The organism is Burkholderia sp. BE12 (assembly GCF_002959955.1).
Lineage (GTDB): Bacteria > Pseudomonadota > Gammaproteobacteria > Burkholderiales > Burkholderiaceae > Burkholderia.
Genome location: NZ_PREY01000005.1, coordinates 1 through 115,343, shown reverse-complemented (window position 1 = coordinate 115,343; position 115,343 = coordinate 1). Strand labels below are relative to the sequence as shown.

At 66.7% G+C, this 115,343-nt stretch carries 98 protein-coding genes (1 of these 98 running past the window's edge); 31 read left to right on the top strand and 67 right to left on the bottom strand.

The window, feature by feature from the left end:
- The 6 genes from selB to fdnG form a co-directional block, all read right to left on the bottom strand.
- A protein-coding gene (gene selB / locus C4B30_RS07205; protein WP_105132214.1) for a selenocysteine-specific translation elongation factor crosses the window boundary here: on the bottom strand, window positions 1-1,132 show its 5' portion. 794 nt of this gene lie to the left of the window's left edge; 1,132 of the gene's 1,926 nt are visible here — the first part of the coding sequence; the start codon lies at window positions 1,130-1,132; the stop codon falls past the left edge of the window.
- The gene (selA, locus tag C4B30_RS07200) at window positions 1,129-2,568 is read right to left on the bottom strand and encodes an L-seryl-tRNA(Sec) selenium transferase (protein WP_105132213.1); all 1,440 of its coding nucleotides are present in this window, start codon (window positions 2,566-2,568) and stop codon (window positions 1,129-1,131) included. Before selA ends, selB begins: the two co-directional genes overlap by 4 nt.
- Window positions 2,569-2,642: 74 nt before the next feature.
- Window positions 2,643-3,578 carry a formate dehydrogenase accessory protein FdhE gene (fdhE, locus tag C4B30_RS07195; RefSeq protein WP_199779058.1) on the bottom strand — a complete coding sequence of 312 codons (936 nt, stop codon included), beginning with the start codon at window positions 3,576-3,578 and terminating at the stop codon, window positions 2,643-2,645.
- Window positions 3,579-3,686: 108 nt separating this feature from the next.
- Complete coding sequence (locus tag C4B30_RS07190) at window positions 3,687-4,313, bottom strand: formate dehydrogenase subunit gamma (protein WP_027782652.1); 627 nt, start codon at window positions 4,311-4,313, stop codon at window positions 3,687-3,689.
- Window positions 4,310-5,224 carry a formate dehydrogenase subunit beta gene (fdxH, locus tag C4B30_RS07185; RefSeq protein ID WP_027782651.1) on the bottom strand — a complete coding sequence of 305 codons (915 nt, stop codon included), beginning with the start codon at window positions 5,222-5,224 and terminating at the stop codon, window positions 4,310-4,312. Before fdxH ends, C4B30_RS07190 begins: the two co-directional genes overlap by 4 nt.
- Before the next feature lie 10 nt (window positions 5,225-5,234).
- On the bottom strand, window positions 5,235-8,306 hold the full coding sequence (gene fdnG / locus C4B30_RS07180) for a formate dehydrogenase-N subunit alpha (RefSeq protein WP_158683397.1): 3,072 nt from the start codon (window positions 8,304-8,306) through the stop codon (window positions 5,235-5,237).
- A gap of 154 nt (window positions 8,307-8,460) precedes the next feature.
- On the opposite strand from fdnG, the gene C4B30_RS07170 reads away from it, so the two are divergent.
- From C4B30_RS07170 to C4B30_RS07160, 3 genes are all read left to right on the top strand, one after another.
- A complete protein-coding gene (locus C4B30_RS07170; RefSeq protein WP_105132210.1) occupies window positions 8,461-9,399 on the top strand; it encodes a YihY/virulence factor BrkB family protein in 939 nt (312 codons plus the stop codon).
- 420 nt (window positions 9,400-9,819) lie between these two features.
- Window positions 9,820-10,977, top strand: a complete 1,158-nt coding sequence (locus C4B30_RS07165) for a porin (protein ID WP_027782647.1) — start codon at window positions 9,820-9,822, stop codon at window positions 10,975-10,977.
- A gap of 397 nt (window positions 10,978-11,374) precedes the next feature.
- Window positions 11,375-11,848 carry a VOC family protein gene (locus C4B30_RS07160; RefSeq protein WP_027782646.1) on the top strand — a complete coding sequence of 158 codons (474 nt, stop codon included), beginning with the start codon at window positions 11,375-11,377 and terminating at the stop codon, window positions 11,846-11,848.
- 102 nt (window positions 11,849-11,950) lie between these two features.
- On the opposite strand, the gene C4B30_RS07155 is transcribed toward C4B30_RS07160, so the two are convergent.
- Window positions 11,951-12,793, bottom strand: a complete 843-nt coding sequence (locus C4B30_RS07155; RefSeq protein ID WP_234015404.1) for an AadA family aminoglycoside 3''-O-nucleotidyltransferase — start codon at window positions 12,791-12,793, stop codon at window positions 11,951-11,953.
- A 274-nt stretch (window positions 12,794-13,067) separates the two neighbouring features.
- Window positions 13,068-13,517: an HU family DNA-binding protein gene (locus C4B30_RS07150; RefSeq protein ID WP_027782645.1), complete on the bottom strand. Its 450-nt coding sequence runs from the start codon at window positions 13,515-13,517 to the stop codon at window positions 13,068-13,070.
- A gap of 257 nt (window positions 13,518-13,774) precedes the next feature.
- Here C4B30_RS07150 and C4B30_RS07140 point away from each other — a divergent pair, with 257 nt between their 5' ends.
- Window positions 13,775-14,893 (top strand): acyltransferase family protein, encoded by a 1,119-nt coding sequence (locus tag C4B30_RS07140; protein WP_089501491.1) that lies wholly within the window; start codon window positions 13,775-13,777, stop codon window positions 14,891-14,893.
- A 374-nt stretch (window positions 14,894-15,267) separates the two neighbouring features.
- On the opposite strand, the gene galU is transcribed toward C4B30_RS07140, so the two are convergent.
- Both galU and C4B30_RS35605 read right to left on the bottom strand, forming a co-directional pair.
- The gene (gene galU, locus C4B30_RS07135) at window positions 15,268-16,155 is read right to left on the bottom strand and encodes a UTP--glucose-1-phosphate uridylyltransferase GalU (protein WP_027782643.1); all 888 of its coding nucleotides are present in this window, start codon (window positions 16,153-16,155) and stop codon (window positions 15,268-15,270) included.
- A gap of 230 nt (window positions 16,156-16,385) precedes the next feature.
- Window positions 16,386-16,529 carry a hypothetical protein gene (locus C4B30_RS35605; RefSeq protein ID WP_162836110.1) on the bottom strand — a complete coding sequence of 48 codons (144 nt, stop codon included), beginning with the start codon at window positions 16,527-16,529 and terminating at the stop codon, window positions 16,386-16,388.
- 217 nt (window positions 16,530-16,746) lie between these two features.
- Between C4B30_RS35605 and C4B30_RS07130 the strand changes: the two genes are divergently transcribed.
- The gene (locus C4B30_RS07130; RefSeq protein WP_105132209.1) at window positions 16,747-17,922 is read left to right on the top strand and encodes an acyltransferase family protein; all 1,176 of its coding nucleotides are present in this window, start codon (window positions 16,747-16,749) and stop codon (window positions 17,920-17,922) included.
- 377 nt (window positions 17,923-18,299) lie between these two features.
- Here the strand turns inward: C4B30_RS07130 and C4B30_RS07125 are convergent, their stop codons facing one another.
- From C4B30_RS07125 to C4B30_RS07115, 3 genes are read right to left on the bottom strand one after another with little or no spacing between them, the layout of a single operon-like run.
- Window positions 18,300-20,768, bottom strand: a complete 2,469-nt coding sequence (locus C4B30_RS07125) for a glycosyltransferase family 4 protein (RefSeq protein ID WP_199779057.1) — start codon at window positions 20,766-20,768, stop codon at window positions 18,300-18,302.
- Window positions 20,765-22,231 carry a flippase gene (locus tag C4B30_RS07120; RefSeq protein WP_105132207.1) on the bottom strand — a complete coding sequence of 489 codons (1,467 nt, stop codon included), beginning with the start codon at window positions 22,229-22,231 and terminating at the stop codon, window positions 20,765-20,767. The genes C4B30_RS07125 and C4B30_RS07120 overlap by 4 nt, the downstream gene beginning before the upstream one ends.
- 49 nt (window positions 22,232-22,280) lie before the next feature.
- The gene (locus C4B30_RS07115; protein ID WP_199779062.1) at window positions 22,281-24,473 is read right to left on the bottom strand and encodes a hypothetical protein; all 2,193 of its coding nucleotides are present in this window, start codon (window positions 24,471-24,473) and stop codon (window positions 22,281-22,283) included.
- Between the two features lie 469 nt (window positions 24,474-24,942).
- Here C4B30_RS07115 and C4B30_RS07110 point away from each other — a divergent pair, with 469 nt between their 5' ends.
- The 3 genes from C4B30_RS07110 to C4B30_RS07100 are packed head-to-tail and all read left to right on the top strand — an operon-like array spanning window position 24,943 to window position 28,041.
- Window positions 24,943-26,007: an acyltransferase family protein gene (locus C4B30_RS07110; protein WP_105132205.1), complete on the top strand. Its 1,065-nt coding sequence runs from the start codon at window positions 24,943-24,945 to the stop codon at window positions 26,005-26,007.
- Between the two features lie 35 nt (window positions 26,008-26,042).
- Entirely contained in the window at window positions 26,043-27,089 is a 1,047-nt protein-coding gene (gene gmd, locus C4B30_RS07105) for a GDP-mannose 4,6-dehydratase (protein ID WP_027782637.1), read from the top strand.
- Complete coding sequence (locus tag C4B30_RS07100) at window positions 27,076-28,041, top strand: NAD-dependent epimerase/dehydratase family protein (protein WP_105132204.1); 966 nt, start codon at window positions 27,076-27,078, stop codon at window positions 28,039-28,041. Before gmd ends, C4B30_RS07100 begins: the two co-directional genes overlap by 14 nt.
- A gap of 100 nt (window positions 28,042-28,141) precedes the next feature.
- Here C4B30_RS07100 and C4B30_RS07095 read toward each other — a convergent pair whose 3' ends face one another.
- The 12 genes from C4B30_RS07095 to C4B30_RS07040 form a co-directional block, all read right to left on the bottom strand.
- Complete coding sequence (locus C4B30_RS07095; RefSeq protein WP_105132305.1) at window positions 28,142-29,332, bottom strand: O-succinylhomoserine sulfhydrylase; 1,191 nt, start codon at window positions 29,330-29,332, stop codon at window positions 28,142-28,144.
- A gap of 259 nt (window positions 29,333-29,591) precedes the next feature.
- Window positions 29,592-31,124: an amidophosphoribosyltransferase gene (gene purF, locus C4B30_RS07090; RefSeq protein ID WP_089501484.1), complete on the bottom strand. Its 1,533-nt coding sequence runs from the start codon at window positions 31,122-31,124 to the stop codon at window positions 29,592-29,594.
- Window positions 31,125-31,175: 51 nt separating this feature from the next.
- Window positions 31,176-31,670, bottom strand: a complete 495-nt coding sequence (locus C4B30_RS07085; RefSeq protein WP_027782633.1) for a CvpA family protein — start codon at window positions 31,668-31,670, stop codon at window positions 31,176-31,178.
- Between the two features lie 7 nt (window positions 31,671-31,677).
- The gene (locus C4B30_RS07080; protein ID WP_105132203.1) at window positions 31,678-32,514 is read right to left on the bottom strand and encodes an SPOR domain-containing protein; all 837 of its coding nucleotides are present in this window, start codon (window positions 32,512-32,514) and stop codon (window positions 31,678-31,680) included.
- A 29-nt stretch (window positions 32,515-32,543) separates the two neighbouring features.
- On the bottom strand, window positions 32,544-33,854 hold the full coding sequence (folC, locus tag C4B30_RS07075) for a bifunctional tetrahydrofolate synthase/dihydrofolate synthase (protein WP_105132202.1): 1,311 nt from the start codon (window positions 33,852-33,854) through the stop codon (window positions 32,544-32,546).
- Window positions 33,855-34,242: 388 nt separating this feature from the next.
- Window positions 34,243-35,115, bottom strand: coding sequence for an acetyl-CoA carboxylase, carboxyltransferase subunit beta (accD, locus tag C4B30_RS07070; protein WP_027782630.1), 873 nt, complete (start codon window positions 35,113-35,115; stop codon window positions 34,243-34,245).
- Between the two features lie 64 nt (window positions 35,116-35,179).
- Window positions 35,180-35,995, bottom strand: a complete 816-nt coding sequence (gene trpA / locus C4B30_RS07065) for a tryptophan synthase subunit alpha (protein WP_027782629.1) — start codon at window positions 35,993-35,995, stop codon at window positions 35,180-35,182.
- Between the two features lie 41 nt (window positions 35,996-36,036).
- Window positions 36,037-36,888: a DNA-methyltransferase gene (locus C4B30_RS07060; RefSeq protein WP_105132201.1), complete on the bottom strand. Its 852-nt coding sequence runs from the start codon at window positions 36,886-36,888 to the stop codon at window positions 36,037-36,039.
- A gap of 9 nt (window positions 36,889-36,897) precedes the next feature.
- Window positions 36,898-38,091 (bottom strand): tryptophan synthase subunit beta, encoded by a 1,194-nt coding sequence (gene trpB / locus C4B30_RS07055; protein ID WP_027782627.1) that lies wholly within the window; start codon window positions 38,089-38,091, stop codon window positions 36,898-36,900.
- A 54-nt stretch (window positions 38,092-38,145) separates the two neighbouring features.
- The gene (locus C4B30_RS07050; RefSeq protein WP_105132200.1) at window positions 38,146-38,847 is read right to left on the bottom strand and encodes a phosphoribosylanthranilate isomerase; all 702 of its coding nucleotides are present in this window, start codon (window positions 38,845-38,847) and stop codon (window positions 38,146-38,148) included.
- Window positions 38,844-39,656, bottom strand: a complete 813-nt coding sequence (truA, locus tag C4B30_RS07045) for a tRNA pseudouridine(38-40) synthase TruA (protein ID WP_059837484.1) — start codon at window positions 39,654-39,656, stop codon at window positions 38,844-38,846. Before truA ends, C4B30_RS07050 begins: the two co-directional genes overlap by 4 nt.
- Entirely contained in the window at window positions 39,656-41,785 is a 2,130-nt protein-coding gene (locus tag C4B30_RS07040; protein WP_105132199.1) for a FimV/HubP family polar landmark protein, read from the bottom strand. The genes truA and C4B30_RS07040 overlap by 1 nt, the downstream gene beginning before the upstream one ends.
- An 818-nt stretch (window positions 41,786-42,603) precedes the next feature.
- On the opposite strand from C4B30_RS07040, the gene flgE reads away from it, so the two are divergent.
- On the top strand, window positions 42,604-43,848 hold the full coding sequence (gene flgE / locus C4B30_RS07035; protein ID WP_105132198.1) for a flagellar hook protein FlgE: 1,245 nt from the start codon (window positions 42,604-42,606) through the stop codon (window positions 43,846-43,848).
- A 96-nt stretch (window positions 43,849-43,944) separates the two neighbouring features.
- On the opposite strand, the gene asd is transcribed toward flgE, so the two are convergent.
- The 8 genes from asd to C4B30_RS06995 form a co-directional block, all read right to left on the bottom strand.
- On the bottom strand, window positions 43,945-45,066 hold the full coding sequence (gene asd, locus C4B30_RS07030; RefSeq protein ID WP_027782622.1) for an aspartate-semialdehyde dehydrogenase: 1,122 nt from the start codon (window positions 45,064-45,066) through the stop codon (window positions 43,945-43,947).
- Window positions 45,067-45,151: 85 nt separating this feature from the next.
- Complete coding sequence (locus tag C4B30_RS07025; RefSeq protein ID WP_006756675.1) at window positions 45,152-45,271, bottom strand: hypothetical protein; 120 nt, start codon at window positions 45,269-45,271, stop codon at window positions 45,152-45,154.
- A gap of 120 nt (window positions 45,272-45,391) precedes the next feature.
- The gene (gene leuB, locus C4B30_RS07020) at window positions 45,392-46,459 is read right to left on the bottom strand and encodes a 3-isopropylmalate dehydrogenase (protein WP_089501476.1); all 1,068 of its coding nucleotides are present in this window, start codon (window positions 46,457-46,459) and stop codon (window positions 45,392-45,394) included.
- A 79-nt stretch (window positions 46,460-46,538) separates the two neighbouring features.
- Window positions 46,539-47,189: a 3-isopropylmalate dehydratase small subunit gene (gene leuD / locus C4B30_RS07015; RefSeq protein WP_027782620.1), complete on the bottom strand. Its 651-nt coding sequence runs from the start codon at window positions 47,187-47,189 to the stop codon at window positions 46,539-46,541.
- Between the two features lie 67 nt (window positions 47,190-47,256).
- A complete protein-coding gene (locus C4B30_RS07010) occupies window positions 47,257-47,403 on the bottom strand; it encodes an entericidin A/B family lipoprotein (protein ID WP_027782619.1) in 147 nt (48 codons plus the stop codon).
- A 3-nt stretch (window positions 47,404-47,406) separates the two neighbouring features.
- Window positions 47,407-48,816, bottom strand: a complete 1,410-nt coding sequence (leuC, locus tag C4B30_RS07005; protein WP_089501475.1) for a 3-isopropylmalate dehydratase large subunit — start codon at window positions 48,814-48,816, stop codon at window positions 47,407-47,409.
- A gap of 216 nt (window positions 48,817-49,032) precedes the next feature.
- Window positions 49,033-49,791, bottom strand: a complete 759-nt coding sequence (locus C4B30_RS07000; protein ID WP_105132197.1) for a Tat pathway signal protein — start codon at window positions 49,789-49,791, stop codon at window positions 49,033-49,035.
- Window positions 49,792-49,826: 35 nt separating this feature from the next.
- On the bottom strand, window positions 49,827-50,648 hold the full coding sequence (locus C4B30_RS06995) for a hypothetical protein (protein ID WP_105132196.1): 822 nt from the start codon (window positions 50,646-50,648) through the stop codon (window positions 49,827-49,829).
- A 350-nt stretch (window positions 50,649-50,998) separates the two neighbouring features.
- Between C4B30_RS06995 and C4B30_RS06990 the strand changes: the two genes are divergently transcribed.
- Both C4B30_RS06990 and C4B30_RS06985 read left to right on the top strand, forming a co-directional pair.
- Window positions 50,999-51,322 (top strand): cupin domain-containing protein, encoded by a 324-nt coding sequence (locus C4B30_RS06990; protein ID WP_105132195.1) that lies wholly within the window; start codon window positions 50,999-51,001, stop codon window positions 51,320-51,322.
- Window positions 51,323-51,443: 121 nt separating this feature from the next.
- Entirely contained in the window at window positions 51,444-52,169 is a 726-nt protein-coding gene (locus C4B30_RS06985) for a glutathione S-transferase (RefSeq protein ID WP_105132194.1), read from the top strand.
- 30 nt (window positions 52,170-52,199) lie between these two features.
- Here the strand turns inward: C4B30_RS06985 and C4B30_RS06980 are convergent, their stop codons facing one another.
- The 5 genes from C4B30_RS06980 to C4B30_RS06960 all read right to left on the bottom strand — a co-directional run bounded on the left by C4B30_RS06980 (window position 52,200) and on the right by C4B30_RS06960 (window position 57,180).
- Window positions 52,200-53,795, bottom strand: coding sequence for an amino acid permease (locus C4B30_RS06980; RefSeq protein ID WP_105132193.1), 1,596 nt, complete (start codon window positions 53,793-53,795; stop codon window positions 52,200-52,202).
- 102 nt (window positions 53,796-53,897) lie between these two features.
- Window positions 53,898-54,362 (bottom strand): Lrp/AsnC family transcriptional regulator, encoded by a 465-nt coding sequence (locus C4B30_RS06975; RefSeq protein WP_027782612.1) that lies wholly within the window; start codon window positions 54,360-54,362, stop codon window positions 53,898-53,900.
- 99 nt (window positions 54,363-54,461) lie between these two features.
- Window positions 54,462-55,220, bottom strand: a complete 759-nt coding sequence (locus tag C4B30_RS06970) for a dimethylarginine dimethylaminohydrolase family protein (protein ID WP_089502320.1) — start codon at window positions 55,218-55,220, stop codon at window positions 54,462-54,464.
- 209 nt (window positions 55,221-55,429) lie between these two features.
- A complete protein-coding gene (locus tag C4B30_RS06965) occupies window positions 55,430-56,680 on the bottom strand; it encodes a DUF1479 domain-containing protein (protein ID WP_105132192.1) in 1,251 nt (416 codons plus the stop codon).
- Between the two features lie 110 nt (window positions 56,681-56,790).
- On the bottom strand, window positions 56,791-57,180 hold the full coding sequence (locus C4B30_RS06960; RefSeq protein ID WP_105132191.1) for a VOC family protein: 390 nt from the start codon (window positions 57,178-57,180) through the stop codon (window positions 56,791-56,793).
- Between the two features lie 71 nt (window positions 57,181-57,251).
- Between C4B30_RS06960 and C4B30_RS06955 the strand changes: the two genes are divergently transcribed.
- The gene (locus C4B30_RS06955) at window positions 57,252-58,229 is read left to right on the top strand and encodes a helix-turn-helix domain-containing protein (RefSeq protein ID WP_105132304.1); all 978 of its coding nucleotides are present in this window, start codon (window positions 57,252-57,254) and stop codon (window positions 58,227-58,229) included.
- 90 nt (window positions 58,230-58,319) lie between these two features.
- On the opposite strand, the gene gltA is transcribed toward C4B30_RS06955, so the two are convergent.
- The 7 genes from gltA to C4B30_RS06920 all read right to left on the bottom strand — a co-directional run bounded on the left by gltA (window position 58,320) and on the right by C4B30_RS06920 (window position 64,242).
- Window positions 58,320-59,621, bottom strand: a complete 1,302-nt coding sequence (gene gltA / locus C4B30_RS06950) for a citrate synthase (RefSeq protein WP_027782607.1) — start codon at window positions 59,619-59,621, stop codon at window positions 58,320-58,322.
- Between the two features lie 53 nt (window positions 59,622-59,674).
- Window positions 59,675-59,947: an FAD assembly factor SdhE gene (locus C4B30_RS06945; RefSeq protein ID WP_027782606.1), complete on the bottom strand. Its 273-nt coding sequence runs from the start codon at window positions 59,945-59,947 to the stop codon at window positions 59,675-59,677.
- A gap of 10 nt (window positions 59,948-59,957) precedes the next feature.
- Window positions 59,958-60,659 carry a succinate dehydrogenase iron-sulfur subunit gene (locus tag C4B30_RS06940; protein WP_006479352.1) on the bottom strand — a complete coding sequence of 234 codons (702 nt, stop codon included), beginning with the start codon at window positions 60,657-60,659 and terminating at the stop codon, window positions 59,958-59,960.
- Between the two features lie 21 nt (window positions 60,660-60,680).
- Window positions 60,681-62,456, bottom strand: a complete 1,776-nt coding sequence (gene sdhA / locus C4B30_RS06935) for a succinate dehydrogenase flavoprotein subunit (RefSeq protein WP_027782605.1) — start codon at window positions 62,454-62,456, stop codon at window positions 60,681-60,683.
- A gap of 3 nt (window positions 62,457-62,459) precedes the next feature.
- Window positions 62,460-62,828, bottom strand: coding sequence for a succinate dehydrogenase, hydrophobic membrane anchor protein (sdhD, locus tag C4B30_RS06930; protein ID WP_006487767.1), 369 nt, complete (start codon window positions 62,826-62,828; stop codon window positions 62,460-62,462).
- A 4-nt stretch (window positions 62,829-62,832) separates the two neighbouring features.
- Window positions 62,833-63,249: a succinate dehydrogenase, cytochrome b556 subunit gene (gene sdhC, locus C4B30_RS06925; protein WP_027782604.1), complete on the bottom strand. Its 417-nt coding sequence runs from the start codon at window positions 63,247-63,249 to the stop codon at window positions 62,833-62,835.
- A gap of 168 nt (window positions 63,250-63,417) precedes the next feature.
- Window positions 63,418-64,242 carry a GntR family transcriptional regulator gene (locus C4B30_RS06920; protein ID WP_080681242.1) on the bottom strand — a complete coding sequence of 275 codons (825 nt, stop codon included), beginning with the start codon at window positions 64,240-64,242 and terminating at the stop codon, window positions 63,418-63,420.
- Between the two features lie 288 nt (window positions 64,243-64,530).
- Here C4B30_RS06920 and C4B30_RS06915 point away from each other — a divergent pair, with 288 nt between their 5' ends.
- The 5 genes from C4B30_RS06915 (at window position 64,531) to acnA (ending at window position 71,702) form a co-directional block, all read left to right on the top strand.
- Entirely contained in the window at window positions 64,531-65,517 is a 987-nt protein-coding gene (locus C4B30_RS06915; protein ID WP_006479357.1) for a malate dehydrogenase, read from the top strand.
- A gap of 181 nt (window positions 65,518-65,698) precedes the next feature.
- Window positions 65,699-66,706, top strand: a complete 1,008-nt coding sequence (locus C4B30_RS06910) for an HpcH/HpaI aldolase/citrate lyase family protein (RefSeq protein ID WP_105132190.1) — start codon at window positions 65,699-65,701, stop codon at window positions 66,704-66,706.
- 230 nt (window positions 66,707-66,936) lie between these two features.
- Window positions 66,937-67,452 (top strand): hypothetical protein, encoded by a 516-nt coding sequence (locus C4B30_RS06905; protein ID WP_027782600.1) that lies wholly within the window; start codon window positions 66,937-66,939, stop codon window positions 67,450-67,452.
- 33 nt (window positions 67,453-67,485) lie between these two features.
- Window positions 67,486-68,937, top strand: a complete 1,452-nt coding sequence (locus tag C4B30_RS06900; protein ID WP_105132189.1) for a bifunctional 2-methylcitrate dehydratase/aconitate hydratase — start codon at window positions 67,486-67,488, stop codon at window positions 68,935-68,937.
- A gap of 47 nt (window positions 68,938-68,984) precedes the next feature.
- Window positions 68,985-71,702, top strand: a complete 2,718-nt coding sequence (gene acnA, locus C4B30_RS06895) for an aconitate hydratase AcnA (RefSeq protein ID WP_089501465.1) — start codon at window positions 68,985-68,987, stop codon at window positions 71,700-71,702.
- A 114-nt stretch (window positions 71,703-71,816) separates the two neighbouring features.
- Here acnA and C4B30_RS06890 read toward each other — a convergent pair whose 3' ends face one another.
- Genes C4B30_RS06890 through C4B30_RS06880 form a run of 3 tightly spaced genes read right to left on the bottom strand, consistent with a single transcriptional unit; the run spans window position 71,817 to window position 72,999 of the window.
- The gene (locus tag C4B30_RS06890) at window positions 71,817-72,248 is read right to left on the bottom strand and encodes a DUF1801 domain-containing protein (protein WP_027782597.1); all 432 of its coding nucleotides are present in this window, start codon (window positions 72,246-72,248) and stop codon (window positions 71,817-71,819) included.
- Window positions 72,245-72,676: an SRPBCC family protein gene (locus C4B30_RS06885; protein WP_105132188.1), complete on the bottom strand. Its 432-nt coding sequence runs from the start codon at window positions 72,674-72,676 to the stop codon at window positions 72,245-72,247. The genes C4B30_RS06890 and C4B30_RS06885 overlap by 4 nt, the downstream gene beginning before the upstream one ends.
- Complete coding sequence (locus C4B30_RS06880; protein WP_027782595.1) at window positions 72,676-72,999, bottom strand: ArsR/SmtB family transcription factor; 324 nt, start codon at window positions 72,997-72,999, stop codon at window positions 72,676-72,678. Before C4B30_RS06880 ends, C4B30_RS06885 begins: the two co-directional genes overlap by 1 nt.
- Before the next feature lie 648 nt (window positions 73,000-73,647).
- On the opposite strand from C4B30_RS06880, the gene C4B30_RS06865 reads away from it, so the two are divergent.
- Entirely contained in the window at window positions 73,648-75,381 is a 1,734-nt protein-coding gene (locus C4B30_RS06865; RefSeq protein WP_105132186.1) for a S53 family peptidase, read from the top strand.
- A 110-nt stretch (window positions 75,382-75,491) separates the two neighbouring features.
- Here the strand turns inward: C4B30_RS06865 and C4B30_RS06860 are convergent, their stop codons facing one another.
- From C4B30_RS06860 to C4B30_RS06840, 5 genes are all read right to left on the bottom strand, one after another.
- On the bottom strand, window positions 75,492-76,910 hold the full coding sequence (locus tag C4B30_RS06860; protein ID WP_105132185.1) for an MFS transporter: 1,419 nt from the start codon (window positions 76,908-76,910) through the stop codon (window positions 75,492-75,494).
- A gap of 253 nt (window positions 76,911-77,163) precedes the next feature.
- Window positions 77,164-78,000: an ABC transporter permease gene (locus C4B30_RS06855; RefSeq protein WP_027782591.1), complete on the bottom strand. Its 837-nt coding sequence runs from the start codon at window positions 77,998-78,000 to the stop codon at window positions 77,164-77,166.
- A 37-nt stretch (window positions 78,001-78,037) separates the two neighbouring features.
- Window positions 78,038-79,294 carry an ABC transporter permease gene (locus C4B30_RS06850; protein WP_199779061.1) on the bottom strand — a complete coding sequence of 419 codons (1,257 nt, stop codon included), beginning with the start codon at window positions 79,292-79,294 and terminating at the stop codon, window positions 78,038-78,040.
- 111 nt (window positions 79,295-79,405) lie between these two features.
- On the bottom strand, window positions 79,406-80,452 hold the full coding sequence (locus C4B30_RS06845; protein ID WP_105132183.1) for an ABC transporter substrate-binding protein: 1,047 nt from the start codon (window positions 80,450-80,452) through the stop codon (window positions 79,406-79,408).
- A 76-nt stretch (window positions 80,453-80,528) separates the two neighbouring features.
- Entirely contained in the window at window positions 80,529-81,641 is a 1,113-nt protein-coding gene (locus C4B30_RS06840) for an ABC transporter ATP-binding protein (RefSeq protein WP_105132182.1), read from the bottom strand.
- A gap of 108 nt (window positions 81,642-81,749) precedes the next feature.
- Between C4B30_RS06840 and pdxR (C4B30_RS06835) the strand changes: the two genes are divergently transcribed.
- Window positions 81,750-83,273: a MocR-like pyridoxine biosynthesis transcription factor PdxR gene (gene pdxR, locus C4B30_RS06835; protein ID WP_105132181.1), complete on the top strand. Its 1,524-nt coding sequence runs from the start codon at window positions 81,750-81,752 to the stop codon at window positions 83,271-83,273.
- Between the two features lie 27 nt (window positions 83,274-83,300).
- On the opposite strand, the gene C4B30_RS06830 is transcribed toward pdxR (C4B30_RS06835), so the two are convergent.
- The 5 genes from C4B30_RS06830 to C4B30_RS06810 form a co-directional block, all read right to left on the bottom strand.
- Entirely contained in the window at window positions 83,301-84,335 is a 1,035-nt protein-coding gene (locus tag C4B30_RS06830) for a lipase secretion chaperone (RefSeq protein WP_105132180.1), read from the bottom strand.
- A gap of 3 nt (window positions 84,336-84,338) precedes the next feature.
- A complete protein-coding gene (locus C4B30_RS06825; protein ID WP_105132179.1) occupies window positions 84,339-85,433 on the bottom strand; it encodes a triacylglycerol lipase in 1,095 nt (364 codons plus the stop codon).
- Between the two features lie 220 nt (window positions 85,434-85,653).
- The gene (locus tag C4B30_RS06820; protein ID WP_105132178.1) at window positions 85,654-87,786 is read right to left on the bottom strand and encodes a TonB-dependent copper receptor; all 2,133 of its coding nucleotides are present in this window, start codon (window positions 87,784-87,786) and stop codon (window positions 85,654-85,656) included.
- Window positions 87,787-87,869: 83 nt separating this feature from the next.
- The gene (locus tag C4B30_RS06815; RefSeq protein ID WP_105132177.1) at window positions 87,870-88,238 is read right to left on the bottom strand and encodes a DUF2946 domain-containing protein; all 369 of its coding nucleotides are present in this window, start codon (window positions 88,236-88,238) and stop codon (window positions 87,870-87,872) included.
- Window positions 88,239-88,393: 155 nt separating this feature from the next.
- On the bottom strand, window positions 88,394-88,930 hold the full coding sequence (locus tag C4B30_RS06810; RefSeq protein ID WP_027782582.1) for a cytochrome b: 537 nt from the start codon (window positions 88,928-88,930) through the stop codon (window positions 88,394-88,396).
- A gap of 234 nt (window positions 88,931-89,164) precedes the next feature.
- Between C4B30_RS06810 and C4B30_RS06805 the strand changes: the two genes are divergently transcribed.
- Window positions 89,165-89,803, top strand: a complete 639-nt coding sequence (locus tag C4B30_RS06805; protein ID WP_027782581.1) for a Pr6Pr family membrane protein — start codon at window positions 89,165-89,167, stop codon at window positions 89,801-89,803.
- Window positions 89,804-89,869: 66 nt separating this feature from the next.
- On the opposite strand, the gene C4B30_RS06800 is transcribed toward C4B30_RS06805, so the two are convergent.
- Window positions 89,870-90,604: a peptidoglycan DD-metalloendopeptidase family protein gene (locus C4B30_RS06800; protein WP_089501451.1), complete on the bottom strand. Its 735-nt coding sequence runs from the start codon at window positions 90,602-90,604 to the stop codon at window positions 89,870-89,872.
- 421 nt (window positions 90,605-91,025) lie between these two features.
- On the opposite strand from C4B30_RS06800, the gene C4B30_RS06795 reads away from it, so the two are divergent.
- On the top strand, window positions 91,026-91,346 hold the full coding sequence (locus C4B30_RS06795) for a hypothetical protein (RefSeq protein ID WP_027782579.1): 321 nt from the start codon (window positions 91,026-91,028) through the stop codon (window positions 91,344-91,346).
- A gap of 111 nt (window positions 91,347-91,457) precedes the next feature.
- Here C4B30_RS06795 and C4B30_RS06790 read toward each other — a convergent pair whose 3' ends face one another.
- The 4 genes from C4B30_RS06790 to C4B30_RS06775 form a co-directional block, all read right to left on the bottom strand.
- Window positions 91,458-91,802 (bottom strand): DUF4148 domain-containing protein, encoded by a 345-nt coding sequence (locus tag C4B30_RS06790; protein ID WP_089501450.1) that lies wholly within the window; start codon window positions 91,800-91,802, stop codon window positions 91,458-91,460.
- Between the two features lie 200 nt (window positions 91,803-92,002).
- On the bottom strand, window positions 92,003-93,415 hold the full coding sequence (gene gndA / locus C4B30_RS06785) for an NADP-dependent phosphogluconate dehydrogenase (protein ID WP_105132176.1): 1,413 nt from the start codon (window positions 93,413-93,415) through the stop codon (window positions 92,003-92,005).
- 97 nt (window positions 93,416-93,512) lie between these two features.
- The gene (locus C4B30_RS06780) at window positions 93,513-94,154 is read right to left on the bottom strand and encodes a DUF938 domain-containing protein (RefSeq protein WP_105132175.1); all 642 of its coding nucleotides are present in this window, start codon (window positions 94,152-94,154) and stop codon (window positions 93,513-93,515) included.
- On the bottom strand, window positions 94,151-95,053 hold the full coding sequence (locus C4B30_RS06775) for an NAD-dependent protein deacetylase (protein ID WP_442778452.1): 903 nt from the start codon (window positions 95,051-95,053) through the stop codon (window positions 94,151-94,153). Before C4B30_RS06775 ends, C4B30_RS06780 begins: the two co-directional genes overlap by 4 nt.
- A gap of 1,206 nt (window positions 95,054-96,259) precedes the next feature.
- Between C4B30_RS06775 and C4B30_RS06770 the strand changes: the two genes are divergently transcribed.
- Together C4B30_RS06770 and C4B30_RS06765 are read left to right on the top strand one after the other, a co-directional pair.
- On the top strand, window positions 96,260-97,219 hold the full coding sequence (locus C4B30_RS06770) for an LLM class oxidoreductase (protein ID WP_105132173.1): 960 nt from the start codon (window positions 96,260-96,262) through the stop codon (window positions 97,217-97,219).
- 332 nt (window positions 97,220-97,551) lie between these two features.
- Window positions 97,552-100,026 (top strand): mechanosensitive ion channel family protein, encoded by a 2,475-nt coding sequence (locus C4B30_RS06765; RefSeq protein ID WP_105132172.1) that lies wholly within the window; start codon window positions 97,552-97,554, stop codon window positions 100,024-100,026.
- Window positions 100,027-100,053: 27 nt separating this feature from the next.
- Here the strand turns inward: C4B30_RS06765 and C4B30_RS06760 are convergent, their stop codons facing one another.
- A complete protein-coding gene (locus tag C4B30_RS06760) occupies window positions 100,054-100,887 on the bottom strand; it encodes a CerR family C-terminal domain-containing protein (protein ID WP_105132171.1) in 834 nt (277 codons plus the stop codon).
- Between the two features lie 91 nt (window positions 100,888-100,978).
- Between C4B30_RS06760 and C4B30_RS06755 the strand changes: the two genes are divergently transcribed.
- The 6 genes from C4B30_RS06755 (at window position 100,979) to C4B30_RS06730 (ending at window position 108,188) form a co-directional block, all read left to right on the top strand.
- Window positions 100,979-102,103 carry an HlyD family secretion protein gene (locus tag C4B30_RS06755; protein WP_027782571.1) on the top strand — a complete coding sequence of 375 codons (1,125 nt, stop codon included), beginning with the start codon at window positions 100,979-100,981 and terminating at the stop codon, window positions 102,101-102,103.
- Window positions 102,096-103,682, top strand: a complete 1,587-nt coding sequence (locus C4B30_RS06750) for an MDR family MFS transporter (RefSeq protein ID WP_105132170.1) — start codon at window positions 102,096-102,098, stop codon at window positions 103,680-103,682. Before C4B30_RS06755 ends, C4B30_RS06750 begins: the two co-directional genes overlap by 8 nt.
- Before the next feature lie 13 nt (window positions 103,683-103,695).
- Window positions 103,696-105,183: an efflux transporter outer membrane subunit gene (locus tag C4B30_RS06745; RefSeq protein WP_105132169.1), complete on the top strand. Its 1,488-nt coding sequence runs from the start codon at window positions 103,696-103,698 to the stop codon at window positions 105,181-105,183.
- 225 nt (window positions 105,184-105,408) lie between these two features.
- Window positions 105,409-106,944: a catalase gene (locus tag C4B30_RS06740; RefSeq protein ID WP_105132168.1), complete on the top strand. Its 1,536-nt coding sequence runs from the start codon at window positions 105,409-105,411 to the stop codon at window positions 106,942-106,944.
- An 80-nt stretch (window positions 106,945-107,024) separates the two neighbouring features.
- A complete protein-coding gene (locus tag C4B30_RS06735) occupies window positions 107,025-107,636 on the top strand; it encodes an ankyrin repeat domain-containing protein (protein WP_105132167.1) in 612 nt (203 codons plus the stop codon).
- Between the two features lie 81 nt (window positions 107,637-107,717).
- Window positions 107,718-108,188, top strand: coding sequence for a VirK family protein (locus C4B30_RS06730; RefSeq protein ID WP_105132166.1), 471 nt, complete (start codon window positions 107,718-107,720; stop codon window positions 108,186-108,188).
- A gap of 119 nt (window positions 108,189-108,307) precedes the next feature.
- On the opposite strand, the gene C4B30_RS35190 is transcribed toward C4B30_RS06730, so the two are convergent.
- Window positions 108,308-108,721 carry a hypothetical protein gene (locus tag C4B30_RS35190; RefSeq protein ID WP_158683395.1) on the bottom strand — a complete coding sequence of 138 codons (414 nt, stop codon included), beginning with the start codon at window positions 108,719-108,721 and terminating at the stop codon, window positions 108,308-108,310.
- A gap of 549 nt (window positions 108,722-109,270) precedes the next feature.
- On the opposite strand from C4B30_RS35190, the gene C4B30_RS06715 reads away from it, so the two are divergent.
- Window positions 109,271-111,103: a S53 family peptidase gene (locus tag C4B30_RS06715; RefSeq protein ID WP_105132165.1), complete on the top strand. Its 1,833-nt coding sequence runs from the start codon at window positions 109,271-109,273 to the stop codon at window positions 111,101-111,103.
- A gap of 143 nt (window positions 111,104-111,246) precedes the next feature.
- On the opposite strand, the gene C4B30_RS06710 is transcribed toward C4B30_RS06715, so the two are convergent.
- Window positions 111,247-111,897, bottom strand: a complete 651-nt coding sequence (locus C4B30_RS06710; protein ID WP_105132164.1) for a pyridoxamine 5'-phosphate oxidase family protein — start codon at window positions 111,895-111,897, stop codon at window positions 111,247-111,249.
- Window positions 111,898-112,132: 235 nt separating this feature from the next.
- Between C4B30_RS06710 and pdxR (C4B30_RS06700) the strand changes: the two genes are divergently transcribed.
- Complete coding sequence (gene pdxR / locus C4B30_RS06700) at window positions 112,133-113,599, top strand: MocR-like pyridoxine biosynthesis transcription factor PdxR (RefSeq protein ID WP_105132163.1); 1,467 nt, start codon at window positions 112,133-112,135, stop codon at window positions 113,597-113,599.
- 7 nt (window positions 113,600-113,606) lie between these two features.
- Here pdxR (C4B30_RS06700) and C4B30_RS06695 read toward each other — a convergent pair whose 3' ends face one another.
- Window positions 113,607-115,157, bottom strand: coding sequence for a phospholipase D family protein (locus C4B30_RS06695; RefSeq protein ID WP_105132162.1), 1,551 nt, complete (start codon window positions 115,155-115,157; stop codon window positions 113,607-113,609).
- Window positions 115,158-115,343: the final 186 nt, after the last annotated feature.

Sequence of the window (115,343 nt, the reverse complement as noted above, 5' to 3'; positions counted from 1 at the left end):
GCCACGTCGCGAGCGCATCGAGCCATGCGCGGCGCGCAGGCGTGCGGCGCTTGCGCGCCGGCCCGAACGGATCGAGCACCCGGCCGCCGCCGACGGTGCGCGTCGCCTGCGGATTGCGGACGATGAAGCGGTCGCCCGGCAGTGCGAACACCGGCTCGTCGAACACCAGTTGCACACGCATCCGCTGGCCGGCCGCGAGCGTGTCGCCGTCGAGCAGCGCGACATGGGCCATGCGATGCAGCGTGCCGAGATGCACGTGCAGCGGCGCCCAGTGGGTCAGCGTCAGCCCCGCGTCCGCGAGCAGCGTCAGCTCGACGTCCAGACGCGGCGACGTCGCGACGAGCCGCGCATCGGCGACGGTGTCGCCGCGCTCGACGTCGGCCTTGTCGACGCCGGCCAGGTTCAGCGCGCAACGCTCGCCCGCATGGCCGGCCTCGACCGGCCGGTTCTGCGCATGGATGCTGCGCACGCGGGCCGCGCCGCCCGTGCGCACGATCGCGAGCGTGTCGCCCGTCGCGACGCGGCCCGCGAACGCGGTACCCGTCACGACGGTGCCTTGCCCGGCGAGCGTAAACACGCGATCGACCGCGAGCCGGAACAGCCCGTCGTCGCGACGCGCGCGCCATGCGATCGCCGCGTCGGCCAGATGCTGCTTCAACGTGGTGACGCCCGGATCGCCGGCCACCGTCGCACGCGTTTCGAAGATCGGCACGCCGGCCAGTGTCGAGTCGTGCAGCCACGCGGCGATCTCGTCGCGCACCTCGGCAACGCGTGCGGCATCGACGCGATCGCATTTCGTCAGCGCGACGGCGCCATGCGTGACGCCGAGCAGTTGCAGGATCGCGAGATGCTCGCGCGTCTGCGGCATCACGCCGTCATCCGCGGCAATCACGATGAGCGCGAAGTCGATGCCGCACGCACCGGCCGCCATCGTATGAATCAGCTTCTCGTGGCCCGGCACGTCGATCAGGCCGAGCACGTCGCCGTTGTCGAGCGGCGTATAGGCATAGCCAAGCTCGATCGAGATGCCGCGCGCCTTCTCTTCCTTCAGGCGATCGGTGTCGACGCCCGTGAGCGCGCGCACGAGCGTGGTCTTGCCGTGGTCGATGTGTCCCGCGGTCCCGACGATCATGCAGCGGGCCCCGCGAGCGGCACGCATTGCGCGACGAACGTCGCTTCGTCGGCCGCTTCGAGGCAGCGCAGGTCGAACCGCAGCGCGTTGTCGGCCACGCGGCCGAGCACCGGGCGCGGCCATTCGCGCAGGCGTTTTTCCAGCTGCATGAGCGCGCGGCCGCCGCGCTTGCCGTCCGCTGAGCGCACGACGAGCCCGGCGCTCGGCAACTGGTCGACCGGCAGCGCACCGCTGCCGATCTGGCTGAACATCGGCTCGACCGTCACGTCGAAACCGCTGCCGAGCGCGGCCTGCAGCGCCGGGCGCATGCGTTCGGCGGTTTCGGCGATCTCGCGCTGCGGGCGCGTCAGCAGGCGCAGCGTCGTGAGCCGGTCGCGCAGGAATTCGGGCGACTGATAGAGGCGCAACACGGGTTCGAGCGCCGCGAGCGTCAGCTTGCCGACGCGCAGCGCACGCTTGAGCGGATGCTTCTTGATCTTCGCGATGAGCGCACGATCGCCGACGATCAGGCCGGCCTGCGGGCCGCCGAGCAGCTTGTCGCCGCTGAACGTGACGACGTTTGCGCCGGCCGCGACGGTTTCCTGCACGGTCGTCTCGTGCGGCAAGCCCCATTGCGACAGGTCGGCCAGCGTGCCGCTGCCGAGATCGACGGCGATCGGCACCCCGTGCTCGCGCGCGAGCGGCGCGAGTTCGGCGAGCGTCGTCTCCTTCGTGAAGCCGCTGATCGCGTAGTTGCTGCAGTGCACCTTCATCAGCAGCGCCGTGCGCGGGCCGATCGCGTCCGCGTAGTCGCGCAGATGTGTGCGATTGGTCGTGCCGATCTCGTGCAGCTTCGCGCCGGCACGGCTCATGATGTCGGGAATGCGGAACGCCCCGCCGATCTCGACCAGCTCGCCGCGCGACACGACCACTTCCCGCTTCGTCGCAAGCGCCGACAGCGTCAGCAGCACGGCCGCCGCATTGTTGTTGACGACGGTCGCGGCTTCCGCGCCCGTCAGTTCGCACAGCAGATCGTCGATCAGGTGGTCGCGGTCGCCGCGGCGGCCGGTGGCGAGATCGAACTCGAGGTTGACGGGCCGCGTGAGTGCGTCGACCACGGCGCGCACCGCGTCGTCGGGCAGCAGCGCGCGCCCGAGGTTCGTGTGCAGCACGGTGCCGGTCAGGTTGAACACGGTGCGCATGGCGCTCGCGCTCTGTGCGGCCAACGTGTGCGCGACGGCCGCGGCGATGCGCGGCTCGTCGAGCGGCTCGGCCGCCGCGGGATCGTGCTGCGCCGCCGTGCGCCAGCGTTCCAGTTCGGCGCGTACGGCATTGAGCACGCGCGTGCGGCCATAGTCCGCGACGAGCGGCTGCAGCGGCGCCGACGACAGCACGCGTTCGACCGACGGCACGCGCGCCAGCACGGCATTCAGTTCATTCACTCCTGGTTCGGTCACGTCGTGGTGGCTCCAGTCTCATGCTTCGCAGTCGGCCGGGGCCGGCGCTCGCGCCCCGCCCCGGCCCCGTGCCGTCAGTCCGCTTCGCGCGACACGTCGGGCCACAACAGCGGGTTCGGCGAACTGCGCTGGTAGCCGGCCTCGTTCATCAGCAGGTCGAGCGTGAGGCTCGCGAGATCGTCCGCGAGCGGCTCGAACTCGTAGTCCTTCTCCTGATAGCCGATCTTGCGATAGGTCTTGCACTCGTCGCACGATTCGGCCTTGACGGCTTCGCTGCCGCCTTCGATCCCGTGATACGCGATGCCCTTCGTCGAATCGCAGTGCGAGCACTTGGTGCGCACCATGTGCCACTCGGTCGTGCACAGCCCGCACTGCAGGAAACGGTAGCCCTGATACTGGCCGCCGACGCGCACCACGCTCGCGACCGGATGCGTGCCGCACACCGGGCACAGCCCCGGCTGGTCGAGATACGGGACATCGGCCGGCGTCACGCGGCTGGCGAGATCCGTCCACGCGACCTGCAGCGCGGCCATCAGGAATGGCGCGGTGGCCGGGTCGACCTCGGCGAAGCGCAGCGCGAGGACCGCATCGGCCTGCGCGTCGAGTTCGGCGGGCGCCATCAGGCGCAGCCGGTCGAGCAGCTTCGCGAGCGGTGGATTGACGAGCCCGGCGCTTTCGACGCGATCGAGCAGTTCATACAGCACGGCGCGCCAGCGCGAATCGCGCTCGCCGTCGAGCGCCGGCACGAGCGGCATCGAATGTTCCTGCGCGCGTGCGATCGATTCCTTCGACGGCAGCGGCAGCTCCAGCGTCTGCAGCGTCGCATGCTGCGCGTCGGCGACGGTGGCCATCAGCCGCAGGTAGCCGCTGATCGGGTTCAGGTCGGCAAGCTTGCGCAGCCGCGCGGCGCGCGCGGCGAACGCGGTCGCACGCTCCGGCAGGCGAAAGCGTGGAATGGCCGAATGATCGAGTGCCGAGATCTCGGTCGGCTCCAGAATGCGTTGTGTCACGAAAATGTCTTCCAAAAAACTAAGCGCCGACGAATCGGCGCTTTCGGGCGATTCCGGCGGTGGGCGGAACGATACGCCGCAATCGGCTTACCGCCCCGCTCCGCTGCGTTACTTCACGCTTTCACGGAACCACTTCGGGTGATGCTTGCGGGCCCAGCCCAGCGTGACGGTGCCGCGCACCATCGCGCCGATCGAACCCTTCACCCACAACGCCGCGTAAATGTGCACGATGATGCTCGCGATCAGCACGAAGGCCGCCACGGCATGCACGACAGCGGCCGCGCGGATCACCCCGATCGGGAAATAGAACGAGAAGTAGCGCCGCCAGATCACGATTCCCGACAGCAGGAGCAGCAGCAGGCACGCCACCAGCGTGAAGAATAGCAGCTTCTGCCCGGCGTTATAGCGCCCGACCGGCGGCAGCTTGTCTTCCTGGTTGGTCAGCACGTCGTCGATCTGCCTCAGCCACTGCCGGTCGTCCGCGTCGAGCACATTGTGGTGCCAGAAGCGCACGACGAGGATCGCGAACGACACGAACATCACGAGACCGACGAACGGGTGCAGGATCCGCGTCCACTGGCCGCCGCCGAACAGCGCGGTGAGCCAGAACATCGACGGATGAAACAGCGCGAGCCCGGACAATGCGAGCAGCACGAACGTGATCGCGGTGATCCAGTGGTTCGTGCGCTCGTTCGGCGTGTAGCGGACGATCAGGTTGGGGTCGTCGTGGTTCATTTCGCGTCCTCCTTGATGCGTCGCGCTTCGTCGCGCGCGGCCGATTCCTCTTCGTCGCTCACCTCGTTCGGACCGACGCGGACGTAGTGGAAGAATCCGGCCAGCGCGGTCAGCGCGAGGCCCGCGACCGCGAGCGGTTTCGCGATGCCCTTCCACAGCTTCACCATCGGGCTGATCGACGGATTGTCGGGCAGCCCGTGGTACAGCGACGGTTTGTCCGCGTGATGCAGCACGTACATCACGTGCGTGCCGCCGACGCCCTGCGGGTCGTACAGCCCCGCATGCTCGAAGCCGCGCTCCTTCAGGTCCTCGATGCGCTCGGCCGCGTGCTGCTTCATGTCCTCCTTGGTGCCGAACACGATCGCGCCCGTCGGGCAGGTCTTCACGCAGGCCGGTTCCTGGCCAACCGCGACGCGGTCGGAACAGAGCGTGCACTTGTACGCGCGATGATCCTTCTTCGAGATCCGCGGCACGTTGAACGGGCAACCGGTCACGCAGTAGCCGCAACCGATGCAGTTCTCCTCGTGAAAATCGACGATCCCGTTGTTGTACTGCACGATCGCGCCCGGCGACGGACACGCCTTCAGACAGCCCGGATCCTCGCAGTGCATGCAGCCGTCCTTGCGGATCAGCCACTCGAGGTCGCCCGCCGGGTTCTCGTATTCGGAGAACCGCATGACCGTCCACGAATGCTCGGTCAGGTCGGCCGGGTTGTCGTACACGCCGACGTTGGTGCCGACCTCGTCGCGCAGGTCGTTCCACTCCATGCATGCCGTCTGGCATGCCTTGCAGCCGATGCACTTCGATACGTCGATCAGCTTCGCGACGCTCCCGGTCACCGGCTCGCGCACCGTGGGCGGTGGCGTCGTGGTGGCCGAGACCCGCTTGATATCCAGCGATTGCAATGCCATCTCTTCCCCCTTACGCCTTTTCGACCTTCACCAGGAACGACTTGAATTCCGGTGTATAGGAGTTGCCGTCGCCCACGGACGGAGTCAGGGTATTGGCGAGATAGCCGGGCTTCGTCAGGCCCTTGAAGCCCCAGTGCAACGGGACGCCGACCGTCTGGACCTTCTTGCCGTCGACCGTCAGCGGCTTGATCCGCTTCGTGACGAGGGCGACCGCGATGATGTAGCCGCGCTTGGACGACACCTTCACGTGTTCGCCATGCGCGATGCCGACTTCCTTCGCGAGGTCTTCGCCGATCTCGACGAATTGCTCGGGCTGGATGATCGAGTTCAGCCGTGCATGCTTGGTCCAGTAGTGGAAATGCTCGGTCAGCCGGTACGTCGTCGCGACATGCGGGAACTCGGACACCTTGCCGAACGACGCACGATCGTCCGGGAACACGCGGGCGGCCGGGTTGTTCAGCGCCAGCGGGTTGTTCGGGTGCAGCGGATTCGCGGCGAGCGGCGTCTCGAACGGCTCGTAGTGCTCGGGGAACGGACCTTCGTTCATCGCCGCGCGGGCGAAGAAGCGCGCGACGCCTTCCGGGTTCATGATGAACGGCCCCATCCCGTTTTCGGGCGGTTCGTCCACCTTGAAGTCCGGCACGTCGACGCCCTTCCACGCGCTGCCGTTCCAGCCGACCAGCTTGCGGGTCGGGTCGAACGGCTTGCCGGCGACGTCGCACGAGGCGCGGTTGTACAGGATCCGCCGGTTCGCCGGCCACGCCCACGCCCAGTTCAGCGTCTGGCCGATGCCGGTCGGGTCGGAGTTGTCGCGCCGCCCCATCTGGTTGCCGGCCTGCGTCCACGCGCCGCAGAAGATCCAGCAGCCGCTCGCGGTCGTGCCGTCGTCCTTCAGTTGCGCGAACGCGGCAAGCTGCTCGCCCTTCTTCACGAGCGGCTTCGCCGGATCCTTCGGATCGGGCAGATCGGCGAGCGCTTTCCCGTTGAACTCCATCGCCAGTTCTTCGGGCGTCGGGCTTTCCGGGTTCGCGTACGGCCAGGTCAGGTTCACGATCGGGTCCGGGTACTTGCCGCCGTCCTTCTGGTACAGCTTGCGCATGCGCAGGAACAGCCCCGACATGATCTCGAGGTCGCTCTTCGCTTCGCCCGGCGGCTCGGCGCCCTTCCAGTGCCACTGCAGCACGCGGCTCGAACTCACGAGCGAGCCGTTTTCCTCCGCGAAGCAGGTGGTCGGCAGGCGGAACACCTCGGTCTGGATCTTCGACGCATCCACGTCGTTGTAGTCGCCGTGATGCTTCCAGAACTCGGACGTCTCGGTCGCGAGCGGATCCATGATCACGAGCCACTTCAACTTCGCGAGACCTGCCGCCGTCTTCACCTTCGACGGCGCCGCCGCGAGCGGATTGAAGCCCTGACAGATGTAGCCGTTCATCTTGCCGGCATTCATCAGCTCGATCGCCTGCAGCAGGTCGTACTGCTTGTCCAGCTTCGGCAGGTAGTCGTAGGCCCAGTTGTTCTCGGCGGTGGCCGCGTCGCCCCACCACGACTTCATGAAGCTGACGTGGAACGCCTTGTAGTTCTTCCAGTAACTCAACTGGTTCGGCCGCAGCGGCAGCTGCACGCGCTTCTTGATGTACGCGTCGAAGTCCTGCTCGGCCTGCATCGGCAGCGTCATGTAGCCCGGCAGCAGGTTCGACATCAGCCCGAGGTCGGTCAGCCCCTGGATGTTCGAGTGACCGCGCAGCGCGTTCATCCCGCCGCCGGCGATGCCGATGTTGCCGAGCAGCAACTGCACCATCGCGCCGGTGCGGATGATCTGCGCGCCGATCGAGTGGTGGGTCCAGCCGAGCGCGTACAGCACCGTGCCGGCACGGCCCGGAACGGCCGTGGTCGCGAGCATCTCGCACACCTTCAGGAACTTGTCCTTCGGCGTGCCGCAGACCTGCTGGACCATGTCCGCCGTATAGCGCGCGTAGTGCTGCTTCAGCAGGTTGTAGACGCAGCGCGGATGCTGCAGCGTCGGGTCGACCTTCACGAAACCGTCGTCGCCGCGCTCGTAGTCCCAGCTCGACTTGTCCGGGTACGCGTGCTTGTCGGCGTCGTAGCCGGAATAGATGCCGTCGTTGAACGCGTAATCCTCGCGCACGATGAACGAGAAGTCCGTGTAGTTCTTCACGTACTCATGCTGGATCTTGTCGTTCGTCAGCAGATAATTGATGACGCCGCCCAGGAAGACGATGTCGGTGCCGGTGCGGATCGGCGCGTAGTAATCGGCCACCGAGGCCGTACGCGTGAAGCGCGGGTCGACGACGATCAGCCGCGCCTTGCGGTGCGCCTTCGCCTCCGTCACCCACTTGAAACCGCACGGATGGGCCTCGGCTGCATTGCCGCCCATCACGAGAATCACGTCCGCGTTCTTGATGTCGACCCAATGGTTCGTCATCGCTCCACGGCCAAACGTCGGGGCAAGACCTGCCACCGTCGGGCCATGTCAGACACGCGCCTGATTGTCGAATGCGAGCATCCCGAGACTGCGGATGGTCTTGTGCGTCAGGTAGCCGACCTCGTTGCTGCCCGCGGATGCGGCCAGCATGCCGGTCGTGAGCCAGCGGTTGACCTTTGCGCCGTCCTCGGCCGTCTCGACGAAGTTCTCGTCACGGTCGGCCTTCATCAGCTTCGCGATGCGGTCGAGCGCGTCGTTCCACGAGATGGGTTCCCACTTGTCCGAGCCGGGCGCACGATACTCGGGATGCGTCAGGCGGTTCGGGCTGTGGATGAAGTCGATCAGGCTCGCGCCCTTCGGGCACAGCGTGCCGCGATTGACGGGGTGGTCGGGATCGCCTTCGATGTGGATGATGCTCGGTTGCGCATTCTTCGCGCCGTCGCCGAGGCTGTACATCAGGATGCCGCAACCCACTGAACAGTAAGGACAGGTGTTGCGCGTTTCGACTGTGCGCGCCAGTTTGTACTGTCGGACCTCGGCCAGCGCTTCGGACGGAGAAAAGCCCATCAGGGCAAGACTCGATCCGGCAAGCGACGTGGCCGTCACCTTCAGGAACTGGCGCCGGGACATTTGTAGCATGGCGGTCTCGGCGTTATTGTGGGGTGGGGGGAAACTGAAAGGAATTATAGACAGTTCAGGCAACTATGATCGAATCCTCGGATCAATACCGATTTGTCCGATTAACCTGCGATCAAACTCCGATGATCCGCGTTCCGCGCGCAACCGAACCGTCATGAAACGACAGATCACTTCCGAAGCCACCCGTCTCGCCCAGCAGCAGGCCAACTGGGCCCTCACCGCGTTCAAGCGCTTCTCGTCCGATCGCTGCTCCGCGATGGCCGCGGGCATCGCGTTTTTCTCCGCGTTCTCGCTCGCGCCGACCCTCGTGATGGTCATCGCGGTGGCCGGCTGGTTCTACGGCGACGACGCCGCGCGCGGCCAGGTGTTCGAACAGGCGCACCAGTTGATCGGCGACGACGCGGCGGCCAGTATCCAGACGATCGTGCAGAACGCGCACCGCGCGGGCGAGCGCGGCGGCCTCGCCACGCTGATCTCGTTCGCCGCGCTCGCGGTCGGCGCATCGGCCACGTTCGCGTCGCTCAGCGCGGCGCTCAGCGTGATCTGGCCGGCCACCGAAAGCCGCTGGTCGAGCATGCTCGGGCTGGTGCGGGTGAGGCTGATCTCGTTCGGGCTCGTGCTCGGCGTCGCGTTCCTGCTGATCGTGTCGCTCGTGCTCGACACCGCGATCACCTTCATCGGCACCTGGCTGCTGGGCAATTCGCCGTACGTGGTCGTCACGAACCTCGTGCAGTTCTTCGTCGGCATCGCGGTGCTCGCGGCCGCGTTCGCGTCGTTGATGAAGTTCCTGCCCGATGCGCGCGTCGCGTGGCGCGACGCCGCGATCGGCGGCATCGTGTCGGCGATTCTGTTCTCCGGCGGCAAGAAGCTGTTCGCGCTGTACCTCGCGCGTGCGGGCACGGCGAGCGCGTTCGGCGCGGCCGGATCGTTCGCGGTCCTGCTGATGTGGCTGTACTTCTCCGCGGTCGTGCTGCTGCTCGGCGCGGAGTTCGCGGCGGCCCGCGGCAACGCGCATCGGGCGGCAGAGAATTCGGCGCCGGGAGCGTCCGCTCAAGCTGCCGATCAAGCGGAGAATCGCCCGCGCGACGACTGATTCACCCGTCCGCTGAAAACGGCCGCACATCGATCTCTCTCGCGCCCCCGGCACACTCGCTCGCGCCTTCACAACCCCGACGTCCGCCGCGCATTCACGCGGCGTCGGCGCTTCTTGCCACGTCGACGCGCACGTACCTGCAACCGCAAACGTTTGCATACCCTCATTTTCCTGCTGCAACGGGCCCAAATAGGGGGTCTGCCGACATGCGCGTCAACTATTGAAACAATCGCGGCGCAGCAATTGTCAACTATTTCATAAATAGGAACAGTTGCTGATGTGCTTGATATATATAGACTTTTTCCCGCTGTTACCTTTTCGAGACACTTTATTTTTTAAGCTTTCTTGCGTGTATGGCACTGAGCTATTCTCCAATCCGCAACAAATAACGATGAATCACTTGCGTGGAGAAACTCAACGATGAAGAAACTTGCTCTCTCGACCCTCTCGCTCGCCCTGCTGGGCGCTGCCGGCGCTGCTCAAGCTCAGTCGAGCGTGACGCTCTACGGCGTGATCGACACGTCGATCACCTACGTTCACGGTAACGATGGTCAAGGTAACAATTCGTGGTCGATGGGTAGCGGCAACCTGCAAGGCAGCCGCTTCGGCCTGAAGGGTTCGGAAGACCTCGGTGGCGGCCTGAAGGCGATCTTCCAGTTGGAAAACGGCTTCAACTCGGCATCGGGCGCACTGGGCCAAGGCCAGCGCATGTTCGGCCGCCAGGCTTTCGTCGGCCTGCAAAGCGACCAGTACGGTACGCTGACGCTGGGTCGCCAGTACGATCCGCTCGTCGACCTGGTTCAGGCAGTCACGGCTGACAACTACTTCGGCAGCGTGTTCGCCACGCCGGGTGACGTCGACAACAACGACAACAGCCTGCGCGTCAGCAACGCGATCAAGTACACGTCGCCGGTCTGGGCAGGCCTGCAAGTCGAAGCGATGTACGCACTCGGCGGCGTCGCCGGCGCAACCGGCAAGGGTCAGACGTGGGCGGCAGCGGCAGCGTACAACAACGGCCCGCTCGGCCTGGCTGCCGGCTACTTCCACGCGAACAACTCGGCTCCGCTGAGCGCAACGGGCCAGCGCACTGGCTGGGCCGGCACGTCGGACGCGATCTTCGACGGCTCGGGCACCTTCATCAACAACGCGTACTCGTCGGCATCGTCGATCGGCATCGCACAAGTCGCTGGCCAGTATGCATTCGGCCCGGTGACGTTCGGCCTCGGCTACAGCAACGCGCAGTACAAGGCTGATGCGAACTCCGGCTTCGGTACGAACCAGAAGTACAACACGGGCCGCGCATTCGTCACGTACCAGGCATCGGCACCGCTGCTGCTGGGCGTCGGCTACATCTACACGAAGGGTAGCGGCCAGACGGACGCCAAGTACCACCAGGTTTCGCTCGGTGCGGACTACTCGCTGTCGAAGCGTACGGACATCTACCTGGTTGGCGCGTACCAGCACGCAAGCGGCCACAACGCCGATGGCAGCGATGCGCAAGCGTCGGTCGGCTCGTACGGCATCGCCGGCAAGAGCTCGCAGGAAATCGTCGCACTCGGCCTGCGCCACAAGTTCTAAAAACGAAGTATCCGGCGTGCACGGTGTCTCCGACGCCTTGCGCACCGACCTGGAAAGCCAGCCCCGGTTTCGGCCGCGGCTGGCTTTTTTTCGTCTGGCTCCGGCCGGCGGAGGGCCGATATCGCCTACAGGGCCTTCGCGCGAAAGCCGACGCCCCGACATGGGTCGGCGAACCGGCAGCGGCACATGGCGGCTGCAATGCACCCGCAACACCGTTTTCCATGTCCAAAGAGGTCGCCGTTTCTCCGTAGGACGACTACCATCCGCACAGCCGGCGTCGCCCGGCTCGATCGATGCGGGATTTGTTTGCGCCGCGTGTCGATTCCGGCAGGCGTCGTCCGTCGTATCGATGGCGGCATACGGTTTGCCCCGAACCCATACAGACAGGAGATTCGTCATGACGATTCAGAAGATCACGCCTTTTCTCTGGTATTCGACTGAAGCCGAAGAAGCAGCGGCCTTCTATGCCGGCATCTTTCCGGATTCGCGCATCGTGCGCGTCACGGCGGTGCCTGGCACCGACGGCACGCGGATGGTCGAATTCGAGCTGTTCGGACAGCCATTCCTTGCGATGAGCCACCCGCGCACGGAGGCGTTCAACCATTCGATCTCGCTGCTCGTCAGTTGCGCGGACCAGGCGGAACTCGACCGCTACTGGAGCGCCCTGCTCGACAACGGCGGCACGGCCGACGGCTGCGGCTGGCTGAGGGATCGTTATGGCGTGTCGTGGCAGATCGTTCCGGAAGCGCTCATCCCGATGATGGCTGACCGCGACGCGGTCAAGGCGGGGCGCGTGGCCGCCGCGATGATGCAGATGACCAAGTTCGACGACGCCGCGCTGAAGGCCGCCTTTGCGGGCACGGCGGGCTGACGACCGGCGGTGGGCAACGCTTATGTGACGCCGCGCCGGGCCGGGCCGCCCGCGTGCACGCGGCTCGATGGTTTGCGCATGGAGCCGGCTCGCAGGCGTTCGCTATCCGTCGCCGGCCGCTGAACCGGTAGCGTGCATCGTGGGCGCCCATTGCTCCGCCGACAGCATCGACTCGACCGTCCGCCGCGCGTAGCCGATGAATTCGGCCAGCGGCTCGCCCGACAGGATCGTCGCGCCCGCTTCGCCATCGAGATAGGCAGCACGTGCAGCCGCTACAACCGGCCGGTGCGCGTCCGGCAAGCGCTCCAGCACCCACGTCGCGGCGACGTCCTTCGGCGCGATCCTGCCGGTCGCGGCGCTGTACCAGATGCGTGCGAGCGCGAGCACGACGTTGCATTCGTCGCCGCGCCAGGCCGGCTCGGCCTTCCACTGTGCAACGGTCGCAAGCAGCGCGGCGACGAAGTCGCGCGCGGGCACCGGCTCGAACAGCACGTTCGCGGGCGGCCCGACCAGCGCGACACCGTGCTCTCGCACCTTCGTCAACAGAATGGCCAGATCGTGATCGACCAGCGGCGGCTCGACGATGCCGGCTTCCAGATCGCTGCGCAGCCATTCGCCGAACTGCAGCTCGCGTCGCGCCGGATGGCGCCACGGCACCACGTCGCCGTGTGCGATGACGGTGACCTCCAGCGCACGCATGTCGCCGCCACAACCGGGCGGTGCCGACGCGCCGAGCAGGTCCGACATCAGCGCGCGCCGCACCGCTTCGTCCGGGCGCACCGCTACCGTCACCAGCAAATCGATGTCGCTGCGCGGTTTCAGGCAGCCGTCGAGCGCCGATCCGAACAGATGGATCGCTTGCAGCGTCGCACCGAGCTGCCGTTCGATCGCGGCGCGGGCGGCGGCGACCTGTCCGGCGATGTCGTGCGGGATGAGGTCAGTCACGATGGCGAACATGGCGATGCGCTCGCAACGGAACGCGACGAAACAACGCGGCGCGCGAACGAAAGTTGCCGCTCGGCGATGCGGATGCGAATGCGAATGCGCGGCATGCGATCCGCCGCCCATCCTGCGTCGGGCAAACCCGTCATCGCCGGGCCGGCTATTCGCCGCCGCGCGATTTGCGCAGCGCAATAAAAATCCCCGCACGCTGTCGCGTACGGGGATCTCGGGACATCGCAACGGCTGCCGACTTGCATTCGGCAGTCGTTGCGCGGCATTACGCTGCCGCGTCCTTCAGCTTCTTCAGCGCACGTGCCTTCACGCGCACGCTGGCCGGCTTCGCCGGGAACCAACGCTCTTCGCCCGTGAACGGATCCTTGCCGAAGCGCTTCTTCTTCGCCGGCACGACTTGTGCCGTGATCTTCAGCAGACCCGGCAGCGTGAACTCGCCTGCGCCCTTCTTGTGAACCGAGCCCAGCACGACGTTCTCGAGTGCGACGAGCACTGCCTTGACCGCCTTCACTTCGACAGCTGCGCGCTCAGCGATGTGCGTTGCGAGCGATGCCTTCGTGAACTTGTCCTTCAGCGGCGTCGGAGCAGCCGGTGCTGCCTTCGCGGCAGCCTTCTTGGCCACTACTTTCTTCGCGGGCGCAGCCTTTTTGGCAGCCACTTTCTTGGTGGCCGGTGCGGCAGCCTTCTTGGCCACCTTTTTTGCGGAAGTCGCCATGTTTCTCCTACCAGGTGTGGTCGTTGGATACACGAAGCGTGCAACGCGCGCGCTTCAACGCCGGATTCTACAAGCGCCTTGACGCTTCGTGCAGTACTTTTATGCGTTTTCACGGGGTTTCCCGCAGGTTTTGTTGCGCGCGACCGACTTCATCGACGCTCGAGCGTAAAAAAACACCTTCACGTATACGTCCGAACGCGAATTACGTTCGATATTTGCGCACCTATACTGGGCTCGCTCAATGCCCGGATGCCTCCATGCGCGAAGTCAGATACGTCAAAGGACTCGACGGCCTGCGAGCCCTCGCCGTCATCCTCGTTTTCCTGTCCCACAAGGGCCATGTCCTTGCCGTCGACGTCGGCAAGCTTGGCGTGTGGACGTTTTTCCTCATCAGCGGATTCCTGATCGTCGGCGAGCTGCATCGCAACCGCCAGGCGATCGAGCGCGGCACCATGACGCGCCGCCACGCGCTGGCGCTGTTCCTCGCGAAGCGCGCGCTGCGGATCTTTCCCGTGTATTACCTGCTGCTCGCGGCGCTCGCGATCGCGCACGCGCTGTTCTACCAGCGCGGCGTCAACCTCGGGCTCGCATGGCACGCGGCGTTCCTGTCGAATTACTGGATCGGCGTCGTCAAGGACGGCTGGCCGGGTTCCACGTCGCACTTCTGGAGCCTCGCCGTTGAACAGCAGTTCTATCTGATCGCCCCGCTCGCGCTGCTCGCGGTGCCCGCCGCGCGACACGTCGCGCTCGGCGTCGCGGCCGTCGCGCTGTGTGCGCTCGCGCATCTCGCGCTCTACCTGTCGGACGCGTCGCCGGTGCTCATCTACGCGTTTTCCCCGTGGAATTTCGCGTTGATCGCGCTCGGCGGCGTCGGCGCGATGGCGCTCGCCGATCGCGGCGCGGCCGCCGCGCGCCGCGTGCCGCCCGGCTGGCTCGGCGCGGCCGGCGTCGCCTTCTTCCTGGTGCTGCCCGCCTGCACGGCGTTGCCCGATGCGGTCGCGGGGCTCGCGGATCTCGGCCTGTCCGTGTCGCTCGGCGCACTGATGCTGTGGATCGTCAGCGAACCGGAGCATCCCGTCGTCGCGCTGCTCGATTGGGCGCCGCTCGCCTATCTCGGCACGATCAGCTACGGCTTCTATCTGTTCCACAACCTGATTCCGGCGCGCTTCGGCGTGCTGCCTGCGTCGTTCGCGCACGTGCCGATGCCGGACATCGTCCGCGACGCGCTGCCGGAAATGCTGCAATTCGCGCTCGCCGTGCTGCTCGCGCACCTGTCCTGGCGCTATCTCGAGAAGCGTCTGCTCGACTTCAAGAAGCCGATCGCCGCGATGCTGGCCCGGTACTTCGCCGCGCAGCCGAGCGCGTCGCCGCGCTGAGCGGCACACGGGCGCGGCGCGCGGCGGAGGCCGGATCGCAACGTGTCGATACTAGTGACGACGCCCGGCGGCCGACGGCATGGCAGCCGATGCCGCGTCATCGGGCAACACCGGCGCGAGCGTCGTGCAGACCGCGCACCCCATCCACCAATCCACTCGCCCGGCGAATGCTTCGGCACCGGTTTCACGCGCGACGTCCCGCGTCATCGGCACGCTTCGCGTGCCGCGTGCCGCCGCCTTCCGGACATTCCCCGCACCACATGCAGACGTCGCGCACCATGCTCGTGCGCCCGCAAAAACAAAAAAGCCCCGGCGCGCGAGCGGCCGGGGCCAACGGAACAACCACCACCTGAAACGACGGAGCGCGCGGCCGCTTAAGCGACGGCAGCCAGCGCGGGCAAACAGGTACGCAGGTACGCCTCGAATTCGCGACTCACTTCCGGATGCTGGAGCGCGAGCTCGACGGTTGCCTTCAGATAGCCGATCTTGCTGCCGCAGTCGAAACGCGTGCCGTAGTAGCGATACGCGAGCACCTGCTCGTTCGCGAGCAGCGACTGGACGGCGTCGGTGAGCTGCAGTTCGCCGCCCGCGCCCGGCTTGAGCTTGCGCAGGTGATCGAAGATCGTCGGCATGAACACGTAGCGGCCGACCACGCCGAGGTTCGACGGTGCATCCTCGGGCGCCGGCTTCTCGATGATGCCCGACAGCTTGATGATGTCCTCTTCCCACTCCCGGCCTTCGACGACGCCGTACGAGCGGCTGTCCTCGCGCGGGATCGTCTCGACCCCGATCACCGAGCTGTGATAGTGGTCGAACACGTCGACGAGCTGCTTGAGCACCGGCTGTTCGCCGTGCAGCAGGTCGTCGGCGAGGATCACCGCGAACGGCTCGCCGTGCACGAGCTTCTCCGCGCACAGCACCGCGTGGCCGAGGCCGAGCGCTTCCGGCTGGCGCACGTAGAAGCAGTTGACGTGGCTCGGCTTGATGCCGCGCACGAGCTCGAGCAGCTTTTCCTTGCCGCGCGCCTCGAGCTCGGCCTCGATTTCGTACGACTTGTCGAAATGATCCTCGATCGCGCGCTTGCTGCGCCCGGTCACGAAGATCATCTCGGTGATACCGGCGTTGATCGCTTCCTCGACCGCGTACTGGATCAGCGGCTTGTCGACGACGGGCAACATTTCCTTCGGGCTCGCCTTCGTTGCCGGGAGGAACCGCGTGCCGAGACCGGCAACGGGAAACACGGCCCTGGTGACTTTCAACATGTTCGCATCCTGATAGCGTTGACTGCACCGCGTCGACCCACGACCCGGCGCGATTGTGTTCCGAACGGCATATCGAGAATCGACGGCACCGCCAATTCCACTCCGCTCATTTTCGATATGAACTGGTTGCCCAATTATTTCTGAAAAAATATAATCGTTTCAAGCCGGTCGATATTGCCGAACCGATTGCCGAAGCAGAAACAAATTACCGATTTTCCAGATACAAATTCTTACGATTCGAATTCCTCGATATAGGGCACGCCGCCCCGCTCGAAGCCCGGGCGAATCGGTTCGTTCTTCAGCGCCTCGCGGTACGCCGACAGCACGACCATGACCAGCAGTACTGCAGCGCTCGCGATCCAATGCATGTCCATCTTGCCGCTCCTTGCATCAATCAACTGGAGCTTCAAATTATCAGAAAAAAATCGGCAAATAATTTGAGCTCGTCGAGAGCTGCTTTCAGACCGTGATAAATCCATGATGTGGAATACCGGGATTTCCGGGGCGAGATTTTTTTATTCATTGACCGAATTCTTGCGCATTACGATTGGATGAAACTTCCCGTCCATCCGTCGCAAGGAATCGAATCGCATGCAAGCTTTCAGCGGATCGTCTCTGGCCGCGCCGCCCGTCGCCGATCACAAGGAACACGTGATCGACGCGATGCGCGGCTTCGCGGCGCTGCTCGTCGCCTATTTCCACTGCCGCCAGGTCGTCTGGGTCGGCATGCAGAGCTTCCATCATGCTTACGGTCATGCGCTGAGCCCGGGCGTGATCGCCGGCTACCTGACCTTCCCGTTCGCGTGGGGCTCCGCCGGCGTCCCGATCTTCTTCGTGATCAGCGGCTACTGCATCCACCGCAACGCGGCGCTCAAGCTCGCGGCCAATCCCGCGTACCGGCTCGACGCGCCGAACTTCTGGGTGCGCCGCTTCGCGCGCATCTATCCGGTGCTGCTCGCCGCGCTGCTGTTCACGCTCGCGCTCGATGCGGTCAGCCTGCAGATCGAGCCCGTCAGCCACAAGATCCGCGACGTCGGCCTCGTCGCGTTCCTCGTGAACCTGTTCTCGCTGCAGGGCGTCGCCGGCTACACGTACGGGTCGAACGGCGCCCTGTGGACGCTGTCGCTCGAAGTGCAGTTCTACGCGATCTACCCGCTGCTGTTCGCGCTGCGCCGGCGCATCGGCATGCCGGCCGTCGTGGCCGCGGTCGCGCTCGTCAACGTCGCGTCGGCGTGGCTGCTCGAACGGCACGACCTGCAGTTCTTCACGTCGTACTGGCTGTCCTGGACGATCGGCGCATGGATCGCGGACGTGCGCGCGCAGCAGTCTCGCGGCACGTCCGTCGTGCCGTCGCGCGCGTGGTACGTCGCGGCCGCCGTGCTGCTGGCCGCCGGCTGCGGCGCATTCCATTTCGGCCAGTACGGCGCGTTCCAGCTGTGGTCGGCCGGCTTCGCGTGCTTCCTGTACCGCGCGCTCGCCCGCCCGCCGCGACCGACGCCGCCGCTGCGCGTGCTGAGCTGGTTCGGCGACTTCAGCTACTCGCTGTACCTGGTCCACCTGCCGCTGTTCGTCTGCCTCGGCTCGGTGCTGTTCCACTCCGAACTGCAACTGTCGATCTGGCCGTCGTTCGCGTTCATGGCCGTCGCGATTCCGGTGGCGTACCTGTTCTACCGGATGTTCGAACGGCCGGCGATGATGTGGTCGGCCAGCTTCAAGCCGACCCGCACCGCCCGCGTCGTCGCGTCGGCGCCCGAACAGGCCGTCTGACGCGGGACCGGCCGGGTCGGTCGGCCCGTCCGGGTCGAAGCCCCCGCGCGGTGTCTCGCCGCGCGGGGGCTTTTTCATGGCCGGCACGCGGTTGCCGGCCGGGTCGGGAGGGACCGGCAGACTGCTGCTGTCCGACCGCGCCACGGCCCGTGTGGCGACCCCTGGCGATATCCACGGCGCCGGATCGCCTCACGTTCCCGACGGCCCGATCCCGTTCCAGATGACGACCGGCCACGCTCGCGCCCGACTCGGACCCGGGCGCGCAAACCCGCCCGTCCGTCACGACCGGACGCTCCACCCGCTGAAAAGCAAAGCCCCCACGCAGCGCAACGCCGCATGGGGGCCCGTTTCCCGCCGGCTCGCGCCGACCGCTGCCGCTACTTCTTCGCCTTCGCAGCCTTGGCGGCCTTGGCGGTATCCGAGAGGATCTTCTCGACCCGCTCCACGTAGGTTTCGGTCCCGAACCGGCGCACCGCGGTCGCACGCCCGCTCGCGACGAGCCGCTCGCGCAGCGCGCCGTCGCGCTTGAGCGCGGCCAGCGCATCGGCCAGCGCGGCCGCGTTGCCCGGCTCGCAGAGCAGCCCGTTGTCGCCGTCCTCGATGATCTCGACGACGCCGCCCGCGCGGGCCGCGACGACCGGCCGGCGCGCGAGCATCCCCTCGACGATCACGCGCCCGAACGGCTCCGGCGTGATCGACGTATGCGCGACGACGTCGACCGCCGTCATGCATGCGGCCACGTCGCGCTGGAACCCGAGGAAATGCACGCGTTCGTCCATCCCGTGCTGCGCGACGTATTCGTGCAGTTGCGCCGCATACTCGTCCTCGCCGAACAGCGGCGCGCCGACCAGCACCACGTGCATGTCGGGATGCCGCTCGGCGGCCTCCAGCAGCACGTGCTGACCCTTCCAGCGCGCGAGACGGCTGAACGAGCCGACCAGCCAGGCGTCCGTGGGCAGGCCGAGGCGCGCGCGCAGCGCGGCCTGGCTCACGCCTTCCAGTGCATCGAACGGTTCGGCCGAAATGCCGTTGAACACGACGTCGACGTGCTGCGGCGTGAAACCCGTCAGCGCGCGGAACGCCTGCGCGGAGGCGTCGGAGTTCGCGATCACGCGCGTGATGCCGAACCGCGCGCAGTACTTGATCGCCCGTAGCTGCTTGCTGCCGAAATGGTCGGTGCTGACGATGTCGCGCAGGTGCCAGACCACCGGCTTGCGCGCGAGCCGCCCGGCGAGCGCGGCGACCACCATCGCGCGTTGCGTGTTCGCGTAGATCACCTCGGCCCGGCGCGCGCGCCGGGCGACGTCGCGCACCAGCCGCACGAGCTGCTTCACCGCGCCGAACGACACGCCGCCCTGCTTGCGCACGCCCGCGAGCGCGCCCTGCTCGACCACGTCGACGCGCGCGCCGATCTCGTCGAGCGCCGCGCGGAACGGGCCGTCGTCGAACAGCAGCACGTCGGCGTTCGCGCGCATGTGCTTCATGATCTCGAGCAGCGACAGCTCGGCGCCGCCGAGCACGCCGCTCTGGTCGAGCACGAGCGTTGCCGGGCCGCGCGCGGCCGGCATCGGGGCGGCGGTGCCGCGCTGCGCGGTCGAGCCGGGCAGCGCCTGCTCCACGTAGTCGAGGAAGCGCTGCCGGAACGTATCGGCGGAAAACCGCTCCGCGTTCGCGCGGCAGGCGTTCGGCGTGAAGCGCTGCGGTGCGCGCTCGAAGTCGTCGACGGCCGCGACGACGGCGTGCGGCGTCTGTTCGTCGAAGAAGAGACCGGTCGGATTCGGGCTCGATTGCGGGTCGAGCACCGTTTCGAGCGCACCGCCCTTGCCGTACGCGATGACCGGCGTGCCGCACGCCTGCGCCTCGACGACCGAGATCCCGAAATCCTCCTCGGCCGCGAACACGAACGCCTTCGCGCGCCGCATCCGGTCGTGCAGCACAGCGAACGGCTGGTAGCCCATGATCTCGACGTTCGGGCCGGCCTTCGCGCGGATCTTCTGCATCTCGGGGCCGTCGCCGATCACGACGAGCTTGCGCTCGGGCGTGCGCGAAAACGCTTCGACGATCAGGTCGATCTTCTTGTACGGCACCATCCGCGACGCGGTCAGGTAGAAGTCCTCCTTCACCGCGTTCAGCGAGAACGCGTCGACGTCGACCGGCGGGAAGATCACCGCCGCGTCGCGGTGATAGACCTTCTTGATGCGCCGCGCGATGAACGCGGAGTTCGCGACGAAGCCGTCCACCGCGTTCGCGGTACGCGTATCCCAGTTGCGGATGTAGTGCAGGATCATCCGCGCGAGCAGCGATTTCGGCCCGTGCGTGAGGTTCGACTGTTCCAGATACTGGTGCTGCAAATCCCACGCATAGCGGATCGGCGAATGCACGTAGCTGATGTGCACCTGGTCCGGCCCGGTCAGGACGCCCTTCGCGACCGCGTGGCTGCTCGAGATCACGAGATCGTACTCGGACACGTCGAGCTGCTCGATCGCGAGCGGCATCAGCGGCAGGTAGCTGCGGTACTTGGTACGTGCGAACGGCAGCTTCTGGATGAACGACGTCGTCACCCGCTTGCCGCGCACGAACGCGCGGTCGTCGAGGAAATCGACGAGGCTGAACAGGTCCGCGTCGGGAAAGCACGCGACGATCTGTTCGAGCACGCGCTCGGCGCCCGCATAGGTGACGAGCCAGTCGTGGACGATCGCCACGCGCAGCGAGCGCGCCGGCTGCCGCGCGCCGGCGCGCTCGGCCGGCACCGCGCGGTGCAGCGCGGCGGCATCGCCCGCGTGGGCCACGGCGGCATCGGCCGTGGCGAGATTCAATACGGCGTGTTCCGCCAGATCGCGATTCATACGGTTTTCCTCGCATTGAGACGGACAAACAGGTCGCGCACGAGCGCGCGCAGCCCCGGCGTCATCGTGAGCGACCACGCGACGTTCAGCACCAGCACGACCGCGCACATGCCGATCGACTCGCCGAGCCCCGACCACGCCTGCGCCAGAAACAGGCTAGCGAGCAGGAAGGCGAGATGGGCGAGCATGTCGAGCACGATCGCGCGCATCCGGATCGCCGACAGGTACAGCAGCACGCCGTAGTCGACGAGCGCGCGCGCCGCGACGACCACCGCCGCGCCGATCAGCCCGAAGTGATGAATGCCGAACCACAGGCCGCCGACGAAGAACGGCATCTCGACGAGCCCGGCGAATGCCGCGCGGGCCGGGTTGACCTGCGACTGGATCAGGATGCGCGTGACGCTCGCCTGGCCGACGAGCCACACGCTGATCACCAGCATGCGGCCCACCGGCGCCGAATGCGCGGCGAGATCGGCGCCCACCCACAGCGTGAGGAACGGCGCGAGCGCGAAGATCGCGACGATGCCGACCGGCGTGAACACGCCGTTCAGGAATTCGAGCGACTGGCGCGCGAGCGTGTCGGCATGGTCGCGGCCGACTGCCGACAGGCGCGGGAACAGCGTGCGCACCAGCGCGTTCGGCAGCATGTTCAGGCGCGTGACGAGGTTCTGCGGCACCGTGTAGTAGGTGACGAACTTCGCGCCCATGCCGGCGCCGAGCATCACGCGATCGAGCGTGTCGGCGATCATGCTCGTCATGCTCGCGATCAGCATCCAGCCGCCGAAGTTGAACAGCCCTTTCGCGGTGCCCCACTGCGGCGGGTCGATGCGCCGGATCCCGAGCACCTTGATGCTTGCGTGGCCGAGCATCACCGCGGCGATCAGCCGAGCGACGACGGCCGCGGCGAGCACCGTCTGCAGGTTCGGCGCGATCCACCACGCGGCGCCGAGCGGCAGCAACTGGAACAGGAACGTACCGATCGTCTGGTTCGTATTGAACACGCCGAACCGTTCGGCGCCGTTGATCGCGCCGGCGAACACCCACGACACGTTCGCGAGCGGAATCGCGAGCGCGAGCCACGGCAGCGCCAGATACACCTCGTGCTGCATCGCGGCCGACACCTTCGTGAAATACGCGGTGTAGACGAACGCGCCGAAGTAGATCAGCAGCCCGCCCGCGATCCCGGTGCCGAGATTCAGCCAGAACGCGCTCCAGAACACGCGCGCGCTTTCGTCGGCGTTGCCGCTCGCGAGCGCCTTCGAGATGTGGTTCTGCGCGGCCATGCTCATCCCGAGATCGAGGATCCCGAAATAGCCGATCAGCGTCCACACGAGGCTGACGACGCCGTAGCGTTCGACGCCGAGCGCATGGATATAGGCGGGCACCGTCACCAGCGACACGAAGGTCGGCAGGATCAGCCCGATGAAGTTGATCGAAACGTTCTTGAGTATGCCTTTGTCCATGCTTGTGCCTTGTGTGACGGCGACGATGTCGTGAGCCGCGCGCCGCCCGTCACGGTTTCCAGCGATACATCAGCACCTTGCCGCGCGCGTCTTCCTCGACGAACACGAGGTATTCGCCGTTCTCGCGCCGGAATGCGCTGATGCCGAAGGGCACGTCGACCCAGCCGGAGGCCTTGCCGACCTCGGCGCCCGGGCTCATCACGCCCACTTCCTTGCCGGTGTCCTTGTCGTACACGTGGATCTTGCCGACCGGCTCCACGGTGAAGATGTAGCGGCCCTCGACCGTGATCCCGATCAGGTCGAAGATCGGCTTCGCATCGAGCTTCCACGGCAGCGCCACCTGGTAGCGCACGACCGGCGAGCCCGTCGACCACTTGTCGAAGCGGATCAGCACCCGCCCCACTTCCTTGTTGATGCCCGGCTGCGGCGGCGCGTCGGCCGTATAGCCGGTCACGTACAGCGTGTCGGTCTGCGGCTCGTAGATCGCCCGGCGCAGCTGCGTGAACGGCTGCGGCATCGGGTAGGTCGTGACCTTGTCGTACGAGTAGATCGGGTTGCCGGCCTTGTCGACGCCGCCGTACTGGAAGCGGTGGATGCCGCGCACGTCGCTCGTGCGCCAGATGTCGCCCTTCGTGTCGACCCACCAGCCCCAGCCGCCCGCCTTCGCCTTGCCGGTCGTGTTGATCTCGGACTCGTCGGCATCGATCCGGCCGTTGCCGTTCGCGTCGCGCCACAGCCAGTCGCCGCCCGGCGGCTTGTTCGGCACCTTGTCGACCGGCCGCGCACGGCCCGCGATCAGGCCGGACGGAATCGCGACCTCACCGTCGCGCTTCGCGTCGAAGCGGTAGATCTTCAGGTGATCGGCGTACATGTCGGTCAGGTACAGGAACGTACGACCGTCGACGTGCCGCGCGATCGGCATGCCCGGATACTGGTCCGTGTGGAACACCGGATCGTCCGGATACTTGAAGCGGTTCGACAGGAAGCCGACGTATTTCCAGTCCTGGCCCGGCGGCTTCGACAGGTCAAGCTCGAAGCGCTTGTTGCCCGTGTACACGCTGTTCGGCCGCACCGGGTCGAGCCACGCGCCATCGACGAACAGCAGCCCCTGCACCTGCCAGCGCAGCTTGCCGTCCGGCGTGTAGCTTTCCAGCACCGCGCCGAGCCCCGCACCGATCGTGTCGTGGCGCGGCCCGATCCCGTTCATCGACACATAGATGTTGCCGGCACGATCGACGCCGACGCCCGTCAGCCCGTTGAAGCGCTGCGGCCCGGGCCGGCCCGGCACCGGGCCCGCGAAGATGCCGCCGCGCTCGCCGAGCGTGCCCGACTGCGCATAGCCCTTGCCGCCTTTCGAGAAGATCAGGATCTGCTGGCGCGGCCCGTTGTCCGCGACCAGCACGCGCCCTTTCGCATCGACCGCCACGTCCACCGCGTCGGTGCCTTCCGGCAGCGCCGGCGCGTCCTCGAGCTTGCGGCCGTCGGCCCGCACGTGCACGAGATGCGCGGGACCGCCCAGCGTATCGGTCAGCAGCCACAGCGTGCCGTCGCCCGCGAGCGCGATGCGACCCGGCTCGTGCGCGCTCCACGTGCCCTTCTGCTGCATCGTCTCCGCGTCGTACACATCCACCACGTCGCGCGACGGATTGGTCGCGAACAGCGTCTTGTCGTCGGCCGCGAGGCCGCCCACTTCCGCCTTCGCGTCGCCCACTTCCGAACGTGCGGGCGCCGGCACCTCGTTCATCATCATGAAGCTCGCGGCCATCCGCGCGCGGCCGGCATCGGCGCGGCCGCCCGGCGCGACCTGCGGCGACGCGCGAAACGGCGCGGGCTGCTTCATGTCGCCGATCGTGCGCCGCGAGATGCCGAACCATTGCTTGCCCTTGTCCGGCCAGATGCCGGGCGACTGCAGGTGGCCGCGCTCGTTGCCCACGCCGATCGCGACATACGCGTACTTGCCGTTCACCGCGATCGCGTTGCCGCCGAGATTGCCCCAGCCGTGCGTGCCACCCGCGAAGCCGAGCATCTTCCCGTCCTGGTAGACGCTCGCCTCGGCGCCGCTCTCGTCCCACGGCGCATTCGTATACACCTTGCCCTCGGGCGTCACCGCGATCGCGCGGATGTCGATCTGCGTCCATGTACCGTCGCCATAGCCGAACGTGTTGCCGATCCACGACGTCGTCGCGGGCAACACCGTTTCGGCCGGCACGGCGCTCGTCAGCAGCGCCGCGCATACCGTCATGCCAACCAGAATCAGACGTCGCAATGCGCTTCTCCAGACTCGATGCAACAGCGGCCGGCGCCGCCACGGATCGCCCGCGGCCGCGCCCTGTCGCTAAATGGGTTTCAAACGTCGCGATGCAGGTTACAAGCAAAAATAATCACAAGAAATTTGGAAATATTTGGGGATGTTTCCGCCTGAAATATCGAACCGGAACAGCGTGTAAATGACGCCCGGAAACGGCAATAACGACCGCCTTTCAGCCACTGTCATGTAGAAAATTCCGCCCCGCGCCGCCTGTCGTGGCCGCCCGGGCGCCAACCTTTCATCACGCGACCGTAATAAACGGCATTTGGATATTCGTCGGCGGATAAATGTCGCGCGTTTTTTTACCGATTTATTTTCCCTAGAATCGATTTCGATTCCATATTCCATTTAAAGGCATGCAATACGTACACGCATCGGATGCGGGTCGTGAAGGAGCCGCGCGATGACGGCCCTGTCGCGCCCCGCCGACCTCGCCCCGCCGCAACACGGCCGCATCGTCCAGCTCGACGGGCTGCGCGCGATCGCAGTGGGCGCCGTGTTCCTGCAGCACGCACTGAAGGCGCCGCTATGGATGGGCGTCGATCTGTTCTTCGTGCTGAGCGGCCTGCTGATCACCGGCATCCTGCTCGATCGCAAGGCGCGCGGGCAGTCGTACTTCAGCCACTTCTATGCGCGGCGCGTGCGCCGCATCCTGCCGCCGTACGTACTGCTGCTGGTGGTGTCGACGCTGCTGTTCGGCGCGAGCTGGCTGCCGCACTGGCCGTGGTTCGCGTTCTTCTCGACCAATATCGGGCTGTCGCTCGGCAGCATCGGCCATGACAGCCTGAACGTGCTGTGGTCGCTCGCGGTCGAGGAGCAGTTCTACATCTTCTGGCCGTTCGTCGTGCTGTGGTGCTCGGAGCGCGCGCTGCTGTGGGTCGCGGCCGCGCTGATCGTCGCGGCACCGGTGCTGCGCGCGATCGCGACGCCGTGGTTCGATTCGTTCTGGCCGATCTACTACCTGACGCCGTTCCGGATGGACCTGCTCGCGGCCGGCGCCTTGCTCGCGATCGTGCTGCGCCGCGACCGGCGCGCGCTGGAGCCGTTCTATCCGCTCGCGATCGTCGGCGCGCTCGTGTCGCTGGCGATTCTCGGCTGGCTGCACCTGTCGTTCCCGCGCTTTCGCGCCGCGAACACGCCGATGTCGAATGCGGCGCTCTACAGCATCTCGCTGCTGCTGTGCACGTCGATCGTCGTGATCGCGCTGCGCGGCCGCGGCCTCGTGCAGCGCGTGCTGACGAACCCGCTGCTCGTCTACGTCGGCACCGTCAGCTACACCGTCTACCTGATCCACCTGAGCGTGCTGTACGCGCTGTGGCCGCTGCACCTGAACCGCTTCGTCACGGCCGCGCTCGCGCTGGCGATCACGCTCGCTTACGCGACCTTGAGCTGGTACGGCTTCGAACGGCGCCTGACGCGCGGGCCTGCGCGCCGCGCGGTGCCGGCTGCCGCCGGCACGACCGCCTGAATTTCATCATCCATCGCTTCTACCAGGACAACGCCATGAGCCAAACTCGTAAAAAGGCCATCATCACCGGAATTTCGGGGCAAGACGGTGCGTACCTGACCAAACTGCTGCTCGACAAGGGCTACGAGGTCACCGGCACCTATCGCCGCACCAGCTCGGTGAATTTCTGGCGTATCGCCGAACTGGGCGTCGACACGCACCCGAACCTGACGCTCGTCGAACACGATCTCACCGACGCCGGTTCGAGCCTGCGCTTGCTCGAACGCACGCAGCCGGACGAGCTCTACAACCTCGCCGCGCAAAGCTTCGTCGGCGTGTCGTTCGACCAGCCGGCGACGACCGCCGAAGTGACCGGCATCGGCCCGCTGAACCTGCTCGAGGCGATTCGCGTCGTGAGCCCGAAGACGCGCTTCTACCAGGCGTCGACGTCCGAGATGTTCGGCAAGGTCCAGGCCATTCCGCAAACGGAAACCACGGCGTTCTATCCGCGCAGCCCGTACGGCGTCGCGAAACTGTACGCGCACTGGATGACCGTGAACTACCGCGAGTCGTACGGCCTGTTCGGCAGCAGCGGGATCCTGTTCAACCACGAATCGCCGCTGCGCGGCCGCGAATTCGTCACGCGCAAGATCACCGACACGATCGCGAAGATCAAGCTGGGCAAGGCGACGCGCCTCGAACTCGGCAATCTCGACGCGAAACGCGACTGGGGCTTCGCGCTCGAATACGTCGAAGGAATGTGGCGGATGCTGCAGGCCGACGAGCCCGACACCTACGTGCTCGCAACCAACCGGACCGAAACCGTGCGCGACTTCGTGCGGATGGCGTTCGCGGCGGCCGGCTACCAGATCGAATGGACCGGCAAGGGCGAGCAGGAGCGTGGCCTCGACGCATCGACCGGCAACGTGCTCGTCGAAGTGAACCCGAAGTTCTACCGCCCGGCCGAAGTCGACCTGCTGATCGGCTGCGCGGACAAGGCGAAAAGCAAACTTGGCTGGGCACCCAAGACGACGCTCGAACAACTTTGCCAGATGATGGTCGAAGCGGATTTGACGCGGAACCAACACCATGACACGTTCTGAAACCGGGGGGCCGTCGCGCCGTGCATTCGTCACGGGCCTGACGGGCTTCACCGGTCGCTACATGGCCGAACGCCTGCAGGCGGCCGGCTATGACGTCTGGGGCACGGTCGCGCCCGGCATGCCCCGCCCGGCCGATCCGGCATTCGCACACTGCACGCTGCAGCCCGTCGACCTGCTCGACGCGGAGGCAATGCGCGCAGCCGCGGCCGACGCACGACCCGACGCGGTCGTGCATCTCGCCGCGCGCGCGCATGTCGCTCAGGACGAGCCGTCGCAGACCTACGCGGTCAACATCGTCGGCACGCGCAACCTGCTGGCGGCGCTCGCCGGCCTCGACCGCCGCCCGTCGGCCGTGCTGCTGGCGAGCAGCGCGAACGTCTACGGCAACTCGGCGGCCGGCGTGCTCGACGAAGCCGTCGTGCCTGCCCCGGCGAACGACTACGCGGTCAGCAAGCTCGCGATGGAATATGCGGCGAAGCTATGGGCCGACCGGCTCCCGATCGTGATCGCGCGGCCGTTCAACTACACGGGCGTCGGCCAGAGCGATGCTTATCTGCTACCGAAGCTCGTCGCGCACTACGCGTCCAACGCACCGCGGATCTCGCTCGGCAACCTCGACGTGAGCCGCGATTTCTCCGACGTGCGCGACGTGACGGCCGCCTATCTGAAGCTGGTCGAAGCCGCGCCGGCCGGCGAGACGTTCAACGTCTGCTCGGAGCGCGCGTATTCGCTGAAGGAAGTGCTGGCGATGCTGTCGCGCATCGCCGGCTACGTGATCGACGTGACGATCGATCCGCGCTTCGTGCGACACAATGAAGTGAAAAGCCTGAGTGGGTCGCGCGACAAGCTGCGGCGCGCGGTGGGCGAATTGCCTGTCACGCCGCTCGACGAAACGCTGCGATGGATGGTGGACGCGATGCGTGCCGAACCGCACGGGCACGCCGCTGGCTGAACGGGAAACACGCGCGACGGCATGCGCCAAAACGACGACGGGCCGCTCTCTCGAGCGGCCCGTTTCATTGATGCCGAGCGACGAGCATCGGCTGTATCGATCAGCCGCCCAGACCGCGCGCAAGATCGTTGCGAATGTCGGCTGCGTGCTCGAGGCCGACCGCGAGGCGGATCAGCCCCTCGGTGATCCCCGCCGCCGCGCGCGCTTCCGGCGTGATGCGGCCGTGCGTCGTGGTGGCCGGATGCGTGATCGTCGTGCGCGTGTCGCCCAGGTTGCCGGTGATCGACACCAGCTGGGTGCCGTCGATCACGCGCCATGCGTTCGCGCGCTGCTGCTCGGGCGTGTCGCCCTTCAGCTCGAACGACACGATCGCGCCGCCCGCCTTCTGCTGGCGCGTCGCGAGTTCATGCTGCGGATGCGAGTCGAGCCCGGGATAGAACACGCGCGCCACCGCCGGATGCGAGTCGAGCCAGCGCGCGATCTCCAGCGCGTTCGCCGATTGCTTCTCGACGCGCAGCGACAGCGTCTCCATTCCCTTCAGCAGCACCCACGCGTTGAAGGCCGACAACGTCGGGCCCGCGCTGCGCACGAACGGGAACACCTTGCCCATGATGAATTCCTTCGAGCCGACCAGCGCGCCGCCGAGCACGCGGCCCTGCCCGTCGAGGAATTTCGTCGCCGAGTGCATCACGACGTCCGCACCGAGCTTCAGCGGCTGCTGCAGCACCGGGCTGCAGAAACAGTTGTCGACGACGAACAATGCGTTCGCGGCCTTCGCGATCTTGCCGATCGCTTCGATGTCGGCGAGCTCGGTCAGCGGGTTCGACGGCGTCTCGAGGAAGAACATCTTCGTTTCCGGCCGCACGGCTTCCTGCCACGCGTTCAGGTCGGTCGGATCGACGAAGGTCGTCGTGATCCCGAACTTGCCGAAGATTTGCGAGAACATCCCGAGCGTCGAGCCGAACAGGCTGCGCGAGCTGACGAGGTGGTCGCCCGCCTGCAGCGCGGACATCACGACCGACATGATCGCGGCCATGCCCGACGCCGTCGCGATGCACGCCTCGCCGCCCTCGAGCGCGGCGAGACGCTCCTGGAACATGGTGACGGTCGGATTCGTGAAGCGCGAGTAGGTGAAATAGTCTTCCGAATTCGCGAAGCGCTCGGCAGCTTCAGCCGCGCTCGAGAAACAGAAGCTCGACGTGAGGAACAGCGCTTCCGAATGTTCGTTGAAGTCGCTGCGCAGCGTGCCCGCGCGCACGGCAAGCGTGTCGAAGTTGAGGGAGTCGTCCATGTTCCGTTTTCCGTATTCGATGGCCGCGCCGACGGTCATGCATGAGGCGCGGACCCGGTCAAAACCCAGGCCAAAAACAAAAAGCCCGCTATGCGTCGGCATCAGCGGGCTTCGGTGCGGTACGACAGCGATCGACTCGGGCCGGCTGCCGCCGGCCTTCGCTTTAGCTGTTTTGGGAAGTTGCCCCGCGTCCGCAAGCTGATATCAAATCGACGCAAGACCACATCCTATCACGCCTCGATAAAAGCGTGCGCCGGCGTTACTCCACCGACAGTTGCAGGTTCATCTGCGAACGCTCGGTTTCGCCGGCCGTGTCGCGATCGGCCTGCGACGCCGGCGTGAGGCGCGCGCGCTCGATCGCATCGAGATACTCGGGCGTCACGGCGCCTGTGATGTAGTTGCCGTCGAAGCACGACGCCTCGAAGTGCTCGAGCTTCGGGTTGATGTCGCGCACCGCGCGGCGCAGATCGTCGACGTCCTGGTAGATCAGGTGGTCGGCGCCGATGATCTTCGCGACTTCCTCGTCGGTGCGTCCGTGCGCGACGAGCTCGCCGCGCGTCGGCATGTCGATGCCGTACACGTTCGGGAATTTCACGGGCGGCGCCGCCGACGCGAAGATCACCGACTTCGCGCCCGCATCGCGCGCCATCTGCACGATTTCGTGCGAGGTCGTGCCACGCACGATCGAATCGTCGACGATCAGCACGTGCTTGTCCTTGAACTCGATGCTCATCGCGTTGAGCTTCTGGCGCACCGACTTCTTGCGCACGGCCTGCCCCGGCATGATGAACGTCCGGCCGACGTAGCGGTTCTTGAAGAAGCCTTCGCGATACTCGACGCCAAGCTTCGCGGCGACCTGCATCGCGGCCGGGCGCGACGAATCGGGAATCGGCATCACGACGTCGATCGGCACGTTCGGCAGTTCGCGCTTGATCTTCTCGGCGAGATAGTCGCCCATGCGCAGGCGCACGTTGTAGACCGGCACGCCGTCGAGGCACGAATCCGGACGAGCGAGATACACGTATTCGAACATGCACGGATTCAGCGTCGGGTTCTCCGCGCACTGCTGGCTGTGGAAGTTGCCGGCCTTGTCGATGAAGATCGCTTCGCCCGGCTCCAGGTCACGCACGAATTCGAAACCGATGCCTTCGACCGCCACCGACTCCGACGCGACCATCCATTCGGTGCCGTTTTCGGTCTCGAGCTTGCCGATGCACAGCGGACGGATGCCGAACGGATCGCGGAACGCGAGCAGGCCGTAGCCGGCGATCAGCGACACGATCGCGTACGAACCCTGCAGGCGGCGATGCACGCCCGAAACCGCCTTGAACACGGACGCCGGATCGAGCTCGAGGCCCGTGGTCGACAGTTGCAGCTCGTGCGCGAACACGTTGAGCAGCACTTCGCTGTCGGAATTGGTGTTGATGTGCCGGCGGTCGATCCGGAACATCTCGTCCTTCAATTGCTGCCAGTTCGTCAGGTTGCCGTTGTGCGCGAGGATGATCCCGAACGGTGCGTTCACGTAGAACGGCTGCGCCTCGGCCTCGCTCGACGCCGAGCCGGCCGTCGGGTAGCGCACCTGGCCGATGCCGTAGGTGCCGGGCAGACTGCGCATGTTGCGCGTGCGGAACACGTCGCGCACCATGCCGTTCGCCTTGTACATGTGGAAATTGCTGCCGTCCGCCGTCGCAATGCCCGCCGCGTCCTGACCGCGATGCTGCAGCAGCAGCAGGCTGTCATAGATCAGCTGATTGACCGGGGATTGGGAGATAACGCCTACGATGCCGCACATGGCATGTCCTTCAAGATGACAAAATCGGTTCCGTCCTGCCCGGCCGCGTCGTCACACGCGTACGTACTGGGCCATGCCGTCGGGCAGGAGCTGCTTCAGCTCGTGCACGCCCTGTTCGGCAAAAGGACGCAATAGCGCATTGCGCCAGAAATCCTGTTTGGGCAGTTCGGTCAGCCCGGCCGCCGCGACCAGCAGCACCACCAGCACGCAGCCGCGCACCAGCCCGAACATCATGCCCAGCGAGCGGTCGACGCCGCCCAGGCCACTCGCCTGCGCGATCCGCGACAGCAGCGCATTCGCCACGCCGGCGACCAGCACGACGCCGATCACGAGCAACGCGAAGGCGATCACCCACTGCGTCAGCGCGCCGCCCGGCCAGTTCGCCGGAATGTACGGCACGACCAGCCCGACGTAGCGGCCCGCGATCACGATCGCCGCGATCCAGCCGATCAGCCCGAAAATCTCGGACACGAAGCCGCGCCACGCGCCGCGCAGCGCCGACAACACGATCACCGCCAATACAGCGTAGTCGAAAGCCGTCAGCATCGTGGCTTTACTGCGTCAGACCGGCTTCGCGCACCTTCGCGATCGCGGCGGAGGCCGCCGAGCGATCCGCGAACGGGCCGGCACGCAACAGTGTAGCCGTGCTGCCGTCTGCCTGCTTGCGATGCTCGACATATGCGGGCACACCCGCCGATTTCAACTTGGTCGCCCACGAACGGGCCGTCGCGTCGTCCTTGAACGAACCGAGCTGCACCGCGAAGCGCGCACCGGCCGGCGATGCCGGCGACGATGCGTCGCCGCTGTCCGGGCTGGCGGCGTCGGCATTCGCGACGGTTGCGGGCGCAGGCTTCGGCGCGGCCGGTTTCGCCGCGGGAGCAGCCGGCTTCGGCGCGGGCTTCGGCGGCGTCACGTTCGCCGTGGCGGTCGTATCGGGTTTCGCGGCCGGCTTGGCGGCATCCTTCGGCGCGGGCGCCGGTGCGGCCGCAACGGTCGTGTCGGAGGCCGGCGGTTCGTCGTGCGCGACGCCCGCCTGCACGTCGGACACATCGTCGTCGCGCGGCGCGACCGCCTGGTGGGCGGGCCGGTTCGGGATGTCGATCGCGATGTCGTCGGTGACCGGCTTCGGGTGCGAATCGAGCACCATCGGCAGCACGATCACCGCGGCCACGACGAGCGCGATCGCGCCGACGAGGCGACGGCGCGCGCGTTGCTTTTCTGGAAGGGTCGGATCGAGGAGCAGTGCGTCCGATTCCGGACGCTCGGTGCGGCGCGAGCGTCGCTCGACGCGTTCAGTGCGCTCCGTGCGCACGTTCCGGGAGGCCCCGGTGCGACCGCCGCGCCGCGGAGGCGCGTCGTCGTCTTTTTTGCCGAACGAGAAAATTCCCATGAATGGCTGAATCCGAAACTGCCCGTCAGTCAGTGTTGCTGCGATTTACGGTAGGCCAGCACGCCGGCAACCGTATGGAAACTGCCGAAAACCACGATTCTATCATTCTCGGATGCTCTTTTTAGTGCATCGCGAAACGCTTCCGCGGGCGACGCGTAACGCGTCACGCTCGAATCGGGCCCCTCCTCCACGCCGGCCTTGCGCAGCGCGGCTTCGAGCTGCTCCGCGGAAGCCGCGCGCGGCAGCGGCAGGTCGGTCACGCACCAGCGGTCGATCTCGCCCTTCAGGTGCTGCAGCACGCCGTCGATGTCCTTGTCGTGCATCGCGCCGAACACCGCGTACGTGTAAGGGAAGAAGCCCATGTTGCCGAGGTTCTGCTCGAGCACGGCCGACGCATGCGGATTGTGCGCGACGTCGAGCACGATCGCCGGCTTGCCGGGCAGCACCTGGAAGCGCCCGGGCAGCTCGACGTTCGCCAGCCCGAGCCGGATGTCCTGCGCGGACACCGGCAGCACTGGGCGCAGCGCCTCGAGCGCGGCGAGCGCGGCCGACGCGTTGATCAGCTGATTCGCGCCGCGCAGCGCCGGATACGCGAGCGCCGGATAGCGCTTCTCGCGGCCGAGGTAGCTCCATTGCTGGCGCTCGGCGCCCGCCTGCGCCTCGTAGCGGAAATCGCGGCCGACGAGCCACAGATCGGCGCCGATCGCTTCGGCGTGGTCGATCAGCGTCTGCGGCGCGGCCGGATCGCCGCAGATCGCCGGCTTGCCCGCGCGGAAGATCCCGGCCTTCTCGAACGCGATCTTCTCGCGCGTGTCGCCGAGGTATTCGGTGTGGTCGATGTCGATGCTCGTGACGATCGCGCAATCGGTATCGATGATGTTGACTGCATCGAGCCGGCCGCCGAGGCCGACTTCGAGAATCACCGCGTCAAGCCCGCGCGCCGCGAACAGGTGGAGGATCGCGAGCGTCGTGAATTCGAAATACGTGAGCGACACGGGCTCGGGCAGCGACGTGCGCGCGGCTTCGACGGCCTCGAAGTGCGGCAGCAGTTCGTCGTCGGTCACGTTCTGCCCGTTCACGCGTGCGCGCTCGTTGAATTCGAGCAGGTGCGGCGACGTGTGGCAGCCGACCTTGTAGCCCGCGCGCACGAGAATCGTCTCGAGGAAGGCGCAGGTCGAGCCCTTGCCGTTCGTGCCGCCGACGGTGATCACGGGGCACGCGAATTCAAGCTGCAGCGCCGCCTTGACCTGCCCGATGCGGGTCAGGCCCATGTCGATGCCGACCGGGTGCGCGCGTTCGAGATGCGAAAGCCACGCTTCGAGAGTGGTAAAAGTGCTCATCGGATCAAATCTGGATCGGTACGGCCACTACGCCCAAAAAACGAAGCGCGCCGCCTAGGGCCTGTTCACGCTAATAACGGGCTTGCGAACGTGCCTTTGCGCCCGCAGGGCAAGGAGTGAGGAGGCGCAATAGCCGTTGCTATTGCAACGACGAACGACGCCGCCATGCGGGCGCAAAGGCACGTTCCCCTGTTTAGAAAAATGCATTCGTGGGGCTGGCCCCCAGAAGGGCCGATCGCCGCGTCATGCTCCTCGCGAATACGTCGAGTATTCGCTTCGTCGCAATCCTCGCGCTCGGCCCTTCTGGGGGCCAGCGCAAGCCCGTTATTAGCGTGAACAGGCCCTAGTTGAAGCCAGGCGACGCGCGGAGTTCACAACCTTGCGCCGGTCAAGCCAGCGCGTCGGCCGGCTGTCGCTGCAGCAGCGCGAGCAATTGCGCGATCTCGTCGCGCATCTTGCGGCGGTCGATGATCATGTCGATCGCGCCCGTCTTCAGCAGGAATTCGGCGCGCTGGAAGCCTTCCGGCAGCTTCTCGCGGACCGTCTGCTCGATCACGCGCGGCCCGGCGAAGCCGATCAGCGCCTTCGGCTCGGCGATCACGACGTCGCCGAGGAACGCGAAGCTCGCCGACACGCCGCCCATCGTCGGGTCGGTCAGCACCGAGATGAACGGCAGCTTCGCTTCGGCCAGCTTGGTCAGCATCGCGGTGGTCTTGGCCATCTGCATCAGCGACAGCAGGCTTTCCTGCATCCGTGCGCCGCCCGATGCGGTGAAGCAGATGAACGGCACGTGCTGTTCCAGCGCGTTCTGCGCACCGCGCGCGAAGCGCTCGCCGACGACCGAACCCATCGAGCCGCCCATGAACGAAAACTCGAAGCAGGCAGCCACGACCGGCAGCGTGTGGATCGCTCCGCCCATCACGACCATCGCGTCGGTCTCGCCGGTTTCGTCCATCGCTTCCTTCAGACGATCGGGGTACTTGCGGCTGTCCTTGAACTTCAGCGAGTCGACCGGCACGATTTCCTGGCCGATCTCGTAGCGGCCTTCCGGATCGAGCAGCCCGTCGAGACGCTCGCGCGCGCCGATGCGCATGTGGTGATCGCACTTCGGGCACACGTGCAGGTTCGCGTCCACGTCGTTGCGATAGAGAACGGCCTCGCAGGACGGGCACTTGACCCACAGGCCTTCCGGAATGCCCTTGCGGCTTTTCGGGTCGGTCTGCTTGATCTTCGGCGGCAACAGTTTGTCGAGCCAGCTCATCGTATGGTTTCCTGTTCCGTGGCGGGCCGGGCGACATGCACCCGGGCCCGCTTTCATCTGTTGTTTAGGCGGCCGTCTTGCCCGCGCCGTCCAGCGCGGCGCGCAGCTCGGCAATGAAGGCCTGCAGCGCGGCCGCGGCACCTTCCGGCGCAGCGCTTTCGAGCAGCTGCACGAGGCGGCTGCCGATCACGACGGCGTCCGACACCTCGGCCACCGCGCGCGCCGTTTCGGCGTCGCGGATACCGAAGCCGACACCCACCGGAACCGGCACGCGCGACTTGATGGCCGGGATTTTACCTGCAATGCTCGAAACATCCAGATTTCCCGCGCCGGTTACGCCCTTGAGCGACACGTAATAGACGTAGCCGCTCGCGATCTTGCCGACGTCGGCGATGCGTTCGTCGGTCGACGTGGGCGCGAGCAGGAAGATCGGATCGATCTGCGCGGCGCGCATCTTTTCCGCGAACACCCCCGCCTCTTCAGGCGGATAGTCGACCACCAGCACGCCGTCGACGCCGGCCGCGTGCGCTTCGGCCGCGAACGCGTCGACGCCCATCCGTTCGATCGGATTCGCATAGCCCATCAGCACGACGGGCGTTTTGGGGTCGGTTTCGCGAAAACGCTTCACGTCGGCGAGCACGCTCTTCAACGTGACGCCGCGCGCGAGCGCGCGTTCCGACGAGCGCTGGATCACGGGGCCGTCGGCCATCGGGTCCGAGAACGGCACGCCGAGTTCGATCACGTCCGCGCCGCCTGCTGCGAGCGCGTGCATGAATTCGACGGTTTTCGCGGGATCGGGATCGCCGGCCGTGATGAACGGGATCAGGCCCTTACGGCCTTGTTCGGCGAGCGCGGCGAAGGTCTGCTGAATACGGGACATGGCAATTTTCCTTGAGGCGATCGGCAACGCGGCGGCGCGACTCACGCGCACGCCGGTGCGGCGAGCGCGTTCACGCGCTCGTGCGCGATCGCGCAATAACTTTCGTTGATCTCGTAGCCGACGAAGTCGCGCCCCTGCCGTGCGCAGGCCACCGCGGTCGTGCCGCTGCCCATGAACGGATCGAGCACGCGGCCGCCCGGCGGGCAGCTTGCGAGCACCATCCGCTCGATGATTTCCAGCGGCTTCTGGGTCGGATGATCGACGCGCTCCGCGTGCTGCCGGTGCAGGCGCGAGACCGACCAGACGTCCTTCGGGTTGTAGCCCATCTCCAGCCACTTGCTGCCTTCGAACAGCTTGCGCGAGCGGGCCTTCTTCGTGTCGGCGTCGTACGGGATGCGGACCGGATCGAGATCGAAGTAATACGCCCTGGAAACCGCGAAAAAGCCGATGTTGTCGTGCACCGACGTGAAACGGCGCGTCGTTCCGCCCATGCTCGGCACGCGCCGGTCCCAGATGATCTCGTTGACCATCGTGAGCTGCGTCTTCAGGAAACTGAAGATTTCCGGCGCGTACTGCCACGTGCAGAAGATGTACATCGACCCGCTCGGCTTCAGCTTCGGAATCGCGAGCTCGAGCCACTCGCGCGTCCACGCGAGGAAATCGTCGCCCGAACGCTTGTCCGAGTCGTTGCCGTAGTCCTTGCCGAGCCCGTACGGCGGATCGGCGACGATCAGGTCGATCGACGCATCCGGCAGGTGCACGGCATCGGTCAGGAAATCGCGGTTGTGCAGTTCGATACCGGGCGGCAGCACGCGCGGCACGGCAGCGGCGGGCTGAGCCGCCTCCGCCTCGCTCGCGGCGCCGCCGCCCGGCTCTTCGATCAGGTCACGCATCGGTGGGGGTCAGAGCTCGATGCCCGATCGCTCGGCGACCGTGTGCATGTCCTTGTCGCCGCGGCCCGACAGGTTGACGAGCAGGAGCTTGTCCTTCGGCAACGTCGGCGCGAGCTTCACGCCATACGCGATCGCGTGGCTCGACTCGAGCGCGGGAATGATCCCCTCGATCCGGCAGCAGTCGTGGAATGCCTTCAGCGCTTCCTCGTCGGTGATCGGCACGTACTGCGCGCGGCCGCTGTCCTTCAGCCATGCGTGTTCGGGGCCGACGCCCGGATAGTCGAGGCCCGCCGACACCGAATGCGTCTCGATGATCTGGCCGTTGTCGTCCTGCAGCAGATACGTACGGTTGCCGTGCAGCACGCCCGGGCTGCCGGCGATCAGCGATGCCGCGTGATGGCCCGTATCGAGGCCGTCGCCGGCCGCTTCGACGCCAATCAGCTGCACCGAACGATCGTCGATGTACGGATAGAAGATGCCCATCGCGTTCGACCCGCCGCCGACGCAGGCGATCACCGCGTCCGGCTGCCGGCCTGCGAGCTCGGGCATCTGCACCTTGCACTCGTCGCCGATCACGCGCTGGAAGTCGCGCACCATCATCGGGTACGGGTGCGGGCCCGCGACCGTGCCGATGATGTAGAACGTGCTTTCGATGTTCGTGACCCAGTCGCGCATCGCTTCGTTCAGCGCGTCCTTCAGCGTGCGCGAACCCGATTCGACCGGCACGACCGTCGCGCCGAGCAACTTCATCCGGTAGACGTTCGCGGCCTGCCGGCGCACGTCCTCCGAGCCCATGTAGACCACGCACTCCATCCCGAAGCGCGCGCAGATCGTTGCGGTCGCGACGCCGTGCTGGCCGGCGCCGGTTTCCGCGATCACGCGCTTCTTGCCCATGCGCTTCGCGAGCAGCGCCTGGCCGATCACGTTGTTGATCTTGTGCGCGCCAGTGTGGTTCAGGTCTTCGCGCTTCAGGTAGATCTGCGCGCCGCCGAGCATTTCGCTCCAGCGCTGCGCGTGATAGATCGGCGACGGGCGGCCGACGAAATACTTCAGCTCGCGCTCGAATTCGGCGACGAAGTCGGGATCGTTCTGGAACTTTTCATACGCCGCGCGCAGTTCGTCCAGCGCGTGAATCAGCGTCTCGGCGACGAACACGCCGCCATACGGGCCGAAATGGCCGCGATCATCAGGAAGGTTGTACATGGTGTCTCTCTCGATCGGTCGGTGCGCCCGCTTTCGGGGCCGCACCGGCTTGCATCACCCGGCGTCCGCTTCGCGCACCGCGCGTACGAACGCCGCCATCCGGGCGTGATCCTTCACGCCCTTCGCGCCCTCCACTTCGATGCCACTCGAGACATCGACAGCAAGCGGACGCAGCTGGCGGATCGCATCACCGACGTTTTGCGCGTTCAAGCCACCACTCAAAACGGCCCGACGCGCGAGCTCTGCGGGAATAAGAGACCAATCGAAGACCTTGCCGCTACCGCCGTAATCCGGCACCAGGGTGTCGAACAGGAGGCCGCGCGCTTTCGAATAATGAAGAGCCGATTCTACCAAATCGGACGGCTGCGTCGAGGGGCCGACGCGCACCGCGCGCAACCACGGCAGGCGCGCCGCGCGGCCAAGGGCATCGCACTGCTCGGGCGTCTCGTCGCCGTGGAACTGCAGCACCGTGAGCGGCACGTCGCGCACGACGGCCTCGATCTCGGCTTCGGTCGCATTCACGAACAGCCCGACCACCGATACGAACGGCGGCGCCAGGCCCGCCAGCTCGGCCGCCTGCGCGATCGTCACCGCGCGCGGGCTCTTCGGGTAGAACACGAGGCCGATCGCATCGGCGCCGAGCGCCGCCGCGTGCAGCACGTCCTCGGGGCGCGACAGCCCGCACAGCTTGATGCGCGTGCGCGGCGGCAGGCCCGCCGCGGCGGAATTCGAAGAAGGCACGTCGTGATCCGTCATGATAGTGGGTCCAGATCCGCCCAGACGCTGCTCCACGGCACGCTGCCGAGCTGCGCGGGCGGGACGGCGAATTCCGCCGGGTAGCCGACGTGGGCGAGGTACAGCCCGTCGGCCATGAACGTGGGCGCCGCGAGGTTGCGGTCGCGCCCGGCCAGCACGTCGGCGAGCCAGTCGGCCGGGTAGCGGCCGCGCCCGACCGCGACGAGGCAACCCATCAGGTTGCGCACCATGTGATGCAGGAACGCGTTCGCGCGGAAGCGGAAATGGATGAAATGCCCCGCGCGCCGCACGTCGATCTGATACAGGTGTTTGACCGGCGTCTTCGACTGGCATTCCGACGACCGGAACGACGAAAAATCGTGCTCGCCGATCAGGTGCGCGGCGGCGGCGCGCATCGCGTCGTCGTCGAGCGGCGTGTGGATCCAGCCCGCGCGGCCGGCCAGCATCGGCGAGCGCACGGGGTGCACGTACAGCGCGTAGTAGTAGGTGCGCTCGAACGCCGAGAAACGCGCGTGGAACGTGTCCGGCATCGGCTTCGCCCATTGCACCGAGACGGTCGGCGGCAGGAACGCGTTGGTGCCGCGCACCCACGAGAACACTTCGCGCTCGAGGTCGGTGTCGAAATGCACGACTTGCCCGAGCCCGTGCACGCCGGTGTCGGTCCGCCCCGCGACCGTCGTGTGCAGCGGCACCCGCGCGAACTCGGCCAGCGCATGTTCGAGCCGGTCCTGCACGGTCTTGCCGTGCGGCTGCGCCTGCCAGCCGCAGAACGCCGCGCCGTCGTACTGGATGCCCAGCGCGATCCGCATCACGCCTCGTCCGCCAGTTTCGCGAGCAGCGCGCGTGCGTCGTCGCGCGTCGCGGCGTCGTTCGCGTCGACCACTTCCTGCAGCAGCGTCCGCGCGCCGGACAGGTCGCCCAGTTCGACGTATTCGGCAGCGAGGTCCAGCTTGTTGCGGGCGATGCGCGCGAGCTCATCCGGGGTGAGCGCGGGCAGCGCGGCGCCCGGCGTGGACGGCAGGTCGAGATCGAAGTCGAGCTTCAGCGCGCCGAACTGCGCGCCGCCGAGCGGCGGCAGCGACGACGTCGTGGGCAGGTTGCCCGCGTGGCCGGCAGGCGTCGCCGCATCCGGATCCCAGTCGAACTCGTCGTCCTGGTCGGCCGGATGTTCCGGTGTCGTCTCACCCGAACCCATCGACGGGTGCTCGGCGGGTTGACCGTTAGTTGCGATTTTATCGGCGTCGGACTGCGCTGCCCGTACAGACGGTTCTTCCGCCGTCGACGACGGTTCGTCTGCCGCCCGCGGCGGCAACGGCATGTCGAGACTGTTGAGTGCGCTGATCGCGTTCTGCATCAGCGTCGCGTGCTGCGCTTCGGTCGTCGAAGGGGCTGGGGATGCGGTGGCGGGCTCGGCCGGCTCGTCGGCGGCAGCGGCTTTTTCAGCCGGTTCCGCGTCGTGCGAAGCCTCGCTCGGAGCCGGGCTCGCCGCGTTCGCGGACGGCTCCGCAGCGTGAGCAGGCGGCGATTCAGGCGACTCGTCGCGCGGCGCCGGCATTTCGGACGCGGACGATGTGTCCGCTGCGGGCGGCTCGACCGTCTCCGCCGCAGCGGCAGTCGCCGCGGCGAGATTCATGTCGGACGCCGCATCGCGTGCGACCGGCATCTCGGGTGTGATCGGCAGTTCGCGTTCGACGGACGGCGCGGCTTCCGCTTCCGCAACCGCGGCACCGCCTGCCGTGGTCGCAGCCGTACCCGCATCGTCCGCGCGGCGACTCTTCCGGCGCTTGCGCCACGCGAAGCCGGCCGCGAGCACGATCACGGCGGCGCCGGCCACGGCGGCCGGGCGCCAGTCCATCTGTTCGGTACGACGTGCAGGCGTCGCGACGGGTGCGACCGGCTGTACCGAAGCCGATGCCGGTCGCGGCGCACTGGCGGCCACACCCGACGCGGCTTCGTCTGCCGTCGAGGCAGCGGCCGACGCACCGGCATCATTCTCGGCCGGACGCGGCGCGGCGGGCGCCGGAGCGGGCGCAGGCGCAATGCCGGTCGTCGTTGCCGGTTTGCCGATGCCGTGCTTCTGCAACTCCATCAGCACGCGATTCTTCAATGCCAGCAATTGCTGCAGGCTCGACGGCCGCGGCTGCGACGCACCCACGGCGGGCGCCGCACCGGCCGGTTCGTGCACCCCGGAAACCGGGCTGCCCGGCATCGACTGCCCCGCGGCCTCGCTCGCCGACGACGGCGCCGACTGGATCGCACCGCTCCATACATGCGGACCGCTTGCCCCGGCCATGGATGCCGCCGGTTGCATGCTGTCGACAGCCGACGCGCCATATGCGGCCGACGCGCCGATCGACGCCGGTGCACCGCTCGAAGCCGACGCCCCCGTCTCCGTCGCCGCACTCGCCCCGTTCACCGGAGAGGCATGTACGGCCGGCGCCATCGACGCGGGCTGCACTGCCGAGCCGGGATGCGGCGCGGATGCGCCATGCTGCGCGCTCGCCGCCCCGCCCGATGCGGCGGCGGGCATGGAAGCGACCGCCGTGCCGGATGCAGCGGACACAGCCGACGCCCCGGCCGGCACGAGCGCCGCGCCGGTGGCATCGAGCGCGGGCACGGTCAGCGTCGCGCCGACTTTCAGGCGGCTCGCGTCGCGCTTCATGAACGCCTGCGGATTGGCGTCGAACAGCGCACGGCCCGCGCGCGCGAGCACGCCCGGATCGTGCGATTGCGTGGCCGCTTTCGCGATGTCGTTCAGCGACTGGCCCGGCTGGACCGTCACGGTAAGCGGGGCGGCGGCGCCGGCGGCGGACGCCGGCAGTTCGCCGGTGCCGGCTGCCCACGCCGATACGGCCGCGCCGAGCGCCAGGATCGCCAGCGCGCCATGCACGGCGCGCGACAGACGGGACTGACGCGGAAACAAGGAAATTCGGGACATCGTTGGCTCTATCGCCGCGCGCGGGCGCGGCTCGGATTCGCGGTTGGAAGCGTCAATAAAGTGGCTGCAGAAATGCAAAAGCGTCGCGCGGAACGCGACGCTTTTGGCGGCTCTGTGCGTCGTAACCGCGTAGTTTACTTCACGCGATCGGGTTCCGGCCGAATTCGTCGATCGCCAGTGCTACCGGCCGCGGGCGGGCGCTCGTGTCGCGCGAGTCCGCCGGGCCTGCCGCAGCCCATGCATCCGATCGATCGAAGCGAACCTGCGCGTGCTGTCGAAAACTCCCTCGCGGCGACATCGCCCCGCCGTTCGAATGATGCGGCTTTCTGGTGTTCACCGTGTGTACGCCGCAGGATCACGGCGACGGAATCGCAAGCGCGCCCTCGACCATCCACCCTGCCCGCCGTTAATGAATCAACAGCCGAAAATCAAAACAAATCCCGACCGGCAATCAATCCCCTTCCAACCAATTCCAATTCATCGATAAGAAGACAATTCCCCTCTCTTATCGAAGAAATGAAAATTTACACCGCCAAAGCGCCACCCCATAAGGCTTTCAGCCCACTCTGCACGCCCCATTATTCATATAAAAACGGTCATTTCTGCATCAATTCAATTTCATTACACAAAATTACACAGATCTGATAATCACCGCCGATACGATCGTCTTCAAACAGCAATCGGCACATTTTGACCATGCGCGTGCCCATGCCGGAAAGGCGGGAGCGCGCTTGGCCAGGCTGATGCCGTGAAGTACCGGAGGGCCATCGCGCAGTCGCACGACTGCATTCACTCACCAGCTCGTTACGGGGACGAACATGGGCTATCAGCAGGGTTTGAGCGGGTTGGCCGGTGCGTCGAGCAATCTCGACGTGATCGGCAACAACATCGCGAACGCAAACACGGTTGGCTTCAAACAGGGACGCGCGAATTTCGCCGACATGTACGCGAATTCGGTCGCGACGTCGGTCAACACGCAGATCGGCATCGGCACGCGGCTCGCGTCGGTGCAGCAGAATTTCGGCCAAGGGACGATCGATTCGACGAAATCGTCGCTCGACGTCGCGATCAACGGCAACGGCTTCTTCCAGATGTCGAGCAACGGCGTGACCACGTACTCGCGCGACGGCACGTTCCATCGCGACAAGAACGGCGCGATCGTCGACGCGCAAGGCCGCAACCTGATGGGCCATGCGGCAGGCGCGGGCGGCGTGATCAACACCGCGCAGACCGTGCCGCTGCAGGCGCCGACCAGCAACATCGCGCCGCGGGCGACGAGCAAGATCACCGGCCAGTTCAACCTGAACGCGCAGGACAAGGTGCCGACCAAGACGCCGTTCAACGCGAACGACAACACGACGTACAACTACAACTCGTCGATCCAGGTCTACGACACGCTCGGCGGCTCGCAACAGGTCACGATGTACTTCGCGAAGAGTGCGGCCGGCACGTGGCAGGCCTACGCGGGTGCGCAGGGCCAGACGCCGACGAATCTCGGCACCGTCACGTTCGACGCATCGGGCCGGATCAGCTCGACGACGTCGGCCGCGACCGGCCAGCCGACGCCGAGCCTCGGCCAGTTCGCATTCGCGATCCCGAACACGACGGGCGGCGCCAATCCGCAGAACCTGACGCTCGACCTGGGCGGCACGACGCAGTACGGCGGCAAGGACGGCGTGAACAACCTCGCGCAGGACGGCTTCGCGAGCGGCACGCTGACGACATTTTCGATCGGCACCGACGGCAAGCTGACCGGCAACTACTCGAACGGCCAGAGCGCGGTGCTCGGCCAGATCGCGCTCGCGAACTTCAACAACCCGAACGGGCTCGTGAACATCGGCGGCAACCAGTATGCGGAAACGGCCGCGTCGGGCGTGCCGCAGATCTCCGCGCCGGGCAGCACGAACCACGGCACGCTGCAGGGCAGCGCACTGGAAAACTCGAACGTCAACCTGACCACCGAGCTCGTGAACCTGATCACCGCGCAACGCAATTACCAGGCGAATGCGCAGACGATCAAGACCCAGCAGGCCGTCGACCAGACGCTGCTGAACCTGCGCTGAGCCGCGCATGAAAAAACGCGCCGCGCCGGCCCTGAATCTCGAGGCCGACGCGGCGCGTCGTGTCGTGCAGCCCGGCCCGCAGGCCGGACAGCGGGCTTACTTGTCGAGCAGGATGCGCAGCATGCGGCGCAGCGGCTCGGCCGCGCCCCACAGCAGCTGATCGCCGACCGTGAACGCCGACAGGTATTCGCCGCCCATCGCGAGCTTGCGCAGGCGGCCGACCGGCACCGACAGCGTGCCGGTGATCTTCGCCGGCGACAGGTCGCGCATCGACGCTTCACGCTCGTTCGGCACGACCTTCACCCAGTCGTTCGCCGACGCGAGGATGCCGTTGATCTCGTCGAGCGGCACGTCCTTCTTCAGCTTGATCGTCAGCGCCTGCGAGTGGCAGCGCATCGCGCCGATCCGCACGCACAGGCCGTCGACCGGGATCGAACCCGGCTCGCCCATCGCCGGCTTGCCGAGGATCTTGTTGGTTTCCGCGCCGCCCTTCCACTCTTCCTTCGACATCCCGTTGCCGAGATCCTTGTCGATCCACGGAATCAGCGAACCGGCGAGCGGCACGCCGAAGTGGCTCGTCGGCATCGCATCGCTGTTCATCGCGGCCAGCACGCGGCGGTCGATGTCGAGGATCGCGGAAGCCGGATCGGCGAGCTGTTCCTGCACCGCGCCGTTCAGCGTGCCCATCTGCGACAGCAGCTCGCGCATGTTCTGCGCGCCCGCGCCCGATGCGGCCTGGTACGTCATCGCCGTCATCCAGTCGACGAGGTTCTCGCGGAACAGGCCGCCGAGCGCCATCAGCATCAGGCTGACCGTGCAGTTGCCGCCGACGAAATTCTTCGTGCCCTTGACGAGCGCATCCTTGATCACGTCGAGGTTGACCGGATCGAGGATGATGACCGCGTCGTCCTTCATCCGCAGCGACGATGCCGCGTCGATCCAGTAGCCGTTCCAGCCGGCCGCGCGCAGCTTCGGGAACACGTCGTTCGTGTAGTCGCCGCCCTGGCACGTGATGATCACGTCGCACTTCTTCAGCTCGTCGACGTTGGTCGCGTCCTTGAGCGTGGTCTCGTTTTTCGCGAACGACGGCGCCTTGCCGCCTGTGTTGCTGGTGCTGAAAAACACCGGTTCGATCAGGTCGAAATCGCCCTCTTCCTGCATACGCTGCATCAGGACGCTGCCGACCATGCCGCGCCAACCTACGAGACCTACGTTCATGACTAACCCTTTGCTTTGAATGGAGCTTCCCCGCCATTTCCGTCCCCGCGTGACCGCGCGGGGAAACAGGCGGGCACGACGGCGATCAGCGTTTAATGATCGTTTTCGTGGTAATGGTTTTCGTGATGACGATGGCGCGCGCACCCGCACGGGCAGTGTTGCCGTGGAGTTTCAGGACCGGGGAGATCAGGGAAATCAGCGCCATCGTTCGAGTCTACACAAAGCCGGTGGCCCGCACAACGGCCAACCGCGCGCGAACCGGCCGATTTTTACGGCCCGTTCGCGCCCTTTTCCACATTAATTACCGCACTTCATTTCCAAGCGCTTACAGCGCGGCGACCACCGCGTCGCCCATCGCGGCCGTGCCGACCTGCTTGCAGCCCGGCGTCGCGATGTCGCCCGTGCGGTAGCCCTGTTCGAGCACCGTTTTCACCGCGCGCTCGATGCGATCGGCCTGCTCCGCGCGATTCAGCGAGTAGCGCAGCAGCATCGCGGCCGACAGGATCGTCGCGAGCGGGTTCGCGATGCCCTTGCCCGCGATGTCCGGCGCCGAACCGTGCGACGGCTCGTACAGGCCCTTGTTGTGCTTGTCGAGCGACGCCGACGGCAGCATGCCGATCGAGCCCGTCAGCATCGACGCTTCATCCGACAGGATGTCGCCGAACATGTTGCCGGTGACGATCACGTCGAACTGCTTCGGCGCCTTCGCGAGCTGCATCGCCGCGTTGTCGACGTACATGTGCGACAGCTCGACGTCCGCGTACTCCTTCGACACGTCGATCATGACGTCGCGCCAGAACTGCGACGTCTCCAGCACGTTCGACTTGTCGACCGACAGCAGCTTCTTCGCGCGCTTCTGCGCGGCCTGGAACGCGACGTGCGCGATGCGGCGCACTTCCGGCTCCGAATAGCGCATCGTGTCGAAGCCTTCGCGCTCGCCGGCGAACGGGCCGTCCGGCGCCGCACGCACGCCGCGCGGCTGGCCGAAGTAGATGTCGCCGTTCAGTTCGCGCACGATCAGGATGTCGAGGCCCGCGACGAGCTCGGGCTTCAGCGGCGACGCATCGACGAGCTGCGGATAGCAGATCGCCGGGCGGAAGTTCGCGAACAGCTCGAGGTGCTTGCGCAGCCCGAGGATCGCCTGCTCGGGGCGCAGCGCGCGCTCCAGCGAGTCGTACTTCCAGTCGCCGACCGCGCCGAACAGGATCGCGTCGGCCTGCTTCGCGAGCGCCAGCGTCGCGTCGGGCAGCGGATGGCCGCTCGCCTCGTAGCCCGCGCCGCCGACCGGCGCCTGTTCGAGTTCGAACTTCTCGTCGAGTGCGTTCAGCACCTTCACCGCTTCATTGACGATTTCCGGACCGATGCCGTCGCCGGGCAGCACTGCAATCTTCATGCGAAATTCCTGACTGGGTAGGGTGTTGGGGAGACCGGCGGCCGGGCGCACGCGCGGCGCGCCCGCCCGCAGCGCGCGATTAGCCGACCAGCTTGGTGTTGAGCCACGGCTGCTTCACGAGCCGTTCCGCTTCGAACTGGCGGATCTTGTCCGCATGGCGCAGCGTGAGGCCGATGTCGTCGAAACCGTTCAGCAGGCAGTACTTGCGGAACGCGGCGATCTCGAACGGATACTCGCGGCCGTCGCCCGCACGCACGACCTGCGCGTCGAGATCGATCGTCAGTTGAAAGCCGTTGAACGCGGCCGTCTCGTTGAACAGGTGATCGACCTGCTGCTCGGTCAGCACGATCGGCAGCAGACCGTTCTTGTAGCAGTTGTTGAAGAAGATGTCCGCGAAGCTCGGCGCGATGATCGCGCGGAAGCCGTACTGCTGCAGCGCCCACGGTGCGTGCTCGCGCGAGCTGCCGCAGCCGAAGTTCTTGCGTGCGAGCAGCACCGATGCGCCCTGGTAGCGCGGCTGGTTCAGCACGAAGTCCGGGTTCAGCGGACGCTTCGAGTTGTCCTGGCCCGGCTCGCCGTGATCGAGATAGCGCCATTCGTCGAACGCGTTCGGACCGAAGCCCGTGCGCTTGATCGACTTCAGGAACTGCTTCGGGATGATCGCGTCGGTGTCGACGTTCTCGCGATCGAGCGGCGCCACGACGCCGGTATGTACAGTGAATTTTTCCATGATCCGTCTATCCGGTTGAAGGGCCGGCGTTCAGCCGGCGCACATCGACAAATTCTCGGTGGCAGCGTCAGTCCGCGGCGCGCTGCAGCGCGTTGCCGGCGGAATGGACGTCCTCGCCGAAGCCTCGGACGGTATTGCAGCCGGCCAGGCCGAAGCCCAGCCCCGCCAGCGCCAGCACGGCAACCAGCCGCGCAATGATTTTCGATGCCGTCACGTGTTACCCCAACTGGCGAATGTCGACGAAGTGACCTTCGATCGCCGCGGCCGCGGCCATCGCGGGGCTCACGAGATGCGTGCGACCGCCCGCGCCCTGCCGGCCCTCGAAGTTGCGGTTCGACGTCGACGCGCAGCGCTCGCCCGGCTCGAGCCGGTCGGCGTTCATCGCGAGGCACATCGAGCAGCCCGGCTCGCGCCATTCGAAGCCCGCATCGGTGAATACCTTGTCGAGCCCTTCGCGCTCGGCCTGCGCCTTCACCAGGCCCGAGCCCGGCACGACCATCGCGAGCCGCACGTTCGGCGCGACGCGGCGGTTCAGCTTCTTCACGACATACGCGGCCGCGCGAATATCTTCGATCCGGGCGTTCGTGCACGAGCCGATGAAGATCTTGTCGACCTTGATCGCTTCGATCGGCGTGTTCGGCTCGAGCGCCATGTAGGCCAGCGCGCGCTCCATCGCGTCGCGCTTGACCGGATCCTTTTCGCGCTCGGGATCGGGCACGCGCCCGTCGATCGACGTGACCATTTCCGGCGACGTGCCCCACGTGACCTGCGGGACGATCTCGGCCGCGTTCAGCTCGACCACGCGATCGAACTGCGCGCCGTCGTCCGACTTGAACTGGCGCCAGTATTCGACGGCCTGATCCCATTCCGCGCCGGTCGGCACGAACGGACGGCCCTTCAGGTAATCGATCGTCGTATCGTCGACGGCGACCATGCCCGCGCGCGCGCCGGCCTCGATCGCCATGTTGCAGACGGTCATGCGGCCTTCCATCGTCAGCGCGCGAATGGTCGAGCCGCCGAATTCGATCGCGTAGCCCGTGCCGCCCGCGGTGCCGATCTTGCCGATGATCGCGAGCACGATGTCCTTCGCGGTACAGCCGCGCGGGAGTGCGCCCTCGACCTTCACGAGCATGTTCTTGCTCTTCTTCTGCAGGAGCGTTTGCGTCGCGAGCACGTGCTCGACTTCCGACGTGCCGATGCCGTGCGCGAGCGCGCCGAACGCGCCGTGCGTCGACGTATGCGAATCGCCGCACACGATCGTCATGCCCGGCAGCGTCGCACCCTGCTCCGGCCCGATGATGTGGACGATGCCCTGGCGCATGTCGTTCATCTTGAACTGCGTGATGCCGAATGCGTCGCAGTTCGCGTCGAGCGTGTCGACCTGCAGCTTCGAGACGGGATCGGCGATGCCGTGGCTGCGGTCCGTCGTCGGCACGTTGTGGTCCGACACGGCCAGGTTCGCGCTGATGCGCCACACCGGACGCTGCGCGATCTTCAGCCCTTCGAACGCCTGCGGGCTCGTGACTTCATGCAGCAGCTGACGGTCGATGTAGAGCAGGGTCGTGCCGTCTTCCTCGGTGTGGACCACGTGGGTGTTCCACAGTTTGTCGTAGAGAGTCTGTGCCATGGGTATGCGGGGTCGTTGTGACTACAAGCCTTGCGGATGCGGTCGATTATGCCACGCGGAACCCGCCACGGCGCAGGCGGCACGCGAAAAAACCCATTAAAAACAGTGGTTTGGCTGGTAGTGCCAATACCTGTATCGGCATTACCAGCCAAAACGGGGCACGCACGAGCCGGCGCGCGGCGAGCGCGCGTGCGGGGCCTGTATCCGTGACCTCGCTCAGCCGTTCGGATATTCGCGATTGATCAATTCGAGCCGCAGCATCGCGAGCTGCATGCCGGCGTTGCTCATCAGGTAAAGATCGCGCCGTCGCATCGCCGCATGCTGCGCCGATGCATCGTAGACGTTCGGCAGCGACAGCCCTCCCGGCACCGCTGCCTGCATCCCCGCCGCGTTCGATACGCGCACGGCGATCGACGCCTGATCGCGATGGGTGACCACGCCGATCTTGCCGAGCGCCGCGGCCGACCCGGCCTGCCTGACGATCGAGGCGGCCACGCCATCGGGCGTCGATATCGGGCTGCCTGCGACCGCGGCAGGCGTCGGGATCGACGTCACGCCGGCCGCCAGTCCGTACTTCGACGCGAGCACGCTCGCGACTTCCTGCTGCGCGAAGATCGGCACCGCGACTTTCTGCCGGAGCTGGAACACGGTATCGGCGATCGCCTCGTTCACGGGGCCCGGCACCGGCGTGGCGGCCGATGCCCCGGCGCGACTGCCGAAGCCGAACGCGACGATCGTGTCGATGGCGGCGGCGTCGACGGTCGGCGGCGTCCACGAGAAAAACGTGTCGAGCAGGTAACCGGTTTCGTCGGCGGCGGTCGCGCGATCGTTCAGTTCGTTGGTCAGCTTGCCGAGCATCTGGCGCTGCAGTTCGGCATCGGAAACGGGGACGTCGCCCGCGAAAGCGGGTGCGGCGGCGGCGCACGATGCGGCGAGCAATGAAGTGGAAGCCAGGAAATGGCGGCGGTTCGTCATGGTCACGGGAGTCGAATGAAAAACAATGGAAAGCATCAGCCCTTGGGGAACGCCTGCATCGTCGCGGTCATCGCGTGCGTCAGCATCTGCGCATACATGTCGTGTACGAGATAGAGGCTGCGGTTGCGCGTCCACGGCTGGCCCGACTGCGGGTCGTACGTCGTCGGCAGCGGCACCTCGGCGACTGCAGCGGCCGTCATGCCCGCCTGCTGCGAGGTCTGGATGCAGCGCTTCGCATGATCGCGATGGCCGACCACCGCGACGGTGCCCATCGCCGCCGCCCCGCCCGCGCGCGATACGGCCACGGCCGCGACACCCGCGGTGCTCAGGTACATGATCGAGCCGTCGCTCGCGATCACCGGCTCGATCGACGACAGCGCGTCGGCGCCCAGCCCGTACTTCGACACGAGAAAACGCGCGATTTCCCACTGCGCGTAGACCTTGACGGGTTTCAACTGGCGGATGCGGTACACGGCGTCCGCGAGCGCTTCGTTCACCGGCCCTGGGTCGGGCAGCGCCGACTGGTTGCCGCCGGTGCTCGACGTATTGCCGCTCGCCGCGTTCGGGCGATTGCCGAAGCTGTACGCGACGATCGCGCCGATCCGCGCGGCCGGCGCCGTCGGCAGCGCCCATGTGAAGCCGACATCGGTCATCGCCGGCACGATCGCATCGACCGTCGCCGCATCACCGAGCTGGGCGTTCAGTTTCGCGGACATTTGCGCGGCGAGCGCGGCGTCGCCGATCGGCGCCGACGTGACGTCGTCGCCGCCACACGCGCTGAGCAATGAAGCCGCCGCGACGGCCGGCGCGGCGGACAGGAACGTTCTGCGGGACGAAACCGGGGAATGCTGACTCATGAGTGCGAGACGAAAGAATGCGAATAACGAGCGCGCATGGCTGCAGGCACGATCGCCGGATTTCGCGGGATCAAAGGGAAAGGCCATCGGGCAATCACGCACGAATCGGCATCGCGACGTGTGGTCGACTGGCGAAGCGCGATCGTAGGCGGCGTCGGTTAAATTGCGGTGAAAATGCCGGTCGAATCCGCTCGGCTGCTGCTCCGTTCCGCCGATGGTCGAATCCGTTTCACATGTGGCGAGCTGATCGCGCCTTTGTTTCGCCGATGGCCATCGCGGAGTTTCGAGATATCGACATGCGCGCTACGATGGCGCAACGCACGTTCCCGTGATCCGGACCCGGAGCCCCCATGAAGCTCGGCCTGAACGAATCGCTTGCGCGCCTCGACGAGGCGGGCACACTGTTCACGACGCTGTTTCGCCACGGCACGCTCGACGTCGAGCTGTACCGGCCGCGCATCGAGGACCGGCAGACTCCGCATGTGCGCGACGAGATCTACGTGATCGCCGCCGGCACGTCGCGCTTCGTCGTCGACGGGCGCGAATGCGACGTCGCGGCCGGCGACGCGCTGTTCGTCCCCGCGCACGCCGAGCACCGCTTCGTCGGCTTCTCGGACGATTTCTCGACGTGGGTGTTCTTCTACGGTCCCGAAGGCGGCGAACGCGGCGCGTGACGCACGACGCGCGCGGCACTTTTCAGACGATCTCCTAGACTGTCTATTCGCAGCGGGCGCCGCATGGCCGCCCCATCGTCACGCAGCCGGCAGCATTCGGTGCAACGAACAGGAGAACAGCATGCGATATGAACTCTATTACTGGCCCGAAATCCAGGGTCGCGGCGAATACGTGCGGCTCGCGCTCGAAGCGGCCGAAGCCGATTACGTCGACGTCGCGCGCGAATCGGGGCGCGGGATGGGCGTGTCGGCGATGATGCGCATGATGGACAGCACGAAAGCCGAATGCGTGCCGTTCGCGCCGCCGTTCCTGAAGGCGGGCGACGTGGTCGTCGGGCAGACCGCGAACATCCTGCTGTTTCTCGGCGCGCGGCTCGGGCTCGCGCCGGACGACGAAGCCGGCCGGCTGTGGGTGCACCAGATCCAGCTGACCGCCGCAGATTTCATCACCGAGATCCACGACACGCACCATCCGATCGGCAGCGGCCTGTACTACGAGGACCAGAAGGCGGAAGCGGCCGAGCGCTCGGCCGATTTCCTAGAGAACCGGCTGCCGAAATTCCTCGGCTACTTCGATCGCGTGCTCGAACAGAACCCGCACAAGAGCGGGTATATCGCGGGCAGCACGCTCAGCTATGCGGACCTGTCGATGTTCCAGTTGATCGAGGGCCTGCGCTATGCGTTCCCGAAAGCGATGAAGCGCGCGGAGCGCAAGGTCGCGGCGCTCGTCGCGCTGCACGATCGCGTCGCGCAGCACCCGCCCGTCGCGCGCTACCTCGAGTCGGAGCGCCGCATCCCGTTCAACGACATGGGGATCTTCCGGCACTATCCGGAGCTGGACATGTAACGCCGGCAAGGTCCGCACCCGCGCGGGCGGTCAGTGCGGCTGCCCGTGCTGCGCGTGCTGCGCGTGCTGCGCGGCGGCCGCGTCGACGGCCTCGACCGAGCGCGTGAGCCACGGCCCGATGTCCATCTCCTCGTAGCGCACGAGCCGGCTCTTGCGCGCGCGGCGATACGCCCACCAGAGCGCGACGAAGAGCGGAATCCACACGTAGATCGACAGCACTTCCATCCAGTCGATGCGCGCCGCGAAGAACGCCTGGTAATCCTGGCCGAGCGAAATCACGATGCAGACCACGATCGCGAACACCGGCCCGAACGGAAACCATTTCGCGCGATACGGCAGTTGATCGAGCCGATAGCCCTGCTTCAAAAATCCCTTGCGGAACCGGTAATGGCAGACCGCGATGCCGAGCCACGCGATAAACCCGGTGATGCCGACCGTATTCAGCAGCCACAGATAGATGCGCTGGTTGTTGGTCAACGACGTGAGGAAACACAACCCGCCGACGGCCATCGTCGCGTACAGCGCGTTGCGCGGCACGCCGCCCGGCGACAGCCTCGCGAACATGGCCGGCGCGCGCCCTTCCGATGCGAGGTTGTACAGCATCCGCGTCGCCGCGTAGGTGCCGGAGTTGCCGGCCGACAGCACGGCCGTCAGGATCACCAGATTCATCGCGCCGGCGGCGAGCGGGAACCCCGCGTGGCTGAACACCAGCGTGAACGGACTCACGCCGATGTCGGTCACGTCGCTCTTCAGCAGGTTCGGATCGGTGTACGGCACGAGCAGGCCGATCACGAAGATCGCGAGCACGTAGAACAGCATGATCCGCCAGAAGATCTGCTTCACCGCGCGCGGGATGGTCTTGCGCGGGTTTTCCGATTCGCCGGCCGTGATGCCGACCAGCTCGGTGCCGAGGAACGAAAAACCCGCGATCAGCGCGACGCTCATCATCGCGTGCACGCCGCCGACGAACGGCGCGTCGCCGGTCGTGAAGTTGCGCCAGCCGACCGGATGCCCGGTGCCGGTATGCCCGGTGCCGGTATGCCCGCCGCCGGTATGCCCGCCGCCGAGCACGCCGGCCGCGATCAGCAGCCCGGCCGCGATGAACGCAATCACGGTGACGACCTTGATCAGCGAGAACCAGTATTCCGATTCGCCGAAGCCGCGCACCGACAGCGTATTGAGCAGGAAGATCAGCACGAGGAAGCTCGCGCCCCACCACACGCCCGGCACCGACGGAAACCAGTAGCGCATCACGATTTGCGCGGCGACCAGTTCGATCGCGATCGTCACCGCCCAGCTGTACCAGTAGGTCCAGCCGAGCGCGATGCCGAAACCTTCGTCGACGTACTTCTCGCCGTAGATCGCGAACGAGCCCGATACCGGCATCAGCGCGGCCATCTCGCCGAGCCCCGTGACGACGAAGTAGACCATGATCCCGATCGCGAGATACGCGGCGATCGCTCCGCCCGGCCCCGCCTGCGCGACGGACGCGCCCGACGCGACGAACAGCCCCGTGCCGATCGAACCGCCGATCGCGATCATCGCGATGTGGCGGCCCTGCAGCCGGCGCTTCAGCGTCGCCCCGGACGGCGCGGCCGTCTGCGCTGCCGCTTGCATAGCATCCATAGTGTTCATCCTGATTGTGACCCGGCCAACCGATTTGATTTGGAATGCAAATCGATTGATCCGGTCATTCGCGTTGAAATCGGCCCTGCCGGGCCGGTCGCCTCACACGACGCTGCGCTTGATCGCCTGCAGTTCGGCCGTCGTCACGATCTTCTCGATCCGGAACCGCGGACTTTCCAGCCACGCGTTCGCGATCCGCCGGTACTCGTCGAGATCCTCGCACGCGAGCCGCACGAGAAAATCGAACGTGCCGCTGACGAGCCAGCAATCGAGCACGGCCGGATTCGCGCGCATTTCCTCCTCGAACGGTGCCTGCGAGCGCCCATGATCGGCCAGCACGATCTGCGCGATCACGACGATCGGCTTGGTCGCGCGCGGCGCCTTGATCACCGCGCGGTACCCTTCGATCACGCCGAGCGCCTCGAGCCGCTCCACGCGCGCCTGGCACGGCCGCGGCGTGAGGTTCACGCGTTCCGACAGCTTCCGGTAGGAAATTCGCCCGTCGGTACGCAGAATGTCGAGGATCCGGAGATCGATCTTGTCGAGCTGCATCTTCTTGTCGGTCATCCGCGTTCGCTCCGGTCGGGTCCTGGCTCATGCGCGGAGCGTCTGCCGTTCCGCGCGGGGGGCCACATTATCCGGCCGAAGCGGCCGCGCGCCAATCGGCTAGAACCGCAGCGACAGGCAGGTCAGGCCGCCGTCCATCTTGCGGAACTCGCTCGTGTCGATCACGTGCAGCGGCAAACCGAGCGACGCGATCGCGTCATGCACGCGCGGATAACCGGCCGGTGTGATCAGCGTGCCGTTCACGCGCAGCGTGTTGCCCGCGTATTCGTCCGCGGCCGCGATCGCGATCCGGCGATAGTCGGCGAACGCCGGATGCGCGGCCAGCGCGTCGGTCACGAGCAGCGTGTCGTCGCCGAGCGCGTTGACGACCGATTTCAGGTGGAGGCCGGCGCCGACCGGCACCGCGACGACCGAATAGCCATGGCGCGACACCAGCGCGTCGAACGCGGCGATGCCCTCGGCATCGGTACGGCTCGTCAGGCCGATGAAGAAGCGCTTGCCGACCAGCATCACGTCGCCGCCGTCGAGGCGGCCGGACTGCATCGGCAGCAGGTCGCGATGGGCGGCCAGCGCCGCTTCGATATGAACCGTCTCGCCGCGCCGGGCGGGCGCGCCGGGGCGCGTGATCACCGCGAATTCCGGCGTGACGACGGCGACGTCCTCGACGAAATGCGAATCGGGAAACGCATCCAGAGGCGGCAGTTCGGTCAACTTGACGCCGAGCCCGCGCAGCGCGTCGCAGTATGCGTGGAACTGCGTGAGCGTCTTGTCGTAGTCGGGCGCCCCGAGCGCGGCAGTGGTGAGGCCTGCGCCACAGGACGGCGCGGGACGGCGAACGATCGCTTGCGTGAATTGCATCGACTCCTCCATGATCTGCGCCGCCTCCGTGCGGCGCACGGGCCGGCGGCGTTGTGTCCGGACCATTATCGGAAGCCAAATTGCGCAATTCGCGTCGATTTCGGCGGCACCGACAGCCGTTTGCGTCGAATTGCGCGCACCCCGCAGCGGATTCGGCAGACGGGCCGTTCGCCGTGTCGCGAACGGCCGTTTCGCCCGCCGCACGCGCGTTACGCGCCGGGCTCGAATCCCATCTGCGCACGGCCGAGCGCCGTGAGCTCGCCCTCCCCCGCGCGTCCGTCGAATTCGACCTCGAAATGATCGGCCGGGAAATCGGGCGGGCTGTCGCCACGCAGGAACGCGGAACGCTGGCGGTGCAGGTACGCGTCGTTCTTCGCGCAGCCGGGCGCGGCCGCGATGTACATCACGTTGCTGTCGCCGCTGCCGCGATGCGCATCCTCGACCGCATGCACGACATCGCCGTGCCAGAACACCGCGTCGCCCGGCGCCATGTGCGGGATCGGCACCAGCGCGTCGAGCAGCAGCGCATGCCATTCGGGCCGGATCGACAGCGCGCGGCCGGGACGCGCGCCGCACAGGTCGTCGTCGGCCACGTCGTCCTGCAGCGCACGCAGCACGACATAGGCCATCGCGTTCGCGACCGGGATCAGCTGCAGCGTGCCGTCGCCGGGCCCCTGCGGCGTCAGTGCGGTCCAGCCCTGGAACGTGCGGAACATCGAGCACACGGCCGGCGATGGAATCTCCTCGACGTCGGGACGAAACGCCGCATCGAACGGATCGTAATCGCGCCAGCGGCCGGCCAGCACGTGGCGATAAACCCGGCGAAAATTCGCGCCGAGCCAGCGCTCGACGGAGCCGCCGTCGACATGCGGCGACAGCCCGAGCGACGTCGAGCCGGGCGGCCGGCGGCGAATCCGGTCCGCATAGGCGGGCACCTGGTCGGGATCGAAATGCGCGCGTGCGCCGTCCGCATGCCGCCACAGGCGATTCAGGAACACCCGCGCCTGCGTGAGCGCCGGCGACTGGCGCGCAGCGACCTGCGGCTTCGACCAATAAACGCCGTAGATCTGCGGCTTGCCCGACGCGAGGTTGCCGAAATAGCGGTCTTCCGCGCGCGCGTGCAACCGGTCGGCGAAGCGGTTCGCCTCCAGATACGCGCCGATCTCGTCGTTCCAGTCGCGCGCCTGCCGCGCATCGAACACGCCGCGGATCACGACCGCGCCATGCGTGCGGATCGCGGCAATCGCGTGCGGATCGACCTTGCCGCCCGCGATATCCGCGAACGGCACGACCGGAATCACGTCGCGGCCCTGCGCGTGCGCGCGGCGGATCGCGTCGACCTGCCGTGCGATGTCGCCTTCCAGCTCGCGGAACGTGGCCGCATAACCGGGCAGGTCGGCGCGCAGCGCCCGTTTGGTCGCTTGGATCGCGGCCGGCAGATCGTCAATCGTCAGTTGCATCGTCGTCTCCTCGCTGAAGCGTGTCGTGATGTGCTGTCAGCGTAAGGCCGGCGCATGGCCGATATCACTACGATCCGGCCAATGATCGATACAATCCTGACAATCGTGCATCACTCGCGACGATGGCAGACCACGCAGAGCTTGTTGCCGTCCGGGTCGCGGAAATAGGCGCCGTAGTAGTCGCGGTGATAGTGCGGCCGCAGGCCCGGCGGCCCTTCGCAGCTGCCGCCCTGTCGCAGCGCGAGCGCGTGGCAGCGATCGACGTGTGCACGGGTCGGCGCATCGAACGCGATCGTGTGGCCATTGCCCGGTTCGGGCGGCCGGCCATCGAGCGGCTTGCCGAAAAAGAACAGCGGCCGCTCGGCGTCGGCTGGCATCCAGCCCGACCAGCCATCCGGTTCGCGGAATTTCAGGTGCAGCCCGAGTTCCGCGAACAGCGGCGCGTAGAAATCGTAGGCGCGCGCCGTATCGCTGACGCCCACGCAAACATGTGAAAACATGGCATCGCTCCGTGGTGACGATCGCTCACGATCATGCCACGACGCGCTGCCCGCCCCTACCGGAGGCCGCGATGAAACCGCAATACGAACACGTGACGTTCGCGCCCGGCTGTTCGATCCGCGTCTATCACCGTCAGCTCGCGCGCATTCCGTTCGAGTGGCATCGCCACCCCGAGTACGAACTGACGCTGACGCTCAACAGCCGCGGCCAGCGCTTCATCGGCGATCATGTCGCGCGCTACGCGGACGACGATCTCGTGCTCGTGCCGCCCAACCTGCCGCATACGTGGTCGTCGAACGCGCGCATCGATCGCGACGCGCCCGAGGTCGCGCTCGTCGTCTGGTTCGACGGAGACTGGGTGCGGCGGCTGGCCGACTGCTGCCCCGAATACGCGCCGCTGCGCTCGCTGCTGCGGCGCGCGGCGCCGGGCCTGCGCTTCGACGTGGAGACGGCCCGCGCGATGCGCGCGCGACTGCCGTTGTTGCTCGATCCGTCGCCGCGCGTAAGGCTCGCGGCCACGCTCGACACGCTTGCCGATCTCGCGCAAGCCGGCGGCGAACCGCTCGCCACCGCGCACGCGTACGACCGGCCCGACGGCGCATCCTCGCCCGCCGACTCGGCCGCGCCCGAAACCGAACGCCTCGATCGCGTGCTCGACGCGATCGACCGGCATTTCCACGAACCGCTGCGCATCGACGCACTCGCCGCTGCCGCCCACCTGTCCGAACGCACGCTGCAACGGCTGTTCGTCCGGCATCTCGGCGAAAGCGTGGGCCGCTACGTGCAACGGCTGCGGCTCGCGCACGCCTGCCGCCATCTCGTCGCCACCGACTGGCCGATCGCGACGGTGGCCGAACGCTGCGGCATTCCGAATGCCGCGAACTTCAATCGCCAGTTCCTCGCCGCGCGCGGCACGACGCCCGGCGCGTACCGGCAGTTCTTCAAGCAGCACGGCCACGCACCCGACGACGATGCGCCGGCGCTCGACACCCGGCCGCCGTCGCTGGAGCGCCCCGCCGGATCGGGCCAACGTCGGCCGCGCAAATGAAAACACCCCGACGGGCTGACCCGTCGGGGTGTCGTGGCGTTGCGATTGCCCGGCGCGAGCGGCCTGCCGGCCGTTCGCGCCGCACACGGTTCAACGTGCGTTGAGCGGCTTCGCTTCGCGCGGCGTATCGCCGATGAACAGCTGGCGCGGACGGCCGATCTTCTGTTCCGGATCGGCGATCATTTCGTTCCACTGTGCGATCCAGCCGACCGTACGTGCCATCGCGAAGATACACGTGAACATCGACGTCGGGATGCCCAGCGCGCGCTGGACGATGCCCGAGTAGAAGTCGACGTTCGGGTACAGCTTGCGCGACACGAAGTATTCGTCTTCCAGCGCGATCTTCTCGAGCTGCATCGCGAGCTTGAACAGCGGGTCGTCGTGCAGGCCCAGTTCGTTCAGCACTTCGTAGCACGTTTCGCGCATCAGCTTCGCACGCGGGTCGTAGTTCTTGTACACCCGGTGACCGAAGCCCATCAGCTTCACGCCCGAATTCTTGTCCTTCACCTGCTTGATGAATTCGGGGATGTTGTCCGGCGAACCGATCTGCTCGAGCATGTTCAGCGCGGCTTCGTTCGCACCACCGTGCGCCGGGCCCCACAGACATGCGATACCGGCCGCGATACACGCGAACGGGTTCGCGCCCGACGAACCGGCCAGGCGGACCGTCGACGTCGATGCGTTCTGCTCGTGGTCGGCGTGCAGGATCAGGATACGGTCGAGCGCGCGAACCAGCACGTCATTGACCTTGTACTCTTCGCACGGGTTCGAGAACATCATGTGCATGAAGTTCGCGCTGTACGACAGTTCGTTCTTCGGATAGACGAACGGCTGGCCGATGCTGAACTTGTACGCCATCGCGACGAGCGTCGGCAGCTTCGCGATCATGCGGATCGCCGACACTTCGCGGTGGCGCGGGTCGTTGATGTCGAGCGAGTCGTGATAGAACGCCGACAGCGCGCCGACGGCCGCCACCAGCACCGCCATCGGGTGCGCGTCGCGACGGAAGCCGCGGAAGAAGAAGTGCATCTGCTCGTGCACCATCGTGTGCTTCGTGACGGTGTCGACGAATTCCTTCTTCTGCGCGGCGTTCGGCAGTTCGCCCTTCAGCAGCAGGTAGCAGCTTTCGAGGAAGTCCGCGTTCTGCGCGAGGTTGTCGATCGGGTAGCCGCGGTACAGCAGTTCGCCCTTGTCGCCGTCGATGTACGTAATCGCCGAATTACAAGCTGCCGTCGACATGAAGCCCGGGTCGTAAGTGAACTTGCCGGTCTGGCCGTACAGCTTGCGGATGTCGATCACGTCCGGGCCCATCGTGCCCTTGTAGATCGGCAGTTCGACGCTCGGCGAGTTGTCGCTGAACGATAGCGTGGCTTTAACATCAGACGGAGTCATGGCACATCCTCAATCGAAATAAAGAAACGGGATTCGATAACGGGCGTAACGTGTTACACGTTGCGCAGCATCTCCAACAGCCGGCGGATGTCCGGGCTGTCTAGGTCGCCCTCTGGTTCCTTGCGCGCGAGGAGCAAGTCCATCAGGTCGTTGTCGCTCAGATCGAGCAGGCGCGACAACGCGCCTACGTCTGCATCGGTGAGGTCATGCTCGTATCTGCCGAAGAAACGCTCGAATACGATGTCGTTTTCCAGCAGACCCCGCCGCGCGCGCCAGCGAAGGCGCGCGCGGCGGTGCGGGTCGGATTGATGCGAATCGTCGCTCATTGCTCCGGCCTTAAACCGCGCGGCGAACCATCAGTTCCTTGATCTTGCCGATCGCCTTCGTCGGGTTCAGGCCCTTCGGGCAAACGTCGACGCAGTTCATGATCGTGTGGCAACGGAACAGACGGTACGGGTCTTCCAGATTGTCGAGACGCTCGCCGGTGGCGGTGTCGCGGCTGTCCGCGATGAAGCGGTAAGCCTGCAGCAGGCCGGCCGGGCCGACGAACTTGTCCGGGTTCCACCAGAAGCTCGGGCACGACGTCGAGCAGCTCGCGCACAGAATGCACTCGTACACGCCGTCGAGTTCGTCGCGCTCTTCCGGCGACTGAAGGCGTTCCTTCTCCGGCGGCGGCGCGTCGTTGATCAGGTACGGCTTGATCGAGTGGTACTGGTTGAAGAAGTGCGTCATGTCGACGATCAGGTCGCGCACGACGGGCAGGCCCGGCAGCGGACGCAGCACGATCTTCTGCGGCAGGTCGTTCAGGTTCGTCAGGCACGCGAGACCGTTCTTGCCGTTGATGTTCATCGCGTCCGAACCGCACACGCCTTCGCGGCACGAACGGCGGAACGACAGCGTCTCGTCCAGTGCCTTCAGCTTGACCAGCGCGTCGAGCAGCATGCGTTCATGCTGGATCTCGAGCTCGTACGTCTGCATGCGCGGCGCTGCGTCCTTGTCCGGATCGTAGCGGTAGACTTCAAAAATGCGTTTTGCCATTTCGGATTCCTTTGACTCGGCTTAGAACGTGCGCGGCTTCGGCGGCACGGATTCGACCGTCAGCGGCTTCATTTGAACCGGCTTGTAGTCGAGGCGATCGCCTTCGCTGTACCACAGCGTGTGGCGCAGCCAGTTCTCGTCGTCGCGGTGTTCGTAGTCGCTGTGCGCGTGCGCGCCGCGGCTTTCCTTGCGCGCTTCCGCCGACACCATCGTCGCGCGGGCCACTTCGATCAGGTTCTCCAGCTCGAGCGCTTCGACGCGCGCGGTGTTGAACACCTTCGACTTGTCCTTCAGGTGGATGCTTTCCACGCGCGCCGCCAGGCCGGCCATCTGGTCGACGCCTTCCTTCAGCAGCGCCGACGTGCGGAACACGCCTGCGTGCTTCTGCATCGTCGCGCGGATGTCGTTCGCGACGTCCTGCGTGTATTCGCCCGACGTCGACTTGTCGAGCTTGTTCAGACGCGCCAGCGAGAATTCGCCCGCATCGGCCGGCAGCGGCTTGTGTTCCTTCTGGCTCTTCACATGCTCGACGATGTGGTTGCCGGCCGCGCGGCCGAACACCACGAGGTCCAGCAGCGAGTTCGTGCCGAGGCGGTTCGCGCCGTGCACGGACACGCACGAGCACTCGCCCACTGCGTAGAAGCCGTTGACCGGTTCCTTGTGATCGCGCGACGTGCCGACGACCTGACCGTGGATGTTGGTCGGAATGCCGCCCATCTGGTAGTGGATCGTCGGGACGACCGGGATCGGTTCCTTGATCGCATCGACGTTCGCGAACTTCAGCGCGATTTCGCGGATCGACGGCAGACGCTTCATGATCGTCTCGGCGCCGATGTGCGACAGGTCGAGCAGCACGTGATCCTTGTTCGGACCCACGCCGCGGCCTTCCTTGATTTCCTGGTCCATCGAACGCGACACGAAGTCACGCGGCGCCAGATCCTTCAGCGTCGGCGCGTAGCGCTCCATGAAGCGCTCGCCGTTCGCGTTGCGCAGGATGCCGCCTTCGCCGCGCACGCCTTCGGTGATCAGCACGCCCGCGCCGGCCACGCCGGTCGGGTGGAACTGCCAGAACTCCATGTCCTGCAGCGCGATACCCGAGCGCGCCGCCATGCCGAGGCCGTCGCCGGTGTTGATGAACGCATTGGTCGATGCCGCGAAGATCCGGCCTGCGCCGCCCGTCGCGAACAGCGTCGTCTTGCCTTCCATGATGTAGACGTCGCCCGTCTCCATCTCCAGAGCCGTCACGCCGAGCACGTCGCCGTCCGCGTCGCGGATCAGGTCGAGCGCCATCCATTCGACGAAGAACTGCGTCTTCGCTTCGACGTTCTGCTGGTACAGCGTGTGCAGCAGCGCGTGACCGGTACGGTCGGCGGCCGCGCAAGCGCGCTGGACCGGCTTCTCGCCGTAGTTCGCGGTGTGGCCGCCGAACGGGCGCTGGTAGATCGTGCCGTCCGCGTTGCGGTCGAACGGCATGCCGAAGTGTTCGAGTTCGTACACGACGTTCGGCGCTTCACGGCACATGAATTCGATCGCGTCCTGGTCGCCGAGCCAGTCGGAGCCCTTGATCGTGTCGTAGAAGTGGAAGTGCCAGTTGTCTTCGCTCATGTTGCCGAGCGACGCACCGATACCGCCTTGCGCGGCCACCGTGTGCGAACGCGTCGGGAACACCTTCGACAGCACGCCGACCGACAGGCCCGCGCGCGACAGTTGCAGCGCCGCGCGCAAGCCGGAGCCGCCCGCACCGACGATCACGACGTCGAACTTGCGGCGCGGGAGGGAAGTTTTGATTGCAGCCATTCTTTACACTCTCCAGAGAATCTGCGCGGCGTAGCCCGCACATGCGAGCAGCCAGACGATGGTCAGCGATTGCAGCAGCAGGCGCACACCGACGGGCTTCACGTAGTCCATCCAGATGTCGCGCACGCCGACCCATGCGTGGTAGAAGAGGGAAAGCAGCATCACGAAGGTTGCGAGCTTCATCCATTGCGCGGCGAAGATCGAGGCCCAGCCTTCGTACGAAAAATCGTGCGCGCCGAAGAACAGGACGAGCAGAATGACCGTGTAGACCGCCATGATCGTGGCGGTGACGCGCTGCGCGAGCCAGTCGCGCAGGCCGTAGTGTGCGCCGACGACGAGGCGCTTCGAGCCGATTCGGTTATTGGCTGCCATTTTCTTAGAATGCTCCGAACAGTTTGAGTGCCATGGCGATCGTCAGCGCGATCGAGACGACAAAGACGACGACGGCCGTCCGCTTGCCGCCTTCCTTCGTGACGGCGTCGTGGTTGACGTCCATCAGCAGGTGGCGAATGCCGGCGCAGAAATGGTGGAAGAAGGCCCACGACAACGCGAGGACGATCAGCTTGACGACGATGTTGGAGAGGAAAACCTTGAAGACTTCGAAGCTGAGCTCGGAGGTGAGGCTCTGGTCGAAGAGGAACAGCAGGAACGGCAGGAACAGAAACAGCAGCGCGCCGCTGACTCGGTGGAGAATCGACAATGTCGCCGCCAGCGGCATGCGATATTTCAACGTGATGTCGCCGATTCCGATGTTCCGGTATTCCGGCCTCGGCTTTCTTACTGCGTCAGTCATGCTAGACCCCTACTATGTTGTCACACTAATCCGCGATTTTAGCGCCTTTTTATATCGCGCTGCAGCGAAAGTCTGCTCTGGATAGTTGCGCGAACTAGAATAAAGGCGGCCCGAAACGTGCTTCGCGAGCGTGGGAAACGCGAATGCACGCGGTTGAGCCGAACGTCGTCAGCTCAAGTCATTCTGATAGTAGTACCCGGTTGTGACATACCAGCCGCGACGCACTTCCACCGGCCGGTCCCCGTACGTATAGGACACGCGCTCGACCGACAGCAGCGGGAAGCCCGCCGGCACGTGCAGCAGGTCGGCCACCGCCGGATCCGCCGCCACCGCGCGGATCTTCTCCGTCGCGCGGATCATCCGCGTACCGAACTCCGTCTCGAACATCGCGTAGAGCGGCCCCTTGTACTCGCTCAACCGCTCGAACGTGAGGCCGCGGAACATCGCGCCCGGCAGCCAGATCTCGTCGAGCACCGTCACTTCGCTGTCGAATTCCAGCAGGCGGCGCACCTGCACGACGGGATCGGCGGGCTTCAGGTCGAGCTGCCGCGCGATCTCGGCCGGCGCGCGCAGGCGCCGGCACTCGAGCAGACGGCTCACGTGCGGATGCTCGGCGCCGTCGTCGGCCAGCAGACGCAGGAAGCGGAATTGCGCGCGATCCTCGTTGTGCGTTGCAACAAAAGTACCCTTGCCCTGGCGCCGGACCACGAGGTTTTCGGCGGCCAGCTCGTCGATCGCCTTGCGCACGGTGCCTTGGCTGACCTTGTAACGGGCCGCGAGCTCCACTTCGCTGGGGATGATCTCACCGGGCTTCCATTCGCCGGATTCGAGGCTTTGCGTGATCAATGACTTGATCTGCTGGTATAACGGGCTGAACGTCGGCGATGCGGACGCCGCGGGCGAGGCCGCGGCGTCGCCCGCGCCCGGCTGCCCTGGGCCGCCTGCGCCGGTCTGATTCGCGGTGTTCGCCTGGTTCGATGTCATGGCGCGCATTTCATCACAAACCGCACTTTTTCGTCCACTCAATTTCCGCAAAACATCTGTCTTATATAAGACATATGATACCGTTTGACTTTGCGCGTGACGCCTCCTACACTCCCGGTCGAGCAAGGGTTCGCGGGTGCAACAGCGCGTCCCCGGCTACGTGCCACGGCCGTCTCCAGGTTCACCGCGTCTGCCATCGCGAGTCCTCCGCCCTGCTTCAATGCAACGCTACGCACAACGCGCATAGAATGGCGTTTTCGCTCGCGTCCAACGCTTCACCCGTCCTGGAGATTTTCAATGGCTAAGCCCGCAAAGCGCGTTGCCGTCACCGGCGCCGCAGGTCAAATCGCTTACTCCCTGCTGTTCCGCATCGCGAACGGCGACCTGCTCGGCAAGGACCAGCCGGTCATCCTGCAACTGCTCGACCTCCCGCAAGCCCAAGGCGCCGTCAAGGGCGTCGTGATGGAACTCGACGACTGCGCGTTCCCGCTGCTCGCGGGCGTCGTGATCACCGACGATCCGAAGGTCGCATTCAAGGATGCAGACGTCGCGCTGCTGGTCGGTGCGCGTCCGCGCTCGAAGGGCATGGAGCGCAAGGACCTGCTGTCGGCGAACGCCGAAATCTTCACGGTTCAGGGCGCCGCGCTGAACGAAGTCGCGAGCCGCGACGTGAAGGTGCTGGTCGTCGGCAACCCGGCGAACACGAACGCGTACATCGCGATGAAGTCGGCGCCGGATCTGCCGAAGAAGAACTTCACGGCCATGCTGCGCCTCGACCACAACCGCGCGCTGTCGCAGCTCGCCGCCAAGTCGGGCAAGCCGGTCGCGTCGATCGAGAAGCTCGCCGTGTGGGGCAACCACTCGCCGACGATGTACCCCGACTTCCGCTTCGCGACCGCAGAAGGCGAATCGCTGCTGAAGCTGATCAACGACGACGTCTGGAACCGCGACACGTTCATCCCGACCGTCGGCAAGCGCGGCGCGGCGATCATCGAAGCGCGCGGCCTGTCGTCGGCCGCGTCGGCAGCCAACGCCGCGATCGACCACGTCCGTGACTGGGTGCTCGGCACGAACGGCAAGTGGGTCACGATGGGCATCCCGTCGGACGGCTCGTACGGCATCCCCGAAGACATCATCTACGGCGTGCCGGTCACCTGCGAAAACGGCGAATACAAGCGTGTCGAAGGCCTGGAAATCGACGCGTTCTCGCGCGAGAAGATGGACGGCACGCTGGCCGAACTGCTCGAAGAGCGCGACGGCGTCGCCCACCTGCTGAAGAACTAAGCATCACGCATCGAGCCGGGCGGCCTGCGGGGGCCCGGCTTCGGCACGGGCCGGCACGCCGCCGGCCCTGCCGATCGATCCGATCCGCGCACGTTTTGCCGCCCCGCGCCCGACGCTGCGGCCCAGAACCTGCCCGAATCCGATTTTCTCCACGTTGACCCGCTTCCCTGACGTAGAAGAGATGGCCGCGCTCACTCCTGCACAAGTGCTGTACGACGGGGCGTCACCGCCCGCGATCCTGCCCTGCTGCGATCACTACGCGGGCAGCGAGAAGCTGATGCGCAAGTCGCTTGCGCTGCAGGCCGAGCTGGGCCCGGTGTTCGACCTCACGCTCGACTGCGAGGACGGCGCGGCCGTCGGCGAGGAAGCCGCGCACGCGGCGCTCGTCGCCGAGCTGCTCGGCAGCGCCGAGAACCGCTTCGGCCGCGTCGGCGTCCGCATCCACGATTTTTCCCACCCGCACTGGCGCGACGACGTGCGCATCGTGCTGCGCGCATCGCGCGTACCCGCCTACATCACGCTGCCGAAGGTCGCGAACGCCGCCGACGCGGCCGAAATGACCGCGTTCATCGAAGGCACGCGCCGCGAGCTCGGCATCGCGCAGCCGATTCCGGTCGACGTGCTGGTCGAGACGCACGGCGCGCTCGCGCAGGCGGCCGCCCTCGCCGCGCTGCCGACGGTCGGCACGCTGAGCTTCGGGCTGATGGATTTCGTCTCCGCGCACCACGGCGCGATTCCCGATTCCGCGATGCGCTCGCCCGGCCAGTTCGACCACCCGCTCGTACGCCGCGCGAAGCTGGAAATCGCCGCGGCCTGTCACGCGCACGGCAAGACGCCGTCGCACAACGTGACGACCGAGGTGCGCGACATGGGCGTCGTCGCCGGCGACGCGCGCCGCGCGCGCGACGAATTCGCATTCACGCGGATGTGGAGCATCCACCCCGCGCAGATCCGTCCGATCGTCGACGCGTTCGCACCGCGCACCGACGAAGTCACGCTGGCCGCCGAGATCCTGCTGGCCGCGCAGGCCGCCGACTGGGGCCCGACGCGCCACGGTGATACGCTGCACGATCGCGCGAGTTATCGTTATTACTGGTCGGTGCTGCGCCGCGCGCGAGCCACCGGCCAGCCCGTACCGGACGAGGCCGCGCCGCTGTTCGGCCCGGCCACCGCGGGCGCTGCGCGTTGAGTGCGCGCCGCCCGCCGCTACACGAGTTTCATGCATTCGCCGAGGCGCGAACCGGACAGACGTTTGCGAAACGACAAAAAACGTAACGGAGCCCGAAAACCTGATATATGCGCGGCCAAATAGGTGAAAATAGCGGCCGCTGCGCGCTTTCGGGGCGCGTGCAGTTTCAAACCGGCCGGCGGTTTCGATTGCCGGCCCTTGTCAACTGATTATCGAAAGGTTCTGACTCCATGAAGAAACTCCTGATCGCTACCGCCATCGGCGCCTTGTCCGCCACGATGCTGGTGTCGGCTCCGAGCGCGTTTGCCCAGGGTACGGCCACCACGACCGCGAAGAAGGCAACGGCCAAGCGCCCGGCGCCGGCCAAGCGCATCATCCCGCGCAGCAAGAAGGCGCAGGCACGCGCAGCGGCCAAGGTCGATCCGGTACCGGACGGCGCGGTCAAGTGGTCCTGTAAGGAAGGTCTGTCGTTCGACCTCGCCGGCGACATGAAGCGCGACCAGGTCGTCACGGTTCACTGGGCGAAGAAGAACTACAAGCTGCCGCGTCAGGCCACGACGACGGGCGCCGACACGTTCTACGATCCGGCAGCAGGCTTCAAGCTGGTCGTGATCCCGACCAAGGCGATGCTGTTCTCCGACGCAAACGGCGGCGAGCGTCTCGCGGACGAATGCGTGACGCCGGAAATGGCGCAAGGCACGGCAGCACCGACGCAGGCGAACGAGCTGAAGCCGGCAACGAACTAAGCGCGCGCGTTTTTCCGCTCCCCCGGCCCCTCGATGTCCGCCCCGGTCTCCAACGTCCGCTCTGCTCCGGATACGGTACTCGTCGATATCGTCGACTACGTGCTGAATGCCGGTATCGACAGCGCGCTCGCGCTGGAGACGGCGCGTCATTGCCTGATCGACACGCTCGGATGCGGACTCGAGGCGCTGTCCTACCCTGCCTGCACCAAGCTGCTCGGCCCCGTCGTGCCCGGCACGATCGTGCCGAACGGCGCGAAGGTGCCGGGCACGTCCTTCCAGCTCGATCCCGTCCAGGCCGCGTTCGGCATCGGCGCGATGATCCGCTGGCTGGACTTCAACGACACCTGGCTCGCCGCCGAATGGGGTCATCCGTCCGACAACCTCGGCGGAATCCTGGCGACGGCCGACTGGCTCTCCCGCACGGCCCGCGCGGCCGGCCGGAAGCCGCTTACCATGCGCGACGTGCTGGTCGCGATGATCCAGGCCCACGAGATCCAGGGCTGCCTCGCCCTCGAGAATTCGTTCAACGCGGTCGGGCTCGACCACGTGCTGCTCGTGAAGGTCGCATCGACGGCCGTCGTCGGCCGGCTGCTCGGGCTCACGCGCGACGAGCTGATCAACGCGGTCTCCCATGCGTTCGTCGACGGCCACGCGCTGCGTACCTACCGCCATGCGCCGAACACCGGTTCGCGCAAATCCTGGGCGGCCGGAGACGCCACGTCCCGCGCGGTGCGCCTCGCGCTGATCGCGAAAACGGGTGAAATGGGCTACCCGTCGGCGCTCACCGCCAAGACCTGGGGCTTCTACGACGTGCTGTTCGACGGCAAGCCGTTCCGCTTCCAGCGCCCGTACGGCACGTACGTGATGGAAAACGTGCTGTTCAAGATTGCGTTCCCCGCCGAATTCCATGCGCAGACGGCCGCCGAGGCCGCGCTGCAACTGCACGCGCAGCTCGCCGCGGAAGGCCGCACGACCGACGACATCGGCCGGATCACGATCCGCACGCATGCGGCCGCGATCCGCATCATCGACAAGCAGGGCCCGCTCGCCAATCCGCCCGACCGCGACCACTGCATCCAGTACATGGTCGCCGTGCCGCTGCTGTTCGGCCGGCTGACCGCGGCCGACTATGAAGACTCGGCCGCGGCGGACCCGCGCATCGACGCGCTGCGCGCGAAAACCGTGTGCGTCGAGGATCCGCAGTTCACGAAGGATTATCACGATCCGGACAAGCGATCGATCGCGAATGCGCTGACGATCGAGTTCACGGACGGATCGAAGCTTGCCGAAGTGGCGGTCGAGTACCCGCTCGGCCATCGGCGCCGCCGTGCGGACGGCATCCCGCTGCTGGTCGATAAATTCCGGACCAACCTCGCCCGCCGCTTCCCGGCCAAGCAGCAGCAAGCGATTCTCGACGTGTCGCTGGACCAGGCAAAGCTCGACGCGATGCCGGTCGATGAGTACGTCGACTTGTATGTGATATAGCCCTACAGGACTCTTTGTTTCCTAGCCTCAAACCCAGGAAAATCACCATGGCCCACAATCTCCACAAGACCCTCAAGGAATTCGACAGCGGTTCCGGCAAAGGCAAGTTCTACTCGCTGCCGCAACTCGGCAAGGAGCTGAAGACGAAGATCGAACGCCTGCCGGTGTCGATCCGCATCGTGCTCGAGTCCGTGCTGCGCAACTACGACGGCAAGAAGATCACCGAAGAGCACATCGAGCAGCTCGCGAACTGGAAGCCGACCGCGAAGCGCGTCGACGAGATTCCGTTCGTCGTGTCGCGCGTCGTGCTGCAGGACTTCACGGGCGTGCCGCTGCTCGCCGACATCGCGGCCATGCGCGGCGTCGCCGAGCGCACGGGCAAGAACCCGAAGAAGATCGAACCGCTGGTCCCGGTCGATCTCGTCGTCGACCACTCGGTCCAGATCGACTACTTCCGCCAGAAGGACGCGCTCGACCTGAACATGAAGCTGGAATTCCAGCGCAACAACGAGCGCTACCAGTTCATGAAGTGGGGCATGCAGGCGTTCGACACGTTCAAGGTCGTGCCGCCGGGCGTCGGCATCGTCCACCAGGTGAACCTCGAATACCTCGCGCGCGGCGTCCACAAGAAGGCGGACGGCGGCGACACCGTGTACTACCCGGACACCCTCGTCGGCACGGACAGCCACACGACGATGATCAACGGCATCGGCGTGGTCGGCTGGGGCGTGGGCGGCATCGAGGCGGAAGCCGGCATGCTCGGCCAGCCGGTGTACTTCCTGACGCCGGACGTCGTCGGCGTCGAGCTGAAGGGCAAGCTGCGCGAAGGCGTGACGGCCACCGACCTGGTGCTGACGATCACAGAAATGCTGCGCAAGGAGAAGGTCGTCGGCAAGTTCGTCGAATTCTTCGGCGAAGGCACGAAGTCGCTGTCGCTGCCGGACCGCGCGACGATCGGCAACATGGCGCCGGAATACGGCGCGACGATGGGCTTCTTCCCGGTCGACGAAAAGACGATCGACTACTTCGAAGGCACGGGCCGCACGAAGGCCGAAATCGCCGCGTTCGAAAACTACTTCAAGGCGCAGCAGCTGTTCGGCATTCCGAAGGCCGGCGACATCGACTACACGAAGACGGTGACGCTCGACCTGGCGACGGTCGCCCCGTCGCTGGCCGGCCCGAAGCGCCCGCAGGACCGCATCGAGATCGGCCACGTCAAGTCGACGTTCACCGATCTGTTCTCGAAGCCGGTCGCGGAGAACGGCTTCGCGAAGAACGCGGACGACCTGAACGCGCAATACACGACGAGCAACGGCGTCGACGTGAAGAACGGCGACATCCTGATCGCCGCGATCACGTCGTGCACGAACACGTCGAACCCGAGCGTGCTGCTGGCCGCGGGCCTGCTCGCGAAGAAGGCGGTCGAGGCCGGCCTCACGGTCGATCCGAAGATCAAGACGTCGCTCGCGCCGGGATCGCGCATCGTCACCGAGTACCTGACGAAGACGGGCCTGCTGCCCTACCTGTCGAAGCTCGGCTTCGAAGTCGCGGCCTATGGCTGCACGACCTGTATCGGCAACGCGGGCGACCTGACGCCGGAACTGAACGAAGCGATCACGACGAACGACATCGTCGCGGCGGCCGTGCTGTCGGGCAACCGTAACTTCGAAGCGCGTATCCACCCGAACATCCGCGCGAACTTCCTCGCCTCGCCGCCGCTCGTCGTCGCGTACGCGATCGCCGGCAACATCACGCGCGACCTGATGACCGAGCCGGTCGGCAAGGGCAAGGGCGGCCGCGACATCTACCTCGGCGACATCTGGCCGACGAGCGACGAAATCCACGCGCTGCTCAAGTTCGCGCTCGATCCGAAGAAGTTCGAGGACAACTACTCGAAGCTGACCAAGAAGGGCGACCTCTGGAGCAAGATCGAGGGCGAATCGGGCGAGGTCTACGACTGGCCGAAGTCGACCTACATCGCCGAGCCGCCGTTCTTCGGCAACGACTTCTCGATGGAGCCGGCTGCCTCGATCCCGACGGTCAAGGGCGCGCGCGCACTGGGCATCTTCGGCGACTCGGTCACGACCGACCACATCAGCCCGGCAGGCTCGATCAAGGAAGATTCGCCGGCAGGCAAGTGGCTGAAGGAAAACGGCGTGCAGAAGGCCGACTTCAACAGCTACGGCTCGCGCCGCGGCAACCACGACGTGATGATGCGCGGCACGTTCGCGAACGTCCGGATCAAGAACCTGATGATCCCGGTGAAGGCGGACGGCACGCGCGTCGAAGGCGGCCTGACGATCCACCAGCCGAGCGGCGAACAGCAGTCGATCTACGACGCGGCCATGCAGTACGTTGCCGCCGGCACGCCGACCGTCGTGTTCGCGGGCGAGGAATACGGCACGGGTTCGTCGCGCGACTGGGCCGCGAAGGGCACGCAGTTGCTCGGCGTGAAGGCCGTGATCGCGCGCAGCTTCGAGCGCATCCACCGCTCGAACCTGGTCGGCATGGGCGTGCTGCCGCTGCAGTTCAAGGGCGCGGACAGCGTCCAGTCGCTCGGCATCACCGGTGAAGAGACGTACGACATCGAAGGCCTCGGCGACGACTTCAAGCCGCAGCAGGACGTCACGCTCGTGATCCATCGCAAGAACGGCGAAACGCAGCGCGTGCCGGTGCTGCTGCGCATCGACACGCCGATCGAAGTCGACTACTACAAGCACGGCGGGATCCTGCCGTTCGTGCTGCGCTCGCTGCTCGCAGCGTAAGCGCCCTGCTTTTGCAGGTGCCGCAGCCGCCTCGCGGGCGGTTGCGGCCGATTTGGATGCCCGACCTCGTGTCGGGCTTTTTTTCGTCCGCGCTTCATGCGGCCTTACGCGGCCTTAAGCCGCCTTGTCCGCGCGCGCCTTCGCGCCCGCCCCTCGCGCGTTCTTTTTCAGGTGCGTGCGGTTGTATTCGATCGCCGCGCGCACGAGGTTCTTCAACGCCCGCTTGTCGAGCTTGTCGCCTTCGAACAGATCGATCGCGCGTCGCGCATTGCCGTCGAGGCCGTCGTTGAACAGCTTGTCGGGATCAGGAAGCTGCGCGCCGTGCATGAAGGTCACTTTCACCTTGCCCTTGTGCGCGTTCGCAACCGCGATCATCCCGTCGCATGACCAGACGGGGCTGCCCATCCATTTCCATTCCTCGACGATGCCCGCTTGCGCGGCGAGGATCGTCTGGCGCACGTCGGCGAAGGTCTTGCCGCGCCAGTCGGCGATGCCTGCGATCAGCGCATCGATGCGCGCCGACGGGGTGAGGTCCGTTGCACTCATGCGCGGGCCTCCGTGCCTTCGTCGGGACGCGACAGCACCTGTTCGAGCGATTCGAAGAACCGTACCCAGCCGTACTGCGCGCCGCGGTACGCCTGCTCCTGGTCGGGGCGGAAGCCGACCTGCTCCATGCGCAGGTGCGTGCCGGCCGGCGTCGGCGTGAGCGTCCACGTCACGATGCTTTCGAGCCCGTGGGCCGCCCACGTATAGGACAGCGCGCGGTGCGGCTCGATCGTGAGAACGGTGCAGTCGACCGAGCCCCAGTCCGCGCGGAAACTGAAGGCATGGCCCGCGACGGGCTCGAAGTCGCTCTTCATGAGCCACGCCTCGATCAGGTGCGGTTGCGTGAGCGCGCGCCAGATCTTCTCCGGCGGATGGGGCAGCTCCCGGTCGACGACGACGGAGCGCGTTTCGGTAGTGGCCTGGTTCATTACTGATCCATCCTTTTGAGCAGATCTTCGAGGGCATCGAACCGGCTCTGCCAGAAGCCTGCCATCTGGCTCGTCCAGTCGATCAACGGGGCCAGCGCTTGCGGCTGCGCGCTGTAGTGGGTCTGCCGGCCTTCGTGACGGTCATTCACGAGCCCGGCCTGCTTCAGGACGCCAAGGTGCTTCGACACGGCCGGCTGCGAGACACCCGCATGGGCGGTCAGCGCGGCAACCGTCAGCTCCCCTTCCGCGCACAGCCGCTCGAAAAGCGCGCGGCGCGTGGGATCGGCAAGCGTCCTGAAAAGCGTGTCCTGAGTGGTTTGCATGTCGTCCAAAATCCATAACCGGTCGGTTATGGATTGAAGGATATCCGCTGATCGGCGCGCGTCAAGGCGGAATTTCGCGAACACCGTCGTTCATTCCTGCGCGCCTGGCGCGCACGTCGCACCGGCTCGCGCCGACGCCGGATTCGAGCATTTCCTCTAATCCACGACTGCGACACGCGATCCGAAAGCAGCCTGCAAGGCTGGCCGATGCGCTGTTCCACAGTTCGGGAAACGTTCGGGTTCGGCCGGCCCCATTCGTGTTCCTGCACGAATCCGTTCCTGACGAGTCGCTTCCAATGACCACATAGTGCGATACGGCGCGCAGCCATTGACACGCAAACGCCATGCATCCCCGCAGCACGCCCGTCCACGACCGCGCACGTTCCGATGCTGCAACGAACGACTCGTGCGTGTGCGCGACGTGCGTTGCCGCGCCGTCGCACCGCGAACCGGTTCCGCTCGCCGGCCCCGCCACGACCGGTGCGTACCGCGCCGCGCACGCACGCGTGCGCCCCCGTTGTCAGAACTGACAGCTATGGAAACTGGCAGCTACCCGTTCGGCACCGACGCCCTACGCTCGTCACCGCTCGCGGCCCCACAAGGGCCGGGGGTTCCAGTAACGTCGTCTCTCCTAAAAAAGGACTCCCGATGAAAAGGAACGCGTGGTTTGCCCTTTCCCTTCCGTCGCCCCGCCGCCTTGCGTGCGTGGCACCGCTCGTGTTCGCCGCCGCCGCGGCGCACGCGGCGACGGATTGGGTCGATACCCATACGAAGGCCTTTCTGACCGGCCCGCAGTTGATGGCGCGCAGCGCGGCGCCGTCGCTCGAACTCGCGGCCGGCGAGACGACCGACGTCGTCGTCAGCCTGAAGCTGCGCAACGCCGCCCAGCTCAAGCAACTGGCGCGCGACGTGAACCGGCCCGGCAGCGCGCATTACCGCCAGTACCTGACGCACGAGCAGTTCCTCGCGAACTACGCGCCGACCGAAGCGCAGGTGAAGTCGGTCGTCGACTATCTGCACAAGAGCGGCTTCGTGAACGTCGAAGTCGCGCCGAACCGGCTGCTGGTCTCCGCGCACGGCACGGCCGGCACGGTGAAGACCGCGTTCAACACGTCGCTCGTGCGCTTCCAGTACGCGGGCCGTTCGGGCTTCGCCAACACGTCGACCGCGCAGGTGCCGCGCGCACTCGGCGACGTCGTCGGCTCGGTGCTCGGGCTGCAGAGCGTCGCGCGTGCGCGGCCGATGCTGCGCATCGGCAACGTGGCGAAGCCGCAGGCGCTCGCCGCCGGCACGGCGACGGGCCACTATCCGAAGGAATTTCCGGGCCTCTACAACGCGACCGGCGTGCCGACCGCGGCCGGCGTGACCGTCGGCATCATCACGATCGGCGGCGTATCGCAGACGCTGCAGGACCTGAAGCAGTTCACGTCGAGCAACGGCTACGGCACGGTCACGACGCAGACCGTCAAGACCAACGGCACGGGCGGCAGCTACACCGACGACCAGGACGGCCAGGGCGAATGGGATCTCGACAGCCAGTCGATCGTCGGCTCGGCCGGCGGCCAGGTCGGCAAGCTGGTGTTCTACATGGCGGACCTCAACGCCGCCGGCAACACGGGCCTCACGCAGGCGTTCAACCGAGCGGTGTCGGACAACACCGCGAAGGTGATCAACGTCTCGCTCGGCTGGTGCGAAACCGATGCGAACGCGGACGGCACGATCGACGCCGAGGAGCAGATCTTCACGACGGCCGCGGCGCAGGGCCAGACCTTCTCGGTATCGTCGGGCGACGAAGGCGTGTACGAGTGCAACAACCGCGGCTACCCGGACGGCTCGAACTACACGGTATCGTGGCCGGCTTCGTCGCCGCACGTGCTCGCGATCGGCGGCACGACGCTCTACACGACGTCGGCCGGTGCGTTCTCGAACGAGACGGTGTGGAACGAAGGGCTCGATTCGAACGGCAAGCTGTGGGCGACGGGCGGCGGCGTCAGCACGATCCTGCCCGCGCCGTCGTGGCAGTCGGGCAGCAATCGCCAGTTGCCGGACGTCGCGTTCGACGCCGCGCAGAGCACGGGCGCGTACATCTACAACTACGGCCAGTTGCAGCAGATCGGCGGCACGAGCCTCGCCGCGCCGATCTTCACGGGCCTCTGGGCGCGGTTGCTCGCGGCGAACGGCACGGGCCTCGGCTTCCCGGCAGCCAATTTCTATGCGGACATTCCGTCGCATCCGTCGCTCGTGCGCTATGACGTCGTGTCGGGCAACAACGGCTATCAGGGGTACGGCTACACCGCCGGCACCGGCTGGGATCTGACGACCGGCTTCGGCAGCCTGAACATCGCGAACCTCAACCAGCTGATCAAGTCGGGCGGGTTCTGAGCGATGCATGAGGACCAGCGCGCGGCGATGGCTTGCCGCGCGCCGGTTCGTGAGTGACGTTCCCGTGATCGTCGTTGCGTCGTCAACGTGCGCCGCGTTCGCGCACGCCCCTACTCCGTCGCCCGCTCCTTCACGGGCTCCGACACGACCGGCGCGCCGGCCCGATGCGACGGCGCGAACAGCCGCAGCCCGCTCGCGACGCTCGCCGCGCCCGCGAAGCCCGCCCCGAGCATCAACGCAAGCGTCGGCCCGTGGCGCCCCGCGATTCCGAACGACAGCGCGACCAGCGCCGCGCCCGTCGCCTGCCCGATCAGCCGCGCGGTCGCGATGATCCCGCTCGCGCCGCCGCTGCGCTCGGGCGGCGCGCTCGACATCAGCGCTTTCAGGTTCGGCGACTGGAAGAAGCCGAAGCCCGCGCCGCACAGCATCATCCGCCAGCCGATGTCGACGACGCCCGGCGACACCGGCAGCGCGGCGAGCGACACCATGCCCGCACTCAGCAACGCCAGGCCGATCGCACCGAGCAGCCCGGGCGGATAACGATCCGACAGCCGCCCCGCGATCGGCGCGGCAAGCGCGACGATCGCCGACCACGGCGTCATCAGGAATCCCGTCTCGACCGCGCTGCGATGCAGGACGGTTTCGAAATAGAACGGCAGCGACACGAACGCAAGCCCCTGCGCGGCGAACGCGCACACGGCGGTCAGCGCCGACAGCGTGAACACGGGCCGGCGGAACAGGTCGACCGGCAGCATCGGCGCCGGATGCCCGGCCTGGCGGCGAATCAGCAACCAGCCGAACGCGAACGCCACCGCGGCCGCCGCGAACACGACCGTCAGCGGCCCGCGCTGCGCGAATTCGCCGAGCGCGAAGATCAGCGACGCGAACGTGATCACGTTGAACAGCGCGGCAACCGGATCGAACGCATGCTTGCCGCGCGCCGTCCGCGGCAGCGACGGAATCGCCACCGCGAGCGCGAACACGCCGAGCGGCACGTTCACCGCGAACAGCCATGGCCACGCGGCCACCGACAGGATCAGCGACGCGATCGTCGGCCCGACCGCGAACGACACGCCGACGACGAGCGCGTTGAAACCGACGCCGCGCCCGAGCCGGTGCGCGGGAAACAGGCCGCGGATCAGCGCGACGTTGACGCTCATGATCGCGCTCGCGCCGAAGCCCTGCACGATGCGCGCGGCCGTCAGCATCGGCAGCGTCGACGCGAGCGAACAACCGAGCGACGCCAGCGTGAACACCGCCAGCCCGGCGACATACACGCGCTTGTGGCCGACGATGTCGCCGAGCGACGCGAACGGCAGCAGCGTCGCGACCATCGCGAGCTGGTATGCGTTGATGATCCACACGGACGCGGCCGGCGACGCATGCAGGTCGGTCGCGATGGCGGGCAGCGCGGTGTTCGCGATCGCGGTGTCGAGCGTCGCGAGCGCGACGGCCAGCAGCACGGCGGACATCGCGCGCCAGTTGACGGCCGGCTCGTGCGCGCCGGCGGGGGAAGCGAGTTCGGACAAGATGGGCTCGGCTGACGAGCGACGCGCGGCGTCGCGGATTGAGCGGCGCGGCACCGCATCCTCCGTGCAACGGCAACGGGACGCGCGGCACCGCGAGCCGTATTGTTGCAGAGCCGCATCGAACGTGCAGGCGGCCGCCCCGTCGGTCAGCCAAACGAAAGCTTCGTCATGCCGTGTCGGGTGCACGGCATCGTTGAAGACGCAACGATCGGCGGCCTCGCGGCCTGGCGAACGGTCCGGCCGGCGCCGCTATTTACGACACCGCACGCCGCGCATTGCGGCCGCGCAGCCATTCGAGGGCGAGCAGCAGGCTCGTCGAGAAGACGATCAGAATCGTGGCGAGCGCGGCGATCGTCGGGCTGATGTTCTCGCGGATGCCCGTGAACATCTGGCGCGGCAGCGTCGTCTGGTCCGCGCCCGCGAGGAACAGCGTGACGACCACTTCGTCGAACGACGTCGCGAACGCGAACAGCGCGCCCGACATCACGCCCGGCGCGATCACCGGCAGCGTCACGCGGAAGAACGTCGTGACCGGATTCGCGCCGAGCGACAGACTCGCGCGCACGAGGTTCTGGTTGAAGCCCTGCAGCGTCGCGGCCACCGTCGTCACGACGAACGGCACGCCGAGCGCCGCGTGCGCGGCGATCAGCCCCGTGTAGGTGTTCGCGAGCCCGAGCGGCGCGAAGAACAGGTACATGCCGACGCCGACCACGACGACGGGCACGATCATCGGCGACAGCAGCACGGCCATCAGCAGCCCCTTGCCACGGAAATCGGCCTTCGTCAGGCCGATGGCCGCGAGCGTGCCGAGCACGGTCGCGACGACGGTCGCCGACGGCGCGACGATGAAGCTGTTCTTCGCGGCCATCCGCCACTCGTCCGATGCGATCAGGTTCTCGTACCAGCGTGTGGAGAAGCCCGGAATCGGATAGACGAGGAATGTGCTCGACGAAAACGACAGCGGCACGATCGCGAGCACCGGCAGGATCAGGTACAGCAGCGTCAGCACGACGAGCACGCGCAACGCGACGTACCACGCGCGCTCGACGAACGACATGTGCGGCGCGAACAGCGGCCTGGCGAGTTTCATGGTCGGCATCCCCTTCCCGTTTCCCTGTGCCCGGCGCTCAGCCGAGGCTCACGTTGGTGCGCGTGAAGCGCCCGTACACCGCGTACAGCACGAGCGTCGCCGCGAGCAGCAGCCCGCCGAGCGCACATGCCATGCCCCAGTTGATCGTCACGTTCGTGAAGTACGCGACGTAGTAGCTGACCATCTGGTCGTTCGGCCCGCCGAGCAGCGCGGGCGTGATGTAGTAGCCGATCGCGAGGATGAACACGAGCAGCGCGCCCGCGCCGACGCCCGGATAGGTCTGCGGCACGTACACGCGCCAGAACGCGGCGAACGGATGGCTGCCGAGCGACACGGCCGCGCGCTGGTAGGTCGGCGGAATCGACTTCATCACGCTGTAGAGCGGCAGGATCATGAACGGCAGCAGGATGTGCGTCATCGAGATGTACACGCCGACGCGATTGAACAGCAGCGTCAGCGGATGCGAGATCAGCCCGCTGCCGATCAGCGCCGTGTTGATGAGCCCTTCGCTCTGCAGCAGCACGATCCATGCGGCGACGCGCACGAGCACCGAGGTCCAGAACGGAATCAGCACGAGGATCATCACGAGGTTCGCGCGTCGTTCCGACAGCGTCGAGATCCAGTATGCAAGCGGATAACCGAGCAGCAGCGCGAACAGCGTGACGGCGATGCCGATCACGAACGTGCGCCCGAAGATCGCGAGGTAGATCGACTGGTCGGGATCGGCCTGCACGATGCGGCCGAAGCCGTCCTGCTTGTAATCGAGCGCCGCGAGCAGGTAGAACGGCGACACCTGGCTGCCGTTCTTCGCGATCGACTGCCAGTATGCGATCTCGCCCCAGCGCGCATCGAGGTCGATGAATTTCGCGCGCGTCTGCGCAGGCGTGAGCGCCGCGTCGCCGTCGCCCTTCAGCGGCATCGCGCGCGCCGTCTTCGCGACGAGCGAGCGATAGCCGGGAATCTCGGTGTTCAGGCGCCGTGCGAGCGCGCCCATCGCCTCGCTGTCGGCCACCTTCGTCATGTCGGCCGCGAGCGCGGCATACGCGGCGTCCGCCGGCGGCGTCTTGCGGTCCCAGCCCGACAACGCGGCGACCGTGTTCGGCAATGCGGTCGCGATCTCCGGGTTCTGCACCGCGCGCGTGAGCAGCGTGCCGATCGGCACGACGAAAATCAGCAGCAGGAAAATCGCGAGCGGCGCCACCAGCAGCAGCGCCATCGTGCGCTTGCGGGCCTCGGCGGCCTTCAGCTCGCGCTTGAGCGCGGCGGCCGACGGCGGGGAAGGCGCGATCGTCATGGTATTCAACGGTTCTCTCCGGCCGGGCACGTTCCGGCGGAATGCCGCGCGACACGATCGACGCGTCGCGCGGCCGGTTGCATCACGACACCCGTGAGGATGCCTGACCGGTTACTTCGTTGCCCACGCGGCGAAGCGCTGTTCGAGCTCGTCGCTGTGGTCGGTCCAGAAGCCGATGTCCTCCAGTACCGCGTTCTTGCCGTTGGCCGGCGAGTTCGGCAGGTTCGCGAGCGTTTTCGCGTCGAGCGACTTGATCGCGGCGACGTTCGTCGGGCCGTACGCGATGTGCTGCGCATACGCCTGCTGCGGCTTCGGCGTCAGCGTGTACGCGATGTACTGCTCGGCGAGCGCCTTGTTCGGCGAACCCTTCGGAATCGCCCAGTAGTCGAGGTCGTAGATGCTGCCGTTCCACACGACCTTCAGGTTCTTGCCTTCCTTCTGCGCGGCGTCGATGCGGCCGTTGTACGCGGTCGACATCACGACGTCGCCGGCGACGAGGAACTGCGGCGGCTGCGCACCCGCTTCCCACCACTGGATGTACGGCTTCAGCTCGTCGAGCTTCTTGAACGCGCGATCCTGGCCGGCCTTCGTGCCGAGCACCTTGTAGACGTCCTTCGTCGCGACGCCGTCGGCCATCAGCGCGAATTCGAGGTTATAGCGCGCGCCCTTGCGCATCCCGCGCTTGCCGGGGAATTTCTTCACGTTCCAGAAATCGGCCCAGCCGGTCGGCGCCGACTTCAGCTTGTCCGCGTTGTACGACAGCGCCGTCGACCATACGAAGAAGCCGACGCCGCACACCTGCGGCGACTCCGGAATCAGGTCGGATTTCTTCGCGATCTTCGACCAGTCGAGCTTCTCGTACAGCCCTTCGTCGCAGCCGCGGTTCAGGTCGCCCGATTCGACTTCGACCACGTCCCAGTTGACGTGCTTCGCCTCGACCATCGCCTTCACCTTCGCCTGCTCGCCGTTGTATTCGACGGCCGTGACCTTGTTGCCGGTCGCCTTCTCGAACGGCTGGTTGAACGCGGCCTTCTGCGCGTCGCCGTTCGCGCCGCCGAAGTTGATGACCGTGAGCTCGGCAGCCGCGGCCGATGCGCCAAACGCGACCAGTGCCAGCGCGAGCGCCGTGCGGCGCGCGGTAAAGCTTGCTCGTTTCATGATGGTTCCTCTCCTCTCGTGGTGGAAGTGGGCTTTGTTGTTGACGACGTGCTGCGGAAAACCGGGGAAACCATGCTCACGCGAACACGCGCAGGTGTTCGGGCGAGAATGCAAGCGAGACCGGCGCGCCGGGCGAGAACGCGTCGAGCGCGCCGGTGCCGAGCGGCACCTTCACGAAGCATTCGTCCTGGCCAGGCAGCGCGCAGCGCATGCGCACGTGATCGCCGAAATAGATGAGGCTGCGTGCCTCGCCGCTCACGCAATTGGCGGCGGCGCCATTCGCGCCATTCACACCATTCACGCCGTGTGCCGCGAGGCTCATGCGTTCGGGGCGGATGCACGCGACGGCCGACGCGCCCTCGGCGGCTTCGCCGATATGGCGGCCGACGAGCTTCGTGCCGTCGTCGAGCCGGAATTCGCAGAATTCGCCGTCGACGCGCGCGATGGTGCCGCGCAGCCGGTTGCTGTCGCCGATGAAGTTCGCGACGAATTCGTTGCACGGCGATTCGTACAGGCGATCGACGGTGTCGAGCTGCTGCACGATGCCCTTGTCGAACACGGCGACGCGATCGGACATCGTCAACGCCTCGCCCTGGTCGTGCGTCACGTACACGAAGGTCACGCCGAGCTTTTCGTGCAGCGCCTTCAGTTCGTACTGCATGTGTTCGCGCAGCTGCTTGTCGAGAGCGCCGAGCGGCTCGTCCATCAGCACCAGCTTCGGCTCGAACACGAGCGCGCGCGCCAGCGCGATGCGCTGCTGCTGGCCGCCCGACAGTTGCGCCGGATAGCGTTTCGCGAAGCGCTCCATCTGCACCATCTTCAGCGCATGCGCGACGCGCTCCGTGCGCTCGGCGGCGGGCAGCTTGCGCACGGTCAGCGGATACGCGACGTTCTGCTCGACCGTCAGGTGCGGAAACAGCGCGTAGTTCTGGAACACCATGCCGATGTTGCGCTTGTGCGGCGGCACGGTGTTCAGCAGCTCGCCGTCGAGGCGAATCTCGCCGCCGGTCGGGAATTCGAAACCGGCGAGCATCATCAGGCAGGTCGTCTTGCCCGAGCCCGACGGCCCGAGCAGCGTCAGGAATTCCCCACGGTGGATATCGAGGTCGAGCGATTTGACGACCAGCGTCTCGCCGTCGTAGGTCTTCCGCACGCCGCGAAAGCTGACGATCACATCATCGGACTTCATCGTGGCTGTCCCCTTGCTTCGCGACAATTGATTTTGAGATGCGAGCCACTATACGGCGCGCACGGTTCTACAATAGGGAACCATTTCAATATTCCAAGTAGGACCACTTTGGATACCGTGATCGTCGCCGACTGGCTCTCCGCCCGCATCGACCGCAGTTCGCCCGAACCGATGTACCGGCAGCTGCTGCAACTGATGCAGCAGGCCATCCTGACCGGAGAATTGGGGCCGGGAACAAAGCTGCCGAGTTCGCGCACGCTCGCGGGCGACCTGTCGATCGCGCGCAATACGGTCCTCCACGTGTACGACCAGCTGACGGCCGAAGGTTACGTGCTGACGACGACCGGCAGCGGCACCTACGTGGCCGACACGCGGCCGGACGCCGCCGCGATCCGCGTGCCGGGCGCCGCGCCGCCGCCGTCGGCCACGGACGAACCGCCGCCGCCCAACGCGCAGGGCAGCCTGTCGATGCGCGGGCGGCAGCTGATCGAGCATGCGGGCGTCTCGCGGCGCCAGTGGGGTGCGTTCATGCCGGGCGTGCCGGACGTGTCGGAATTCCCCAGCCGCACGTGGAGCCGCCTGCAGGCGCGGCTGTGGAAGGAGGCCAATCCGGAACTGCTGACCTATGCGCCGGGCGGCGGCTACCGGCCGCTGCGGCGGGCGCTCGCCGATTACCTGCGCGTCGCGCGCTCGGTCAAATGCTCGCCGGACCAGGTGATCATCACGACGGGCATCCACCAGTCGATCGATCTCGCGGTGCGGCTGCTGTCCGACATCGGCGATCGCGCGTGGGTCGAGGAACCGTGCTACTGGGGCGTGCGCAGCGTCTTGCAGGCAACCGGCCTCACGCTCGCGCCGGTGCCGGTCGACCAGGAAGGGCTCGACCCGAGCGCGAGCGACATGCAGCATCCGCCGCGGCTCGTGCTCGTCACGCCGTCGCATCAGTACCCGCTCGGGATGGTGATGAGTCTCGCGCGGCGCCGCATGCTGCTCGAATATGCGCGCCAGCACCGCTGCTGGATCATCGAGGACGACTACGACAGCGAATTCCGCTACGGCAGCCGCCCGCTCGCGTCGCTGCAGGGCCTCGACGACGGCGGCCGCGTGATCTACGTCGGCAGCCTCGGCAAGATGCTGTTCCCGGGGCTGCGGATGGGCTACATGGTCGTGCCCGAGCATCTTGTGGACACCTTCCGCACCGGGCTGTCGGAGCTGTACCGCGAAGGCCAGTTGATGCAGCAGGCCGTGCTCGCCGAATTCATCATGGACGGCCACCTCACTTCGCACGTCAGACGAATGCGCACGCTGTACGGCGAGCGCCGGCAACTGATGATCGACGCGATCCGCGCGCGCTTCGGCGACGCGCTGCCGGTGATGGGCGACGAGGCCGGCCTGCATCTGGTGCTCGGCCTGCCCGACGCGTGCGACGATCGCGCGGTCACGCAGAGCGCATTCGACGCCGGTGTCATCGTGCGCCCGCTCACCAGCTACTACAGCAACCTCGATACCGCTCGGCAGGGCCTGCTGCTCGGCTATGCATGCGTCGCGCACGAAGGCATCCGGCCCGCGTTCGACACGCTCGCCGATACCATCGAGCACCATCTGCCGCGGGACATCACGCGCGCGGCATAGGGTTGGTCATACGCGGCGGCGCCCGGTTCACTGCATGCCGCCGGCGCCGCGATCGAGCGACGCCGCGCGCACGGCTTCGCCGGGCTTCGTGAACACACGCTGCCGCAGCGCCGCGATCCGTGCGTCGCGCTCCTGCGGCGATAGACCGGCCGATTCGATCTGCGCACGCTGGGCCGCATAATCCGCGTAACGGCCCTGCCACGACGCATCGTCCTGCTGCATCTGCGCGACGCGCGCCGCCGCCTCGGGGCCAAGCGTCTGCGTCAGTTGCGCGCGCATCGCATCGGGCGTCGCGCCGCTCTTCTGCAATTGCGCGATCTGGTCGATCGCGGCGCGCTGCCGCTCCACGCGCTGCTGCGCCGCGCGTTCGTCGGCCGGCATCTGCTGTTCGAGCGCCGCGAGCCGCTCGGCCTTCTGCGCATCCGTCAGTGAGCGATCCTGAACGATCCTCAACCGTGCGAGGTCGTGGCGCTGCCGCCACTGCTCCGCACCGAAGAACGGCTGGCTCCAGTCGCCGAGCGTGCGATACGCGATCGACGCGCGCTGATCCAGCGCCACCTGCAACGCGCCCAGATCCGACTTGTCGACTGCTCCGGCATCGCGCAATGTCGCGAGCGCGTCGAGATACGCGCGATACCGGTGCCACACGTCGAGCGCCTCGGCCTGCGCGACCGTGCCCTCGAGCTGCGCCGCGATCTCGCGTACGACGAACGCATCGAGCGCGGCCGCGCTCAGGTCGCTCCGCGCGCTCAGGCAATAGTCGAAGAAGTCGCGCACCGCGCGCGACTTCGCGAGATGGCCGCCCGCATCGAGCGGCAACCGCGGCGCGCTGGAGCCGGCGAGCGACGGCGGGAGGCCCGCACTCGCCGGCACGGTGGGCTGCGGCGCGGCGGCCGCCACGCCGCCCACCGCGGCCGCATCCGACACGCCGCCGCCGGCACCCGTGCCGCGATGCGATCCCGCACCGCCCCACATCGCGACGCCGGCAATCGCAGCCAGCCCCACGACACCATAGATCGCCACGCGCCGCGCCAGCGGCGCGCGCCTTTCACGTGCCGCCATCGATTACACGCCCGCGAGCTTCAACCGGTTCGCATGCGTGCGGATCACCGCGACCGGATCTTCCGCATACGCGCCGCGCACGCCGAGCAACTGGTTGATCTCGTCGAGATGGTTCCACTTGTAGCTCGTGCTCAGCACCTTGCCGTACAGCGCGCTGCACTTCGACACGAGCCCGTCGTTCTGGCCCGAGGCGCGGTTGATCATCACCGTGCCCGTGCCATACAGCGCGAGCGTCGACAGGTCGAGCGCGTTCGCCGGATCGACGAGCGGAAGCGTGCTCGTGTCCGTCGCTCCCGTCACGCCGAGCACGGAAAGCGTCGGCTGGATCGCCGTGCCGGCCCACGAATACAGCAGATGCGTGTTGCCGCCGACGGTTTCCGTCGGCGCGCCGGTCTGGCAACTTCCGGGCGCGCCGAGGCCCGCGCTCGGATAGTTCTGGTTGTAGGCGGCGGCCTGCGCGGTCGTCAGCGTCTTCAACGACGCGAGGGCGTCCTGGTTCGTGTTGTGGCTGCTGCTCGTCAGGATCCCGAATACATTGACGAATGCGGCGATCACCGTCGACGACAACCCGGTCGGATCGTACGCGAGCACACTCTGCACGAAGTCGGCGAACTCGGAGCCGCGATGCGGCGTGCCGATCGTCGTCACCGACGCGACGAGATCGGGGGCGACGGCCGCGACATAGCGCGACGTCAATCCGCCCTGGCTGTGACCGACGAGATTGACCTTGGTCGCGCCGGTCGCGGCGAGCACCGTCTTCACGTAAGCCAGCAACTGTTCGCCGCGCCCATTGGGGCCATCGTCGCTCTGGAAGCCCGACAGGTTCGCGACGTAGACGGTCGCGCCATGCTGCTCCAGATCTTCCTGGATGCCGTACCAGTACTCGAGTACGCCCACATACTTGTCGGTGCCGGTCAGCCCGTGCACGAGAATGATCGGATAGCGCGTCGTCGCATAGTCGTCGACGGGCGCGGTTGCCGCCATCGCCGTGCGCGTCGTCGCGAGCGTCGTCAGCGCGGCCGTCCCCGCGAACGGCGCGACGCTCATCGCGCATGCCACTGCCCCTGCCATTACCCTGGAACGTATCGATCTGGCCATGCATGTTCTCCTGATTATTGTGCTGCCGGTGCGAATGACACCGGATCGACACGCACGCCGCATCGCGCGCACCGCGTGTGTCGAATGCGGGAGTGAAGCACGACTCGCCAACGTTTGCTCCCCGACTAGATACGGTTCTCTAATCGGTTGACGCGCACCGCCCTTCGGGCGGTGCGGCGTTCACGCCTGCGCATGCTGCGACGCACATGCGCGATGCGCGCTACAGCTTCGCGCTCACGCGCACCCACGCGGTACGCCCCGGCTCCATCACCGGCGCGTTCGCCGGATAGCCGAAGCCCGCGTTGCCGGCGAGGTTCAGATGCTCGGTGTAGGCCTTGTTGAGCACGTTATCGACGCCGACCGAGATCTGCACGGTCTTGCCGACGTTGTACTGCGTATGCAGCGACAGCACGCCGAATCCGGCGCTCGAGCCGAAGTCCTTGCCGACCACGTTGCCCTCATTCGGTGCATAGCGATGCTGCGGCGCAACGATGCGCCACAGGCCGCCTGCCGACCATGCGCCGCGCGTGTATTCGAGCCCGATGCGCGCCTCGAGCGGCGGCATCTGCGGCAGCGGATCGCCGCTCGCCACGTTGCGCCCCCACGCATACGCGAGCGACGTCTCGACGCGCAGCGGCGCGACCGGCCGCCACGACACGCCGGCTTCGCCGCCCATGATCTGCGCGTTGACGTTGGTTGCCTGCGTGGTCGGCCCCATCATGCCGGCCGCATAGTTGAACAGGATGAAGTCCTGTACGTAGCCCGCGTACGCCGACACCCAGGCATCGAACCGGTCGCTCTTGTATTGCGCGCCGATATCGAGCTGGGTGGTCTTCTCCGGCTGCACCGCCGAGAACGCATTGACCGAACCGGCCGGCCCGCGCGTCGCGGAGAACAGTTCCCAGTAGTCCGGATAACGCTCCGCGTGGCCGATCCCCACATACCACGTGACGGGCAGCGACGCGAGATCGCGCTCGTAGCGCACGAAGCCGCTCGGCAGCACCTTCGTCCGATCGTCGTCGAAGGTCGGGTTCGGCCTGCTCGTCATCATGCCGCGCTTCATCGCGCGCTTGTCGCGTGCGCTCGCATAATCGACGCGCGCGCCGCCGATCACGCGCGATACGTCGCTCGCATACCACGTCAGCTCGCCGAACACGCCCGCGTTCCACATCGTCGCCTGCGCATCCCACGGCTGGTCGCCGTAGTTCTGCCAGCCCATCGCGGAGCGCGAATCGAGCCGGTTCGATTGCGCGTCGACACCCGTGACGAACTTGAAGTCGTCGCCGAAGCGCAACGTCGCGGCCGCACGCGCGCCGAGCGTGCGGCGTCGCACGTCCGCGGCCATCCGCATCGGCATGCTGCTCGTCGGGTCGGGCTGCCGCAACGTATGGTTGTCCATCACGTGATCGGCTTCGTTGTAGTACACGCGCGCCTCGATCCGGTCGAGCACGTCGCCGAGATGCCGCTTGTCGAACGACAGGCCGAACGTCTCTCGGCGGAAATGCGCGCCGTCCATCCCGCGGCCCGCGTAGCGCGCATAACCGTCGCCGGTGCCGGCGGCCAGCTCGACGCGCGTATGGTCGTCGGGCGTCCAGCCGAGCGCCGCATCGGCGTTCCACTTGTCCCACTGCGACGGCACCGTGTTGCCGTTGCCGTCCTTGTAGTCCTGCGAATGCGCGTGGTTCGCGCTCACGCGGCCATAGACGTCCGGCATGCCGGCGCTCAGGTCGATGTTCTGGTCGTTGCGGCCGAACGACCCGCCGACGAGACTGCCGTCGAAGCGCATGCCGGGGCGCTCGAAACGCGGCGTCACGCGCTCGAACAGCACGGTGCCGGCCGACGCGCCCGGGCCATACAACACGGTCTGCGGCCCCTTCACGACGGTGACCTTGTCATAGCTTTCCGGCGCGATATACGACGTCGGCGCGTCCATCCGGTTCGGGCACGCGCCGAGCGTCGGCATCCCGTTCGCCAGGATGTTCAGCCGTGACCCGAACATCCCGCGCAGCACGGGGTCGCCGTTCGTGCCGCCGCTGCGGATCGACGTGAAGCCGGGGATCGTCTTCAGGTAATCGGCGCCGTCGCTGGCGGGCAGCGGCTGGCGCGGCGCCTTCGGATCCGTGACGACGACGAGCGGCGTCGACAGCGGCGATGCGACGACTTCGACGGGCGGCAGAAGCACGCCGGCGTCGTTCGCCGTCGCACCGGCCGCGTGCGCGGTTTCGGCTGCGGCAGCGCTCGCGGCCAGCGCGCCGACGGCCAGCGCGGGAACGGTAAGTTTCAGCATGCGCGGCAGCGGCCGCACACCGGTAGTGCGTGACGCACACGGCGCACGCAACTGGAAATTGATCATGATCGAAAGCCCGAGTGACGCCCTCCACGCGGCCTCGACGGGCCGCACGGATATCGGCGGAAGTAGGAACGGCGGGAAACGCGTCAGGCGCGCTCGGGCGGTGCGCGCGGATAGGCGCGCGGATAGCGGTCGCTGCGCGCCGCGGCGGCAGGCGACGCGGCGGCGAAAACGGAAACGACTGGCATGGCGCCGACCGATGCGGCGGCAGGCGCGCCGATGGCCGGGCTATGAGCGAAGAAGCCGCAGTAGCCGCATGCGTCGAGATGCAGCGCACGATCGTGCATGCCGCCCGCATCGGACGAACGATGCGCACCATGCTCGGTACCGCAGACGATCGCGTCGGGCGTGGCCGCATGCGCGATACGCCACTGCGACACCAGCGGCGCCGCGATCGCGATCCAGATCGCGAGCAGGCCAAGCCAGGCAGTCAGGTGACGATGTCGGTGCAACATGTACGGCGACGAGTAAGCGAAATGTAAAGGCAGCCGCGATGTTACCGAATGTTCGACGTGGTGACCAGTGCGCATGACGGTAAACGAAGCGGGGGCGCATGGTTGTCAACACAACCATGCGCCCCCGCGTGCCGCGCGCTCCGGAAACGGGACGATCAGGGCGCCATGCGCCGCAGCACGTCGTCGCGCCGGATGAAGTGATGGTAGAGCGCGGCCAGCGCATGCAGGCCGATCACGAAATAGAACGCGTTGCCGATCAGCTCGTGCGCTTCCTTGATCGTCGGCCGCAGTGCCTTGTCGGGGCCGAACAGCGTGAACGACACGCCGAGCCAGTCGAGCGACACCGGCTTGCCGCCCATGTTGATCATCATGATGCCGAGCAGCGGCTGCGCGATGATGAACACGTAGAGCGCGACATGCGCGAGCTTCGACAGCCAGCGCAGCAGCGTCGCCTGCGGAATGGCTTCCGGCACGCGGCTGACGACTCGCCACAGCACGCGCAGCACCGACAGCACGAGGACGAACGTACCGGCCGTCAGATGCACGTTCATCCAGAACGCACGGCTGTCGCTGCCTTTCGGCCCGCGAATCTCGATGGCCAGGTAGGCCAGCGCGACCAGCAGGAAGATGGCCCAGTGGAAGAAGATCGCGGGCGAGCTGTAGCGCGTCTGTTTCGCGAGGATGTTTCTCATGCTTGGTCTCGTGTTGTATTCGGGGAGGGCGCCAGTTGCGATCGGCCTGCGCCAGTCAACGCCGTGACGATTGTAGCCGCACGGGCGTCCGGTTTTGCACGGCCCGATCAAATATCCGACGAATCGTCAACGCGCGCCGCGCGCGCCGTACAAGACCGCCCTATGGAAAATCCGCATCGCGCGCGCGAGCGGCTGTGGCACGATGAAGCTTTGGTGCGACGGCGCGCGGGCATCATGAGCAAAGCGTTCTTCGTTGCGGCCTATCGGCTGATCGCCGCGTTGCTCGCGGTGTCCACCACGCTGCACAGCATCGCCGACTACTGGCGCCTGCCGAACTTCCATCTCGGCAACTACCTCAGCTACTTCACGCAACTGAGCAGCCTCTACGCGGCCGCGATGCTGGCCGCGGGGCTGTGGCGCCTCGCGCGCCCCGGCTCGGCCCGCTACGAATCGATGCGCGGCGCGGCGGTGCTGTACGTGCTGATCACCGCGATCGTCTACGAGCTCCTGCTCGCGCGGCTCGATGCGCTGCGCCACGTCACGCCTGCGTTCAACAACTGGGTACTGCACCGGATCGTGCCGCTCGTGATGCTGTGCGACTGGCTCTATGTCGAACCGCGCTCGCCGATTCCGCGCCGCAGCGCGTTCGCGTGGCTCGGCTTTCCGGTCGTCTATCTCGGCTATACGCTCGTGCGCGGCGCGGTGGAGAACTGGTATCCCTACCCGTTCGTCGATCCGCGGCCGCACGGCTACCTGCCCGTCGCGATCCAGTGTTCGCTGATCGCGCTCGGCGCGGCGGCGCTCGCATTGGGCATTTGCTGGCTCGGCAATCGTGCGAGACAGTCCGGCGGCGCGATGCTCAAGGAAGGATGAAGACGGAAAAGGTGAAAAAGGCGGGAACGTGTGCGCCACCCGGCGCACACGTGGCGATGCCGGCGATCAGCCGCCGTTGCGCGGCAGGAAGTTCATCGGATCGACGACCTTGCCGTTCTGACGGACTTCGAACTCGAACGTCGAACGACCGCTCGCGTCGGTGCCCATTTCGGCGACCGGCTGCCCCTGGCGCACCGCGTCGCCTTCGTTGACGAGCAGCTTGCCGTTGTGCCCGTAGGCCGTGATGAGCCCGTTGTCGTGCTTCAGGATCACGAGCGGACCATACGCCTTGACGCCGGAGCCGGCGTACACCACGCGCCCGTTTGCCGCGGCCCGCACCGAATGGTCGGGCCCGGATGCGACGATCACGACGCCGCGCGTCTTGCCGGCCGAGAACGGTGTCGCGACGACACCCGTGGCCGGCCATGCGAGCGAGCCCGGCTGGGCGGCCGCCGCGGGCGGCTGCCCGTACGAGGTCGCGGCCGGCGGCGGCGCGACCCGCAGCACCTGCCCCGGCGACACCGCGTCGGTGGGCGACATGTGGTTCCAGCTGGCCACGTCCTGCACGCGCTGCCCGTAGGCGTTCGCGATGCCCGCCAGCGTATCGCCCGGGTTCACGCGGTAATAGCCGGCAATCACGCCCGGCGTCGCAGCCGACGTGGGCGCCGATTGGCGCGTGGGTTGCCAGCTGTCGGTCCACGGCGTCATCGTGCAGCCCGTGAGCGCGATGGCCGCGGCAACGAGCGCCGCCTGCGGCAGCCAGCGCGTGAGCGCGTCGTGGATGGGAATAGTTTCTCTCAAGGGTCCTCCCGGATTTGCGTCGTTGCGCCGCCCACCGCCCCCCGGCACGCGACGCACGATGTCCGGCCGAACGGCCGGCTCAACCAGTATCCGACCGCTTTCGCGGCCATCGGTTTCCACAGCGGAACGTCGGCGCGAACGAGCTCACCGGCCCCTTTTTCGCGTCGTCCCGACCGGCAAAGATACCATTTGTCGCGCTCGAGGCCCCGACAGTTGGCTGATCCGGAAACAATCTTGCGGCGTCGCACGCGCGCCAGTGGGCCGCGAGCCGTGCCAGGCGGGCCGTCCGGCGGGCGCTCGGGGGGTTTCCCGGGCGCCGTCGCCCTCGCCGCCCGTATCGGCCCCGTCATATTCTCCGCTTCGATCGCCGCCTATACTCGGTGATGCGCAACGCGATCCAACGACAACGAGGAGCACGACAATGAATAACGCGACGTTTCTCTCCGTGCAGCTCGACGCCGACGATTTCGCCGATTCCAGCGGTCTGGTCGAATTGCTCAACCGGCACCTGGTGTTCGCGACCGACGTCGCCGAAGCGGCCGATGCGCTCGTCCAGCTGGCAAGCGTCACGCATCTGACCGGCGCCACGCGCCACAGCGTGGAGCTGCCGGTCCTCGCGATCGAACGGTTGCGCGACGCACTCGATACGCTGAGCGGTTACGACGAAACGTGGCTGCAGGTGCTGGAACCGGCCGAAGCGCTGTTCCGCGATATCGGGCGCGGCAGGCGTCCGCTGCACTGAACGCCGGCGCATCGCGCGCCGCCAATGAAAACAGCCCGTCGTACCGCTATGCGGTGCGACGGGCTGTCGTATTACAGGGGGTCGGATGCGGTCGCCAGCGCGGCCGTACCATTAACGACCCTTGTAGACCGGTGCGCCATCCGCGATGCGCTTGACTTGCCAGCCGGCCTTGGCGGCAGCCGGTACGCCCGATTCCTGGCCTGCGGCCGGTTGCGCACCGTAGCCGGTCGTGTCGGCAGCGGCGACGTTCTGTTGCGGGTTCACGCGGGCTTCGGCAGCCTGGATGCCTTCCGGGTAGTTGGTCCGATCGCTGCCCAGCTTGTAGCCGGCCTGTTGCAGCTGGGCCAGTTCGGCCTTCACCTGTGCACGGGTGACGGGCGCGTTCTGTTGGGCGAACGAGACGGCGGGGACGGCGAGGACAGCAGCAGCAGCGAACGTTGCGATCAGCGATTTCATGATTACCTCCGGGATTTTTTTGCTCCGCCGCACACACCATGTCTGCAGCGATGGAACAGAGTTTAGTCCCGACAACACCTAGGGAAAACCATGAAAGAACGAAAACACTGTTTCCCGGGAGCCAACAATGTCGGCATCCGGGATAGAAAAACCCTATTCAAAGAATAGATTTTCGCAACAATGCCGCCGCCGCCAGCCGGTTACGACCAGTTCGCGTGGAAGCTGCCCGGCTTGTCGGTGCGCTCGAACGTATGCGCGCCGAAGAAGTCGCGCTGCGCCTGCACGAGGTTCGCCGGCAGCCGCTCGGAACGGTAGCTGTCGAAGTACGCGACCGCCGATGCGAACGCCGGGACCGGCACGCCGGCCTTCACCGCGGCCACCACGACGTCGCGCAGCGACGTCTGGTAGTTCGCGGCGATGTCCTTGAAGTACGGGTCGAGCAGCAGGTTCGCGAGCGCCGGATCCTTCGCATACGCGTCGGTGATCTTCTGCAGGAAGCGCGCGCGGATGATGCAGCCCGCGCGGAAGATCTTCGCGATCGTCCCGAGATCGAGGTTCCAGCCGTATTCTTCCGACGCCGTGCGCAGTTGCGCGAAGCCCTGCGCGTACGAGATCACCTTGCTCAGGTACAGCGCGCGGCGCACCGCTTCGACGAACGCGGCACGATCGCCGTCGAACGGCGCGGCGGCCGGGCCCGACAGGATCTTGCTGGCCGCGACGCGCTCGGTCTTCAGCGACGACAGGACGCGCGCGAACACCGACTCGGTGATGAGCGGCAGCGGTACGCCGAGATCCAGCGCATTCTGGCTCGTCCACTTGCCGGTGCCCTTCTGCGCGGCGCGATCGAGGATCACGTCGACGAGATGCTTGCCGGTCTCTTCATCCTTCTTGCCGAAGATCTTCGACGTGATCTCGATCAGGTAGCTGTCGAGCTCGCCCTGGTTCCATTCGGTGTACACCGCGCCGAGTTCGTCGTTGGTCAGGCCCGCGACGTCCTTCAGCACCGAGTAGCTTTCGGCGATCAGCTGCATGTCGCCGTATTCGATGCCGTTGTGGACCATCTTCACGTAGTGGCCCGCCCCGTCCGGCCCCATGTACGCGACGCACGGCTCGCCGTCGGACGGCGCCTTCGCGGCGATCTGCTTCAGGATCGGCTCGACGAGGTCGTACGCGTCGCGCTGGCCGCCGGGCATGATCGACGGGCCGCGCAGCGCGCCCTCTTCGCCGCCCGACACGCCGGTGCCGATGAAGTGCAGGCCCGACTGCGCGAGTTCCTGGTTGCGGCGGATCGTGTCGGTGAAGTGCGTATTGCCGCCGTCGATCAGCACGTCGCCCTTCTCGAGCAGCGGCTTGAGCGAGGCGATCGTCGCATCGGTCGCTTCCCCGGCCTTCACCATCATCAGGATCCGGCGCGGCGTTTCGAGCGACGCGACGAATTCTTCGAGCGTATAGGTCGGCACCAGATTGCGGCCGGGGAATTCGGCGATCAGTTCGTCGGTTTTCTCGCGGCTGCGGTTGAACACAGACACCGCGTAACCGCGGCTCTCGATATTGAGTGCGAGATTGCGGCCCATCACCGCGAGCCCGATCACACCGATTGCTTGTTTGCCCATTAGTCAATTCTCCGGAAAAAACGGGGCGCGACCCGAGCCGGGCCGCGCGCACAGGCGAAAGGATAGTGGAAACCCGGCGGCGTTGCGCGCTTGCGTGTCATTGCTCCGCGTGCGGCAGGCGCCGGAATACGACGCTCAGGTTGTTCGCCGGCATCTCGACGACCTCGATGCAGTCGAGCCCGCGATCGAGGCCGAGCGCGACCACGGTCTCGAGATCGCGCACGCCCCACGACGGGTCGCGGCTGCGCAACTGCCGGTCGAAGGCTTCGTTCGATGGCGCCGTATGCCGGCCTTCGCGACGGTAAGGACCGTACAGGAACAGCACGCCGCCCGGCCGCAGCACGCGCGACGCGCCCGCGAACAGCGCGTCGGTACAGGCCCACCGCGAGATATGAATCATGTTGATGCAGACGATCGCGTCGAGCGCCGCGACCGGCCATGGCGTGTCGCGCACGTCGAACGCGAGCGGCCCGGCAACGTTCGCGAGGCCCGCATGCGCGACCCACGCGGCGATCGAACGCCGCGCCTGCGCATCGGGATCGCTCGGCTGCCAGCGCAGGCCCGGCAACGCCTGCGCGAAGTGGACGACGTGCTGCCCGGTGCCGCTCGCGATTTCGAGCACGCTGCCGCTCGCCGGCAGCACGCGACGCAGCACGTCGAGGATCGGCCCGCGATTGCGTTCGGCCGCCGGCGCCGACAGCCGCGCGGACGGATCGGGGGAAGAAGCGGCGCCGGTCACGATGCATGCTCCTTCGCTTCGCTGTTGCGCCCGAGCCCCAGCCGCGCCACGAGTGCGTCGAGCGCGGGTGCGCAGCGCGCCTCGACCTTCAGCGTCAGCATCGGGTCGGCGCGCGTATGGCCGAGATTGAGTGCGGCAACCGGCTTGTGCTGCGCCTGTGCCCACACGCAGAAGCGATAGCCGGAATACACCATCAGCGACGAGCCGACGACGAGCAGCGCGTCGGCCGCCTCGAGCGCCTGCGACGCCAGCGCCACGCGCTCGCGCGGCACGTTCTCGCCGAAGAACACGACCGCCGGCTTCAGCAGGCCGCCGCACGCGGGGCACGCCGGGATGCGGAACGTATCGAGCGCGGCCCATTCGAGATGCGCGTCGCCGTCCGCGGCTGGCTCGGCCTGCGCGCCCAGCAGTTCGGGATTGTCGGCTTCAAGCACGGCCTGGATCGCGGCCCGCGCGTGATGCGCGCCGCATTCGAGGCAGGTCACGCCGTTGATGCCGCCGTGCAGCTCGATCACGTCGCCGCTGCCCGCGCGCTGATGCAGGCCGTCGACGTTCTGCGTGACGAGGCGCTCGATCCGGCCCGCGCCGCCGAGCCGCGCCAGCGCGACGTGAGACCCGTTCGGCCGCGCGCGGCCGACGACCGGCCAGCCGATCATGCTGCGCGCCCAGTAGCGGCGCCGTGCGGCATCGGAGCCGAGGAATTCCTGAAGCTGAATCGGCGGCGAGCGCATCCATTGGCCATTGCGGTCGCGGTAACCGGGAATGCCGGAATCGGTGCTGATGCCCGCGCCGGTCAGCACGAGCAGGCGAGGATGACGCTCGACGAACGTCTGCAGCGCATCGAGCTCGGCAGGACCAACGTCGGCGAAAGGGGAATCGGGCAAGGCTTTATCGTTCATGTTGGCAACGTGATCGGTCGCGCCGGCAAGCCGTGCGCCCGCACGGGCGGCCAGGCACGCCAGCACATGATACAGAACGCCGTGCGATCGGGCGCGCCGCGGTGACGGCACGCCGGCGCGCGCAAAAAGACGCCCGTCGCCGCTCGGCGACGGGCGCTTCAACAATTGATCCATCGGGGTAGTGGATCAACTGACAGCACAATATTGCGACGTCCGTCATGCCGCGATCGACGGACGCTCCCCGGACTCCGCGTGTTCCGGCGCTGCCGTGCCCATCGGCGCGTTACCGGCTTCCCGACCCGATCCTGATCGCCGCGCCCGTCACGCCGGCGCAATGCGCGGCGTGCAAACGCATTCGCCGCGCGACGACGTGCGTTGCGCCAAGGCATGACGATTCCGGGATTCGGGCCGGGCCATCCGCCTGCGTTCGCGGTTCATCCCCGACGGCCGACCGGCACCGGTCGGACTCGTGCGTCACGCATGCACGCCGTCGTTCAGAACGGACCCGATTGCTCGGATGGAACGGAAAGCCACTCGCTCACGTCGCCGCAATCCACGGCGAGGCGACTACCCTGGGAGGTCGGCGATTCATGTTTGCAACACGACGCGTTGCGTTTCGGTCTTTTTTCATTCTCTTGTCCCCGTCTTCGATACGTCCGACCCACTGAAGCGATTGCCGAGCCGACTGCACCCGCGATCGCACTCACGGCCCATACAACCATGCAAGGAGCGCACCATGCCTCATGCCGCAAGGCCTCGCGGGGCCAGGCCAGCCCGCGGGCAGGCATCGCGCCCCGTCAAAAAGCGCGAACGTTTCGAAACTGAAACGCACCGCCGGCATCGTCGCGTCGTTGCTGCAGGGTGCATGCCGGTCACGTTACAAGCGCCCCACATCCAGCGCTCGCCCGCCGTCGGACGCGAGCGGCCGGCCTCGCCGCTTCCCGCGACTCGCCACCGACCAGCCGGAACCGGCACTCGCCGCATGCCCGACACGAAGCAGCGGCTGGATATCGACTCCCGCCCGCCGGTCTACGGCACCGGTCGCGACAACCGCGCGGCGTCACGCCCGGGAATCGTGCTGCGGCGCGCCCCCACGGGTGCGGGTAGCGCGACGCTTGGCCGTCCCGCTCGGGCATCGCACAAACACGCTAGCATTCGGACACGAAGCGCCGCACGTTCCCGCTGCCTCGCGTCCAAGGATTCGCCATGACCCCACCCATTCCCGCCCGCCCCGACGTCGCGCAGCGTGTCTTCTCGGCCGGGCGGCTGTCGATCGGCCTCACGCTTCCGCTGCTTCGCAGCGGCCGCATCGTCGCGGACTTCAACGAACAGCTCGAACTCGCGGCGCTGGCCGATTCGCTCGGCTTTCGCGCACTGTGGATTCGCGACGTGCCGCTGAACAGCGCCGACTATCCCGACCCGGTCGGCCACCTCGACCCGTGGGTCCTGCTCGGCGCGCTGGCGTCGCGCACCCGCGGGATCGCGCTCGCCAGCGGCGCGATCGTGCTGCCGCTGCGTCATCCGCTGCATATCGCGAAAGGCGCGCTGTCGGTCGCGACGCTGTCGGGCGGGCGCTTCATCCTCGGGCTCGGCTCCGGCGACCGGCCGCCCGAATACGCGGCGTTCGGCGTCGATGCGGAAACCCGGCGCGACCGCTATCGCGCGCACTGGGACGTCGTCGCGGCCGCGCTCGGCGTGCCATCGCGCGTGCTGCCCGACCAGGCGCCGCCCGATGCGCCCGAATTCACGCTGCTGCCGCGCGACGGCGGCGCGGTGCCGATGCTTGCGGTCGGCTCGGGCGGACAGAGCGTCGACTGGATCGCACGGCATTCGATCGGCTGGATGACGTATCACCGCGATCCGGATACGCAGCGCGCCCGTTATTCGATGTGGCGCGCGGCGGTCGACCGGCTCGCGTCGCCGGAATTTCGCGCATTCGGCGTATCGATGCGGCTCGACCTTGCCGCGCATGCCGATACGCCCGCCACCGCGCTGCCGCTCGGTTATGCAACCGGGCGCCGCGCATTGGTCGACATCCTGCATGAGATGCGTGCGGCGGGGACGCACCATGTCACGCTGAACCCCGGATCGGACCGGCCCGTGCGCGACGTCATCGAAGAAATCGCCGAGCATGTCTTGCCGGTATTTCACGACGAGCAAGCGTGATTCATCAGGAATCCATATGGTGCGGTGCAAGGGTCGATCGCGGCCGGACGAACGCTCACGCAGCGGCGCATCGCCGATCGGCACCGGCGAACACGCGTTACAGATACCTTACGACGAGGCGAGCAGCACGTTCGCGGCGATATCGGACGTCCGGCAGCCCGTATCCGGCACATGGGTGCGCGCATGCCGTGCCAAGGCCCGCGCCGCCTCGTTCATGCTCGATTCGAATAGTGGTCGACGGAACTATTCGGTGCCGATCGCGATCATGTTAACTTCCGTCCATCATTCAGCCTCGCGGGCCGCGTGACGAGACGCACCCGCATGCCTACCCCATGCGACATATCCTCCTCGGCTGGCTACTCGCCGCAGTCGTCTCGGCCGCCCACGCGGCCGCTCCTGCTCCGGCCGCCGCGTCGGCCGCCTCCCCCGCCGCGCCCGCACTGACGCCACAAGAAGCGCGGCAGGCCCTGAACGTGCTGGAAAACCCGCGCGAACGCGCGCAGGTCGAAACGACGCTGCGCGCCATCGCGGCCGTCGGCGCGTTGAGCGCGCCCGCCGTGCCGGCAAGCGCGGCGGCGGCGGCCAGCGGCGCATCGGCTGCCGCGGCGCCGGGCGCGCTCGCGTCGAACGGGCTCGCGTCGATGCTCGTTCGCCAGGGATCGCGCTGGGCTGCCCAGATCGGCAACGCGCTGCAGGAATCGCTGCGCTCGCTGCTCGATATCGGTTCGGTGGGACGCTGGTGGCACGACACGCTCGTGCGCGCCGACCAGCGTGCGGATCTGACTCACACGCTCGGGATCCTCCTCGCGGTGCTCCTGCCTGCGCTCGTCGTCGAATGGCTCGCGAAGCGGCTGCTGCGACGCGCGCTGGCTACGGTGGCCGCGCGCCGCGCCGACACGTCGCGCGACACCGCGCCCGATTCCGCCGCATCGGACGCGGACCACGCGCCGCCGCCCGATACTTCCACGCCGCCCGCCACCGCGGCCGCAGCCGCGGAGACAGCGGACACCGCCCCCTCGTCGTCGCCGAGCCGAGGCCACGCACGCCGACACACCACGCTGCTGCATCGGATGCCGCGCGCGCTCGTCAGTCTCGCGCTGCGCGCGGTGCCGCTGCTCGTGTTCGTCGGCATCGCGAGCCTGACGATGTCGTTGCTCGTCGAAGCAGGCACGCCGATCGAAGCCGCGCTCGAAGCATTGATCGACACCTACGTGATTTGCCGGCTCGTCACGATCGTCAGCCGGCTGTTCTTCCAGCCCGAGGCGCGGCAGTTGCGACTGCTGCACATCAGCGACGCATGGGCCGAGTTCGCGCAACGCTCGATCGCGCGAATCGTGATCGTGGTCGGCGCCTGCACGGCGGCCGTCGAGGTCGCCGCGAACTTCGGCCTGACCGAAGCCGGCCATGTCGCGCTGCTGAAGGCCGTCGCGCTCGTCGGGCACGTGATGGTTTCGGTGCTGATCCTGCAGTGTCGCCGCCCGGTCGCGGCACGGATCCGTGCCGCCGGCGCGGATCGTCCGACCTTCATGGTCGTCGGCAACGCGCTCGCGGACGCGTGGGCGCCCGTCTCGGTCTTCATCGTGATGGCACTGTGGTTCGTGTGGGCGCTCGACGTCCACAACGGCTACCGCGTGCTGATCACGCTCGGCGGCCGCTCGATCGCCGTGATGATCGCGATGCGGATGGTGTCGATCGTCGTGTTCGGCGCGCTCGCGCGGCTGTTCCAGCGCCGCGAGGACGACCGCACGCTCGTTCATCTGCACGCGTACCGCTACTACCCGCTGTTGCGCCGGATCGTGTCGGGCGCGATCGGCATCGTGACCGTCTTGCTGTTGTTGCAGATCTGGGGCGTGCCGATCTTCCGCGCATTCGAGACGGGCACGATCGGCCACCGGCTCGCGTCCGCGCTGGTGACGATCGCGATCGCGGCGATCGTCGCGCTCGTCGTGTGGGAAGCGGCCAACATCGCGATCGAGCGCCGCCTGCAAGGCTGGACGCGCGAAGGCAACCTCGTGCGGGCCGCGCGGCTGCGCACGCTACTGCCGATGCTGCGCTCGCTGCTGTTCGTGATGATCGCGCTCGTCGTCGTGCTGACGGGCCTCAGCGAACTCGGCGTGAACGTCGGCCCGCTGCTGGCCGGCGCCAGCATCTTCGGCGTCGCGCTCGGTTTCGGCTCGCAGAAGCTCGTGCAGGACTTCATCACTGGGATCTTCCTGCTGATGGAAAACGCGATGCAGGTCGGCGACTGGGTCACGCTCGCCGGCGTGTCGGGGACGGTCGAATACCTGTCGATCCGCACCGTGCGGTTGCGCGCGGGCGACGGGTCGCTGTACACGATCCCGTTCAGCTCGGTGACGACCGTCAACAACACGAATCGCGGGCTCGGCAACGCGGCGGTCAAGGTCAGCATCGCGTACGGCGAGGACATCGACCGCGCGATCGCGACGCTGAAGGAAATCGGCGCCGCGTTGCGCGACGATCCGAAGTACCACGACGGCATTCTGTCGGACTTCAGCTACTGGGGCATCGACCAGGTCGACGGCGCGGCGCTCGCGCTGTCCGGACAAATGCAGTGCACGGACTCGGCGCGCTGGAGCGTGCAGCGCGAATTCAACCGGCGGATCGCGCAGACGTTCCGCGAACGCGGAATCCGGATCGCCAATCCGCAGCGCAGCCTCGTGGCCTATGCGGACGGATCGCAGCCTGTCGGCGACGATGAAAACGACCGGAGCCCCGACACGCGGAACGCCGCCGATACGGCAGCCCGGCCGCCGTCGCCCGACGGAGCGCAGCGCAAGCCGGGTTGATCGGCGGCGGCAAGCGATTCGCCGCGCTCAACGCGCGGCAGGCTTCTTCACGCGCGCCGTGCTTTTCGCCGCGGGAGGCACGGCCCCCGGCTTCGCCGCGCGTTTCGCCGCCGCACCCTGCCCGCGCTTCGGGACGGATTCCTCACCCGCGGCACCCGCATCGCGCTGCGCATGCCATTGCTCGAGCAGCACGCGCGTCTGATCGGCGATCGTTTCGGTCACCAAGGCCGCGCGCTCGCCGTCGAACGCCTCCCATTCGAGCAACTGCAGCGCCGAACGCTGCGCGATGTGGAACACCGTGATCTGCCCGAACAGGCTCAGCGCGCGCAACCGCGTGACGGGATCGTCGACCGGCCGCCCCGTGATGCGGCCGATCAGCTCGGCGCTCACGTCGTTCAACGGCTTGCGCATGCGCTTCATCAGGATTTCGCTCGCGCTCGCCGGTTCCTGGCCACCCTGCTCGCGCGCGAAGAACATGCGCTGGTTCATCGTCTTCGGCGCGGTGAACATCCGGTCCGACAACGCACGCAGCAGCCCGACGAACGCATCGATCAGCTCGTCGACGCTCGCATGGCCGTCGAGCATCGCCCGCGCATGGCCGACCGCCGGCGCGAACACCTGCCAGCCGCTCTCGGCGATCGTCTCGACGCACGCGCGGTACACGCCTTCCTTGTTCTCGAAGTAGTACTGGAGCGCCGGCGCGTTCACGCCCGCCATCGCGGCGATCTCGCGCGTCGACGCGCCCGCGAACCCGCGTTCGCCGAACAATTCGATCGCCGCCTCGATGATCCGCTGGCGCGTTTCGTCGCCGCGCGCGTAGCCGCCCGCCGACGTGCGGCGCAGCTTCTTCGCTTCGTTCATGCCTTCCTCGTCATTCGATCGATCGACATTCTACTTGACACAATTTTATCAACTGGAATAATTCTTCCACTTGGAATAAATTGGATCCCGCATGTCGACGCCACAAGACCCGCCACAGAAAGCAGATCGTCAGGAAAACGGAACAACGCCGCGCAACGGCAACGGCGGAACGAAGCGGCGCATCCTGCTCGTGGTCGCCGTGCTCGCGGCCGTCGGCGGCGCGGTCTGGCTCGGCCGCTGGTGGACGGTCGGCCGCTTCATCGAAAGCACCAACGATGCGTACCTGCAGGCCGACAGCATGACTGCCGCGCCGAAGGTCGCCGGCTACGTGACCGACGTCTACGTGCGCGACAACCAGCCCGTCAAGGCCGGCGACCCGCTCGTGCGGCTCGACGTCCGCCAGTACCAGGTGGCGCTCGCGCAAGCGCTGGCAACCGTCGACGCCCGCCGCGCCGATATCGCGCGCGCCGAAGCCGACATCAGCCAGCAGCACGCGAACCTCGAACAGGCCGACGCACAGGCGAAGGTGTCGAGGATCAACGCGCAGCACGCGAGCGACGAGTACACGCGCTATGCGCCGCTCGCGGCGACCGGCGCCGAAACACACGAACGCGTGGCCGACCTGAAAAGCACGCGCGACCAGGCGCTCGCGACACTCGCCGCGAACACCGCGTCGATCGCCGCCGCCCGCACGCAGATCGCGTCGTTCACCGCGCAGCTCCAGCAGGCGCGCGCGCAGCTCGAGGCCGCGCAGGCCAGCGCCGCACAGGCGCAGCTCGACCTCGACAACACGATCGTGCGCAGCACGCTCGCGGGCCGCGTCGGCGATCGCACGGTGCGCGTCGGGCAATACGTGCAGCCCGGCACGCGGCTGCTGACCGTCGTGCCGGTCGACTCGATCTATCTCGTCGCGAACTTCAAGGAAACGCAGATCGGCAACATGCGTATCGGCCAGCCCGTCGAGCTGCATGTCGACGCGCTGCCGGACGGCTCGCTGTCCGGCGTCGTCGACAGCTTCGCGCCCGGCACCGGCGCACAGTTCGCGTTGCTGCCGCCCGAAAATGCAACCGGCAACTTCACGAAGATCGTCCAGCGCGTGCCCGTGCGCATCCGTCTCGCCGCGAATGCCCGCGCGCAACGCATGCTGCTGCCCGGGCTGTCGGTGACGGTCGACGTCGATACGCGTTCGGCCCGCGACGAGCAGCGTCATGGCTGATACGCCCGCCACGATACCCACGCCGCCGCACGAAGGTCGCGCGAGCGTGACCGACTGGATCGCGGTCGCGGCCGGCGCGCTCGGCGCACTGATGGCGACGCTCGACATCTCGATCACGAATTCCGCGCTGCCGCAGATCCAGGGCGAAATCGGCGCGACCGGCACCGAAGGCACATGGATCTCGACCGGCTACCTGATGTCGGAAATCGTGATGATCCCGCTCGCCGCATGGCTCACGCGCGTGTTCGGGCTGCGCAATTTCCTGCTGACGAACTCCGCGCTGTTCATCGCCTTCTCGATGATGTGCGGCTGGTCGCATTCGCTGCCGATGATGATCGCCGGCCGGATCGGCCAGGGCTTCACCGGCGGCGCGCTGATCCCGACCGCGCAGACGATCATCCGCACGCGCCTGCCGCTGTCGCAGTTGCCGGTCGGGATGACGCTGTTCGGCCTGATCGTGCTGCTCGGGCCGCTGTTCGGCCCGGTGCTCGGCGGCTGGCTCGCGGAAAACGTGAACTGGAGCTGGTGCTTCTTCCTGAACCTGCCCGTCTGCCTGCTGCTGATGGCGCTGCTGGTGTTCGGCCTGCCGTCGGACCGCCCGCAATGGAGTGCGTTCTTCAACGCGGACTGGCTCGGCATCCTCGGCCTCGCGATCGGCCTGAGCTCGCTGACCGTCGTGCTCGAGGAAGGCCAGCGAGAACGCTGGTTCGAATCGCAGATGATCGTCACGCTGAGCATCGTGTCGTTCGCCGGGATGATCCTGATCGCGCTGTCGCAGCGCTTCGCGAAACGGCCGATCATGCGGCTGTCGCTGATGCGCAACCCGCGCTACGCGAGCGTGATCGTGATCGTGTCCGCGGTCGGCGCCGGGTTGTATGGCGTGTCCTACCTGCTGCCGCAGTTCCTCGCGATCGTCGCCGGCTACAACGCGGAACAGGCCGGCGCGATCATGCTGCTGTCGGGGCTGCCGGCCTTTCTCGTGATGCCGATCCTGCCGCGCCTGCTCGGCAAGGTCGATTTCCGCATTCTCGTGATCACGGGACTGCTGCTGTTCTGCCTGAGCTGCATGCTCGACATCAGCCTGACCGCGCAGAGCGTCGGCCACGATTTCGTGTGGTCGCAGCTGATCCGCGGCCTCGCGCAGATGCTCGCGATGATGCCGCTCAACCAGGCGTCGATGGCGGCCGTCGCGCGCGAAGACTCGGGCGATGCGGCCGGGCTCTACAACATGGCGCGCAACCTCGGCGGCTCGATCGGGCTCGCGATCATCGGCACCGTGATCGACCGGCGCACGACCTTCCATACGGCCGCGCTGCGCGAATCGGTCACCGCGAACGCGTCGATCGGACAGGATCGACTGTCGGCCTATGCGGCCAACTGGTTCGCGCACACCGGCGATCTCGCGTATTCGAACATGCGCGCGCTCGGCCAGCTGGCGCAGCAGATCCAGATCCAGGCCGTCGTGATGACCTACTCCGAAACCTTCTATCTGCTGGGCCTGGCGCTACTCGCCTGCGTGCCGCTCGCGCTGCTGCTGAGAACGCCGCGCGGGCCGCAACCGATGTCGTCCGGCCATTGACCCGTCATACGCGATGAAACCCTTCTCCCTGCCCCGCCGCCCCGCGCTCACCCTGTGCGCGACCGCGTGCCTGCTCGCCGGCTGCACGGTCGGCCCCGACTACCGCGGCGCGCCCGCCGCGCCCGACGCACCGACCTTCGTGCGTGCGCCGGCCACCGGCGTCGACACCGCCGCGCCCGCGCCGAGCGCATGGTGGCACGCGCTGAACGATCGCCAGCTCGACGAGCTGATCGTCGCCGCGCTCGTGTACAACCCGGATCTGCACGCCGCGCAGGCACGCTTGCGCGCGGCACGCGCGCAACTCTCGCAACAGCGCGCGGCGCAGATGCCGAAATCCTCGGCCACCGTCGCGGCCATCCGCATGCGCGAACCGGATGTCGGCGCGCTCGGTTCGCTGCTGCCGTCGAATGGCGCGGGCCAGTCGGGCGGCGCGTCGCCGTCGCTCAGCGGCTCGGGGCCGCTGCAACTCTATTCGGCGGGCTTCGACGCGACCTGGGAAATCGACCTGTTCGGCGGCACGCGGCGCGCGGTCGAAGCCGCTTCCGCGCAGGCCGAAGCCGTCGATGCCGATCTCGCCGACACGCAGGTGTCGATCGCGGCCGAAGTCGCGAATGCGTACGTCGACCTGCGCGACCAGCAGCAACGACTTGCGTTGTCGCGGCGCACCGCGCAATTGCAGCAGCAGATGCTCGAACTCACGCAGCAGCGCCGCGCGCGCGGTGTCGCGGCCGATGCGGACATCGAGCGGCTGACGACGCAGGTCGAGAACACGCGCGCATCGCTGATCCCGCTCGATGCCCAGGTAACCGAATCGCTCGACCGGCTCGCGATCCTGACCGGCCGCGCGCCGGGCGCGCTCGACGCCGCGCTGTCGGCCCCGGACGCGACATTGCCGACGCTGCCCGGCAGCGTCGCGATCGGCGATCCGGCCACGCTGCTGAAACGGCGCCCCGACATTCGCGCGGCCGAGCGCCGGCTTGCGTCGAGCCATGCGCAGATCGGCGAGCATATCGCCGACTATTTCCCGAAGGTGACGTTGCTCGGCGATCTCGGCTTCAGCGCGACCGACCCCGGCCACCTGTTCCGCAAGCAGAATTTCACATGGATCGGCGCGCCGTACCTGCAATGGAACATTCTGGACTTCGGACGCACGCGCGGCGCGGTACGCGCGGCCGAAGCGTCGCGCGACGAAGCGGAAGCGAATTATCAGAAGGCCGTGCTCGGTGCATTGCAGGATGCCAATACCGCGCTGCAGCGTTACGGGCATCAGCGCGAGCACGTCGTCGCATTGACGAAGGTGCAGACGTCCGCCGTGCATTCGCGCGCGCTGATGGACCAGCGCTATCGCGCGGGCGTCGCGTCGATGATCGACCTGCTCGATACGCAACGCGAAGCGCTGTCCGCGCAGCAGAACGTGATCGCCGGGCAAGCCGAACTGATCAAGGACTACGTGTCCGTGCAGAAGAGCCTCGGGCTCGGCTGGCAGGCAAGCGCCGGTTGACGGCGCCGACGCAAATCATGCACGACCGATGCATCATGCGCGCCGCGACGACTCATTGCGCGCGCAACGATACCGCTTCGTTTCTTGCGCAACGAACGGGCGCGCGCCACATCGATGCCACGGCTATCGAAAACATATCGAATATCAATTAGCCAATCGTCTGACGATCTCTTCTAATTCAGTCGGCTTCCCCACCACCGATCGGATTCAAGGAGTTCCATCGTCATGTCCTCAACTTCCCATCGCGTGCTGCGGCACGCAGTCGCCGCGATCTGCGTGGCCCTCTCCGCTTCGCCGTACGCCGCCGAACTCACGCGCGACACCGGCGCGCCCGTGGGCGACAACCAGAATTCGCAGACGGCCGGCCCGGCCGGCCCGGTGCTGCTGCAGGACTCCGCGCTCATCGAGAAACTACAGCGCTTCGATCGCGAACGCATTCCGGAACGCGTGGTGCATGCACGCGGCACCGGCGCATTCGGCGAGTTCGTGCCGAGCGCCGACATCTCCGACCTGACGAAAGCGAAAGTCTTCACGCCGGGCACCCGCACGCCGGTGTTCGTGCGCTTCTCCACCGTGATGGGCTATCGCGGCTCGCCCGAGCAGGCGCGCGACCCGCGCGGCTTCGCGGTGAAGTTCTATACGCAGCAGGGCAACTGGGACATGGTCGGCATCAACTGGCCGGTGTTCTTCATTCGCGACGGCATCAAGTTCCCCGACTTCGTGCACGCGAACAAACCGAGCGCGGTGACCGGCGTGCAGGATCCGAACCTCGCGTTCGACTTCTTCGCGCACACGCCTGAAGCGACCCACATGCTGACGATGCTGTATACGAACGCGGGCATGCCCGATTCGTATCGCCGCATGGACGGCTTCGCGGTGCATGCGTTCAAGTTCGTCAATGCGCAGGGCGACGTGCACTACGTGAAGTTCCACTGGAAAAGCCAGCAAGGCGTACACGGCCTGCGCCCGCAAGAGATCGCCGCATCGATCGGCCGCGACTGGAACATGATGACGAACGACCTGTACGGCGCGCTGAAACAGGGCGATTTCCCGAAGTGGGACCTGTACGTGCAGGTGCTCACGCCGAAGGATCTGAGCCGCTTCGACTTCGACGCGCTCGACGATACGAAGGTCTGGACCGGCGTGCCTGAACGCAAGATTGGCACGATGACGCTCAACCGCGCGCCCGATAACTACTTCCAGTCGACCGAGGAATCGGCTTTCGCGCCGTCGCGGCTCGTGCCGGGCATCGAACCGTCCGAAGACCGGATGCTGCAGGATCGCCTGTTCGCGTACGCCGACACGCAGATGTACCGGCTCGGCGCGAACTACATGGATCTGCCGATCAACCGCCCGGCTGTGCCGGTCGTCAACAACAACCAGGACGGCAAGATGAATGCCGGCGACCGCAAGGGCGAGGTGAATTACGAACCGTCGACGCTGAACGAACTCGCGCAGGATCCGCAGTACAAGTCGGTCCGCATGGCGCTCGGCGGCACGACGCAACAGGAAGCGATCCGCAAGAAATTGCCGTTCCGTCAGGCGGGCGAGTACTACCGTAGCCTGTCGCAGCAGGACAAGGACGATCTCGTCACCGCACTGTCCGGCGATCTCGGCCAGGTGAAGAACGCGCGCAACCAGTACGCGATGCTGTCGTACTTCTACAAGGCCGACGCCGATTACGGTACGCGTCTCGCGCAGGCCGTTCACGCGAACGTCCAGCAAGTGCAGTCGCTCGCGGCGAAGCTGAGCGACGACTGATCCCGCGGCACCGGTCGCCGCCGACGTGTGCGAGCGCGCCGCGCACGTCGGCCGCCCCCCTTCATCAGGACTTCCTCCCCATGCGATCAGAACGCTTCACCCATGCGATCCGCGCGGCCGCGGCGGCGCTCGCGCTGGCCGCGCTCGCCGGCTGTGCGCACCTGCCCGACCGTCCGGCATACGGCAAGGCCGACCCTGCCGCGCTGCGCCGCTATGACGGCGACTGGTTCGACGCCGCGCGCGTCGGCCGCGTCGATATCCTGCGCGCGTTGCACGACGCAGGCTACCCGGTCGACGCCGTCGACAGCCACGGCTACACGGCCGTGATCCTCGCGTCGTACGACGGCCAGCCCGCAGCGCTCGACTACCTGTTGTCGGCCGGCGCCGATGCGTGCGTCGGCGATCGTCACGGCAACACCGCGCTGATGGGCGCCCTCTTCCGAAACGAGCCCGACATCGCGCGACGCCTGCTCGACACGCGCTGCCCGATCGACCAGACGAACGGCGCCGGCGAAACCGCGCTGGGGTTCGCGACGCTGTTCAACCGGTTCGAGCTGATTCCGCTGCTCGTCGCGCATGGCGCGAATCCGAACCATGTCGACCGGCGCGGCCAGTCGCTGCTTCAGCTCGCACTGACGCACGACAACACGTATGCCGCGGACGCACTGCGACATGCCGGCGCCAAACCGTAGCGCGACTACGTATCAACCGTCTGAACAATGCGGACACCCCGTGCTATCGTGCCGTTGGTTTCATCGCACGGAGACAGGAAAATGCTGAATCGCTTCGCCATCGTTCTTGTTGCCGCCGGCGCGGCAACCAGTCTCGCGGCAGCCGCCGCGAGCCCCCAACCGGACGGCGCCAATTCGTATCGTCAGTTGCGCGCGCGGCTCTTTGCCGGCGTGACGGTCACCGCGATCTTTTCGCCGAACCAGTGCCAGCACGCGCAGCAGGCCGCCACCCAGGCAGCGGCGCCCACCGTGTCGGGTGGCTTCGCGATACGCGACTTCATGGAAGTCGCCGGCAATACGCTCGCGTTCGCCAACCAGCACCTCACCGTCCAGCCAAGCGGCGCGACCGTACTCGAACTGATCCAGTACCGCGTGATGCAGGATGAAAGTGCAACGGTGACGGTACGCTCGCTTTCGCCTACCACGTACCAGCCCGTCGCGCCCGCACAGGTTTTCCAGTGCACGCTCGGCGAAGGCCTTCGTTTCTCGTACGCGTGGCGAGATCGCGACTGACGCAGGGCCTTCGTAGCGGATGCGGAATTTCGCACGCAAACAGCAGGACTACTACGGAACCAGGGTGACGTACGGAACAGGCAAATCGTCCCGGGCGTCATCCGAACACACGTTCAGACTCAAAAACGCGTCGGGCAGGCGATAGAACACGATTCGCTCCGGATCGGGATGGTCGAACCCGTGCCGTCTGAAGAAAAGACGCGACCCGTTCGCTGCCCAGGTCCGCTTCGATATCGCGCGATGCCAGGGCCGGATTCTGCCAGCGATCGGCCAATGGCGCGACACAGCTCGCTGAACTCGAAATCCGGCTCGACGCCATCAGGACACTCGCCATCGATGCGGACGCTTCCTCGCGCGATGCGCTGCTTCAGCATGTCGACGAACTGTTCCGGTTCGTCGACGACCTTCAGGTCGCCGAACGACAGGCGCGCGCGATTCGAGCATTTCCTCGATGACGATTGCCCGTTTAAACACGCATCGGAAAGGATCAGCGAGTCTCGTTCGGCATTACCTGCGTGACCGGTTTCGAACATTACAAAATACCGCCGATCTTTTCAAAATCATTGCGGCTTATTCGATTTAATTTTGTTTCATATAATCAAAAAAAGTTTGACATCGCGCTTTCATTCTTGATACCGTCCGATGCAAGCAATCCGACGGATCGCCCGCCACGCAATCGATTCCGCTCCACGTTTTTTCGTTTCCGCTGCACCGAAGTACGCGCCGCCGAATGATTCGTTCGCCCGCCGGCGCGTGCAGGATCCCGATGCATTTCACTGGACGGCTGCCATCCGGCAGCGGGTCGAAGGATCGAATCAAATGAGCAGGATAACGAAGCTGTTGCTCTAGCAATCCCGCCCGCGCCGAATCCGGCGCGACTGCCCCGCCCCGCGGCGCAGCCTTTCCGTTACCGCTTTTCGTATTTCGCCCCCGGACAAAAACCGCTTTCCGGATCGGGCGAAAGGCCCTGTCGCGTCCGTGCCATCCGCGCGCATGCGACAGAAAACTGCGGTGCATGACCCGCACCGCTGTCGACCGTTGTTGTTCGTGCCGTTCGTTGTTCAACCGGAGGGGTAATTCAAATGAATCAGGTTGCAGACAAGAAACAAAAGCACATTCGCATCGCCAAACTCGCATTCGCCGCCGCAGCAGCCGCGTCGTTCGGCATGGCGACCGCCCATGCCGCGCCTGCGGCCGGGTGGACGGAAACGCGCACCAAGGGGTTCCTGCCGCTCGTGCAGCAGAACGAAGCCGGCACGGCCGTTGCGCCCGCCGCGAGCACGGCTGCCGCAGCCGCCGCGGCGATCGACATGGCAGCCGGCGAATCGGTGGACATCGTGCTCGGGCTGAACCTGCGCAACGAAGCACAGCTCGACCAGTACCTGCGCGACCAGCATACGCCCGGCTCGCCGCACTACCGGCAGTTCCTGACGCCGGCACAATTCGCCGCGCAATATGCGCCGACCGACCAGCAGGTCGCGTCCGTCGTCGCCCATCTGCGCAAGGCAGGCTTCGTGAATATCGTGGTCGCGCCGAACCGGCTGCTGGTGTCCGCGTCCGGCACCGCGGGAACCGTCCAGTCCGCGTTCCGCACGACCCTCAAGCGCTTCACGCGCAACGGCCGCAGCGTGTATGCGAACACCGACGCCGCGCAAGTGCCGAACGCGATCGGCAACATCGTCGGCGCGGTGCTCGGCCTGCAGAACGTCGAGCTCATGCATACGGGCGCGGGCAGCAAACCGCAAGGCAACACCAGCAACCTGACGATCCCGGCCGGCGCGTCGGCGGTGCCGCACAACCCGACCGAGTTCTCGTCGATCTACGGCGGCGACGGCACGCCGACGGCCTCGCAGACCACGGTCGGCATCATCTCCGAAGGCGACCTGTCGCAGACGGTGAGCGACCTCAATACGTTCGCCGCGAACAACGGCCTCGGCACGATCAGCAGCAGCATCGTGAAGACGGGCCCGGCCGGCAGCTCGTACACCGACACCGACGGCACCGTCGAATGGAACCTCGACAGCCAGTCGATCGTCGGCACGGCCGGCGGCAGCGTGAAGCAGGTCGTGTTCTACGCCGCGCCGTCGATGACGCTCACCGCGATCACGGCCGCGTACAACAAGGCCGTGACCGACAACGTCGCGAAAGTGATCAACGTGTCGCTCGGCGTATGCGAATCGTCCGCGTACAGCACCGGTTCGCAGGCCACCGACGACACCATCTTCAAGCAGGCGGTCGCGCAAGGGCAAACCTTCTCGGTTTCCGCCGGCGACCACGGTGCGTACGAATGCGCGAGCGGCACGCCGTCACGCTCGACCTACACGGTGAGCGAGCCGGCCACGTCGCCGTACGTGATCGCGGTGGGCGGCACGACGCTGTTCACCAATACGTCGACCAATGCGTACAACAGCGAAATCGTCTGGAACGATCCGAGCTGGCAGCCGGGCACCGTGTGGTCGACGGGCGGCGGGTACAGCAAGTACGAGGCCGCGCCGACGTGGCAGTCGTCGACCCTCACCGGCTCGACCAAGCGCGCCCTACCCGACGTCGGCTTCGACGCCGACCTGCGCACGGGCGCGATTCTCGTCGTGAACGGCCAGACGTCCGACACGCTGTGGGGGTCGGGCTACCTGAACAACGAAGGCGGCACGAGCCTCGCCGCACCGATCTTCACGGGCATCTGGGCGCGGCTGCAGTCGGCCAACAACAATGCGCTCGGGTTCCCCGCGTCGAGTATCTACAAGTATTTCCCGACCAACGCGGCGCTGCTGCACGACGTCACGTCCGGCAACAACGGCAGCGGCACTTACGGCTACAAGGCGAAAGCCGGCTGGGATGCGACGACGGGCTTCGGCAGCGTGAACATCTCGAAGCTGAACGCGTTCATCCAGAGCACGTCGGATTTCGCGCGCTGATGGGCCATTGACCGAACCGGATGCGGGAGCGCGACGTATCGTACGCAACCGCGTCCGACGACCCGCGAAGGCTGCGAAGCCGTCGCGGGTTCCCTGCTTGCCGCGTCGTCTCGCCTCTTCCGATGCCGGCCTTGCCGCGCCGCTCAATCGGCCCAGTTCCGGACATAATCCGGCACTGGCACGTTACCGTCGGCATGAACCGGCGCGCCGCGTGCCGTCTTCAACGGCAAGATCCCGGCCCAGACCGCGAGCCCCAGATCCTCTTCCTTGTCGGACGGCAGCGAATCGCTGATTTTCACGGCCGCTTCCGCCATCGAAATCCGCAGCACGCTGGTCGCATTGATTTCCTTCGAATTGCCCGGCCGCGCTTCATGCTTGCGGCCCGGCGCGATCTTGTCCATCAACGCATCCAGCGCGGCGAGTTTTTCCACGCTGCCTTCGATCACGTCGAACTGCCCATAGATCACCGCGGATCGATAATTCATCGAATGATTGAAGGCGGACCTCGCCAGCACGAGGCCGTCCAGCAGCGTCATCGCGACGCAAGCCTGCGCGCCGCCCGCCAGCGCCTTGATCATCCGGCTGCCGTTGGACCCGTGGATATAGAGGTCGTCGCCCCTTCTCCAGTGCGCGGTCGGGATGCAGTGCGTGTCCTGCCCGTCGCCGAACGCGATGTGACAGACGTACGCGTCGTCCACGATGCGGTGGAGCATCGCGCGATCGCGGCTCGCCAGCTCAGGCAGTCGGCGAATGGCCGTACGGGGCGTGGAAGAGAGAGTGGTCCGATCGTTCATATATTCGTACTGCGAAGTTAATTGTATCGGCATCGTGCCGTATCCGTGCGTGAACGCGTGGCTGCCCGGCCCATCGACAGTCGCTTGCCGAATCGAGCAAAATACGCGCGTACCCCAAGCCGCGCCGATTGCTAAAAATGGGCGTGCACCGGCCTGCCCCGCGAGAACGTGAACGATACGATGCGCGCGGCATCTTCGAAAGAACCAGCACAAGGAAAATTTCTGGAACCAGCCCATGGATCTCGCGCTGCTCATCTCCTCGCTTTCCAGACAGGACGGCGCGACAACGCATAGCCGGCAAGAAGCCCTCTACCGCAGCCTGCGCGACATGCTGCTGGACGGGCACCTTCCGCCCGGCACGCGGCTCGCGTCGACGCGCGTGCTTGCGGCCGAACTGGGCATCGCGCGCAATTCCGCGGTCTATGCGTACGAGCGCCTGGCCGAGGAAGGCTTCGTGGCGGCCACGCGCAACGGCACGATCACGTTGTGGGACGGATGCGGCCGGCCGAGCGCCGGCCACGAGGACGGCCTGGCACCGGTTCGCCTGTCGGCGCGCGTGCAGGGGCTGGAGAATGCCGATCCCGAGCCCGAGCGCATGCTGCCGTTCGTTCCCGGCCTCCCGTCCCTCGACGAATTCCCGGTCGCCCAATGGCGTCGTTGCATCGAGCGTGCGTGGAAGACCATCACGCCCGCCCGGCTGGCGTACGGGCCGGTCGAAGGGCTGCCCGAACTGCGGCGCGCGGTGGCCGCGTACATCCGCGTCTCGCGCGGCGTGCGCTGCGACGCGGACCAGGTATTCATCACCGACGGCACGCAGAGCAGCCTAGAACTCTGCGCGCGCATGCTCGCGAATCCCGGCGAATACGGCTGGCTCGAGAACCCTTGCTACAACGGCGCGAGAGCCGCGTTCCGGTCGACCGGCCTGATTCCCGTGCCGATCGAGGTCGATCGCGACGGCATGGCGCCGACCGACGAGCAGTGGCGCACCCGCCCGCCCCGGCTGATCTATACGACGCCGTCGCACCAGTACCCGCTCGGCGCGCTGATGAGCCCCCGGCGGCGCGCGGCACTCGTCGAGCGCGCCCGCGCATGCGGCGCGTGGATCATCGAGGACGATTACGACAGCGAATTCCGTCACGGCGGCCAGCCGCTGCCCGCGATCCAGGGCCTGCATGCCGATGCCCCGGTGTGCTATCTCGGCACGTTCAGCAAGACGATGTTTCCCGCCCTTCGGCTCGGTTTCATGGTGGTGCCGCCGGTGCTCGTCGAACGCTTCACGAGAACGCTGCGCGAACTCGTCCATCGCGGTCACTCGGCCGACCAGTTGGCGATGGCCGAGTTCATCGATACCGGCCTGTTCGCGCGGCATCTGCGGAAGATGCGGGCGCTCTACGCCGACCGGCGCAGCAGCCTCGAAGCAGCGCTCGCTCGCCATCTCGGCACGTCGCTGACCGTGCGGGAAAGCCCGGGCGGCATGCATCTTTCCGCAGATCTCGCGGCGCCGCTGCACGATACCGACGTCGCGCGCACGGCAACCGCCCAGGGCTTGCTGCTGCAACCGTTGAGCAGCTACTGCGTCGGCGACGGCCTCCGGTACAACGGCTTCGTGCTCGGCTATTCCGGGCTGAGCGACGCGACGATCGAGACAGCAGCGATGCAGTTCGCGGACGTCATCGAGCAGCACCGCCGCGCGCGGCGCTGAATGTCGCTCACAATTGCGATTCGATCGGAAACAGCCCGAGAAACCACACTTCCATCCGTCGCGGGGCGGACACCTCCGGCTCGTGATCGATCTCGGTGATCGTCCCGTCCGCATCCGTCTGAATCCACTTGAGCCGCCCTTTGCCGGCCGGATCGGTTCTCGCCTCGACACGCCATGCGATCTGGTCGAGCCGCGCCTCCAGATCGTTGGCGACCTGCGACGCGATCGCGGGGCTCTCGCAGTAAACACCGATCTCCGTATTGAGGTTCAGCGAGCGCGGATCGAGATTCATCGACCCGATGAAGATGCTCGTGTGATCGAACACGTAGGTCTTGGCGTGCAGCGACGCGCGCGACGAGCCGACGATGACCTGCTTCGAAATGCTCTTGTCGCCCGATGGCCGGCGCTCGTAAAGCCGCACGCCCGCGTTCACCAGATCGCTTCGATAGCGCCGGTAGCCGGCATGCACGGCCGCCACGTCGGTCGAGGCGAGCGAGTTGGTCAGCACCGTCACGCGCACGCCGCGCGCCGTGAGCGCGCGCAGCCGCTCGACCACCTCCTTGCCCGGCACGAAATACGGCGACACGATCAGCAGGTCGTGCCGGGGCTGCAGCGCCAGCGCACGCAACTGCGGCATCAGGTGCCCGTCGCTGTCCTTCGGCGCGTGCGCGATCTTCGACGGATCGTCGTACAGCACCGTCGCATGCCCCCACGACAGCTCCGTGCCTTGCCCGTGGACGATCCGGTCGAGTCGCTGCCGGGCCTCGAGCACGTACGGATTGTCCTCCATGGCCCTCAGGTAATCGCGCAACCGTTCGCGCTCGCGGTCGAGCCCGCCCGGCGCCGCATCGTGCCCGACCAGCGTATCGACCGGATACGCGTACGGCGAATTCCAGAACGTATCGAATTCGGTCGAGATGTCCTTCACGACCGGGCCGTGAACGACGACGTCAAGATCGCCGAACTCCAGCATCGACGATGCGCCGAAATATTCGTCGCCGATATTGCGGCCGCCGACGATTGCCGCCTGGTTGTCCGCGATCATCGCCTTGTTGTGCATGCGCCGATTGACGCGCGAGAACTCGAACACGGTGCCGATCTTCTTGAACCGGCGCGTGGCCACCGGATTGAACAGCCGGATCTCGATGTTCGGATGCGAGCTGATTTCGAGCAGCTTGCGGTCGTCCGCGTTGGTGCCGAGATCGTCGAGGAGCGCGCGCACGCGCACGCCGCGATCGGCCGCGCGAATGATCGCATCGGCCAGTTCGTGCCCGGTCAGGTCGTCGTGCCAGATGTAGTACTGCAGGTCGAGCGAGCGGTCGGCGCGGTCGGCGAGCAGCACGCGCGCATCCAGCGCGTCGACCGGATCGGTCAGCAAATGAAACGCGTCCTGCCCCGGATGGGCGGCAGCCTGCTGACGAAATGCCATGCCGAGGCGCGTATCGTCGGTATCGGTGAATGCATGCGTCGGCGCGCGGTCGGCCTGCGGCGGCAGGCTCGCGCATGCGACGAGCATCAGCAACGAAAGAATCGCACCCCACGAACGCAGCATGATCATGTTGGCCGCCCAATGTCGGGCGAAATCGGATTGTGTTTGTTCTGGCTGCCGGACGGAGCACGGCGCTGGTCCACGGCACGCACGCTACGGACCGGCGTGCGACCGGATCGCGCTACAGCATACTTCGATTGATATCGCGGCGGCACGCTTTCGGTGTTTCCGCGGTGGCGAAGATGCGACAGGCGG

Excerpts from the sequence above, each read along its gene's own strand:
- folC (WP_105132202.1), bottom strand. The coding sequence starts at position 33,854 with ATGAGCACTTTTACCACTCTCGAAGCGTGGCTTTCGCATCTCGAACGC.
- C4B30_RS06710 (WP_105132164.1), bottom strand. The coding sequence starts at position 111,897 with ATGAACGATCGGACCACTCTCTCTTCCACGCCCCGTACGGCCATTCGC.
- truA (WP_059837484.1), bottom strand. The coding sequence starts at position 39,656 with ATGCGGATCGCGCTGGGCATCCAGTACGACGGCGCGGCGTTCTGCGGC.
- C4B30_RS07085 (WP_027782633.1), bottom strand. The coding sequence starts at position 31,670 with ATGCTGACGGCTTTCGACTACGCTGTATTGGCGGTGATCGTGTTGTCG.
- C4B30_RS35190 (WP_158683395.1), bottom strand. The coding sequence starts at position 108,721 with ATGTTCGAAACCGGTCACGCAGGTAATGCCGAACGAGACTCGCTGATC.
- leuC (WP_089501475.1), bottom strand. The coding sequence starts at position 48,816 with ATGGCACAGACTCTCTACGACAAACTGTGGAACACCCACGTGGTCCAC.
- C4B30_RS06910 (WP_105132190.1), top strand. The coding sequence starts at position 65,699 with ATGGCCGCGCTCACTCCTGCACAAGTGCTGTACGACGGGGCGTCACCG.
- C4B30_RS06815 (WP_105132177.1), bottom strand. The coding sequence starts at position 88,238 with ATGTTGCACCGACATCGTCACCTGACTGCCTGGCTTGGCCTGCTCGCG.
- C4B30_RS07150 (WP_027782645.1), bottom strand. The coding sequence starts at position 13,517 with ATGGCGACTTCCGCAAAAAAGGTGGCCAAGAAGGCTGCCGCACCGGCC.
- C4B30_RS07120 (WP_105132207.1), bottom strand. The coding sequence starts at position 22,231 with ATGGACAAAGGCATACTCAAGAACGTTTCGATCAACTTCATCGGGCTG.
- C4B30_RS06820 (WP_105132178.1), bottom strand. The coding sequence starts at position 87,786 with ATGATCAATTTCCAGTTGCGTGCGCCGTGTGCGTCACGCACTACCGGT.
- C4B30_RS06795 (WP_027782579.1), top strand. The coding sequence starts at position 91,026 with ATGAATAACGCGACGTTTCTCTCCGTGCAGCTCGACGCCGACGATTTC.
- C4B30_RS06975 (WP_027782612.1), bottom strand. The coding sequence starts at position 54,362 with ATGACCGACAAGAAGATGCAGCTCGACAAGATCGATCTCCGGATCCTC.
- C4B30_RS06695 (WP_105132162.1), bottom strand. The coding sequence starts at position 115,157 with ATGATCATGCTGCGTTCGTGGGGTGCGATTCTTTCGTTGCTGATGCTC.
- C4B30_RS06745 (WP_105132169.1), top strand. The coding sequence starts at position 103,696 with ATGAAACCCTTCTCCCTGCCCCGCCGCCCCGCGCTCACCCTGTGCGCG.
- C4B30_RS07160 (WP_027782646.1), top strand. The coding sequence starts at position 11,375 with ATGACGATTCAGAAGATCACGCCTTTTCTCTGGTATTCGACTGAAGCC.
- C4B30_RS06840 (WP_105132182.1), bottom strand. The coding sequence starts at position 81,641 with ATGAAGTCCGATGATGTGATCGTCAGCTTTCGCGGCGTGCGGAAGACC.
- sdhA (WP_027782605.1), bottom strand. The coding sequence starts at position 62,456 with ATGGCTGCAATCAAAACTTCCCTCCCGCGCCGCAAGTTCGACGTCGTG.
- C4B30_RS07170 (WP_105132210.1), top strand. The coding sequence starts at position 8,461 with ATGAAACGACAGATCACTTCCGAAGCCACCCGTCTCGCCCAGCAGCAG.
- trpA (WP_027782629.1), bottom strand. The coding sequence starts at position 35,995 with ATGTCCCGTATTCAGCAGACCTTCGCCGCGCTCGCCGAACAAGGCCGT.
- C4B30_RS07050 (WP_105132200.1), bottom strand. The coding sequence starts at position 38,847 with ATGACGGATCACGACGTGCCTTCTTCGAATTCCGCCGCGGCGGGCCTG.
- C4B30_RS06905 (WP_027782600.1), top strand. The coding sequence starts at position 66,937 with ATGAAGAAACTCCTGATCGCTACCGCCATCGGCGCCTTGTCCGCCACG.
- C4B30_RS07040 (WP_105132199.1), bottom strand. The coding sequence starts at position 41,785 with ATGTCCCGAATTTCCTTGTTTCCGCGTCAGTCCCGTCTGTCGCGCGCC.
- C4B30_RS06985 (WP_105132194.1), top strand. The coding sequence starts at position 51,444 with ATGCGATATGAACTCTATTACTGGCCCGAAATCCAGGGTCGCGGCGAA.
- C4B30_RS07165 (WP_027782647.1), top strand. The coding sequence starts at position 9,820 with ATGAAGAAACTTGCTCTCTCGACCCTCTCGCTCGCCCTGCTGGGCGCT.
- C4B30_RS06805 (WP_027782581.1), top strand. The coding sequence starts at position 89,165 with ATGAGCAAAGCGTTCTTCGTTGCGGCCTATCGGCTGATCGCCGCGTTG.
- C4B30_RS06740 (WP_105132168.1), top strand. The coding sequence starts at position 105,409 with ATGTCCTCAACTTCCCATCGCGTGCTGCGGCACGCAGTCGCCGCGATC.
- C4B30_RS06960 (WP_105132191.1), bottom strand. The coding sequence starts at position 57,180 with ATGTTTTCACATGTTTGCGTGGGCGTCAGCGATACGGCGCGCGCCTAC.
- C4B30_RS07060 (WP_105132201.1), bottom strand. The coding sequence starts at position 36,888 with ATGCGTGACCTGATCGAAGAGCCGGGCGGCGGCGCCGCGAGCGAGGCG.
- C4B30_RS06995 (WP_105132196.1), bottom strand. The coding sequence starts at position 50,648 with ATGAGTCAGCATTCCCCGGTTTCGTCCCGCAGAACGTTCCTGTCCGCC.
- flgE (WP_105132198.1), top strand. The coding sequence starts at position 42,604 with ATGGGCTATCAGCAGGGTTTGAGCGGGTTGGCCGGTGCGTCGAGCAAT.
- C4B30_RS06850 (WP_199779061.1), bottom strand. The coding sequence starts at position 79,294 with ATGACGATCGCGCCTTCCCCGCCGTCGGCCGCCGCGCTCAAGCGCGAG.
- C4B30_RS06810 (WP_027782582.1), bottom strand. The coding sequence starts at position 88,930 with ATGAGAAACATCCTCGCGAAACAGACGCGCTACAGCTCGCCCGCGATC.
- acnA (WP_089501465.1), top strand. The coding sequence starts at position 68,985 with ATGGCCCACAATCTCCACAAGACCCTCAAGGAATTCGACAGCGGTTCC.
- C4B30_RS06830 (WP_105132180.1), bottom strand. The coding sequence starts at position 84,335 with ATGGCGGCACGTGAAAGGCGCGCGCCGCTGGCGCGGCGCGTGGCGATC.
- C4B30_RS06775 (WP_442778452.1), bottom strand. The coding sequence starts at position 95,053 with ATGAACGATAAAGCCTTGCCCGATTCCCCTTTCGCCGACGTTGGTCCT.
- sdhC (WP_027782604.1), bottom strand. The coding sequence starts at position 63,249 with ATGACTGACGCAGTAAGAAAGCCGAGGCCGGAATACCGGAACATCGGA.
- C4B30_RS07130 (WP_105132209.1), top strand. The coding sequence starts at position 16,747 with ATGCAAGCTTTCAGCGGATCGTCTCTGGCCGCGCCGCCCGTCGCCGAT.
- C4B30_RS06940 (WP_006479352.1), bottom strand. The coding sequence starts at position 60,659 with ATGGCAAAACGCATTTTTGAAGTCTACCGCTACGATCCGGACAAGGAC.
- C4B30_RS07025 (WP_006756675.1), bottom strand. The coding sequence starts at position 45,271 with ATGGCGCTGATTTCCCTGATCTCCCCGGTCCTGAAACTCCACGGCAAC.
- C4B30_RS06770 (WP_105132173.1), top strand. The coding sequence starts at position 96,260 with ATGACCCCACCCATTCCCGCCCGCCCCGACGTCGCGCAGCGTGTCTTC.
- C4B30_RS07110 (WP_105132205.1), top strand. The coding sequence starts at position 24,943 with ATGACGGCCCTGTCGCGCCCCGCCGACCTCGCCCCGCCGCAACACGGC.
- C4B30_RS07115 (WP_199779062.1), bottom strand. The coding sequence starts at position 24,473 with ATGACGGTATGCGCGGCGCTGCTGACGAGCGCCGTGCCGGCCGAAACG.
- C4B30_RS06990 (WP_105132195.1), top strand. The coding sequence starts at position 50,999 with ATGAAGCTCGGCCTGAACGAATCGCTTGCGCGCCTCGACGAGGCGGGC.
- C4B30_RS06920 (WP_080681242.1), bottom strand. The coding sequence starts at position 64,242 with ATGCGCGCCATGACATCGAACCAGGCGAACACCGCGAATCAGACCGGC.
- C4B30_RS06765 (WP_105132172.1), top strand. The coding sequence starts at position 97,552 with ATGCGACATATCCTCCTCGGCTGGCTACTCGCCGCAGTCGTCTCGGCC.
- C4B30_RS06945 (WP_027782606.1), bottom strand. The coding sequence starts at position 59,947 with ATGAGCGACGATTCGCATCAATCCGACCCGCACCGCCGCGCGCGCCTT.
- sdhD (WP_006487767.1), bottom strand. The coding sequence starts at position 62,828 with ATGGCAGCCAATAACCGAATCGGCTCGAAGCGCCTCGTCGTCGGCGCA.
- C4B30_RS35605 (WP_162836110.1), bottom strand. The coding sequence starts at position 16,529 with ATGGACATGCATTGGATCGCGAGCGCTGCAGTACTGCTGGTCATGGTC.
- C4B30_RS06900 (WP_105132189.1), top strand. The coding sequence starts at position 67,486 with ATGTCCGCCCCGGTCTCCAACGTCCGCTCTGCTCCGGATACGGTACTC.
- gndA (WP_105132176.1), bottom strand. The coding sequence starts at position 93,415 with ATGGGCAAACAAGCAATCGGTGTGATCGGGCTCGCGGTGATGGGCCGC.
- C4B30_RS06865 (WP_105132186.1), top strand. The coding sequence starts at position 73,648 with ATGAAAAGGAACGCGTGGTTTGCCCTTTCCCTTCCGTCGCCCCGCCGC.
- C4B30_RS06965 (WP_105132192.1), bottom strand. The coding sequence starts at position 56,680 with ATGCAACTGACGATTGACGATCTGCCGGCCGCGATCCAAGCGACCAAA.
- C4B30_RS06890 (WP_027782597.1), bottom strand. The coding sequence starts at position 72,248 with ATGAGTGCAACGGACCTCACCCCGTCGGCGCGCATCGATGCGCTGATC.
- C4B30_RS06980 (WP_105132193.1), bottom strand. The coding sequence starts at position 53,795 with ATGGATGCTATGCAAGCGGCAGCGCAGACGGCCGCGCCGTCCGGGGCG.
- C4B30_RS06755 (WP_027782571.1), top strand. The coding sequence starts at position 100,979 with ATGTCGACGCCACAAGACCCGCCACAGAAAGCAGATCGTCAGGAAAAC.
- C4B30_RS06855 (WP_027782591.1), bottom strand. The coding sequence starts at position 78,000 with ATGAAACTCGCCAGGCCGCTGTTCGCGCCGCACATGTCGTTCGTCGAG.
- C4B30_RS06735 (WP_105132167.1), top strand. The coding sequence starts at position 107,025 with ATGCGATCAGAACGCTTCACCCATGCGATCCGCGCGGCCGCGGCGGCG.
- C4B30_RS06790 (WP_089501450.1), bottom strand. The coding sequence starts at position 91,802 with ATGAAATCGCTGATCGCAACGTTCGCTGCTGCTGCTGTCCTCGCCGTC.
- purF (WP_089501484.1), bottom strand. The coding sequence starts at position 31,124 with ATGTGCGGCATCGTAGGCGTTATCTCCCAATCCCCGGTCAATCAGCTG.
- C4B30_RS07000 (WP_105132197.1), bottom strand. The coding sequence starts at position 49,791 with ATGACGAACCGCCGCCATTTCCTGGCTTCCACTTCATTGCTCGCCGCA.
- C4B30_RS07095 (WP_105132305.1), bottom strand. The coding sequence starts at position 29,332 with ATGGACGACTCCCTCAACTTCGACACGCTTGCCGTGCGCGCGGGCACG.
- C4B30_RS06760 (WP_105132171.1), bottom strand. The coding sequence starts at position 100,887 with ATGAACGAAGCGAAGAAGCTGCGCCGCACGTCGGCGGGCGGCTACGCG.
- asd (WP_027782622.1), bottom strand. The coding sequence starts at position 45,066 with ATGAACGTAGGTCTCGTAGGTTGGCGCGGCATGGTCGGCAGCGTCCTG.
- C4B30_RS06915 (WP_006479357.1), top strand. The coding sequence starts at position 64,531 with ATGGCTAAGCCCGCAAAGCGCGTTGCCGTCACCGGCGCCGCAGGTCAA.
- C4B30_RS07140 (WP_089501491.1), top strand. The coding sequence starts at position 13,775 with ATGCGCGAAGTCAGATACGTCAAAGGACTCGACGGCCTGCGAGCCCTC.
- fdxH (WP_027782651.1), bottom strand. The coding sequence starts at position 5,224 with ATGGCATTGCAATCGCTGGATATCAAGCGGGTCTCGGCCACCACGACG.
- galU (WP_027782643.1), bottom strand. The coding sequence starts at position 16,155 with ATGTTGAAAGTCACCAGGGCCGTGTTTCCCGTTGCCGGTCTCGGCACG.
- leuB (WP_089501476.1), bottom strand. The coding sequence starts at position 46,459 with ATGAAGATTGCAGTGCTGCCCGGCGACGGCATCGGTCCGGAAATCGTC.
- C4B30_RS06880 (WP_027782595.1), bottom strand. The coding sequence starts at position 72,999 with ATGCAAACCACTCAGGACACGCTTTTCAGGACGCTTGCCGATCCCACG.
- C4B30_RS07125 (WP_199779057.1), bottom strand. The coding sequence starts at position 20,768 with ATGAATCGCGATCTGGCGGAACACGCCGTATTGAATCTCGCCACGGCC.
- C4B30_RS06885 (WP_105132188.1), bottom strand. The coding sequence starts at position 72,676 with ATGAACCAGGCCACTACCGAAACGCGCTCCGTCGTCGTCGACCGGGAG.
- C4B30_RS07190 (WP_027782652.1), bottom strand. The coding sequence starts at position 4,313 with ATGAACCACGACGACCCCAACCTGATCGTCCGCTACACGCCGAACGAG.
- leuD (WP_027782620.1), bottom strand. The coding sequence starts at position 47,189 with ATGGAAAAATTCACTGTACATACCGGCGTCGTGGCGCCGCTCGATCGC.
- trpB (WP_027782627.1), bottom strand. The coding sequence starts at position 38,091 with ATGTACAACCTTCCTGATGATCGCGGCCATTTCGGCCCGTATGGCGGC.
- C4B30_RS06730 (WP_105132166.1), top strand. The coding sequence starts at position 107,718 with ATGCTGAATCGCTTCGCCATCGTTCTTGTTGCCGCCGGCGCGGCAACC.
- gltA (WP_027782607.1), bottom strand. The coding sequence starts at position 59,621 with ATGACTCCGTCTGATGTTAAAGCCACGCTATCGTTCAGCGACAACTCG.
- C4B30_RS06970 (WP_089502320.1), bottom strand. The coding sequence starts at position 55,220 with ATGCAATTCACGCAAGCGATCGTTCGCCGTCCCGCGCCGTCCTGTGGC.
- C4B30_RS06750 (WP_105132170.1), top strand. The coding sequence starts at position 102,096 with ATGGCTGATACGCCCGCCACGATACCCACGCCGCCGCACGAAGGTCGC.
- gmd (WP_027782637.1), top strand. The coding sequence starts at position 26,043 with ATGAGCCAAACTCGTAAAAAGGCCATCATCACCGGAATTTCGGGGCAA.
- pdxR (WP_105132163.1), top strand. The coding sequence starts at position 112,133 with ATGGATCTCGCGCTGCTCATCTCCTCGCTTTCCAGACAGGACGGCGCG.
- C4B30_RS07100 (WP_105132204.1), top strand. The coding sequence starts at position 27,076 with ATGACACGTTCTGAAACCGGGGGGCCGTCGCGCCGTGCATTCGTCACG.
- C4B30_RS07080 (WP_105132203.1), bottom strand. The coding sequence starts at position 32,514 with ATGGGAATTTTCTCGTTCGGCAAAAAAGACGACGACGCGCCTCCGCGG.
- accD (WP_027782630.1), bottom strand. The coding sequence starts at position 35,115 with ATGAGCTGGCTCGACAAACTGTTGCCGCCGAAGATCAAGCAGACCGAC.
- C4B30_RS06715 (WP_105132165.1), top strand. The coding sequence starts at position 109,271 with ATGAATCAGGTTGCAGACAAGAAACAAAAGCACATTCGCATCGCCAAA.
- C4B30_RS06825 (WP_105132179.1), bottom strand. The coding sequence starts at position 85,433 with ATGGCCAGATCGATACGTTCCAGGGTAATGGCAGGGGCAGTGGCATGC.
- C4B30_RS06955 (WP_105132304.1), top strand. The coding sequence starts at position 57,252 with ATGAAACCGCAATACGAACACGTGACGTTCGCGCCCGGCTGTTCGATC.
- C4B30_RS06845 (WP_105132183.1), bottom strand. The coding sequence starts at position 80,452 with ATGAAACGAGCAAGCTTTACCGCGCGCCGCACGGCGCTCGCGCTGGCA.